95 protein-coding genes and 4 pseudogenes (1 of these 99 cut by a window edge) are annotated in these 98,982 nt (G+C 56.9%); 36 read left to right on the top strand and 63 right to left on the bottom strand.

Features of this window, described 5'->3' with window-relative positions; genetic code table 11:
• Positions 1-311: 311 nt before the first annotated feature.
• The 30 genes and pseudogenes from HK44_RS06615 to mtnA all read right to left on the bottom strand — a co-directional run bounded on the left by HK44_RS06615 (position 312) and on the right by mtnA (position 33,975).
• Positions 312-647, bottom strand: coding sequence for a ComEA family DNA-binding protein (locus tag HK44_RS06615; RefSeq protein WP_019692962.1), 336 nt, complete (start codon positions 645-647; stop codon positions 312-314).
• A 113-nt stretch (positions 648-760) separates the two neighbouring features.
• On the bottom strand, positions 761-2,755 hold the full coding sequence (locus tag HK44_RS06610) for a polysaccharide biosynthesis protein (RefSeq protein ID WP_019692963.1): 1,995 nt from the start codon (positions 2,753-2,755) through the stop codon (positions 761-763).
• A 95-nt stretch (positions 2,756-2,850) separates the two neighbouring features.
• Positions 2,851-3,876 carry an MraY family glycosyltransferase gene (locus HK44_RS06605; protein ID WP_019692964.1) on the bottom strand — a complete coding sequence of 342 codons (1,026 nt, stop codon included), beginning with the start codon at positions 3,874-3,876 and terminating at the stop codon, positions 2,851-2,853.
• Positions 3,873-4,838, bottom strand: coding sequence for a UDP-glucose 4-epimerase family protein (locus HK44_RS06600; RefSeq protein WP_019692965.1), 966 nt, complete (start codon positions 4,836-4,838; stop codon positions 3,873-3,875). Before HK44_RS06600 ends, HK44_RS06605 begins: the two co-directional genes overlap by 4 nt.
• Positions 4,835-5,746 (bottom strand): glycosyltransferase, encoded by a 912-nt coding sequence (locus HK44_RS06595; protein ID WP_347249194.1) that lies wholly within the window; start codon positions 5,744-5,746, stop codon positions 4,835-4,837. The genes HK44_RS06600 and HK44_RS06595 overlap by 4 nt, the downstream gene beginning before the upstream one ends.
• Positions 5,747-5,775: 29 nt before the next feature.
• Complete coding sequence (locus HK44_RS06590) at positions 5,776-6,837, bottom strand: EpsG family protein (protein ID WP_019692967.1); 1,062 nt, start codon at positions 6,835-6,837, stop codon at positions 5,776-5,778.
• Positions 6,837-7,742 carry a glycosyltransferase family 2 protein gene (locus HK44_RS06585; RefSeq protein ID WP_019692968.1) on the bottom strand — a complete coding sequence of 302 codons (906 nt, stop codon included), beginning with the start codon at positions 7,740-7,742 and terminating at the stop codon, positions 6,837-6,839. Before HK44_RS06585 ends, HK44_RS06590 begins: the two co-directional genes overlap by 1 nt.
• Positions 7,743-7,763: 21 nt before the next feature.
• On the bottom strand, positions 7,764-8,822 hold the full coding sequence (locus HK44_RS06580) for a glycosyltransferase family 4 protein (protein WP_019692969.1): 1,059 nt from the start codon (positions 8,820-8,822) through the stop codon (positions 7,764-7,766).
• A gap of 10 nt (positions 8,823-8,832) precedes the next feature.
• On the bottom strand, positions 8,833-10,113 hold the full coding sequence (locus HK44_RS06575) for an O-antigen translocase (RefSeq protein WP_019692970.1): 1,281 nt from the start codon (positions 10,111-10,113) through the stop codon (positions 8,833-8,835).
• On the bottom strand, positions 10,110-11,240 hold the full coding sequence (locus tag HK44_RS06570; protein ID WP_080690590.1) for a DegT/DnrJ/EryC1/StrS family aminotransferase: 1,131 nt from the start codon (positions 11,238-11,240) through the stop codon (positions 10,110-10,112). Before HK44_RS06570 ends, HK44_RS06575 begins: the two co-directional genes overlap by 4 nt.
• Entirely contained in the window at positions 11,237-11,701 is a 465-nt protein-coding gene (locus tag HK44_RS06565; protein WP_019692972.1) for an acyltransferase, read from the bottom strand. Before HK44_RS06565 ends, HK44_RS06570 begins: the two co-directional genes overlap by 4 nt.
• Positions 11,694-12,083: a sugar 3,4-ketoisomerase gene (locus HK44_RS06560; protein WP_019692973.1), complete on the bottom strand. Its 390-nt coding sequence runs from the start codon at positions 12,081-12,083 to the stop codon at positions 11,694-11,696. Before HK44_RS06560 ends, HK44_RS06565 begins: the two co-directional genes overlap by 8 nt.
• 14 nt (positions 12,084-12,097) lie before the next feature.
• A complete protein-coding gene (gene rfbC / locus HK44_RS06555) occupies positions 12,098-12,661 on the bottom strand; it encodes a dTDP-4-dehydrorhamnose 3,5-epimerase (RefSeq protein ID WP_019692974.1) in 564 nt (187 codons plus the stop codon).
• Positions 12,662-12,666: 5 nt separating this feature from the next.
• Positions 12,667-13,551 (bottom strand): glucose-1-phosphate thymidylyltransferase RfbA, encoded by an 885-nt coding sequence (rfbA, locus tag HK44_RS06550; RefSeq protein ID WP_019692975.1) that lies wholly within the window; start codon positions 13,549-13,551, stop codon positions 12,667-12,669.
• Positions 13,548-14,441 carry a dTDP-4-dehydrorhamnose reductase gene (rfbD, locus tag HK44_RS06545; RefSeq protein WP_019692976.1) on the bottom strand — a complete coding sequence of 298 codons (894 nt, stop codon included), beginning with the start codon at positions 14,439-14,441 and terminating at the stop codon, positions 13,548-13,550. Before rfbD ends, rfbA begins: the two co-directional genes overlap by 4 nt.
• A 1-nt stretch (position 14,442) precedes the next feature.
• On the bottom strand, positions 14,443-15,513 hold the full coding sequence (rfbB, locus tag HK44_RS06540; RefSeq protein WP_019692977.1) for a dTDP-glucose 4,6-dehydratase: 1,071 nt from the start codon (positions 15,511-15,513) through the stop codon (positions 14,443-14,445).
• 533 nt (positions 15,514-16,046) lie between these two features.
• Positions 16,047-17,114: an LPS O-antigen chain length determinant protein WzzB gene (locus tag HK44_RS06535; RefSeq protein ID WP_019692978.1), complete on the bottom strand. Its 1,068-nt coding sequence runs from the start codon at positions 17,112-17,114 to the stop codon at positions 16,047-16,049.
• A 204-nt stretch (positions 17,115-17,318) separates the two neighbouring features.
• On the bottom strand, positions 17,319-17,474 hold the full coding sequence (locus HK44_RS06530; RefSeq protein ID WP_347249200.1) for a lipopolysaccharide assembly protein LapA domain-containing protein: 156 nt from the start codon (positions 17,472-17,474) through the stop codon (positions 17,319-17,321).
• Between the two features lie 94 nt (positions 17,475-17,568).
• Positions 17,569-17,865 carry an integration host factor subunit beta gene (gene ihfB, locus HK44_RS06525; protein ID WP_003369729.1) on the bottom strand — a complete coding sequence of 99 codons (297 nt, stop codon included), beginning with the start codon at positions 17,863-17,865 and terminating at the stop codon, positions 17,569-17,571.
• A gap of 176 nt (positions 17,866-18,041) precedes the next feature.
• Positions 18,042-18,323 (bottom strand): hypothetical protein, encoded by a 282-nt coding sequence (locus HK44_RS29645; RefSeq protein WP_019692980.1) that lies wholly within the window; start codon positions 18,321-18,323, stop codon positions 18,042-18,044.
• Between the two features lie 236 nt (positions 18,324-18,559).
• Positions 18,560-19,876, bottom strand: a complete 1,317-nt coding sequence (gene ltrA / locus HK44_RS06520) for a group II intron reverse transcriptase/maturase (RefSeq protein ID WP_024264771.1) — start codon at positions 19,874-19,876, stop codon at positions 18,560-18,562.
• A 475-nt stretch (positions 19,877-20,351) separates the two neighbouring features.
• A complete protein-coding gene (gene rpsA, locus HK44_RS06510) occupies positions 20,352-22,043 on the bottom strand; it encodes a 30S ribosomal protein S1 (protein WP_019692981.1) in 1,692 nt (563 codons plus the stop codon).
• Positions 22,044-22,164: 121 nt separating this feature from the next.
• The gene (cmk, locus tag HK44_RS06505) at positions 22,165-22,854 is read right to left on the bottom strand and encodes a (d)CMP kinase (protein ID WP_019692982.1); all 690 of its coding nucleotides are present in this window, start codon (positions 22,852-22,854) and stop codon (positions 22,165-22,167) included.
• Positions 22,851-25,058 carry a bifunctional prephenate dehydrogenase/3-phosphoshikimate 1-carboxyvinyltransferase gene (locus HK44_RS06500; RefSeq protein ID WP_024264782.1) on the bottom strand — a complete coding sequence of 736 codons (2,208 nt, stop codon included), beginning with the start codon at positions 25,056-25,058 and terminating at the stop codon, positions 22,851-22,853. Before HK44_RS06500 ends, cmk begins: the two co-directional genes overlap by 4 nt.
• Positions 25,059-25,086: 28 nt before the next feature.
• On the bottom strand, positions 25,087-26,199 hold the full coding sequence (hisC, locus tag HK44_RS06495) for a histidinol-phosphate transaminase (RefSeq protein ID WP_019692984.1): 1,113 nt from the start codon (positions 26,197-26,199) through the stop codon (positions 25,087-25,089).
• A gap of 11 nt (positions 26,200-26,210) precedes the next feature.
• Positions 26,211-27,305, bottom strand: a complete 1,095-nt coding sequence (gene pheA / locus HK44_RS06490) for a prephenate dehydratase (RefSeq protein WP_019692985.1) — start codon at positions 27,303-27,305, stop codon at positions 26,211-26,213.
• On the bottom strand, positions 27,305-28,390 hold the full coding sequence (serC, locus tag HK44_RS06485; protein ID WP_024264781.1) for a 3-phosphoserine/phosphohydroxythreonine transaminase: 1,086 nt from the start codon (positions 28,388-28,390) through the stop codon (positions 27,305-27,307). The genes pheA and serC overlap by 1 nt, the downstream gene beginning before the upstream one ends.
• Before the next feature lie 64 nt (positions 28,391-28,454).
• Entirely contained in the window at positions 28,455-31,124 is a 2,670-nt protein-coding gene (gene gyrA / locus HK44_RS06480; RefSeq protein WP_019692987.1) for a DNA gyrase subunit A, read from the bottom strand.
• A gap of 595 nt (positions 31,125-31,719) precedes the next feature.
• Positions 31,720-32,745: pseudogene (locus HK44_RS06475) on the bottom strand (IS110 family transposase).
• A gap of 153 nt (positions 32,746-32,898) precedes the next feature.
• Positions 32,899-33,975: an S-methyl-5-thioribose-1-phosphate isomerase gene (gene mtnA, locus HK44_RS06470; protein WP_019692988.1), complete on the bottom strand. Its 1,077-nt coding sequence runs from the start codon at positions 33,973-33,975 to the stop codon at positions 32,899-32,901.
• Between the two features lie 108 nt (positions 33,976-34,083).
• Here mtnA and HK44_RS06465 point away from each other — a divergent pair, with 108 nt between their 5' ends.
• The 6 genes from HK44_RS06465 (at position 34,084) to HK44_RS06440 (ending at position 40,210) form a co-directional block, all read left to right on the top strand.
• Positions 34,084-35,409 (top strand): TRZ/ATZ family hydrolase, encoded by a 1,326-nt coding sequence (locus HK44_RS06465; protein WP_019692989.1) that lies wholly within the window; start codon positions 34,084-34,086, stop codon positions 35,407-35,409.
• 67 nt (positions 35,410-35,476) lie between these two features.
• A complete protein-coding gene (gene ubiG, locus HK44_RS06460; RefSeq protein WP_019692990.1) occupies positions 35,477-36,175 on the top strand; it encodes a bifunctional 2-polyprenyl-6-hydroxyphenol methylase/3-demethylubiquinol 3-O-methyltransferase UbiG in 699 nt (232 codons plus the stop codon).
• 4 nt (positions 36,176-36,179) lie between these two features.
• Positions 36,180-36,851 (top strand): N-acetylmuramic acid 6-phosphate phosphatase MupP, encoded by a 672-nt coding sequence (mupP, locus tag HK44_RS06455; RefSeq protein ID WP_019692991.1) that lies wholly within the window; start codon positions 36,180-36,182, stop codon positions 36,849-36,851.
• Between the two features lie 190 nt (positions 36,852-37,041).
• Complete coding sequence (locus HK44_RS06450) at positions 37,042-37,782, top strand: YciK family oxidoreductase (protein ID WP_019692992.1); 741 nt, start codon at positions 37,042-37,044, stop codon at positions 37,780-37,782.
• Between the two features lie 373 nt (positions 37,783-38,155).
• Positions 38,156-39,082 (top strand): GGDEF domain-containing protein, encoded by a 927-nt coding sequence (locus HK44_RS06445; RefSeq protein WP_019692993.1) that lies wholly within the window; start codon positions 38,156-38,158, stop codon positions 39,080-39,082.
• A gap of 102 nt (positions 39,083-39,184) precedes the next feature.
• Positions 39,185-40,210, top strand: coding sequence for an IS110 family transposase (locus HK44_RS06440; protein WP_024264761.1), 1,026 nt, complete (start codon positions 39,185-39,187; stop codon positions 40,208-40,210).
• A 365-nt stretch (positions 40,211-40,575) separates the two neighbouring features.
• On the opposite strand, the gene HK44_RS06435 is transcribed toward HK44_RS06440, so the two are convergent.
• The 7 genes from HK44_RS06435 to HK44_RS06405 form a co-directional block, all read right to left on the bottom strand.
• A complete protein-coding gene (locus HK44_RS06435; protein WP_431357305.1) occupies positions 40,576-41,337 on the bottom strand; it encodes a TenA family transcriptional regulator in 762 nt (253 codons plus the stop codon).
• A 78-nt stretch (positions 41,338-41,415) separates the two neighbouring features.
• Positions 41,416-43,875, bottom strand: a complete 2,460-nt coding sequence (locus HK44_RS06430; protein WP_019692995.1) for an EAL domain-containing protein — start codon at positions 43,873-43,875, stop codon at positions 41,416-41,418.
• 219 nt (positions 43,876-44,094) lie between these two features.
• Positions 44,095-45,912: an ABC transporter ATP-binding protein gene (locus tag HK44_RS06425; RefSeq protein WP_019692996.1), complete on the bottom strand. Its 1,818-nt coding sequence runs from the start codon at positions 45,910-45,912 to the stop codon at positions 44,095-44,097.
• On the bottom strand, positions 45,905-46,507 hold the full coding sequence (locus HK44_RS06420) for a DsbA family protein (RefSeq protein WP_187682486.1): 603 nt from the start codon (positions 46,505-46,507) through the stop codon (positions 45,905-45,907). Before HK44_RS06420 ends, HK44_RS06425 begins: the two co-directional genes overlap by 8 nt.
• A gap of 36 nt (positions 46,508-46,543) precedes the next feature.
• On the bottom strand, positions 46,544-47,485 hold the full coding sequence (locus HK44_RS06415) for a rhodanese-related sulfurtransferase (RefSeq protein WP_019692998.1): 942 nt from the start codon (positions 47,483-47,485) through the stop codon (positions 46,544-46,546).
• A gap of 294 nt (positions 47,486-47,779) precedes the next feature.
• Complete coding sequence (locus tag HK44_RS06410; RefSeq protein WP_019692999.1) at positions 47,780-48,079, bottom strand: BolA family protein; 300 nt, start codon at positions 48,077-48,079, stop codon at positions 47,780-47,782.
• A 13-nt stretch (positions 48,080-48,092) separates the two neighbouring features.
• A complete protein-coding gene (locus HK44_RS06405; RefSeq protein ID WP_019693000.1) occupies positions 48,093-48,617 on the bottom strand; it encodes a DUF2059 domain-containing protein in 525 nt (174 codons plus the stop codon).
• 192 nt (positions 48,618-48,809) lie between these two features.
• On the opposite strand from HK44_RS06405, the gene HK44_RS06400 reads away from it, so the two are divergent.
• Both HK44_RS06400 and HK44_RS06395 read left to right on the top strand, forming a co-directional pair.
• The gene (locus HK44_RS06400; RefSeq protein ID WP_019693001.1) at positions 48,810-50,204 is read left to right on the top strand and encodes a class II fumarate hydratase; all 1,395 of its coding nucleotides are present in this window, start codon (positions 48,810-48,812) and stop codon (positions 50,202-50,204) included.
• A 161-nt stretch (positions 50,205-50,365) separates the two neighbouring features.
• On the top strand, positions 50,366-51,391 hold the full coding sequence (locus HK44_RS06395; protein ID WP_024264780.1) for an IS110 family transposase: 1,026 nt from the start codon (positions 50,366-50,368) through the stop codon (positions 51,389-51,391).
• Positions 51,392-51,676: 285 nt separating this feature from the next.
• Here HK44_RS06395 and HK44_RS06390 read toward each other — a convergent pair whose 3' ends face one another.
• Positions 51,677-52,639 (bottom strand): DMT family transporter, encoded by a 963-nt coding sequence (locus tag HK44_RS06390; protein WP_019693002.1) that lies wholly within the window; start codon positions 52,637-52,639, stop codon positions 51,677-51,679.
• 213 nt (positions 52,640-52,852) lie between these two features.
• Here HK44_RS06390 and HK44_RS06385 point away from each other — a divergent pair, with 213 nt between their 5' ends.
• On the top strand, positions 52,853-53,053 hold the full coding sequence (locus HK44_RS06385; protein WP_019693003.1) for a DUF6316 family protein: 201 nt from the start codon (positions 52,853-52,855) through the stop codon (positions 53,051-53,053).
• A 127-nt stretch (positions 53,054-53,180) separates the two neighbouring features.
• Here the strand turns inward: HK44_RS06385 and HK44_RS30405 are convergent, their stop codons facing one another.
• From HK44_RS30405 to pap, 3 genes and pseudogenes are all read right to left on the bottom strand, one after another.
• The gene (locus tag HK44_RS30405) at positions 53,181-53,309 is read right to left on the bottom strand and encodes a hypothetical protein (protein WP_431357303.1); all 129 of its coding nucleotides are present in this window, start codon (positions 53,307-53,309) and stop codon (positions 53,181-53,183) included.
• Positions 53,309-53,802 (bottom strand): annotated as a pseudogene (locus HK44_RS06380) (beta-ketoacyl synthase N-terminal-like domain-containing protein); the annotation flags it as partial. The gene HK44_RS30405 and the pseudogene HK44_RS06380, both read right to left, overlap by 1 nt.
• Before the next feature lie 103 nt (positions 53,803-53,905).
• Positions 53,906-55,429 carry a polyphosphate:AMP phosphotransferase gene (pap, locus tag HK44_RS06375; protein WP_019693004.1) on the bottom strand — a complete coding sequence of 508 codons (1,524 nt, stop codon included), beginning with the start codon at positions 55,427-55,429 and terminating at the stop codon, positions 53,906-53,908.
• 139 nt (positions 55,430-55,568) lie between these two features.
• On the opposite strand from pap, the gene mnmC reads away from it, so the two are divergent.
• Positions 55,569-57,563, top strand: a complete 1,995-nt coding sequence (gene mnmC, locus HK44_RS06370) for a bifunctional tRNA (5-methylaminomethyl-2-thiouridine)(34)-methyltransferase MnmD/FAD-dependent 5-carboxymethylaminomethyl-2-thiouridine(34) oxidoreductase MnmC (RefSeq protein WP_019693005.1) — start codon at positions 55,569-55,571, stop codon at positions 57,561-57,563.
• Between the two features lie 80 nt (positions 57,564-57,643).
• On the top strand, positions 57,644-57,871 hold the full coding sequence (locus HK44_RS06365; RefSeq protein WP_019693006.1) for a YheU family protein: 228 nt from the start codon (positions 57,644-57,646) through the stop codon (positions 57,869-57,871).
• A gap of 5 nt (positions 57,872-57,876) precedes the next feature.
• Here the strand turns inward: HK44_RS06365 and csrA are convergent, their stop codons facing one another.
• The 9 genes and pseudogenes from csrA to HK44_RS06320 form a co-directional block, all read right to left on the bottom strand.
• Positions 57,877-58,062, bottom strand: a complete 186-nt coding sequence (gene csrA / locus HK44_RS06360; RefSeq protein ID WP_019693007.1) for a carbon storage regulator CsrA — start codon at positions 58,060-58,062, stop codon at positions 57,877-57,879.
• 141 nt (positions 58,063-58,203) lie between these two features.
• Positions 58,204-58,536, bottom strand: coding sequence for a YnfA family protein (locus HK44_RS06355; RefSeq protein ID WP_019693008.1), 333 nt, complete (start codon positions 58,534-58,536; stop codon positions 58,204-58,206).
• Positions 58,537-58,600: 64 nt separating this feature from the next.
• A complete protein-coding gene (locus HK44_RS06350; protein ID WP_019693009.1) occupies positions 58,601-59,416 on the bottom strand; it encodes an SDR family oxidoreductase in 816 nt (271 codons plus the stop codon).
• Positions 59,417-59,639: 223 nt separating this feature from the next.
• Positions 59,640-61,733, bottom strand: coding sequence for an LTA synthase family protein (locus HK44_RS06345; RefSeq protein ID WP_019693010.1), 2,094 nt, complete (start codon positions 61,731-61,733; stop codon positions 59,640-59,642).
• Positions 61,734-62,049: 316 nt separating this feature from the next.
• A complete protein-coding gene (gene speE / locus HK44_RS06340; RefSeq protein ID WP_019693011.1) occupies positions 62,050-62,925 on the bottom strand; it encodes a polyamine aminopropyltransferase in 876 nt (291 codons plus the stop codon).
• A 286-nt stretch (positions 62,926-63,211) separates the two neighbouring features.
• The gene (locus tag HK44_RS06335; RefSeq protein WP_019693012.1) at positions 63,212-63,403 is read right to left on the bottom strand and encodes a PLDc N-terminal domain-containing protein; all 192 of its coding nucleotides are present in this window, start codon (positions 63,401-63,403) and stop codon (positions 63,212-63,214) included.
• A gap of 88 nt (positions 63,404-63,491) precedes the next feature.
• Positions 63,492-64,022, bottom strand: coding sequence for a hypothetical protein (locus tag HK44_RS06330; protein WP_019693013.1), 531 nt, complete (start codon positions 64,020-64,022; stop codon positions 63,492-63,494).
• Between the two features lie 243 nt (positions 64,023-64,265).
• Positions 64,266-64,784, bottom strand: coding sequence for an ankyrin repeat domain-containing protein (locus HK44_RS06325; RefSeq protein WP_019693014.1), 519 nt, complete (start codon positions 64,782-64,784; stop codon positions 64,266-64,268).
• 197 nt (positions 64,785-64,981) lie between these two features.
• Positions 64,982-65,371, bottom strand: a pseudogene (locus HK44_RS06320) (AMP-binding protein); the annotation flags it as partial.
• 335 nt (positions 65,372-65,706) lie between these two features.
• Between HK44_RS06320 and HK44_RS30285 the strand changes: the two are divergent.
• Positions 65,707-65,985 carry a DUF3509 domain-containing protein gene (locus HK44_RS30285; RefSeq protein ID WP_024264778.1) on the top strand — a complete coding sequence of 93 codons (279 nt, stop codon included), beginning with the start codon at positions 65,707-65,709 and terminating at the stop codon, positions 65,983-65,985.
• 67 nt (positions 65,986-66,052) lie between these two features.
• Here HK44_RS30285 and HK44_RS06310 read toward each other — a convergent pair whose 3' ends face one another.
• The 6 genes from HK44_RS06310 to aroC form a co-directional block, all read right to left on the bottom strand.
• Positions 66,053-66,280: a response regulator transcription factor gene (locus HK44_RS06310; protein ID WP_052014731.1), complete on the bottom strand. Its 228-nt coding sequence runs from the start codon at positions 66,278-66,280 to the stop codon at positions 66,053-66,055.
• A gap of 284 nt (positions 66,281-66,564) precedes the next feature.
• Positions 66,565-67,248 carry an acireductone synthase gene (mtnC, locus tag HK44_RS06305; RefSeq protein WP_019693018.1) on the bottom strand — a complete coding sequence of 228 codons (684 nt, stop codon included), beginning with the start codon at positions 67,246-67,248 and terminating at the stop codon, positions 66,565-66,567.
• 4 nt (positions 67,249-67,252) lie between these two features.
• Entirely contained in the window at positions 67,253-67,798 is a 546-nt protein-coding gene (locus HK44_RS06300) for a 1,2-dihydroxy-3-keto-5-methylthiopentene dioxygenase (protein ID WP_019693019.1), read from the bottom strand.
• Positions 67,799-67,897: 99 nt separating this feature from the next.
• On the bottom strand, positions 67,898-68,518 hold the full coding sequence (locus HK44_RS06295) for a methylthioribulose 1-phosphate dehydratase (protein WP_019693020.1): 621 nt from the start codon (positions 68,516-68,518) through the stop codon (positions 67,898-67,900).
• A complete protein-coding gene (locus tag HK44_RS06290) occupies positions 68,515-69,660 on the bottom strand; it encodes an MFS transporter (protein WP_019693021.1) in 1,146 nt (381 codons plus the stop codon). Before HK44_RS06290 ends, HK44_RS06295 begins: the two co-directional genes overlap by 4 nt.
• A gap of 34 nt (positions 69,661-69,694) precedes the next feature.
• Positions 69,695-70,786 (bottom strand): chorismate synthase, encoded by a 1,092-nt coding sequence (gene aroC / locus HK44_RS06285; protein WP_019693022.1) that lies wholly within the window; start codon positions 70,784-70,786, stop codon positions 69,695-69,697.
• Positions 70,787-70,881: 95 nt separating this feature from the next.
• Between aroC and HK44_RS06280 the strand changes: the two genes are divergently transcribed.
• The gene (locus HK44_RS06280) at positions 70,882-71,895 is read left to right on the top strand and encodes an alpha/beta hydrolase (protein ID WP_080690589.1); all 1,014 of its coding nucleotides are present in this window, start codon (positions 70,882-70,884) and stop codon (positions 71,893-71,895) included.
• A 99-nt stretch (positions 71,896-71,994) separates the two neighbouring features.
• Entirely contained in the window at positions 71,995-72,786 is a 792-nt protein-coding gene (locus HK44_RS06275; RefSeq protein WP_019693024.1) for a hypothetical protein, read from the top strand.
• 153 nt (positions 72,787-72,939) lie between these two features.
• On the opposite strand, the gene prmB is transcribed toward HK44_RS06275, so the two are convergent.
• A complete protein-coding gene (prmB, locus tag HK44_RS06270) occupies positions 72,940-73,848 on the bottom strand; it encodes a 50S ribosomal protein L3 N(5)-glutamine methyltransferase (protein WP_019693025.1) in 909 nt (302 codons plus the stop codon).
• Between the two features lie 238 nt (positions 73,849-74,086).
• Here prmB and HK44_RS06265 point away from each other — a divergent pair, with 238 nt between their 5' ends.
• The 5 genes from HK44_RS06265 (at position 74,087) to HK44_RS06245 (ending at position 76,863) form a co-directional block, all read left to right on the top strand.
• Positions 74,087-74,677, top strand: a complete 591-nt coding sequence (locus HK44_RS06265; RefSeq protein ID WP_019693026.1) for a cysteine hydrolase family protein — start codon at positions 74,087-74,089, stop codon at positions 74,675-74,677.
• Positions 74,678-74,810: 133 nt separating this feature from the next.
• Positions 74,811-75,131, top strand: a complete 321-nt coding sequence (locus HK44_RS06260) for a hypothetical protein (protein WP_019693027.1) — start codon at positions 74,811-74,813, stop codon at positions 75,129-75,131.
• A 75-nt stretch (positions 75,132-75,206) separates the two neighbouring features.
• Entirely contained in the window at positions 75,207-75,764 is a 558-nt protein-coding gene (locus HK44_RS06255) for a Smr/MutS family protein (protein WP_019693028.1), read from the top strand.
• 77 nt (positions 75,765-75,841) lie between these two features.
• Positions 75,842-76,387: a GTP cyclohydrolase I FolE gene (gene folE / locus HK44_RS06250; protein ID WP_019693029.1), complete on the top strand. Its 546-nt coding sequence runs from the start codon at positions 75,842-75,844 to the stop codon at positions 76,385-76,387.
• Between the two features lie 104 nt (positions 76,388-76,491).
• A complete protein-coding gene (locus HK44_RS06245) occupies positions 76,492-76,863 on the top strand; it encodes a glutathione S-transferase N-terminal domain-containing protein (RefSeq protein WP_024264776.1) in 372 nt (123 codons plus the stop codon).
• A 128-nt stretch (positions 76,864-76,991) separates the two neighbouring features.
• Here HK44_RS06245 and HK44_RS06240 read toward each other — a convergent pair whose 3' ends face one another.
• Complete coding sequence (locus HK44_RS06240) at positions 76,992-77,942, bottom strand: IS110 family transposase (RefSeq protein WP_031319334.1); 951 nt, start codon at positions 77,940-77,942, stop codon at positions 76,992-76,994.
• A gap of 300 nt (positions 77,943-78,242) precedes the next feature.
• A complete protein-coding gene (locus HK44_RS06235) occupies positions 78,243-79,409 on the bottom strand; it encodes a PLP-dependent aminotransferase family protein (RefSeq protein WP_019693032.1) in 1,167 nt (388 codons plus the stop codon).
• 82 nt (positions 79,410-79,491) lie between these two features.
• Between HK44_RS06235 and HK44_RS06230 the strand changes: the two genes are divergently transcribed.
• The 3 genes from HK44_RS06230 (at position 79,492) to HK44_RS06220 (ending at position 82,317) form a co-directional block, all read left to right on the top strand.
• Positions 79,492-79,938 carry a MarR family winged helix-turn-helix transcriptional regulator gene (locus HK44_RS06230; protein WP_019693033.1) on the top strand — a complete coding sequence of 149 codons (447 nt, stop codon included), beginning with the start codon at positions 79,492-79,494 and terminating at the stop codon, positions 79,936-79,938.
• 330 nt (positions 79,939-80,268) lie between these two features.
• Positions 80,269-81,618: an NCS2 family permease gene (locus tag HK44_RS06225; RefSeq protein ID WP_019693034.1), complete on the top strand. Its 1,350-nt coding sequence runs from the start codon at positions 80,269-80,271 to the stop codon at positions 81,616-81,618.
• A gap of 72 nt (positions 81,619-81,690) precedes the next feature.
• Complete coding sequence (locus HK44_RS06220) at positions 81,691-82,317, top strand: LysE family translocator (RefSeq protein ID WP_019693035.1); 627 nt, start codon at positions 81,691-81,693, stop codon at positions 82,315-82,317.
• 295 nt (positions 82,318-82,612) lie between these two features.
• Here the strand turns inward: HK44_RS06220 and HK44_RS06215 are convergent.
• Together HK44_RS06215 and uraH are read right to left on the bottom strand one after the other, a co-directional pair.
• Positions 82,613-83,638 (bottom strand): annotated as a pseudogene (locus HK44_RS06215) (IS110 family transposase).
• A 242-nt stretch (positions 83,639-83,880) separates the two neighbouring features.
• A complete protein-coding gene (uraH, locus tag HK44_RS06210; protein WP_019693036.1) occupies positions 83,881-84,234 on the bottom strand; it encodes a hydroxyisourate hydrolase in 354 nt (117 codons plus the stop codon).
• Positions 84,235-84,669: 435 nt separating this feature from the next.
• Between uraH and puuE the strand changes: the two genes are divergently transcribed.
• The 9 genes from puuE to HK44_RS06165 all read left to right on the top strand — a co-directional run bounded on the left by puuE (position 84,670) and on the right by HK44_RS06165 (position 93,081).
• Positions 84,670-85,596 (top strand): allantoinase PuuE, encoded by a 927-nt coding sequence (puuE, locus tag HK44_RS06205; protein ID WP_019693037.1) that lies wholly within the window; start codon positions 84,670-84,672, stop codon positions 85,594-85,596.
• Positions 85,593-86,108, top strand: a complete 516-nt coding sequence (gene uraD / locus HK44_RS06200; protein WP_019693038.1) for a 2-oxo-4-hydroxy-4-carboxy-5-ureidoimidazoline decarboxylase — start codon at positions 85,593-85,595, stop codon at positions 86,106-86,108. The genes puuE and uraD overlap by 4 nt, the downstream gene beginning before the upstream one ends.
• A 90-nt stretch (positions 86,109-86,198) precedes the next feature.
• Positions 86,199-87,194, top strand: coding sequence for an allantoicase (gene alc / locus HK44_RS06195; protein ID WP_019693039.1), 996 nt, complete (start codon positions 86,199-86,201; stop codon positions 87,192-87,194).
• Between the two features lie 120 nt (positions 87,195-87,314).
• Positions 87,315-87,818, top strand: coding sequence for an ureidoglycolate lyase (locus HK44_RS06190; protein ID WP_007898831.1), 504 nt, complete (start codon positions 87,315-87,317; stop codon positions 87,816-87,818).
• Between the two features lie 51 nt (positions 87,819-87,869).
• Positions 87,870-89,177, top strand: a complete 1,308-nt coding sequence (locus HK44_RS06185) for a urate hydroxylase PuuD (protein ID WP_019693040.1) — start codon at positions 87,870-87,872, stop codon at positions 89,175-89,177.
• Positions 89,178-89,365: 188 nt separating this feature from the next.
• Positions 89,366-90,724: a nucleobase:cation symporter-2 family protein gene (locus tag HK44_RS06180; RefSeq protein ID WP_019693041.1), complete on the top strand. Its 1,359-nt coding sequence runs from the start codon at positions 89,366-89,368 to the stop codon at positions 90,722-90,724.
• Between the two features lie 151 nt (positions 90,725-90,875).
• A complete protein-coding gene (locus tag HK44_RS06175) occupies positions 90,876-91,247 on the top strand; it encodes a hypothetical protein (RefSeq protein ID WP_141651681.1) in 372 nt (123 codons plus the stop codon).
• Positions 91,244-92,029 carry an outer membrane protein OmpK gene (locus tag HK44_RS06170; protein WP_019693042.1) on the top strand — a complete coding sequence of 262 codons (786 nt, stop codon included), beginning with the start codon at positions 91,244-91,246 and terminating at the stop codon, positions 92,027-92,029. Before HK44_RS06175 ends, HK44_RS06170 begins: the two co-directional genes overlap by 4 nt.
• 197 nt (positions 92,030-92,226) lie before the next feature.
• A complete protein-coding gene (locus HK44_RS06165) occupies positions 92,227-93,081 on the top strand; it encodes a pirin family protein (protein ID WP_019693043.1) in 855 nt (284 codons plus the stop codon).
• A gap of 132 nt (positions 93,082-93,213) precedes the next feature.
• Here HK44_RS06165 and HK44_RS06160 read toward each other — a convergent pair whose 3' ends face one another.
• Positions 93,214-94,386 (bottom strand): patatin-like phospholipase family protein, encoded by a 1,173-nt coding sequence (locus HK44_RS06160; protein ID WP_019693044.1) that lies wholly within the window; start codon positions 94,384-94,386, stop codon positions 93,214-93,216.
• A gap of 51 nt (positions 94,387-94,437) precedes the next feature.
• The gene (locus HK44_RS06155; protein WP_019693045.1) at positions 94,438-95,370 is read right to left on the bottom strand and encodes a lipid A biosynthesis lauroyl acyltransferase; all 933 of its coding nucleotides are present in this window, start codon (positions 95,368-95,370) and stop codon (positions 94,438-94,440) included.
• Positions 95,371-95,491: 121 nt separating this feature from the next.
• Between HK44_RS06155 and minC the strand changes: the two genes are divergently transcribed.
• From minC to HK44_RS06130, 5 genes are all read left to right on the top strand, one after another.
• Positions 95,492-96,229, top strand: a complete 738-nt coding sequence (gene minC, locus HK44_RS06150) for a septum site-determining protein MinC (protein WP_024264774.1) — start codon at positions 95,492-95,494, stop codon at positions 96,227-96,229.
• Between the two features lie 200 nt (positions 96,230-96,429).
• A complete protein-coding gene (gene minD / locus HK44_RS06145; protein WP_019693047.1) occupies positions 96,430-97,242 on the top strand; it encodes a septum site-determining protein MinD in 813 nt (270 codons plus the stop codon).
• Complete coding sequence (gene minE, locus HK44_RS06140) at positions 97,242-97,496, top strand: cell division topological specificity factor MinE (protein ID WP_019693048.1); 255 nt, start codon at positions 97,242-97,244, stop codon at positions 97,494-97,496. Before minD ends, minE begins: the two co-directional genes overlap by 1 nt.
• A gap of 192 nt (positions 97,497-97,688) precedes the next feature.
• Positions 97,689-98,324, top strand: coding sequence for an RluA family pseudouridine synthase (locus HK44_RS06135; protein WP_019693049.1), 636 nt, complete (start codon positions 97,689-97,691; stop codon positions 98,322-98,324).
• A gap of 188 nt (positions 98,325-98,512) precedes the next feature.
• Positions 98,513-98,982, top strand: partial view of a M18 family aminopeptidase gene (locus tag HK44_RS06130; RefSeq protein ID WP_019693050.1) — the 5' portion only. The gene runs 820 nt beyond the window's last position; the window shows 470 of its 1,290 coding nt (coding positions 1-470); it begins with the start codon at positions 98,513-98,515; the stop codon falls past the right edge of the window.

Raw genomic sequence — 98,982 nt, 5'->3', positions numbered from 1 at the left:
TTTATGGAGCGCTTACCAAGTACTGGGCTTTGGCACTCTTTGCTGCCTCACCCCGCTACGCCGCCACTATCCGCTTCCTGTTCGTCAGGCCAGCATTTTGCCTCGGGCTTCCTTCAGATTCGCAGTCACCCGCGACACCCTTGCCTCTGGCTAACACTTCCCCTTGCCGGGTGTGTAGAGGACTTTCACCTCCAAGTCACCAGCGTGGCCACCACAGCCAAGCTGGTTGCGCTTACGCGCAACGCGCCATGCCTGGCGCACAAACAAAAAAAGGCCGGTCAATGACCGGCCTCTGGCGCTAGCGATAAGAATCAGTTCACCTCAAGCTTGTCGCGATTCTTGTCCAGAATCGCCTTGCCGATGCCCTTGACCTCCAGCAACTCATCCACCGAGGAAAATGGCCCATTACTCTCTCGATACGCAACAATCGACTTGGCCTTGGCCTCACCCACTCCGGCGAGCTCTCGCTGCAGGGTCGTTGCATCTACTGTATTGAGATTGACTTTCGCAGCCTCCCCGGACGGTGCAACCTGCATCGTCGATGGCGAGGTTACAGCCTCTATTTTGGTCGCCGGTGCAGCGATAGCAGCAACAGAGGCGCTGGTAAGCAGGGCAAAAACCAGGGAGTAGAAATAGCCTGTACGCATAAGTGACGCTCCATGACATCGATAAGAAAGAGCAGCTTTTCCGAAGCTGCCTTCCAAACTTAGGCGATGTCTGGAGCCTGTCAAAAATGTGTCCGTTACAGAGTGTGTAACAATCAGGGTTCGAGACGGCGTTGCTGGTAGATCCAGTCGACGATATCACCGTCAGGGGTGTAGCCACTGACAGTTTCGCGCAACAACTGACGCACTCGCGAGTAGTCATCTTGCTCAACGGCAACAAGCAGTTCAGCAAGCTTCAACTTGAGAATATCCCAAGAAAGGTGGTCCTCGTTTGCAGTCATTATCATCGGATGTTGAGTAGCAGAGACGTTGTCCCCGATCAGCAGTTCTTCGTAAAGCTTTTCACCAGGTCGCAGACCTGTGAACTCAATCGAAATATCGCCGTGCAAATTCTTGTCCGAACGTACACTCAAACCGGACAGGTGAATCATCTTCTCAGCTAATTCAACAATCCTCACTGGCTCACCCATATCCAGCACAAATACATCGCCACCCTGCCCCATCGAGCCAGCCTGGATCACCAACTGCGCCGCCTCAGGAATGGTCATGAAGTATCGGGTAATCTTCGGGTGGGTGACAGTCAATGGCCCACCGGACCTGATCTGCTTATGGAACAGCGGAATGACCGAACCAGAAGAACCCAGCACATTCCCGAAACGGACCATCGTGAAGCGGGTTTTGTTAACTCGGGAGATGTTGGAGTTGTCACCAAACAACACCGGAGCCAACTCTCGGCTGAGTGCTTGCAATGTCAACTCTGCAAGGCGTTTGGTACTGCCCATCACATTGGTAGGACGCACAGCCTTGTCTGTGGAGATCAGTACAAAGTTCTCTACGCCCGCCGTCAAGGCTGCTTGCGCAGTATTCAGCGTGCCGATCACATTGTTGAGCACGCCTTCGGCGATATTGTGTTCGACCATCGGCACATGTTTGTACGCCGCAGCGTGATAAACCGTGTCCACCTTCCAGGTTTTCATCACATCCAACAGCTTGTTCTGGTTGCGTATCGACCCCAGGATAGGCAAAAGACGAACAGACAACGATTCGCGAGCGATTCGTTGCTCAAGTTCCGACATGATTGAGTAAAGGTTGAACTCACTGTGTTCAAAGAGCAGCAACGTCGTAGGGCGTAATGCAAGAATTTGCCGGCATAACTCCGAGCCTATAGACCCACCAGCCCCCGTCACAAGTACCACTTGCTCCTTGATGCAGTGCTCAAGCAGATCGCCCAGCGCCGGGACCGCATCACGACCCAACAAGTCGGCGATGTCTACTTCCTGAATATCATCGACCTTGACCCGACCGCTCGCCAGATCCATAAACCCGGGAACACTTCGTACATGAAGCGGAAAACCTTCGAGAAAACCGAGAATCTCTCGGCGGCGGCCACGGTTCGAAGAGGGAATGGCCAGAAGAATTTCTTGCGCCCCGGTTGCCTCGATCATCTGCTGAATATGCTTGGGTTTGTATACCTGCAACCCGGAGATAACTCGGTCAGCAATTCCATTGTCATCATCAATAAATGCCACTGGACGCATCACTCGTCCCATGCGCAGTGCAGCGACAAGCTGATTACCAGCAGCGCCCGCACCATAGATGGCTACCCTCGGTAATCCGTTATCCCTGCTCGTGAATGGTACGTGTTGAGCAGCGGCAAACCAGTCCCCCAGGAAATACTGGCGCATCGCCATGCGCAGTCCGCCAATCATGATCAGGCTAAGCCACCAATAGTTGAAGATGATCGAGCGCGGAACGACGTTCTCATGATTGCTGTACCAATACACAACCACACCCAGGATAAGGGCTGACAAGCTGACGGCCTTGATGATTGTTATTAATGCATCGTTGCCAAAATAACGCATCACAGCGCGGTACATCCCGAAGCGAATGAACAGCGGGATGGCCACCAATGGGGCAGCGAGGAACAGCCAGAAATGTCTGCTGACAGGATCAATCATTTCGTCGATGCCAAGACGCACGACAAAGGCCAACCACAAAGCGAGCCAAACCAACACCACGTCCATTCCAACCTGGATCAACCGCTTTTGTCGACGCGGAAGCGCCAATAGAAACGCTCTAACTTTGCCCATGAATTGCCCACCGTTCTTTACTACCTGGCCCTAAACGTTCAGGAACGCACATTACGTACTACTTCGGCACGCAATGAAGACCAAAAATTGTCAATTTAGTTTAAGGTGGAATGTTCTACCGCACCCGAGCTAAATTTAATTGCTAGAAAAATCAGTGGGATATAAGCGAAACCCAATCCAAGAAAACCATCCAGCCGAAGCTTTATGACTAAAAAAGCGATTGGCAATAGCCAAAAAATATTTATACAAAACACGGCGACCGTCACGGGCAAATGTTTACCAAACTTACGTGATGCGAACTGGTAACCATGACTTCTGTGGGCTTCATATACCTTCTCCCCTCGAAGCAATCTGCGCACCAATGTAAAAGTGGCATCGCAAATAAATACGCCCAGCATGATCAGCCAAGCCCAGAGAAAACCGGGTTCTGCCCACGCGGCTTGCAGCGATAGAATACCCAGCGTAATCCCGAGGAAACCGCTGCCTGCATCACCCATGAAAATTTTAGCTGGAGGGAAATTCCAAAAAAGAAATCCGGTTACCGCCATCGCGAGAATCGCTGGCGCCCAAATCAAATTCTGGAAGCCGAAAAAAAAGTAGATGGTACACATCCCAAAACAGGCACTGATAGCCTCGACGCTGGCAAGTCCGTCGATACCATCCATAAAATTATAAAGATTGAGCATCCAGACAAGATAAAACGCTGCAAGTGCATGACCTATCCAACCCAAATCGATAGAGCCCCCCAAAACGCTCAAGGCTGGTAAACCATTGAACCAGAACAGCGCCCATAGCGCTGCTAAAAAATGCCCTAACAAACGCCAACGCGCGGCAATGTGCCCGTGATCATCCATAAAACCGATCACCGCGACGAGGCTCCCAGCGCCTACCAACCCAGTTATCCAAGCATAGGGTTGTAGTTGAAGACATCCGAGCAAAACAAGCGAAATCAAGAATGTCACTACAATCGCAACTCCACCGCCACGAGGAGTAGGAATTGAATGGGAGCTCCGTGCGTTGGGGATATCAATGATGCTGCGATGCAACGCGTATCGTCGTAACACCGCCGTCAAAACCAGAGACAACAACGCAACAATCGGAAAAACATACCAATACTTCATTTAGTTCGCTCGTTCAAAAAATGATCTGCCGTCTTGCGTAGCCCCTGATCCACAGTGATCACAGGGCTCCAACCCAACAAGGAGCGAGCCTTGGTAGTATCGACCTGCAGAGAACCGCAAAGCCGTTGGGAAAGTGCCGCCTTACCCAACAAATTAGCGCCAGCTGTCAGCATCCACTCTGGCACAGGTAACAGACGCGCAGGACTACTCAGCACTTTTGCGAGCTTTTGTAGTAGTTGCGTGGTGGAAACATCCTCGCCATCACTCACCAAAAACGTCTGATCACAAGCCGCAGGGTGACTTACACACGTCATTATAAAATCCACCAGGTTATCCAGTGCAACCAGGCTTCGCTGATTATGTATTGCACCGAATGGCAACGGGATACCCCTGTGCAACCACTTCATCATGTTCTCGAAATTGGCAGATACCCCAGGACCATAAACGAGCACTGGACGAATAATGACGACTTCCAAGCCTGTCTCGGCAGCAAGCAGACGCAGACCTGCTTCGGCCTCCATTTTGGACACACCATACGGATCAACGGGCGCTGGCACATCAGTTTCCCGATATGGATGCCCAGGTAGGGTCGTTTCTCCATTGACCTTTACGGAACTTACAAAGATGAACCGCTTGGCGCCAGCCATTGCTGCACTACGTGCCAATTTCAAGGTATGCCCGACATTGACCAGACGAAAAGCAGCCAGAGGGTCAGCCTCTGTATCGTTCATGACGTGGACACGAGACGCGAGATGGATCACGACCTCAGCACCGTTCAGTGCGTTGAGATCGGCATCGATCATGGAAAAATCGGGCACATGATGGTAAACGACATTTTTGACGGGCTGAGCGGGTGCGCGACGAACCATCGCGCCTATGTGATAGTCAGCAACGCTTGTGAGTTTTTCAATCAGACAACTTCCCACAAACCCACTACTGCCAGTAACCAATATTCTGGTCATTTCTTCTGTCTCAAAATTGCCAGTACGATACACAATCCTGTGAATACTATTTTATCGCGAACACGCCTACGACACTTATGACCGGAAAAGGCTAAGCGAATCAGGTCGAGCCGGCGAAGACTTATCCAACTCTGGACGAAAGGAGTATTTTCAACCCCCGTCAACCTGGAAATCAGAGCGGCCTGATTTAGCCACCAGCCGTCAAAAATCTGCGATAATCGAATTCGAAACGCTTTAAAGCCGCTATTAACTCCAACCTGATTGTTACCATGTTGCCGATAGCGCATATATGAGTGGTCATCTATGACCCACTTGTACCCATGAGTACGACTGAAGGCATAGCAGTACCAATCATGAAGCGTAACATTCTGAATATCCGAAAAACGATTGGCAACATGCTTCTGTAAATCGCGAAATAGCTCTTTTGAGAACACGTAGGTACAGCCTGGGCCAGCGGCTTCGAACAGGTGATCGAACTGAACCTGCGGCTGAGACTTGACGATCATGGTTTCTTGACCATCAGGCCAAAACGCCATGACATTGCCCGAATAGCCATGAGCGTGTGTCGATGACATCACTCCAACAGCTTCGATCAATTTGTTGGGCAGCCAGATATCATCTTGATCAGCAAAGGAAAAATAATCAAATTCGGCGAGGGGTGCTTCATTGATCAGCCGGAAGAAATTAGGTGCAGCGCCCCCGAACTTCCCTCCATGCTCAAGGTTCACGACCTGCGGATTGCGCTCGGACAACGCACTGACCCACTCCTCAGTCCCATCACTTGAGCTGTCGACGCTGATGAGCAAGGTCACCGAAACACCTTGCTGATCGAGGATTGAATTGATCTGTTCAGAGATCCATTGCATGCCGTTATAAGCAGCAAGAAGCACAAGGAACTTAGGCTTCACAAATATACCCATATCAAGAAAACAAAAAACTAAGACAATACCGAATGATAATCTTCGACCATCTTCAAAGATGAAACATAGAAAACGGCGGCTATTCCAACAAGCATTAGCGAATAGATAATTCTGCTTCGATAGTTAAATAATCGCATCAACATGGCAAAACAAGCCATATCAAAAAAACCAAAAACCTCGGCAGCTCTCAATGAAAAAGAGTCATTCCAGGAGAGCAACACCTGCAGCGCCAAACCTACAACCGACATACATAAGACAAAGCGTTCAACTTCTGTGAGTCGCTCATAAAATATTATCAACACCGTCACGACCAAGGTAAAGCGAACCAGAAAATAGAATGAGAATAATGACAGCGCAGCTGTATGGTACTCTCCGTTAAGATAAGGGGCAAGGCGACTAAACTCACTCAAGCTGTCAGTAAAACCTGAAATCAAAGTACTTAACGCAAAAGCCGAGCCTAAGAGAACGGCAATACTAGCTCGTCCAAAGTATCTAAACCCAAGCATGACAAACACAAAACATGGAAGAAACACCATGACCGAAAAATGAAAGCTGAGCGCTAGAAAATAGAAAATCAGTCCTTTTGTTTTCTGTCCTGTATAAAAAAACATTATCCCGCAAGAGGCGAGTGCTATCGCAGCCCCTACCCGAACCTGAACCATATCGTGAACGATATAGAATCGAGAAAAAATCAGGAAGAAAAGAAAATATGAAAAACAACCACGAAAAACCACATTCGAAAAAATCGCCTTGGCCTGTAGCGAAATAAACGCAATAAAAGAAAAAAACACAAAATCAGGTAGACCAAGCCAATTTATAAAACTGAACGTAAGTAAAAAGCCCGGATCTTTAAACTCTTCAAAAATAGATTCAGGTGACTTTCCGACGCGGTACAGCCAGTCAATGTAATTGAAATAGTCTGGCGCTACGTCGGGCGCCCGCAGCCCTGCAAACATAACCAGATACAAAAGCAAAATAGCAAATACTGTACGCGAAAAAATTATCATATTTCTCTCATCGCGCACCAATGAAAAAAAACCGCATAACAAAGCAGCTAAAAATATTGATAGGTACAACATCAAAACCTACCCTTGAACATATTCCTTACTACTCCATCATAAAAAGCAAGACACAACAACTTTGCAGAATATAACTTTTTCTGAGAGCACAACGTATAACAAACAACATAATAAGGAATCTTTCGTGCAAACCGAAAGCGAGTCTGAAACCGAATCTTACTCCACAAAGCAAGATAAGTTGCATTCCTTACAATAAAATAATTTCGAAAATCACTATGCAGGGTAATTCGCTTCCCTAGCAGAGTTACAAACTCATCACCAATACTGTGGCGCATTGTAACAAGCGGAGTCAAATAGGATCCATAACCAACCGAGGAGGCTCTCTCCCCCCACTCAATATCGACCCAGTCGATAAATAAGCTTTCCTGCATCAATCCAACCACATTGAAAACACTGATCCGAATTAACGAACCCGAAGCAATAATGTAATTACTCATGACAGGTAACGTAGAACTTAAATCAATTTCAACACTCTTCGTGCCCAAGAATGATGGTTTCAGTGCTGGAGCAGCATCACCTGTTTTCTCATCGATAAAAACAGGTCCAATTGCACCAACTTTAACACCCGCATCGAGCAATTTTTGCTCTTCAACCAATAAGGTCTCAACGGTACCCGGTGATAACTCACTGTCTTGGTCAAGCAACAAAACATGTGAATAGCCAGCCTTTTCAGCCAGTTGAACACCAACATTGTGCGCACGTGCTATACCGTAATTATCCTGAAGGGCGTGGTAAAATAAATTTTCATCATCAAACCTCCCTTGATAGTTTTCAATACCAGCACCTGGGGTGTTATCAACAACGTAAACAAATTGCACTTGTTCAGAAATGCTGAGCAACAGCCTGTCAAGTACGACCAGATCCGGATTAAAAAGCACTACTACTGCGGCAACGGAAGCTTTCATATTAATATACTTAAGATGTAGTTAACGTAGAGAAGAAAATGAAACAAGCATCTTTCGTGCTATCTCTGACCATTCATATGCTTTCACGTCATGCTCCGCACGAGTCCGCATAGCAGCCAAAGCTTCCCGATCCAACTGGAGGTAACGTAATATCTGGGATACTATCTTCTCAATCGTTACCTGTTCAATATACAATGAGTTGCTTTCAGTGGCCGGCCCATAGTTGGAAACCACTATACATCCGGAAGCCAGGGACTCCAAACAAGGGTAGTGAAACGCATTATCTTGGATAAGCCCGGTAGCAATAAACAAGTCAACGCTTTTATAAAACTCTGCCAAATAATCATCTCCGTGAGGCGAGCACATCTGGATAAAGTCGTAACTTTTTAAATCTACAGTCCTAGGAAGTTCGAATGCCACCTTTAAAATCAAATTTTTACCTGTGAAGGCTCTAACAAACTTCACCGCCTCCACAATCTCATAAGTCCCTTTCCATGCAAGCTCTCGACCTATGCATCCTAGAACTATTTCTTCGGAAGGAAATGACCTCGGTGAGAACTTGAATACTTCCAAATCAATACCGGGCTCGACAACAAACTTCGCCCTTAACAGCTTATGGCTCTGATAAATCGCCCCATTTACAATTCGCCGAAGCGGCAAAAAATATGAGACCGACGCCATTAAATAGCCAAGAAAACCTATAAAGCTTTTCTTATCATAAAATTCAGGTTCATAAGCTTGAATATAATAAAAGCCTTTACCTGTACCTAGAGCACCAAACGCGACGGGGAACGCAGTTAAATTGTAGCTAGCCAAAAAAATATCATATTCTTTTCGGTGCTTGAGAATAAACAAAAACATCCCTACAAGGTTAAATATTCCTCGCACCACTGGAACACGATGAAAAATATTTGAAAACGTTCTTACATTAGCGAGAGTCGGATAATAAGGCTTGTTAATGAAGTCTGGACCTAAAAACTCCACTTCGTGCCCACTCTCTATTAACTCACTAGAAAGCCTCGACAACACCCTCATCCCACCTGCGCTTGAAAATGCAAGCATAGGGATTAAAATTTTCATTTAGCTCTCCTCACCTTATCGAGGGGTCAGTCTGACCATTAGAATTCGCACTTAGTGCGTACGCTACGCAAACGGCCATAACAATCCAGTATAGAAAGTAATTGAATGCATAGGCTTCAACCACCCCGTCAAAACCATGCCATCGGGTGAACAGTAAAACTAACAAATACCACGATATGGAAAACAACACCTCAGTAACTATATACAGTTTGTACATGGTTTTACCCAACATCACATACGCAAGTATCCAGCTTCCAATTTTCATTACATCGCCGACGAGTTGAAACGCAAATAGATCTCTCATCGGTAGAAATTGTTTACTAAACAACATATATATGATGAAATCGCGTAAAAAATACACCGCCATACAGCATACTATCGCAACAGGAAGTACAAACTTATAACCTTCAATGACCTCTTTCAGAACAGCGGTATAACCAACCAATTCAGAAAGACGGGGTAGATAATAAACACCTAGGGTGGTGGTCACCAGCAAGAGATATGCACTGCTTAGCCGCCACATTGCCTCCCAGTAACCAGCATACTCGACTCCAAACTCGCTTATTAAGTGATCACGAATCAATATCTGAGCAACGGGAAGACATACCGCTGTGGTCAATGCCATTGCAGCATACTTACTTAAATCAAGAGCTACACCTTTATCAAACCGACCAAAAAAATATTCAACTCGAAACCATTCTGCTTGCCGACATAAAAAAACAGTCGTAACGAATGCCAGCGCTTGATATATCCCAAGGGAAACCAAGGCTCCATAGAGCCCTAAAAACCAGGTAAGTAAACCGGTGACTATCAACGATAAAAAGCTGCCAGCGATGTTGGCAATCACCAGTGTTTTAACGTCTTTTTTTCCATTGATAATGGCGAGCAACAGAGCATTAAATGTAAAGAATATCAGCGACAACGCAATCCATAAAAAGACACTGGAGTACTCAACTTTTTTAAAAAAATACAGTGACAACTTATCACTGAACACTGCAACCGCAACACCTACAGCAAGAGAGCCTACAATAGCAAAAGTTGTTGAGGTCTTCCAAACCGTGTGCTGCCTGCTTGGATAATCAATATACTCAGCTGTATATTTGGTAACACCTGTATTGACGGCGCCGCTGGAAAGCGTTGTTATCATCGTCAAGGCGTTCTGTAGCTGCCCCAACGCTGCATAACCTGACGGCCCGACATACAACGCCAAGATTTTATTTATTCCCAATAAGGTCAACATTTTAATGACAACAGCTATTCCATTAAAAAAACTCGTTTTAACAAGATTCATTTAATTTCTTTAGCCAAAAAACTATTGCATGCCTGTACTACTGTTTCAGCTTCGCTCAGCGACAAAGTTGGCCCCATTGGCAAACTCAAGATCTGACTATGTATTTTCTCTGAAATCGGAAACGAGCAGCCGGCCAACTCAGCATAAGCTTGCTGATGATGTGGAGGAATCGGGTAGTGGATCAACGTTTGAGCGCCACTTTCCAGCAAATGTTTTTGAAGCGCTTCTCTTTGCTCGCACAGTACGGTGTATACATGCCAAACGTGGCTGGCATTCTGCAAAGATTCGAATCGCTCCGACACAGGCAAAACGATCGCAGGGTTGTCGATGGTTCGGGTGTACAGGTCTGCAATCTCGCGGCGGTGGGCCGTTTGCTCATCCAGATATTTGAGTTTTACAGACAAACACGCTGCCTGAATCTCATCCAGACGGCTGTTCACGCCACGATAGAGGTTCTTATACTTCTCGTGGGAGCCATAGTTACGCAGTGCTCGCAGAGTCGTTGCCAAGAGATCGTCATTTGTCGTAACAGCGCCCGCATCGCCCAGCGCCCCAAGATTCTTGCCAGGATAGAAGCTGAAACCGGAAGCATTCCCCCAGCTACCCGCTTTTTTCCCGTCGATACTTGCGCCATGAGACTGCGCAGAATCTTCGAGAACCAGCAGTCCGCGGCGTTGCGCAAGGTCCATAATCCTTGGCATATCAGCCAATCGACCATAGAGATGAACGGGCAAGATTGCCTTGGTTCTGGAAGTAATTGCTGCCTCTGCTTTTACAGGGCAGATATTGAATGTAGCAACGTCGGGCTCTACCAGAACGGGAACAAGGCCATTCTCCGATACAGCCAAAATACTAGCAATGTAGGTGTTGGATGGAACCAGAATTTCATCGCCTTCGCTAAGAAGGCCAAGCTCTTTCCAGGCTCTAATGACCAATTCCAGAGCATCAAGGCCGTTGGCAACGCCTATACAATGCTTAGTACCGCAATACTCCGAGAACTCTTTCTCGAATTGTAAAAGCTCGCCACCACCGATGTACCAACCAGAGTCGATAACACGCGTGCAAGCTTCAATTAGTTCTTCACGGCAAGTCTGGTTGATAGTTTTTAAGTCAAGAAAACTAATCATTTGGTCAAATACCTGATCACTTTAGCTGGGTTGCCCACGACGACTGCTCGGTCCGGAACATCAGAAACGACTACAGCCCCAGCACCAACCATGGCTTCTTCGCCGATGGTTACACCAGGCAATATCGTTGCATTAGCTCCGACACTTGCACCTTGTTTGATAATAATGCCTGAAAATGCTTCTGGGTAAATTTTGGAACGCGGCATTACATCATTGGTGAACGTGGCGTTGGGACCAATAAATACATTATCAGCAACCACGGTCCCTTCCCAAAGATAAACCCCGGACTTGATGGTAACGTTATTTCCAACAACAACACCATTTTCCACCAAGGTATGAGCGCAGATATTACAGTTCTCTCCAACGACGGCGCCGTCAAAAACAACTGCAAACTGCCAAATCCGGGTGTCCTTACCGATAGCTTTACTTTTCACATCGGCGAGAGGATGTATTTTAGGCACTTTTAGTCAACTCACTGAATATACTGTAGTCCCTGATATAATCTTGCTCGTCATAAAAATCACTAGCCAATACAAGCAACACGCAATCAGAACTAAAATCGTGCATTTCGTGCCAGATCATTTTATCAATCACTATGGCTTTATCAGGAGCATCCAGCCATATCTCTTCCGTGCGCAGACCATCATCCATTTTCATCAGACAACGACCCGACACGCACACAGCAACTTGTACGAGTTCTTTATGAGCATGAAAACCGCGCGGCACGCCCGGCTGAGTGTCGGTCAAATAATAAACCCGCTTAATTTCGAACGGGATATTCTTGTCACCCTCAAGAGCGATCAGATGCCCCCGCTCGTCACCCAACGTATTGATGTCAAGCATCCGAACCAGGCTCATTACCGCACCACCGACAAGCTATCGACACTGGGGGCCTGATCATCTTTTTCGCTGACAATATAGCTCTCAGCACCTGGCCACTTAATACCCAGTTGAGGATCGCTCCAGTGAAGCGAACCTTCAGACTGTTTGTCATAGTAGTTCGTTGTTTTGTAAAGGAAGTGAGTATCATCCTCCAACGCAACAAATCCGTGTGCAAAGCCTTCCGGAATCCAGAGCATTCTATTGTTGGAGCTGCTTAACTCCACACTTACCCATTTCAAATAGGTAGGAGAATCAGGTCTGATGTCTACCGCGACATCAAATGCAGCACCTCGAACGACCCGAACAAGCTTCCCCTGCGCAAAAGGTGCACGCTGGAAGTGTAAACCTCGCAGCACACCTTTCGCCGAACAGGAATGGTTGTCCTGGACGAACGCACGCGGCACAGACAAACCAAGACATTCCAGTGCCCTGTGAAACTTTTCCTCGTGAAAACTTTCCATGAACCAGCCGCGCTCATCGCTAAAAACTGCCGGTTCAATAATGACCACATCAGGAATGGAGGTTTGAATCAGGTTCATACGTCTTAAGCCTCTGCCAGAAGCTTCTGCAGGTACTGCCCATACCCGGTCTTTTTGAGTTTTTCAGCTTGCTCACCGAGTATTTCAGGAGTTATCCAGCCATTGTGGAATGCTATCTCCTCCAGACACGCTACTTTCAAGCCCTGACGGTGCTCGATGGTATGCACAAAGTGACTTGCTTCCAGCAGCGACTCGTGAGTGCCAGTGTCCAACCAAGCAAAACCACGTCCGAGCATTTCCACAGTAAGCGACTTGTCATCGAGATACGCACGGTTTACATCGGTGATTTCGAGCTCGCCTCTTGGTGACGGTTTGATATTTTTTGCAATCTCTACAACGCGGTTGTCATAGAAGTACAAACCGGTCACAGCATAGTTGGATTTAGGATCGACGGGTTTTTCTTCAATACTCAATGCGCGACCGGTCTTGTCGAATTCGACCACACCGAAGCGCTCGGGATCAGAGACGTGATAACCGAATACCGTAGCCCCCGTAGTCTGCGACATGGCAGAGCGCAGGTTGTCAGAAAAATGCTGACCATAGAAAATGTTATCCCCCAGGATCAGGCAGCACGGATTATCACCAATGAACTCTTCGCCGATGATGAAGGCTTGAGCGAGACCATCCGGACTCGGCTGCTCGGCATAACTCAATTCGATACCGTACTGGCGGCCGTCGCCCAGGAGCTTTTTAAAGCAAGGCAGATCTTCCGGGGTGGAAATAATCAGAATTTCACGCATCCCGGCAAGCATCAGTACAGACAGCGGATAAAAGATCATCGGCTTATCGAAAATCGGAAGCATTTGCTTCGATACCCCCAGCGTGAGGGGATGCAAACGCGTGCCAGAGCCGCCCGCGAGGATGATGCCTTTGCGTTTCATGACCGTCATTTCTCTAACACTTCCTTTAACATCCGGGTCACACCACTTTGCCATTCAGGCAAGTGGATGGAAAAAGTCTCACGCAGTTTCTCGGTATTAAGCCGCGAATTCAATGGCCGACGCGCCGGCGTCGGGTACTCTGCGCTTGAAATCGGTTTTACGCTTTGTGCAACGACTGCCTGACCGTTGTTTCTACCGTAGTCGATAACCAGGCTTGCGTACTCGTACCAAGAGGTAAAACCCGCTGCCGCCAAGTGGTAAACACCTGCCACAGATGGATTCTGGAGCGCGTGCCGGAGCGCTACGGTGGTTACATCCGCTATCAGGTCCGCGCCTGTCGGGGCACCGATCTGGTCTGCGATAACGTTAAGCTCCGGGCGACTGCTGGCGAGTCGCAACATCGTTTTTGCAAAATTACTTCCGCGCGCACCGTATACCCAGCTTGTGCGGAAAATAAGGCACTTGCACCCGGACGAAATCAACGCTTGCTCACCGAGAAGCTTGGTCAATCCGTAGTGATTGATCGGTGAAACAACATCGTTCTCCCGCCAAGCGGATGCACCGCTACCATCAAACACATAATCAGTGGAGTAGTGCACCACCCAGCTACCGAGCTTGAATGCTTCCTCGGCAATGACCTGTACAGCGGCTGCATTGACCTGCAAAGCCAGATCTTTGTCGGACTCAGCCTTGTCTACGGCGGTATAAGCAGCGGCGTTGACAATTATGTCTGGCGCTACACGCTTGATAGTTTCGCGCAAGGTTTCAGAGTTGGCCAAATCACCACAGACCCCATCTACCGAGAGGCGATCAGGAGCTACAACCTCACCTATCGTGGACAGGGAACGTTGAAGCTCCCAACCGACCTGGCCATTCTTACCCAAAAGGAGAACTTTCATATCAGGCTTGTCGCTCCGAATAGTTCAGGTCAATCCACTGCTGGTAACTGCCGCTCTTGACATGTTCAACCCACTGCTGATTGCTCAGGTACCACTCAACTGTCTTGCGGATGCCAGACTCGAACGTTTCTTCGGGAACCCAGCCAAGCTCACGCTGAATTTTGCTTGCGTCAATGGCGTAGCGCTGATCATGACCAGGGCGATCCTGAACGTAGGTGATGAGTTGAGCATGTGGAAGGTACGGCGATTCAGGACAGAGTTCATCCAGTAAAGCGCAAACAGTGTGGACAACTTCGATATTTTTCTTCTCGTTGTGACCACCTATGTTGTAGGTCTCGCCGACGTCACCTTCGGATACCACTTTGTAAAGCGCACGCGCGTGATCCTCGACGTACAACCAGTCCCGAACCTGATCACCCTTGCCGTAAATAGGAAGAGGCTTACCTTCCAGTGCGTTCAAGATCACAAGCGGAATGAGCTTTTCGGGGAAATGACAAGGTCCGTAATTGTTCGAACAGTTGGTTACGATCGCTGGCAGGCCGTATGTTCGGCTCCAGGCCCGGACCAAATGGTCAGAGCTTGCTTTACTTGCCGAATAAGGCGAACTTGGCTGATACGGGGTCTGCTCGGTGAAGAGATCCTCGGGGCCTTCAAGATCGCCATAAACCTCGTCCGTGGAGATGTGATGAAAACGGAACCTCTCTTGCGCCTCCTGGCTCAGGCTTTTCCAATAATGACGAGTCGCTTCGAGCAGGGTGTAGGTTCCGACGATATTAGTCTGGATAAAGTCCGAAGGTCCGCTGATCGAACGATCAACATGGGACTCCGCTGCCAGGTGCATGATCGCGTCAGGCTTGTGCTCGCTTAGCACTCGCTGCAGTTGGTCAGCATCACAAATGTCGACCCGCTCAAAGGCATATCGGTCACTCTGACCGGCTTCAGCCAGCGATTCCAGGTTACCGGCGTAGGTCAATTTATCCAAATTGATCACCGAATCCTTGGTGTTGGCGATGATATGCCTAACAACCGCCGAGCCGATAAAGCCTGCGCCACCGGTCACTAATATCTTCAACGTCTTCTCCTCAAACTCAAATAACGCCCAATGCGCGCTATCTGTTATTCATACTTTCACACTGTCGTCCCGGGGCTCACCGTAGATTCCGACGGGATGGAAGTGCCAGTTTTTGATGCGCCAACCGAGGTCGGCGCCTGTTAAGCTTTTGAAGCTCGGGCCCCCTCATCTGGTGACGACCCGATCTGCTGCAACTGAGCCTGCCAACCAGCCATCAGAGAGCTAGCACACCCACCAACATCGTTGTGCAGTTTACACCGGCCGATCGAGTGCAGCGGCACCCAATTAGTACCCCCGGGAATTTCCGACGAAGCGCTAGCCATTGATCAATCAAACGTTGGCACACCGATCAAATGAAACCCATTTCTACCCTTTACGACCCGAGAAGTTCGAGCCTCCTGGGTTTCTGAAGCAGTTTTCACTGTCCGAAGGATGGATTCAGCAGCCCAGACCTTTAGGGTGACTAAAGGCCCACGCTAGGACCTTACGTCGAATGACAATCATTGGTTGACGCTTAAGCTTAACGACGATGATTAGAGCGGACTGACACCCGAGATCTCTTCCCGCTTCCGCTTAAGGATAAAATGGCGCGCCAAGGCAAAAATGCAGCCAAGCAGAGCGCCGATCAATGCACCAAGGACCAAGATAATAGGTTTCTTGGGCTTAATAGGTGAAGTGGGTTGATCAAGGATACCGTCATGGCGGAAAACCGCAATTTCATAAGTTCCTCTTTCCAAGCCCTTATAGAAATCCAGTTGATTTTGTAGTTTTCTCAGCCCGAGGATAAACGGATCATTGGAGTCTCGACCTTCCAGGGCTTTCAACTCTGCCTCGAGCGCTTTGCTACCGCGCATGTAAGCAAGCCCTCCATCCATGTTACCGGACAACTTGGAAACACCATTACCAGAGAAAACAACGGGATTTTCCAGACCGCTTGACTTAGCAATGGCCAACGCTTCTCGTAGTTGAGTAATACTGTCTTGCCGCTCCTTACTTCCAGACTCACGAAGCGTATCAATCTGCAGCTCTAAATCTCGCCCACGCACTGAGGCCTCTTTTGTGACACCGGCGATCAGTTCTTGCTCGGAGCTCTTTGCTGCCAGATTGACAAAGATATCCACCCAATTCTTGGTGTTTTCCGAACTCTTATCAGCCAAGGAAATCGACCAGCGCCCCCCGTCATCCTTATCTAACGGTGCAATTGTAATTGTTTTTGAAAAGGTCTCATATGAACGCTCACGCGATGACTGATCGCCACTTCCCAGCGCAGGCAAGTAGACTTTTTCAAAAAAGGCCCGTCGTATCGATTCAGATTGAAGATTATGCAAGAAAACCTTATAAACCTCGTCAATCGTAAAAACCTTCAGACCGGAGCCTGGTGTCCGTCCATAGTTCAAGTTAGCGATATCATTGGCAGTCGGTGGTGATATGTAATACTTTGACTCATACACAGGCGTTACCAGCAATACATAGCTGATAGCCGCAAGTGTTACAATGAGCGTCACCACAACAACCAACCACTTTTGTTGCCATAGTGCTTTGAAAAGCTCCAGCAGATCTATTTCATCTGAGTGCCTGGCGGAGCCATTATTACCTTGCATATGATTGCTTGCCCTTTCACTTAACTTGGTTTAACCGACCTACTAACGATCAAGATCGCCACCGACTGCCTGGCACTATAGAAAAATACCTCCCCACTTAAATCAAAGCTGAGCGACAGATAGAAGGAAGGGGGAGGCCAACCATATCCCATGAATGCAAAGAATAACACGCCGATAGTTTGCATGCGGCAAAAAATACCCCCTTTAAACAGGGCGACGCCTCGCTCGCCGAACAACAACGAGCACAGGCCCGGCAGCCATTCCCAGCAGGAACGCTAAAGCAATATAAACAGCGATCGACAGCTGCGGCCCCGCCCACCCTAAAAATACCAATGAAACAGACTGCTGATTCTCCAGCATGAATACCAGGACCACCAACACAAATATCAGCAAAACGACGACAAGCCCCGCACGCCTTAGGCTAGCCATGAGCCCACCCCCTGATAGAGCATCATCAAAGCCCCTCCTCCTCATCCTCATTCACCCGATCCCGAAGCTCTTTACCCGGTTTGAAATGAGGAACGAATTTTCCGTCAAGACTGACAGACTGACCGGTCTTTGGATTACGACCGACGCGCGGCGCGCGATAGTGCAAAGAGAAGCTGCCAAAGCCACGGATTTCGATTCGATCACCGGTCGCCAGACACTGGGACATTTGCTCAAGCATGGTCTTGATGGCCAGCTCTACATCCTTGGATGAGAGTAGCCCTTGATGGGTGACAATTCGTTCGATCAACTCCGACTTCGTCATATTTTTCCCTTCTTTTTCAAGCAGCTAGATCAGCGCTTCAAAGGTTTTAGCATGCTCGAAAGATTTTGAACAGCCTATATATTGACTTATCTGCATTCCCTGACAGACACCGCGAAGCTCGCCTCCCGGAGAGCTGGCACCCCACCCTTCCACACCCACAGAGACACACCGAATCATCATCTGCAAATGACCAACATGACGCGAGTGAGGTATCCGGTCGGGCTCCACCCAAATGGATAATCCTCCCCCTCTTCTTTAGCATCACTGGACCTGCCAATAACCTTGTACCCCTGCGCGCCACACTCTCTTGCAGCACGCTTGTAACACTTGTCCCACCCCGACCCGAGCCCCGAACAATCGATCTCAATACCACTCACTCCACGCACCACATGAGTTTTGGCGTTTGTCGTACACCCCACCAAGGCCAGCACTGCCAATGTGACAACGAGTTTGTTCATTCCCTTCCTTATGCCAGACATCAGACCCAACCAATACCCGGTTAAAGCTAAAGCCTAGCCTCGAATAGACAATTGACACACCCGAACAACAGACCACTTTCCTCTCGCATCGTTTCCTTCTGCCCCCCAACAACCTCAAATTTCAGGCATCGGCATAGGGGACGGCCTTCATAGGCCGCTCCCCTGCCACACCACCCGGCATGCGGGTCCGCACCGGGCGGTTCGAGAGATTGAGGTTATGAGAAACGCACTAATCCCAGCCTGTCGAACCACGCAATATTAAGCACGCGATTCAGGTCAAGACGACTGTTATGCCACCAGCGGCAGGTGTTTCCTGCCACCTTCTGCGCCACCTGGTTATTCGCGCCAAGTGCTCGCAGCTCACGATACGTCGTCGTTCCGCGCTTCCATTGTTTAAGCTGGATCGCTCGCAACCGGTGTCGTATCCATTCGTCCAGCGCACGCCAGACGGCTGGGGTTTGCGACAACCCAAAGTAAGCTTTCCATCCCAAAATGTAAGGTTGTAGGTCATCGACAATCTGCTGCAAGCTACGGCCACACGAGCGTCGGGTGTACCAGCGTATTCGTTGCTTGAACTGCTTCTGCGCTTTATAGGATGCGGCACGCTTGACTTCGCCGCGGGCTGACCACAACTCATAGCCCAGAAACTTGCGACCAAACGCGCTCGTCACTGCACTCTTGCTCTCGTTGACGCTCAAGTGCAGCTTTTCGTACAGCTGCCTCAGCAGGGCCATTACCCGCTGCCCCGCCTTCTGACTGCGAACATAAACGTTCGCATCATCGGCATAGCGCACAAAACAATGTCCCCTGCGCTCAAGCTCTCGGTCCACTTCGTCCAGCAGCACATTCGCCAGCAACGGCGACAGCGGGCCGCCTTGCGGCGCCCCGCAGCGGCTTTTCTCGACCACTCCATTGATCAGCGTTCCCGCATCCAGATAGGCACGAATCAGCCGGATAACCGCCTGATCCGTGGTCCGTTTGCGCAAACGATCCATCAAGATGTCGTGATCGACCCGGTCGAAGAACTTCTCCAGATCAACATCCACCACCACTTTACGTCCTGAAGAAACATGGCGCTGAGCCGCTAAAACGGCGCCCTGCGCACAGCGTCCCGGACGAAAGCCGTAGCTGTGTTCACTGAAAGTCGGATCGAGTAATGGCTGCAAGACTTGCAGCAGCGCTTGTTGGATCAAACGGTCGGTGACCGTTGGGATACCCAGCTCGCGTTGACCGCCGTCAGGTTTGGGAATGGCTACACGCCGTACCGGACTGGGCCGGTAGACACCTGATAGAAGCTGTTCACGAATCGCCGCCCATTGGGTCAGCAGGTACTCGGCCGTCTGATCAATATCCAGACCGTCGACTCCCGCTGCACCTTTGTTGGCCTTGACCCGTTTCCACGCCCGCTTCAGGTTTTCTCTCGCAAAGGCCCGTTCCAGCAGCCCTTGCCCTGCGTTGTCGGATTCATCTTGCGGGCGATTGACCTCGTCGCTGACGGGACTTCTCACGGCTTCACCGCTCGCAGTCTCCATCCGCCCCGCGTTTGGCAGGCATCTGACTTCCGGTCTTTCGTATCAACATGGCCTATAACGCTTTCTCTCGTTCGGCCCTTCGTCAAAAAAAAAGACTACTACGGCCTCTGCTGACTTCTCGCTCCGGCTGGCACCGTCGCCCTTTCAGGCATAAGGCGAGATCTCCCCAGGTAAGAACGCAATCCTTCACCACACAACCGCCGGATTTACACAGCCTGATCCTTGACCACAAGAGCTTCGCGGTTTTGTGCCCGCTCGCCCTGATCGGCCGCGCCTTTTATCCGGTTCTTGTACATCGGCTCATGGCTTCGATTCACGCTTCCTCCCCACACTCGGTCACCCTCATGCAGTTGCGCTTCACTTCGTTCGCTGTGGTCAGCTTACGGCGGGACTTTCACCCACAAGATTGCGCCCATGCTGGGCGCACACAAAAAAGGGCGACCGAAGTCGCCCTTTTTCTATGGTCTGACAGAACTCAGTTCTGTTTTTCCATTTGTGCACGCAGCAGAGCACCAAGAGTGGTGTCAACTGGAGCATCCGAAGCAGCTGGCTTGTCGCGCAGGCTCTGGATGGCTTCTTTCTCGTCTTCAACGTCTTTGGACTTGATCGAGAGCTGGATTACGCGGCTCTTGCGGTCAACGCTGATGATCTTGGCTTCAACTTCTTCGCCTTCTTTCAGAACGTTGCGCGCATCTTCGATGCGGTCACGGCTGATTTCGGAGGCTTTCAGAGTAGCTTCGATATCGGTAGCCAAAGTGATGATGGCGCCTTTAGCGTCAACTTCTTTCACGATGCCTTTAACGATTGCGCCTTTGTCGTTCTCTTGAACGTACTCGGAGAACGGATCGCTTTCCAGTTGCTTGATACCCAGGGAGATACGCTCGCGCTCTGGGTCAACCGACAGGATAACGGTGTCCAGCTCGTCGCCCTTCTTGAAGCGACGTACGGCTTCTTCGCCCACTTCGTTCCAGGAGATGTCGGACAGGTGAACCAGGCCGTCGATGCCGCCGTCCAGACCAATGAAGATACCGAAATCGGTGATCGACTTGATGGTGCCGGAGATTTTATCGCCCTTGTTGAACTGGCCAGAGAAATCTTCCCATGGGTTAGATTTGCACTGCTTGATGCCCAGGGAGATACGACGACGCTCTTCGTCGATGTCCAGAACCATAACTTCCACTTCGTCGCCGACTTGTACGACTTTCGAAGGGTGGATGTTCTTGTTGGTCCAGTCCATTTCGGAAACGTGCACCAGACCTTCAACGCCTTCTTCCAGCTCAGCAAAGCAGCCGTAGTCGGTCAGGTTGGTTACACGAGCGGTAACGCGAGTGCTTTCTGGGTAACGGGCTTTGATAGCAACCCATGGATCTTCGCCCAGTTGCTTGAGGCCCAAGGAAACACGATTGCGCTCGCGATCGTACTTCAGAACCTTGACATCGATCTCGTCGCCAACGTTGACGATTTCGGAAGGATGCTTGATACGCTTCCAAGCCATGTCGGTAATGTGCAGCAGGCCATCGACGCCACCCAGATCGACGAATGCGCCGTAATCGGTGAGGTTTTTGACGATACCTTTGACTTGTTGACCTTCCTGCAGGGATTCCAGCAGAGCTTCACGCTCAGCGGAGTTCTCGGCTTCGAGGACGCTACGACGGGAAACGACAACGTTGTTGCGTTTCTGGTCGAGTTTGATGACCTTGAATTCCAGCTCTTTGCCTTCCAGGTGCGTGGTGTCGCGCACTGGACGGACGTCAACCAGAGAACCTGGCAGGAACGCACGGATGCCGTTAACGTCGACAGTGAAGCCGCCTTTAACCTTACCGTTGATAACGCCCTTGACCACTTCTTCGGCTGCGAAGGCTGCTTCCAGAACGATCCAGCATTCAGCGCGCTTGGCTTTTTCACGGGACAGCTTGGTTTCACCAAAGCCGTCTTCAACCGAATCCAGCGCAACGTGAACTTCGTCACCGACGTTGATATTCAGTTCGCCAGCGTCGTTGTAGAACTGCTCAAGCGGGATGAGTGCTTCAGACTTCAGGCCAGCGTGAACGGTTACCCAGCGAGCTTGGTAATCGATATCAACGATAACACCGGTGATGATGGAGCCTGCCTGAAGGTTCAGGGTTTTTAGGCTTTCTTCAAAGAGTTCCGCAAAGCTTTCGCTCATTTTAATTCCTGTTGATAAGGGCGAAGAATACGCCCATCTGCCACATCCCAGACAATGTGGGTTACGTTTATATAAAAGAAACGCCGCAGGACTATGACTGGTCCCCTGCGATGCTTCTTGGTCACCCGGCGATATCGCGAATGGCGATCTCGCTCATGATGCGTTCCAGCACCTGCTCGATGGACAACTCCGTGGAATCCAGCTGTATGGCATCGACCGCCGGTTTGAGCGGGGCTACCGCTCGCTGGGTGTCGCGCTCATCGCGCACACGGATCTCATCTAGCAGACTCGACAGACTAACACCCTCGACTTTGCCCTTCAACTGCAAATAACGACGGCGCGCCCGTTCCTCGGCGCTGGCGGTCAGAAAAATCTTCAGCGGCGCGTCGGGAAATACAACGGTGCCCATGTCGCGGCCATCGGCCACCAACCCGGGCGCCTCCTGAAATGCCCGCTGGCGCTGCAGCAAAGCGTCACGCACGGCAGGCAGCGCAGCTACTTGCGAGGCCCAGGCTCCGACCTGCTCATTGCGCAGATCATCAGTGACATCATCACCTTCAAGGATGATGCGCTGCGGATGACCTTCGGTCGCCCCGACGAACTGCACATCGAGGTGAGCGGCCAGCAGCTTCAGCGACTCTTCATTGGTCAGGTCGACACCATGATTGCGCGCAGCAAATGCCAGCAAACGGTACAACGCACCGGAATCCAGCAAGCACCAGCCCAGGCGCTTGGCGAGGATCCCGGCGATAGTGCCCTTGCCCGAGCCGCTCGGCCCATCGATGGTGATTACCGGAGCATGGCTGGTCACGACTGAGCCTCTTGAGCAACACGAATACCGACTTGCGCGCACAACGCGAGGAAGTTCGGGAAGGAGGTCGCAACGTTGGCGCAGTCATGGATGCGGATCGGCGCATTGGCGCGCAACGACGCAACGCTGAACGCCATGGCAATCCGGTGATCGCCGTGGCCATGCACTTCGCCGCCGCCAATCTGGCTGCCGTCGATGATGATGCCGTCCGGGGTTGGCTCGCACTTGACACCCAGCGCCAGCAAACCGTCCGCCATCACCTGGATACGATCCGACTCCTTGACCCGCAACTCTTCCGCGCCACGCAGAATAGTCCGACCTTCGGCACAGGCCGCAGCCACGAACAGTACCGGGAACTCGTCGATGGCCAGCGGAACCAGCGCTTCAGGAATTTCGATACCTTTAAGCTTAGCCGCTCGCACACGCAAGTCAGCCACCGGCTCGCCGCCGACTTCACGCTGGTTTTCCAGGGTGATATCGGCGCCCATCAGACGCAGGATGTCGATTACGCCGGTACGGGTCGGGTTAATACCCACGTGCTCCAGCACCAGCTCCGAACCTTCGGCAATCGACGCTGCCACCAGGAAGAATGCCGACGAGGAGATATCGCCCGGTACCTCAATGTGCGTCGCGGTCAGCTTGTGGCCGGATTCGACCGACGCGGTGGCACCGTTGACGGTAACCGGGTAGCCAAAACCGCGCAACATGCGCTCGGTATGGTCACGCGTCGGAGCCGGTTCGGTCACGGTGGTTTTGCCGTCGGCGTACAGGCCCGCCAACAGCAGGCAGGATTTAACCTGAGCACTGGCCATCGGCATGGTGTAGGTCAGGCCCTTGAGCTTGTTGCCACCACGAATGGTCATCGGCGGACGACCTTCGGCAGCGGTCTCGATCACCGCACCCATTTCGCGCAGCGGGTTGGCTACACGATTCATCGGACGCTTGGACAGGGACGCATCGCCCGTCAAGGTGCTGTCGAAGTCCTGCGCGGCCAGCAAGCCGGACAGCAGACGCATCGACGTACCCGAGTTGCCCAGATAGATCGGGCCAGGAGCCGGTTTCAAGCCATGCAGGCCGACACCGTGAATGGTCACGCGACCATGGTGCGGCCCCTCGATCACGACGCCCATGTCACGGAAGGCCTGCAAGGTCGCCAGGGCATCTTCACCCTCGAGGAAACCTTCGACTTCGGTAACGCCTTCAGCGAGGGAGCCGAGCATGATCGAACGGTGGGAAATCGATTTGTCGCCTGGTACACGAATCCGCCCACTCAGGCGGCCACCAGGATTTGCCAGGAAAATCAGATCGTTGGAGTTCATAGCGTCCACATAGGCCCGGCGGGCCAGGATTTTACTGAAATGCTCGCGGGCAACCCGGGCGCGCGTAAAGACGCCCAACAGTTGGTGCCCGTCCCCTGCATCGACCGCGTCGCGCAAGGCGTCGAGATCGCTGCGAAATGTATCGAGTGTGCGCAGGACAGCTTCGCGATTGGCGAGGAAGATGTCGTGCCACATGACCGGGTCACTGCCGGCGATTCTCGTGAAATCGCGGAAACCGCCCGCAGCGTAACGGAAGATTTCCAGATTTTCACTGCGTTTGGCCAACGAATCGACCAAACCGAACGCCAGCAAGTGCGGCAAATGGCTGGTCGCCGCCAACACTTCGTCGTGACGCTCGACCTGCATGTGCTCGACATCGGCACCCAATTCGCGCCAGAGTCGGTCGACAACTGCCAGAGCTGCCGGATCGGTCTGCTCAAGCGGCGTCAGAATCACTTTGTGCCGACGGAACAGTTGAGCATTGGAAGCCTCGACACCGCTCTGCTCGGAGCCTGCAATCGGATGCCCCGGAACGAATCGCGCCGGCATACCACCGAAGGCTTCGGTCGCTGCGCGCACCACATTGCCTTTGGCACTGCCGACATCGGTCAGAATCGCCGCCCCCAGATCCATGCCGGCCAACAGCGCCAGCAGCTTCTCCATCGCCAGGATCGGCACCGCCAGCTGAATCACGTCCGCACCGCAACAGGCGACAGCGAGGTCGACTTCGCAACGATCCACCACGCCCAGCTCAACCGCCAGTTTTCGCGATTGCGGATCGAGATCAACGCCGACCACTTCGCGGCACAACCCGCTTTCACGCAGGCCCTTGGCGAACGATCCACCGATCAGCCCCAGACCGACCACCACCAGGCGACCGATCATAGGCGCAGCAGGTTGCACGGCAATGACATCAACCACGGGCCAGAACCTTGGCCAGCGCCTCGAGGAAGCGACTGTTTTCAGCCGGCAGACCGATGGTGATGCGCAAGTGGTTCGGCATGCCGTAATTGGCCACCGGACGCACGATCACGCCTTCATGCAGCAAGCCCTGGAAAACCGGCGCGGCAACGCGCCCCAGATCCACACAGATGAAGTTGCCTTTGGAAGGAATCCAGCTCAGCCCCAACTCACGGAAACCCGCTTCGAGCTGCTGCATGCCGGACTCGTTCAGGCGACGGCTTTCAGCCAGATACTCATTGTCCTGCAGCGCCGCGCAGGCGGCAGCCAAAGCCAGACTGTTGACGTTGAATGGCTGACGCACACGGTTCAACACATCAGCGACCACCGCGGTCGACAAGCCATAGCCCACACGCAACGCGGCCAGACCGTAGGCCTTGGAGAAGGTCCGGGAAACCAGCAGGTTCGGGTATGCCGCGAGGAAATCCAGACCATCCGGCAGGTCGCTGCCTTCGGCGTACTCGATGTACGCCTCATCCAGCACCACCAGCACGTGCTCAGGCACGTCCTGCAGAAACTCGTCCAGCGCCTCGGCGTCGAACCAGGTTCCGGTCGGGTTGTTCGGGTTGGCGATAAATACCACGCGGGTGTTGCTGTCGATGGCTTCGAGCATCGCCGACAGGTCATGACCCCAGTCTTTGGCTGGAATCACTCGCGCTTGCGCACCGACAGCCTGAGTGACGATCGGGTAGACCGCGAACGCATGCTCACTGAACACTGCATTCAGACCCGGCGCCAGATAGGCACGCGCGACCAGCTCAAGAATGTCGTTGGAGCCGTTGCCCAACGTCACTTGATCGAGCTCGACCCGGCACTGCTCAGCCAGCAGGGTTTTCAGCGCAAACCCGTTGCCGTCCGGATAGCGAGTCAGCTCGGCCAGCTCTTCGCGAATCGCCGCCAGTGCCTTGGGACTGGCACCCAACGGGTTTTCGTTGCTCGCCAGTTTGACGATTTTTGCCGGATCGATGTCCAGCTCGCGGGCCAGTTCGTCCACGGGCTTGCCCGGAACGTAAGGCGAAAGTTGTTGCACGCCCGGCTGTGCCAGAGCGAGGAAGTCGCCACTCATTATCAACGCCTTTAGAGAACTGCTTTCGGGTAGGAACCCAACACTTTAAGTGCTACCGCTTCCTGACTGATTTTCTCCAGCACAGCTTTTATCAGCGGGTCGCGGTGGTGGCCGACGAAATCGATGAAGAACACGTAGGTCCACTTGCCGCTGCGCGATGGACGGGTTTCGATTCGCGTCAGGTCGATGCCATTGTCATGGAACGGCACCAGCAACTCGTGAAGCGCGCCGGGCTTGTTGCTCATCGAGACGATGATCGAGGTCTTGTCGTCGCCGGTCGGTGGCACTTCCTGGCTGCCGATCATCAGGAATCGAGTGGAGTTGTCCGGGCGATCCTCGATTTTTTCGGCCAGACGGGTCAAACCGTACAAGCCTGCCGCCATGTCGCCGGCAATCGCCGCCGAGTTCCACTCACCCTTGACCCGCTTGGCCGCTTCGGCGTTGCTCGAAACTGCCACGCGCTCGACGTTCGGGTAATGAGCGTCCAGCCACTTGCGGCACTGCGCCAGAGACTGGGCATGGGAATAAATGCGGCTGATGCTGTCGGTCTTGGTGTTTTCACCCACCAGCAAGTGGTGGTGAATGCGCAACTCGACTTCGCCACAGATAACCATGTCGTGTTCGAGGAAGCTGTCAAGGGTGTGGTTGACTGCGCCCTCGGTGGAGTTTTCCACAGGCACCACGCCAAAGTTCACCGCACCGGCAGCCACTTCACGGAACACTTCGTCGATCGCCGCCATAGGCTTGCTGATCACCGCGTGACCGAAGTGCTTCATGGCCGCCGCTTGAGTGAAGGTGCCTTCAGGGCCGAGGTAGGCCACTTTCAGCGGCTGCTCGAGCGCCAGGCATGAGGACATGATTTCACGGAACAACCGCGCCATCTCTTCGTTGCCCAGCGGCCCCTGGTTGCGCTCCATTACGCGCTTGAGCACCTGAGCTTCACGCTCAGGACGATAGAACACCGGCACTTCGCCTTCGGCCAGCGTGGCCATCTTTACTCGCGCGACTTCCTGGGCGCAGCGCGCACGCTCACTGATCAGCTCGAGGATTTTTTCGTCCAGAGCATCGATGCGCAGGCGCAGTGCCTTGAGTTCTTGCTCAGACATTAGCCGTGTTCCTTCTCGAACTCTGCCATGTACGCCACCAGCGCATTGACTGCGTTGATGTCGACGGCGTTATAGATAGAGGCACGCATGCCACCTACCGAACGGTGACCCTTGAGGTTCAGCAGACCGCGCGCCTCGGCACCGACCAGGAACGGCTTGTCGAGGCGATCGTCAGCCAGACGGAACGGCACGTTCATCCACGAGCGGTCAGCCTTGTTGATCGGGTTGCTGTACAAGCCGCTAGCATCGATGAAGTTGTAGAGCGTGCGCTGCTTGACCTCATTGAGCTTGCCAATGGCCTCAACACCACCCTGCTCTTTCAGCCATTCGAACACAAGACCGGACAAGTACCAGGCCAGTGTCGGCGGGGTGTTGTACATCGAGCCGTTGTCGGCCGCGACCTTGTAGTCAAGCATGGTCGGGCAGAACGAACGGGCGCGACCCAGCAGGTCTTCGCGCACGATGTTGACGACGATGCCGCTCGGGCCGATGTTTTTCTGGGCTCCGGCGTAGATCATGCCGAAACGCGAGATATCCACAGGGCGCGAGAGAATGTCCGACGACATGTCGGCGACCAGCGGAACATCACCGGTTTCCGGAATCCACTGGAATTCCAGGCCACCAATGGTTTCGTTCGGTGCGTAGTGCACGTAGGCTGCGTCTTGCGACAGCTTCCATTCGTTCTGACCGGGAATTGCGAAATAGTCGTAAGGCTTGGCGGTAGCGGCAACGTTGACGTGGCCGTAGCGCTGCGCTTCTTCAATGGCTTTCTGCGACCAGATACCGGTATCGATATAGTCGGCCTTGCCGTTTTCCGGCAACAGGTTCAGAGGAATCTGAGCAAATTGCTGGCTGGCGCCGCCTTGCAGAAACAGTACTTTATAGTTCGAGGGGATATTCAGCAGGTCACGCAGATCCTGCTCGGCCTTGGTCGCAATGGACACGAACTCATCGCTGCGATGGCTCATTTCCATGACCGAGAGACCCTTGCCATGCCAGTCGAGCAATTCCGACTGGGCACGCAACAGGACAGCTTCAGGCAGCGCAGCAGGACCTGCGCAGAAGTTATAGGCTCGTTTGCTCACATCCACTCTCGCTATGCATTCACGGTAGCGGACAGAGCAAACACTCTGCCCTGCTACGATTTGGTTAGTCTTGCGGCTCTTCTTCGTCAGCTGCGTCAGCCTGCTGGCTTTCGACAGTATCGTCCGGCTCGGTGACGGCCTCGAGCACGACGCCTTCGAGCCCGGCACCCTCTTCGCCTTCCAGCTCTTCGCCTTCGACTTCCGATGGTTCCTGAACCCGCTCCAGACCGACCAGTGTTTCATCGCTGGCCAGTTTGATCAGGGTCACGCCCTGGGTGTTACGACCCAGACTGGACACTTCGTCAACACGTGTACGTACCAGGGTGCCCTGGTCGGAAATCAGCATGATTTCCTCGCCGTCGAGCACCTGGACTGCACCGACCAGACGGCCGTTACGCTCGTTGCTGACCATGGCGATAACGCCCTGACCGCCACGCTTGTACTCAGGGAACTCAGTGATGGCGGTACGCTTGCCGAAACCACGCGCCGAAGCGGTGAGGATCTGGCTGCCTTCTTCCGGGATCAGCATGGAAATCAGTTTCTGACCTTCCGGCAGACGCATGCCGCGGACACCGCGAGCGGTACGGCCCATGGCGCGAACGTCGGACTCTTTGAAGCGGGTAACCTTGCCGCCGTCGGAGAACAGCATGACTTCACGCTCGCCATCGGTGATGGCAGCGGAGATCAATACGTCGCCTTCGTCCAGCTCCAGCGCGATCAAGCCCACGCTGCGCTGACGGCTGAAGGATTCCAGCGGGGTCTTCTTCACGGTGCCGTTGGCGGTGGCCATGAAGATGTAGTGACCTTCGGTGTATTCCTCGACCGGCAGCATGGTGGTGATGTATTCACCATCGTCCAGCGGCAGCAGGTTGACCAGCGGACGACCACGGGCAGCGCGGGATGCTTCAGGAATTTCGTAGGTTTTCAGCCAGTAAACCTTGCCCTTGCTGGAGAACAGCAGCAGCGTGGTGTGGCTGTTGGCGACCAGCAGGTGAGCGATGTAGTCCTCATCCTTGACGCCGGTAGCCGATTTGCCTTTACCGCCACGACGCTGAGCCTGGTACGCAGCCAATGGCTGGGTCTTGGCGTAGCCACCGTGGGAAATGGTCACGACGCGCTCTTCTTCCGGGATCATGTCACCCAGGGTCAGGTCCAGACGCGCATCGAGAATTTCGGTGCGACGCACATCGCCGTACTCGGCACGAATCACTTCCAGCTCTTCGCGGATCACTTCCATCAGGCGCGTGGCGCTGTTGAGGATGCGGATCAGTTCGCCGATCTGGTTGAGGATCTCTTGATACTCGGCCAGCAGTTTTTCGTGTTCCAGGCCGGTCAGACGGTGCAGTCGCAGTTCCAGAATGGCTTGCGCCTGTTCCGGCGACAGGAAGTACTTGCCTTCGCGCAGACCGTATTGCGGGTCCAGGGTCTCTGGACGGCAAGAGTCAGCACCGGCACGCTCAACCATCGCAACCACCGCGGAGGATTCCCACGGCGTGCTGATCAGCGCTTCCTTGGCTTCCGACGGCGTTGGCGAAGCCTTGATCAGGGCGATGACCGGGTCGATGTTCGACAGTGCAACCGCCTGGCCTTCAAGGATGTGACCACGCTCGCGGGCTTTACGCAGTTCGAACACGGTACGACGGGTCACCACTTCGCGGCGGTGACGCACGAAGGCTTCCAGCAGGTCCTTGAGGTTCAGGATCCGCGGACGGCCATCGATCAGTGCGACGATGTTGATGCCGAACACCGCTTGCAGCTGGGTCTGGGCGTAGAGGTTGTTGAGGATGACCTCAGGCACTTCGCCGCGACGCAGCTCGATCACCACGCGCATACCGTCTTTGTCGGACTCGTCGCGCAGTTCGGTAATGCCTTCCAGCTTCTTCTCTTTGACCAGCTCGGCGATCTTCTCGATCAGACGCGCCTTGTTCAACTGGTAAGGCAGTTCGGTGATGACGATCTGCTGACGACCACCGACCTTGTCGATGTCTTCGATGATCGAACGGGCGCGCATGTAAATACGCCCGCGACCGGTACGGTAGGCCTCGATGATACCGGCGCGACCGTTGATGATCGCGGCGGTCGGGAAGTCCGGACCGGGGATGTATTGCATCAGCTCATCGACGGTCAACTCGGGGTTGTCGATGAGTGCTAGGCAACCGTCGATGACTTCACCGAGGTTGTGCGGCGGAATGTTGGTCGCCATGCCCACGGCGATACCGCTGGAGCCGTTGACCAGCAGGTTGGGAATGCGGGTCGGCATGACCGCCGGGATCATTTCGGTGCCGTCGTAGTTCGGCACCCAGTCCACGGTTTCTTTGTGCAGGTCTGCCAGCAGTTCGTGCGCCAGCTTGGTCATGCGCACTTCGGTGTATCGCATTGCCGCAGCGTTGTCGCCGTCGACCGAACCGAAGTTGCCTTGACCGTCTACCAGCAGGTAACGCAGCGAGAATGGCTGCGCCATACGAACGATGGTGTCGTACACCGCGGTATCACCGTGCGGGTGATACTTACCGATCACGTCACCGACAACACGGGCAGATTTCTTGTACGGCTTGTTGAAGTCGTTACCCAGCTCGCTCATCGCGAACAGCACACGCCGATGCACGGGCTTCAAGCCATCGCGCGCATCAGGCAGTGCCCGCCCGACAATTACGCTCATCGCGTAGTCGAGGTAGGACTGTTTCAGCTCGTCTTCGATATTGACCGGGAGGATTTCTTTGGCCAGTTCGCCCATGAGAAGCCTGATTCCTTTTTCTGGTGAAACTTCGTCACATCCATATGGGACGAACGAAGCTCGCCGCTGCAGGCTGAGTGCCAGCACCGACTTACGACAAATCAACGAGTTATGCCATGGATCTGCGCAGTAAAGGCAACCACATTGGGCTGCCTTGGAAACCGCCGGATGTTATCACAAGAGCCGCCACGCACCTATCCCCCTGATGCGCATGGAGCATAGTTAGTTGACCGGTGACAGGCGTAAAGGCGACGAGAGAGGCTTAGAGCCAGATTTCAGGTCTGACTTCGGCTATTTTGTTGACCTTGAGGACCCCATCGCGAGCAAGCTCGCTCCCCCATCTATGGTTACCCCCTTTTCTGCAATACTGTGTTTTGATGCGTGTTTGGCTTGCTTTCCATCTATCCGGGTCCCTGTGTGGGGTGGCAACCCCGCGCCTCGATGAGAATCGATGCCCGACGATCCTAAATTATTCGAACGGCCTTTCAGCCGTGTGGGGAGCTCAGGGTTGTCGTCAGGCCGGTTGGCCGTTCACGTCATCAGTTATCCAGCATCGCAAAAACCAGGTGGTTGTGTGCTCGGGGTGACAGCAGGGTCAGGCGTTCATCGCGGCTGGCCCTGCATCGAATTCGGTGTGGTGGGCCGCAATCGCCCAGGCGATCCTCGCCAGCTTGTTGGCCAGCGCGCAGACCACATGGTTGGAGTGATGGTGGGCCAATAGCTGCCGGACCCAGTCCGCCAGCCAGCCTTTCTGTCGGTCCAGTTGCATCAGGTAAACACGGGCACATTGGACAAGCAGGCGCCGCTGGTTGCGATCACCTCGCTTGCTGATGCCCAGCAGGACGGTCTTGCCGCCCGTAGAATGCTGGTTTGGGTATCAGCCCGATTGAGGCCGAATAGCCTCGGCCGCATTTGAACTGCTTGCCATCGCCCAATTCGGCAGCCAGGACGCTGGAGGTGATCGGGCCTACGCAGGGCATGGTCATCAAACGAGCCGCCAGATCATCTTCGGCGGCCTGGCATTCCACTTCCTTGTCCAGCGTCTTGATCTGCCCATCCAGATAGGTGAAGTGCTCCTGCAACCTCGTCAGAAGTTTTTTGATGGGCACAGGAATTGAACTCGCTTCAAGCCGAGCGGGCAGTTCTTTGATGGGCTTGAAGCCTGTGGCCAGACTGACGCCGACCTCCAAAAGCGCTGCGTGAATCCGATTGACGGTCGCGGTGCGCTCTTTGATGAACGAATCGCGTGTCGAGTTGAGCATGGCCAGCAGCTGCTGAGCCTGGGTTTTGGGGTGTACAAAGCGCATTGTTGGACGAGTCGCCGCCTCGCAGATCGCCTCGGCATCAGCGAAGTCGTTTTTGTTGCTTTTCACGTAAGGGCGTACGAGATGCGGGGCAATGAGCTTGGGCGTATGTCCCAGCTTCGCGACCTCCTGCGCCATGAAGTGGGCTCCGCCGCAGGCTTCCATCACAACGGTGCAGGGTTCGAGATTCATCAGGTGCTGCATGAGCGCCGCACGAGTAAACTTTTTGCGGTAAACTCATGACCACGATCATCTTGCGCGTGTAGATGGAAAGAGTGTTTTCCCAGATCGATGGCGGCAATAGCTACTTTGTTCATGGCAACGGTCTCCGATGAGCCCCCTGCGAAAGCTTAGTGGGCGATCACAGGGGGCGGCGGGGGTAGCCATTTCATTATTCGAGCGAGTCGGCCGCATAATTTGCACACGACACCTACCTACTGTGGGAGCGAGCCTGCTCGCGATAGCGATCGTCAATGCAACCGTTTGCGGCACATAAGCTGTGCCATCTTCGCGGTATCCGGGCGTTCAACGATGCCTTTTTCGGTGACGATGGCGTCAATCAGGTCAGCCGGTGTGACGTCGAACACCGGGTTAAAGGCATCGACATCAGCCCCCACCCGCTTGCCGCCCACTTCCAGCAACTCGCTGCCATCACGCTCCTCGATCGGGATATCGTCGCCACTGGCCAGATTCATGTCGATGGTCGAACTCGGCGCCACCACCATGAAACGCACGCCGTGGTGCATCGCGTTGACCGCCAATTGGTAAGTGCCGATCTTGTTTGCCACGTCACCGTTGGCGGTAATCCGGTCGGCGCCGACGATCACCCAGGTCACACCCTTGGTTTTCATGATGTGCGCAGCGGCCGAATCGGCGTTCAGGGTGACCGGAATGCCTTCGTTGGCCAGTTCCCAGGCGGTCAAACGCGAGCCTTGCAGCCAAGGCCGGGTTTCGTCGGCGTAAACCCGCTCGATCATGCCTTCCAGGAACGCACCACGAATCACCCCGAGCGCAGTGCCGAAACCGCCAGTCGCCAGCGCACCCGTATTACAGTGAGTCAAAACAGCCTGGGCATTGCCCTGATGCTTGCGGATCAGGTCGACACCCAATTGCGCCATGGTCAGGTTGGCTTCGCGATCACTTTCATGGATTGCCAAGGCCTCTGCCTCAAGCACTTCCAATGGATTGGGGTGATCCTTGAGCCGCTCCAGGCGTTCGCGCATGCGACCCAATGCCCAGAACAGGTTGACGGCGGTCGGCCGTGAATCCGCGAGCAGGGCAAAGTCTTCTTCCAGCGCCGCCTGCCAGTCACCACCCGCAGCAAACCGCGCGCGCGCCGCCAGCACCACGCCGTAGGCTGCGCTGATGCCGATTGCCGGAGCACCACGCACCACCATCGAGCGAATAGCCTCGGCCACACCCGCTGCGCTGGTATAGGCAATCCAGGTTTCTTCGAATGGCAGAATGCGCTGATCCAGCAAGTACAGGGCACCGTCCCGCCAATCGATGGCCTTCACCTTCTCCGCAGCCAACAGTCGATCGCGCATCCCTCACCCCGCACTCATGAACAAAAGCCGCCGATTATAGCGATCCCCCCGCGAAGACGCTCGGGTATACTTCGCCATCCTTTATAAAAGCACTGGACCGAACCCTCGATGCCGAATCCTGCCGTTGCGCTCGACTTACTCCTGCTGCCGACCTGGCTAGTACCTGTCGAACCCGCTGGCGTAGTCCTCAAGGAGCACGGCCTGGGCATCCGCGACGGGCGTATTGCGTTTATCGGCCCGCGCAGCGAAGCCTTGAAGCTCAAGGCCGGCGAGGTCCGCGAACTGCCGGGCATGCTGCTGAGCCCGGGCCTGATCAACGCCCACGGACATGCGGCGATGACACTCTTCCGTGGCCTGGCCGATGATTTGCCACTGATGACCTGGCTTGAACAGCACATCTGGCCAGCCGAGGCCAAATGGGTCGATGAAGCTTTCGTCCGCGATGGCACCGACCTGGCCATTGCCGAGCAGATCAAAGGTGGCATCACCTGCTTCTCAGACATGTATTTTTTCCCGAAAGTTGCCAGCGAACGCGTGCACAACAGCGGTATTCGCGCGCAAATCGCCATCCCGATCCTCGATTTCCCGATTCCCGGCGCCAGCGATGCAGATGAAGCTATCCGTCAGGGCGTCGAGCTGTTCAGCGACCTCAAGCATCACCCACGCATTAAAATCACCTTCGGCCCTCATGCACCCTACACCGTCGGTGACGAAAACCTCGAAAAAATCCGGGTAATCGCCGAGGAACTGGACGCAGCGATTCACATGCACGTCCACGAAACAGCCTTCGAAGTCCAGCAATCGGTCGAACAGCGCGGCGAGCGGCCATTGGCCCGCCTCGGCCGCCTGGGCTTGCTCGGACCACGCTTCCAGGCCGTTCACATGACGCAAATCAGCGATGAAGACCTGGTGTTGCTGGTAGAAAGCAACACCAGCGTGATTCATTGCCCGGAATCGAACCTGAAACTGGCCAGCGGCTTTTGCCCGGTGGAGCGCTTGTGGCAGGCTGGAGTCAATGTCGCGGTCGGCACCGATGGCGCGGCCAGCAATAATGACCTCGACCTGTTGGGTGAAACCCGTACCGCCGCCCTGCTGGCCAAAGCCGTTGCCGGCTCGGCCACGGCACTGGACGCTCATCGCGCCTTGCGCATGGCAACCCTCAACGGTGCCCGTGCGCTGGGGCTGGAAGCCGAAGTGGGCTCGCTGGAAGTCGGCAAGGCCGCGGACCTGGCGGCCTTTGACCTGTCCGGCCTGGCCCAGCAACCGGTTTATGACCCGGTTTCGCAACTGATCTATGCGACTGGCCGGGACTGTGTGAAACACCTTTGGGTTGCCGGCAAGCAACTGCTCGACGACCGGCGCCTGACGCGCTTCGATGAACAACAGCTATGCGCCACGGCCACCGCCTGGGGCCAGCGCATCAGCGGACACTGAATAGAACGCCCCCTTGAGCTGAACCTCAAGGTTGACAGCAGAATTTTTCAGATTTAGAGGATTATCCATGAGCAACGTCGACCACGCTGAAATCGCCAAATTCGAAGCCCTGGCTCATCGCTGGTGGGACCGCGAAAGCGAGTTCAAGCCGCTGCACGACATCAACCCGCTGCGGGTCAACTGGATTGACGAGCGCGTCAAACTGGCCGGCAAGAAGGTCCTGGACGTCGGTTGCGGTGGCGGCATCCTCAGCGAATCCATGGCACAACGCGGCGCCACCGTGATGGGCATCGACATGGGCGAAGCACCGTTGGCGGTCGCGCAACTGCATCAACTGGAATCCGGCGTCAGCGTCGAATACCGGCAGATCACCGCCGAAGCCCTGGCGGAAGAAATGCCCGAGCAATTCGACGTGGTCACCTGCCTGGAAATGCTTGAGCACGTACCCGATCCATCGTCGGTCATTCGTGCCTGCTTCCGCATGGTAAAACCGGGTGGACAGGTGTTCTTCTCGACGATCAACCGCAACCCGAAGGCTTACCTGTTCGCTATCGTCGGTGCCGAATACATCATGAAACTGCTGCCGCGCGGCACGCATGATTTCAAGAAATTCATCCGCCCTTCCGAACTGGGTGCCTGGAGCCGCCAGGCCGGTCTGAGCGTCAAGGACATCATCGGCCTGACGTACAACCCGCTGACCAAGCACTACAAGCTGGCCGCTGACGTTGACGTCAACTACATGATCCAGACGCTGCGCGAGGAGTAAGCCGATGGCAATCAGAGCAGTTCTTTTTGACATGGACGGCACCCTGCTCGACACCGCGCCGGACTTCATTGCCATCTGCCAAAGCATGTTGGCAGACCGCGGGTTGGCGCCGATTCCGGATAAACACATCCGTGACGAGATTTCCGGCGGGGCGAAAGCCATGGTCGCGATAACCTTCTCGATGGACCCGGAATCACCAGGTTTCGAGGCGTTGCGACTGGAATTCCTGGAGCGCTATCTCAAGGGTTGCGCGGTTCACAGCAAACTCTTCGATGGCATGGCCGAACTGTTGGCCGACATTGAGAAATCCAATCTGATCTGGGGCGTGGTGACCAACAAACCGCTGCGCTTTGCTGAGCCGATCATGCAACAACTGGGACTGGCCGAACGCTCGGCGCTGCTGATTTGCCCAGACCACGTGACCAACAGCAAGCCGGACCCGGAGCCGTTGATCCTCGCCTGCAAAATGCTCGACCTTGACCCGTCCAGCGTGCTGTTCGTAGGCGATGACCTGCGCGATATCGAGTCGGGCCGCGATGCCGGCACCCGGACCGCCGCGGTAACCTTTGGCTACATTCACCCTGATGACAATCCACGAAACTGGGGGGCCGACGTGGTGGTGGACCATCCTTCGGAGTTGCTCAAGGTGCTTGATAGCGCGTTGTGTAGCTGCTGATCTAACTGGCTGCCGGAGGCATTTGTGGCGAGGGGGCTTGCCCCCGCTGGGTTGCGAAGCGACCCCAAGCTCGGTTTGTCAGCTTCACCGAACTGGCTGATTTACGACCGCTTCGCAGCCGAACGGGGCGGTGCGGCGTTCCGACAAGCCTCCTCGCCACAGTCTGTCTTCCGTTTTGTAGAGGTTTTTTATGTTTGATTATTCCGCCCGCCCTGAACTGCTCAAAGATCGGGTCATCCTGGTCACTGGCGCCGGTCGTGGTATCGGTGCTGCCGCGGCAAAAACCTATGCCGCTCACGGCGCGACCGTACTGCTGCTGGGCAAGACCGAGGCCAATCTGACTCAGGTTTACGACGAAATCGAAGCCGCCGGTTATCCACAGCCTGTAGTGATTCCGTTCAACCTGGAAACCGCCCTGCCGCATCAGTACGACGAACTGGCGGCCATGATCGAAACCGAATTCGGTCACCTTGATGGCTTGCTGCACAACGCTTCGATCATTGGCCCGCGCACGCCACTGGAGCAACTCTCCGGCGAAAACTTCATGCGCGTGATGCACATCAACGTCAATGCCATGTTCATGCTGACCAGCACTCTGCTGCCACTGCTCAAGCTGTCTCAGGACGCCTCGGTGATCTTCACCTCCAGCAGCGTAGGCCGCAAAGGTCGTGCGTACTGGGGCGCTTATGGCGTGTCGAAGTTCGCCACCGAAGGCCTGATGCAAACCCTGGCCGACGAAGTCGACACCGTCGCACCGGTTCGCTCCAACAGCATCAACCCAGGCGCTACCCGCACCAGCATGCGTGCTCAAGCGTACCCGGGCGAGAACCCGGCCAACAACCCGGCGCCTGAAGCAATCATGCCGGTTTACCTGTACCTGATGGGGCCGGACAGCACTGGCATCAACGGTCAGGCGTTCAACGCTCAGTAAGCCCCTTGCCACCGCCCCCCTGCCGCGACGGCATCCTGTCGCGGCACGCGCCTCACCCCCCCGTCAAGCGCCTGGTGAAGTCAATAAAATGCCGAAAAATCAGCTGCCAGTAGCCACCACACAGGCCAACAAGCTGATTTAAAACGAGTTTTATTCATCTGAACCGAATGGCATGACTTTCGCTCTAATCCCTGTTGGAACACGCAGCGTGTTAGCGATCGGGCAGCGCCGTGTCGAGCTTACTTTTGCTCGACAAAGCGGACTAAAATCTAGCCACATGTCCTACGAGACTGATGGACCAGTATGACGCGCAGCCCAAAGCCGCTCTCACCCAGCCTGCAAGACAGCATTCCTGCTTAGGGGCTCACGCCATATGAAATCTCCAACCCAGACCAACGCAATTGACTTCGATAGCGCCAAAATGCAGCGACTGGGCTTTGGCCAATTGCCGCCCCTGCTGGAGCGTCCTGCCGGCCTCGGTCAATTGCGCCAGCAACTGGGCCTGCAACTGCAAACCAGCCTTGAGCCGCAACGCATTCTGGGACTGTTTTTCCGCGAAATTCAGCGCCTTGTGCCACTGGACGCCTTGAACTATCAGCACAAGACCAGCGATCTGCGCCTGGAGTTCGGTCAGCGCGGGCATCACTCGGTGAGCTATAGCCTGAGCCACGAAGGCACACACCTGGGCGATCTGGTGTTTCGTCGAAATCAGCGCTTCAGCGAAAAGGATCAGGGCAACCTCGAATCCCTGCTATCCACCTTGCTCTTCCCGATGCGTAACGCCCTGCTCTATCGAGCAGCCACTCAAAGTGCACTGCGTGATCCGCTGACAGGCACCGGCAACCGCATTGCCATGGATCAGACGCTGCAACGGGAGATCGACATGGCCCGGCGACACATGCAGCCGCTGTCATTATTGATGCTCGATATCGATCACTTCAAACAGATCAATGACAACTACGGTCACAGTGCCGGCGATGACGTGCTGAAGGCTGTCGCAACCTCGATCAAAGACCAGTTGCGCAACGTAGACATGGTCTTTCGCTTTGGCGGAGAAGAGTTTCTGATTCTGCTGTCCAACACCGGCCGCGAAGCCGCAGCGATGGTAGGCGAACGCCTGCGCTATGCCGCGCAAGCCGGGGAGTATTCGGCGGATGGGACGCTGATCGGTTTAACGGTCAGCCTCGGATGCTCGACGCTACTGCCGGGCGAGTCCGCAGAGAGCTTGTTGCGACGCGCCGACAGTGCACTGTATGTGGCCAAGCGCGAGGGGCGTAACCGGTTGGCGATGGCGGGTTGAGGCTTCAGCTACAACACAAACCAAATAATGAAATGGCTACCCCCGCCGCCCCCTGTGATCGCCCACTAAGCTTTCGCAGGGGGCTCATCGGAGACCGTTGCCATGAACAAAGTAGCTATTGCCGCCATCGATCTGGGAAAACACTCTTTCCATCTACACGCGCAAGATGATCGTGGTCATGAGCTTTACCGCAAAAAGTTTACTCGTGCGGCGCTCATGCAGCACCTGATGAATCTCGAACCCTGCACCGTTGTGATGGAAGCCTGCGGCGGAGCCCACTTCATGGCGCAGGAGGTCGCGAAGCTGGGACATACGCCCAAGCTCATTGCCCCGCATCTCGTACGCCCTTACGTGAAAAGCAACAAAAACGACTTCGCTGATGCCGAGGCGATCTGCGAGGCGGCGACTCGTCCAACAATGCGCTTTGTACACCCCAAAACCCAGGCTCAGCAGCTGCTGGCCATGCTCAACTCGACACGCGATTCGTTCATCAAAGAGCGCACCGCGACCGTCAATCGGATTCACGCAGCGCTTTTGGAGGTCGGCGTCAGTCTGGCCACAGGCTTCAAGCCCATCAAAGAACTGCCCGCTCGGCTTGAAGCGAGTTCAATTCCTGTGCCCATCAAAAAACTTCTGACGAGGTTGCAGGAGCACTTCACCTATCTGGATGGGCAGATCAAGACGCTGGACAAGGAAGTGGAATGCCAGGCCGCCGAAGATGATCTGGCGGCTCGTTTGATGACCATGCCCTGCGTAGGCCCGATCACCTCCAGCGTCCTGGCTGCCGAATTGGGCGATGGCAAGCAGTTCAAATGCGGCCGAGGCTATTCGGCCTCAATCGGGCTGATACCCAAACAGCATTCTACGGGCGGCAAGACCGTCCTGCTGGGCATCAGCAAGCGAGGTGATCGCAACCAGCGGCGCCTGCTTGTCCAATGTGCCCGTGTTTACCTGATGCAACTGGACCGACAGAAAGGCTGGCTGGCGGACTGGGTCCGGCAGCTATTGGCCCACCATCACTCCAACCATGTGGTCTGCGCGCTGGCCAACAAGCTGGCAAGGATCGCCTGGGCGATTGCTGCCCACCACACTGAATTTGATGCAGGGCCAACCGCGATGAACGCCTGACCCTGCTGTCACCCGAGCACCACCCACCTGGTTTTGCGATGCTGGATAACAGATGACGTGAACGGCTAACCGGCCTGACGACAACCCTGAGCTCCCACACGGCTGAAAGGCCGTTCGAATAATTAGGATCGTTAGGCATCGATTCTCATCGAGGCGCGGGGTTGCCACCCCACACAGACGCCGGATAGATGAAAGCAAGCCAAACACGCATCAAAAACAGTATTGCAGAAAAGGGGGTAACCATAGATGTGGGAGCGAGCCTGCTCGCGATGCAGGCAACCCGGTTTAACAGGAAAGCCCGGGGTATCGTTCATCGCGAGCAGGCTCGCTCCCACAATGGTTTTGCGTTGTCTTGAATTAACGGATCAGCTTTCGACCAGCGCCATCCGCTCCCGGGCTACCGGAACCCTTTCCGAGTGCTCCAGTTGCATGCAGCGTTCCAGGAACAGGTACATGTAGTCGTAGCTCTTGCAGATCGCCTGACGCAGTTCGGCTTGCAGGGATTTAGCGGGGTTCAGGCCCGCCAGCGTGCAGATGATTTCCAGGGCTTCCCACGGATGGGCATCATCGTATTGAGCATGCATTTTCAGCCACTTCATGGCGCGTTTGCGGTCGTCCTCAGGGAACGCTGCCGCATAGACACCACTGGAACACACCAGCGCCGACCACTCCCCGGTCGCCCCTTCAATGGCATAGTTGGTCGCCGCAATGGCAACGATCAGCGAATCCGACGAGCTGGTATGCCAGCACCAATGACTCAACGCATGAAGCTCAGGAGCAACCTGCTGTGCCTGCAAATCATCGGGGCTCACGCCATGTGCGCGACTCCAGTGCACCCAATAATCGGCATGATTAAGTTCAACCCGAATGTTGCGCATCAGCCAGCGACGCGCCATGTCCTCGCCGGGATGGCGGGCAAAGCGGGTCTTCGTCAGGTTTTGCGCCATGTACAACGCGAACTGTTCAACGACCGGCCAGCCACCAATGAGGTATTGACGCATGGTCCTTGCACTGAGTTTGTTGTCACGCATCCGCTGATACAATTCATGTTCGACAACCCGACGCTTGCTCTCGCTGCAATCCCGGATCAACTGCTGAGCCCAGGCTGGGTAACTTGCGGCTTCCATAAGCGGGCCGGATCTGTTGAAGGTATCGATCACTGTCGCACTCCTTTTGATTGTGATTGTACGGATCAGCAAGAGACTTCAACGGAATGTGCCAGGCGCCTTGAATAACAGAGGCTGCGGTCTGGTGGGCCGACATTGCAGGCTGTCACAGGTAAACAATTGCGGACGTTCAATGATATATCCTTGAGCATAATCCACCCCGATCTCCAGCAATGCCTGCTCGATCTGGGGTGTTTCAACAAACTCGGCAATGGTGCGCTTACCCATGACATGACCGATGTGATTGATCACTTCGACCATTGCACGGTTAATCGGGTCGTCCAGCATATCCTTTACGAAACTCCCGTCGATCTTCAAGAAGTCTACAGGTAAATGTTTTAGATAAGCGAATGAGGACATTCCGGCACAAAAATCATCCAACGAAAAATGGCATCCTAACCCTTTGAGCTCGTTAATAAATCTGATTGCACTGCCCAAATTGGAAATCGCGCTGGTTTCAGTGATTTCAAAACAAATCATTTCAGGCGGAATGGCGTAGGCAGTGAACTTTTCACGCAGGAAGTGTAGAAAAGCCTCATCCCCGATGGTAGTGCCTGACAGATTGATCGCACACATGGCCAACGGCCCTTTACGCTCTTGCGCGATGCCCTGCGCAATGATCCTGAACACACTCTCGACCACCCAACGATCCAGGGACGTCATGACTCCGTAACGCTCGGCAGCAGGAATGAAGCTGTCCGGCAGAATCATCCGCCCGGCTTCGTCGTGCAGACGCAGCAGGATTTCGATATGCCCACCGCCCCGTTCCGTATGCCCCAGCGCAGCGATTTCCTGTGAGTACAGGCAGAAGCGGTTCTCTTCCAGCGCCATGTGCAGGCGCTGGACCCAGGCCATCTCGCCAAAGCGCAGGGACAACTCGGAGTCGTCAGCATGATAGACCTGCACCCGATTGCGGCCCTTCTCCTTGGCCATGTAGCAGGCCATGTCGGCAGCACGCAATGAAGCCTCAAGGGTGGCCGGAGCCTGAATAATGTGCACCAGACCGATGCTGACGGTGGTCACGAATGGCCGGCCTTTCCAGACAAAATGCAGGTTTTGTACCGTCTGGCGCAGGCACTCGGCGATTTTTTCCGAGGCTTGCGGCGAGCAGTTTTCCAACAGAATGCCGAACTCGTCACCGCCCAATCGGGCCAAGGTGTCACCTTCGCGCAACCCCGACTGCAACAGCGCGCAGATATGCCGCAGCAGCTCATCACCCGCAGCATGTCCGCAGGTATCGTTGACCAGTTTGAATTGATCCAGATCGAGGAACATCAAGGCATGCCGGGCAGGCTGGCGCGTCAGATTGTGCAACGCCTGCTCCAGGCGATATTCGAATTCGCGGCGGTTGGCCAGCCCGGTTAACGCGTCGTGAGTGGCCTGCCAGGAAAGATTGGCGATGTACTGCCGTTCCTGGGTCATGTCATGCAGCACCAGCACCGTGCCACTGACTTTACCGGCATTGCGAATCGGTGAACCCACCAACGTGACTGAAACCGTGCTGCCATCCAGCCTCTGGATCAGTTTGGAGTGCTCACTGCCACCGCTGAGCTGCCCGCTGAGAATATGCTCGATCAGTGTGAAGCCATCCGCCTGGGCATTTTCATCCAGCAGATTGAACAAGGCTGCCAACGGCAGCCCGATTGCCTGCTCGGCCTTCCAGTGGGTCAACTCCTCGGCTGCCGGGTTCATGTAAGCAATGGCGCCTTCAACGTCGGTAGTGATCACGCCATCGCCAATGGACTGCAAGGTTATTTGCGCGCGCTCTTTTTCCAGTTGCAAGGCATTGGCAAACGCGTGGCGCTGAGCCAGTAGCTTATGGGTGCGCAAGAGTGCCAGGGCAATCAACCCCAACGCCGTGGCCAGGTTAGTCAACAGCAACAACTGCAGAATCAGCCGCGAACCCTCGCCCAATGCGTCGCTGAATGCCTTGGCGGCGGGTGTCACCGCTTCGTTGATGGCAAATATCCGGGCTTTCCAGCGCTGAATATCGGTGTCGCCCGCCTGGTTGTTGGCAATGCGCTGATGCATTTCAAGGGCGACGTTATCGAGTTGCACCAGGTAGGCATCGCCTACGGTCCAGCGATCGATAGCGGTTTCCAGATAACTGAAATGCCGGAAGTTCAGGTACAGCCAAATCAGGCTTGAAACGTCATCGGGATGGTTTCCGCCCTTGAGGATACCCCGCCTCGCGGCCTCAAGATCAGGCGGTTGATGATCCAGCGCGACCCGCAGCTCATGCCCGCCCTGGGGCACTGAAATAGCCTTTTGGTACTTGAGGAAAATCGACTCGTCGCGACTGTCAGCGTAGAGATTGAGGTAATAGATAGCGTCTTTCTGCCCCTTGGACCACAGGCTTTCTCCGGCAACGTAGCCGCGAACCGCGGACAAAACGTACAGGCTGACGCCGCCCAACAGGGCCTGAAATAACACGACGGCGATAAATGGCCAGACGATGCCCAACAACCGTGGCGTTCCGAGAGTCCGCTTTTGCTTCATGAGGTCCCTTGCACAAGCGCTGCCTGATGAACACCCGAGAGAATTTCGCTCCTAGCAGCACAGACTAGGCCAATTTTCGATTTTTCGATTTTTCGAAGACATCAGGCTTCGATCAAACTCGATTCAAGGGCAAGGCAACAATCAAAAAGTCCATAAGGCTGATTCCCCATAAGGGTAGATGATCAATAAGCACAGAAATCCGGGCAAAACTCAAGGTTGCTAATGCTGCTGCAAATGCCCATACAACTTGGCATACAGCCCCCCCTCAGCAATCAGCTGCTGGTGGTCGCCATCCTCGGCAATTTGCCCACCATCGAACACCAGCACCCGGTCCGCCTGTTTTACCGCCGACAACCGGTGAGCAATGATCAGTGTTGTGCGACCGCTGAGAAACCGCGCCAGCGCCTGATGCAGGTTGTATTCGGTGGCGGCGTCCAGCGCCGACGTCGCCTCATCGAGGACTACGACCTTGGGTTCGGCCAGCACCATTCGCGCAATCGCCAGGCGCTGGCGTTGGCCGCCGGACAAGCGCACACCGGAACGGCCAACGACGCTGTCCAGGCCTTGCGGCAACGCCTTGACCGTCGCGTCGAGCTGGGCGATTGCCAGTGCCTGCCAACAGGCTTCGTCGCTGCGCTCGCGCCCCATGGCGAGGTTGGCCCGTATGGTGTCGTTGAACAGTGCCGGATGCTGCAACACCACGGCGACATTCTCGCGCACGGTTTCCAGGCCGATGTCCTGTTGAGTGACGCCGCCAAAACGGATACAGCCCGATTGCGGCGTATAGAGCCCCAACAGCAATTGCACCAGCGTGCTTTTACCGCCACCGCTGGCGCCCACGATCGCGACTTTTTCGCCGGGCGCGATGGACAGGTTCATCTGATCCAGCACCAACTCACCGCCGTAGCCGAAACTCAAGCCTTGCACCTCGATGCCCACCGTCTCGCGCCCTTTGAACGGATCGACGCCACCTGGGTACTGCGGCTCATCGGCACGCGATAACAGTTCGTTGATTCGCGTCAGCGCACCACCCGCCGCGTAATAGGCGTATTGCAAATTCAGCAGCTGCTCGACCGGCCCGATCATGAACCAGAGATAGCTGAACACCGCCAGCATCTGACCGATGGACAGGTCAGAAAACAATACGGTGAGCATGGCGGCGGCGCGGAAAATATCAATGCCGAACTGGAACAGCAATCCGCTGGCACGGCTCGACGCGTCGCTTTTCCACTGTGAGTTGACGGCATAGTTGCGCACTTCCTGCGCCCGCAATCCGAGCCGTCCCAGAAAAAAACCCTGACGATTGCCAGCGCGGATTTCCTGTATCGCATCCAGGGTTTCAGTCAGCGCCTGGGTGAACCGGGAAGTGCTGTCATTCTCGAGTTTCTTCAGGTGTTTGACCCGTTTACCCAACTGCACGGTGGCGTAGATCACCAGCGGGTTGAACAACAGGATCAGCAGCGCCAGCTTCCAGTGCATCCACACCAGAATTCCGGCCGTACCGACCAGCGTGAGCATAGCCACCAAAAAGCGGCTAAGGGTTTCGCCGACAAATTTGTCGACAGTGTCCAGGTCCGTGACCAGGTGCGTGGTCACCGTGCCGCTGCCCAGGCTTTCGTATTCCCCAAGGGAAATACGCTTGAGTCGCTCGATCAGCCGTACGCGGATACGATAGACGATGTCCTTGGCCAGGCCTGCAAACAGACGTGCCTGCAAGACGTTGAACATCAATGCGCCGCAACGCAGGGTCAAGGTCACCAGCAACATCAAACCGATGTAACCGGCAGCACGCTGCCAGCCGGTGGGCAGCGCGTGGTTCATGACTTTCAGTGCAGCGTCGCCATGGCCCAGCAGCACTTCGTCCACCAGCAATGGCAGCAGTAAAGGGATCGGCACACTGCACAGGGTCGCCAATACGGCGACGCCGTTGGCGATCCACAAGGATTTTTTATGTTGAAGCGCCAGACGACGGATTTCCGCCCAACTCAGCCGGTCGACCCGCTTGGGTTGTGGTGCATCATCGGGTTGCTCATACACAGGCAGCACGCTCCAGCCAACGGCCGAGCAACGGTGCCAGTTCGCTGAGCGGTTGGTAGCCATTGGTCAACAGCGCCAATTGACCATTGCGCTCGGCCAGCAAGGTCGGAAAGCCGGCAATGCCCAGATCCTGAACCCAGGTGAAGTCTGCCGCCGTCGCCGCGTGCTGATCGGCACGGTCGAATGCTGCTGCGAACTCGATGCGTGGCAAACCGGCTTGTTCGGCCAACTCCACCAACACGCTGGCGCGGGTGACGTCACGCCCCTCGGCATAAAAAGCCTGCTGAATGAGTTTAAGCAGCTTCCAGGCGCAATCCGGCGCCAGACTGCGCGCTGTCACCAGTGCGCGGCAGGCAGGTTCGGTGTCGTAGACAAAACCGTCAGGCAGCGCGCCTTCGAACTTGAACGGCTGGCCGGTGGCTTCGGCGACCGCCTGCCAGTGTTCGAGAATGTAGCGCCGCGTGGTGGGTTCAAGTGCCGCACCGCTGCCGGTGCGCAAACCGCCAACCACCAGATGCACTTCAACGCCCGCAGCCTGCGCCTGCTTGACCAAGGCCTCGGCTACCGGAGCGAAGCCCCAGCACCAGGAGCACATCGGATCCATTACATAGAGCAGGCGCGCGGACATGGTTCAGGCCTCGGTGTTGGATTGCTTGTAGTTGTAACCAATCGGGTGCGGCTGATTACGGGCCTTGGCCAGTTCGATCTGTTTCTGCCGGTCGATCGCACTGCGACGGGTCTTCTCACTCAGCTTATCCCAGCAATGCGGGCAGCTGATGCCGGCGACGTAGTGCTCGGATGCGCGGTCTTCCACGCTCACCGGCGTACGACAGGCATGACATTGATCGTAGTCGCCTTCGCTCAAGTCGTGGCGAACAGTGACGCGGTTATCGAACACAAAGCAGTCGCCCTGCCATTTGGTTTCTTCCTGCGGCACCTCTTCGAGGTACTTGAGGATTCCGCCCTTGAGGTGGAAGACTTCATCGAAGCCCTGGCTGAGCATGTAGCTCGAAGCCTTTTCACAGCGAATGCCGCCGGTGCAGAACATCGCGACTTTCTTGTGCCTGGCCGGGTCGAAGTTGGCTTTGATGTAGTCGGGAAATTCACGAAAACTGGTGGTTTTCGGATCGATCGCGCCTTCGAAGGTGCCGATCGATACTTCGTAGTCGTTGCGGGTATCGATCAGCAGCACTTCAGGGTCGCTGATCAACGCGTTCCAGTTCTGCGGATCAACGTAGGTGCCGACTTTCTTGTTCGGGTCAACGCCTTCAACACCCAGGGTGACGATCTCTTTCTTGAGCTTGACCTTGGTGCGATAGAACGGCTGCTCGTCGCAGTACGACTCTTTGTGGTCGATGTCGTCCATGCGCGGGTCGTTCTTGAGCCAGGCCATCAGCCCGTCGATGCCTTCGCGGCTTCCGGAAACCGTGCCGTTGATGCCTTCTTCGGCAATCAGCAAGGTGCCTTTGATGCCGTTGTCGACCATCGCCTGCAACAGTGGCTCGCGCAAGGCGACGTAATCTTCAAGGGTGACGAACTTATACAGTGCCGCCACGACAATCTGTTGTGTCATGGGTGATTCTCCAGGTGGCTACCCGCGTAAGGGGTGAACCGGATGCGAAAAAAAACGCGCCGGCTAAGCGGCGCGTTACGGATTCTAGCAAAAACAAAGTGATTAATGGGCTGCCAGATATCTTTGTGGCGAGGGGGCTTGCCCCCGCTGGGCTGCGAAGCGGCCCTTAAAAAACCAGACGCGTTAATTCTGACAATACGCGCTAGATGGATTTACGAGTGCTTCGCACTCGAACGGGGCGGTGCGGCGTTCCGACAAGCCCCCTCGCCACAACAGCCCTCACAACCAGCAGAATCAGTTCTTGCTGCCGCCAGCACAGGTCGGCGAGGCAGGTGCCGCGCCGGTCTTTGCCCATTCCTCAGGCGTATAGGTATGCAGCGCCAACGCATGGAATTCGCCCATCAGGTCACCCAGCGTGGCGTAGACCTTCTGGTGACGCTTGACGCTGTTGAGCCCGGCAAATTGCTCGCTGACCACCACGGCCTTGAAGTGGGTTTGCAACCCACGGCTGTGCATGTGACTTTCGTCCAGCACTTCCAGATGCGCAGGTTGCAACGCGTTCAGTGCAGATTCAATACGTTGTTGCATGGTCATTGCGGGGCTCCGCTCAAGGCTTTTTCTTGGCTGGAGCGGCAGCGTCTTTCGGCGTCAGCTCGGCAGTCATGTCAGACAGCAGCTTGTTGACCACAGGCACCGCGCTTTCCAGTTTGGCCTGAGTCATCTGGGCCGATTGCTGAGTCAGCTGAGGCATTTTCTCCAGGACTTTCTTGCCCAGTGGCGACTGGTAGAACGCGACCAGGTCCTTGAGCTCGGATTCGCTGAAGTTGGTGGTGTAGAGCTTGACCATATCCGGCTTCAGCTTGTCCCAGCCAATGGCCGCATTCAGAGCCGCGTTGGCTTTGGCCTGGTAGGTTTCCAGCAGGGCTTTTTTCGATTCCGACGCTTTGGTTTGTTCAAAGCGCTGAGCGAACATTTGCTGCACTTGCATGTACACCGGTGTGCCCAGTTTGTCAGCATGCGCCAGGGTCAGGAAAGCTTCTGCACTGGCGTTGTGGCTGGCGGTATCGGCGAAAACCTGGCCGCTGGCACAGACCAGAGCAACCGCGGTACAGATGGCACGAAGACGAGTCATCGAGTTTCCTTTTCTAGCAGGCGAGGTAAAACCCCAAGGGGGGCCATTCTGCGCCTAAAAAACTCACGCGCTCAACCCCTCCCCCGTGCCAGGCCTGATTTTCAGGACCGAACGGTAGAAAAAACGACTGATGGAACCCCAAGCGTCAATCACGACCTAAACTTCGCTATCAGACCTACAGGAATGTGACCGATGAGCCGTATCGAAACCGACAGTCTTGGCCAAGTGGAAGTCCCGGATGAAGCCTACTGGGGCGCTCAGACGCAGCGCTCGCTGATTAACTTTGCCATCGGCAACGAACGAATGCCGCTGGCCGTACTGCATGCCCTGGCCCTGATCAAGAAAGCCGCCGCACGGGTCAATAGCCGCAACGGCGATCTGCCGGCCGACATTGCCCGGCTGATCGAGCAGGCCGCCGACGAAGTGCTCGACGGCCAGCATGATGACCAGTTTCCGCTGGTGGTCTGGCAGACCGGCAGTGGCACCCAAAGCAACATGAACGTCAACGAAGTGATCGCCGGTCGCGCCAACGAACTGGCCGGCAACCCCCGTGGCGGCAAGGTTCCAGTGCACCCCAACGATCATGTCAATCGCTCGCAAAGCTCCAATGACAGCTTCCCCACCGCCATGCATATCGCCACGGTGCAGGCCGTGCAACAGCATCTGTTGCCGGCCATCGCTGAACTCTCCGCCGGTCTTGCCGAGCAGGCCGCCCGGCACATGAAACTGGTGAAGACCGGTCGCACGCACTTGATGGATGCCACGCCGATCACCTTCGGCCAGGAGCTTTCGGCGTTTATCGCACAGCTCGATTACGCCGAACATGCTATCCGCAGCGCCTTGCCAGCCGTCTGCGAGCTGGCTCAGGGCGGTACCGCGGTCGGGACCGGCCTCAATTCGCCCCATGGCTTTGGCGAAGCGATTGCCGCCGAGCTGGCCGCCCTCTCCGGCTTGCCGTTTATCACCGCGCCGAACAAGTTTGCCGCGCTGGCCGGGCATGAACCGTTGACCACGCTGTCAGGCGCGCTGAAAACCCTCGCCGTGACCCTGATGAAAATCGCCAACGACTTGCGCTTGCTGGGCTCCGGGCCAAGGGCCGGTTTCGCCGAGGTCAAGCTGCCCGCCAACGAGCCCGGCAGTTCGATCATGCCCGGCAAGGTCAACCCGACTCAGTGCGAAGCGCTGTCGATGCTCGCTTGTCAGGTGTTGGGCAACGACGTGGCGATTGGATTCGCCGCCAGCCAGGGCCATCTGCAACTGAACGTGTTCAAGCCGGTGATCATTCACAACCTGCTGCAATCGATCCGCTTGCTCGGTGACGGCTGCAGTAACTTCCAGCAGCATTGCATTGCAGGCCTTGAGCCGGATGCCGAGCAGATGGCCGCTCACCTGGAACGCGGTTTGATGCTGGTGACGGCGCTGAACCCGCACATCGGCTACGACAAATCCGCCGAGATTGCCAAAAAAGCCTATGCCGAAGGACTGACTCTGCGCGAGGCGGCGTTACAGCTCGGTTATCTGACGGATGAGCAATTCGATGCCTGGGTGCGGCCGGAGAATATGCTGGAGGCCGGGAAGCAGGGGTGAATCTGAACGTTATTTAGCGCCTGGCAGTCAGTCATCGCGAGCAGGCTCGCTCCCACAGTGGTTTTGCATACACCACAAATCCAATAATGAAATGGCTACCCCCGCCGCCCCCTGTGATCGCCCACTAAGCTTTCGCAGGGGGCTCATCGGAGACCGTTGCCATGAACAAAGTAGCTATTGCCGCCATCGATCTGGGAAAACACTCTTTCCATCTACACGCGCAAGATGATCGTGGTCATGAGCTTTACCGCAAAAAGTTTACTCGTGCGGCGCTCATGCAGCACCTGATGAATCTCGAACCCTGCACCGTTGTGATGGAAGCCTGCGGCGGAGCCCACTTCATGGCGCAGGAGGTCGCGAAGCTGGGACATACGCCCAAGCTCATTGCCCCGCATCTCGTACGCCCTTACGTGAAAAGCAACAAAAACGACTTCGCTGATGCCGAGGCGATCTGCGAGGCGGCGACTCGTCCAACAATGCGCTTTGTACACCCCAAAACCCAGGCTCAGCAGCTGCTGGCCATGCTCAACTCGACACGCGATTCGTTCATCAAAGAGCGCACCGCGACCGTCAATCGGATTCACGCAGCGCTTTTGGAGGTCGGCGTCAGTCTGGCCACAGGCTTCAAGCCCATCAAAGAACTGCCCGCTCGGCTTGAAGCGAGTTCAATTCCTGTGCCCATCAAAAAACTTCTGACGAGGTTGCAGGAGCACTTCACCTATCTGGATGGGCAGATCAAGACGCTGGACAAGGAAGTGGAATGCCAGGCCGCCGAAGATGATCTGGCGGCTCGTTTGATGACCATGCCCTGCGTAGGCCCGATCACCTCCAGCGTCCTGGCTGCCGAATTGGGCGATGGCAAGCAGTTCAAATGCGGCCGAGGCTATTCGGCCTCAATCGGGCTGATACCCAAACAGCATTCTACGGGCGGCAAGACCGTCCTGCTGGGCATCAGCAAGCGAGGTGATCGCAACCAGCGGCGCCTGCTTGTCCAATGTGCCCGTGTTTACCTGATGCAACTGGACCGACAGAAAGGCTGGCTGGCGGACTGGGTCCGGCAGCTATTGGCCCACCATCACTCCAACCATGTGGTCTGCGCGCTGGCCAACAAGCTGGCGAGGATCGCCTGGGCGATTGCGGCCCACCACACCGAATTCGATGCAGGGCCAGCCGCGATGAACGCCTGACCCTGCTGTCACCCGAGCACCACCCACCTGGTTTTGCGATGCTGGATAACTGATGACGTGAACGGCCAACCGGCCTGACGACAACCCTGAGCTCCCACACGGCTGAAAGGCCGTTCGAATAATTAGGATCGTCGGGCATCGATTCTCATCGAGGCGCGGGGCCACAACCCCACTCAGACGCCGGATAGATGAAAGCAAGCCAAACACGCATCAAAAACAGTATTGCAGAAAAGGGGGTAACCATAGATGTGGGAGCGAGCCTGCTCGCGATGAACGATAACGCGGTTACCGGCTGACCGCAGCCCGCATCCGCCGGGCCTTGAGCCCGGCGATCAGCGACGGCCCCAACGCGACCAGTGCCGACCCCAGCACCACCAGCACTGCACCGCCATACGCGAGACTGTTGATTTGTTCGGCCTGTACATAATCGGGCCATAACCAGGCGGCCAGCGCCACAGCCGCGAAGGTCACCAACGGTGTAATGGCGAGCGTCGCACTGACCCTCGACGCCTCCCAATGGGCCAGCGCCTCGGCAAAAGCACCGTAAGCGATCAGCGTGTTCAGGCAGCAGCCAAGCAGCAACCAGCCTTGCAGCGGGCTCAGTTGCAAGGCTTCCAGCGGATGCACCCACGGCGTCAGCAACAGGGCGCAAAACAGGTAGATCACCATCATCACCTGCAACGAATTCCACGCCGTCAGCAATTGTTTCTGGCCCAGCGCATAGAAGGTCCAGACGGTCGACGCCGCCAGCACCAGCAACACGCCTGCGGTGTAATCACTCAAAGATGTCAGCAACTCGCTCAGCCGCTGATTGAAAAACAAACCGAACCCCAACAACAGCACCAGCAGGCCAATCCCCTGCCCCACGCTGAAACGCTCCTTGAACACGAACAGGCTGGCGATCAGCAACAGGATCGGCCCCATCTGCACGACCAGTTGCGCAGTACCCGGGCTGAGCAGGTTCAGGCCCATCAGGTACAACACGTAATTGCCCACCAGCCCGAGCACCGCCATCAGCACCAGCCAGCCACCTTTAGGCCCGAGCGCCTGTCGGCTCGGCAGACGCTTGGTCGCCGCCAGATAAAGGAACAGAAAGCTGCCGGACACTATCAGCCGAAACCAGGTCACCGTGACCGGGTCCATCACCAGCAACACCTGCTTGAGTTTGATCGGCAGGATTCCCCACAAGACCGCGGTCAACAAGGCGAGGAACAGACCATAAACCCAGCGACCGGACGAAATGTGCATGGAAACCCCAAAGGCCAACAGTGAGAGAGCCCATTCTAGGCTGCCGTCGAGGCATCACACAGGGACAGTTGGCGAAAGGCCGTAAATGAGACTGTATCGGTCGCACCGAGAAATTGACGGTTTACCGCTGATCAGTTAACCAGGCGTGCCATGTCGTTCAGACATAAGCTGATTTTGTCCCGCCCTCCCCCGGATCCGCTCAAGGAGACCGTCATGTACGGCATGCGTGCCCAAGACATAGCCCCCGCCACGCACTTTCGCAGTGAGCGGTTGTGTCGGGTGAATGGCGATTTGTATTTCAATACCCGGGAGAACACCCAGGAAGGACCGTTCAGCAGCCATGAAGCGGCCGAGCGGGAGATTCGTGCGTACGTCGAGCGGATGCAGTTTTTGAGCCGCGAACGTATTCGCTGAACTTTTGCGGCGCCTTCATCGCGAGCAGGCTCGCCCACAGGACCGCGTTCTGTTGGACGAACTCGGTCAATGTGGGAGCGAGCCTGCTCGCGATGGCGGTTTAACAATCGCCACACACCTTCCGGACTTAACGCACCGCTTCAAACAACCCCGTAGCGCCCATCCCGCCGCCCACGCACATGGTCACGATGCCGTAACGCAAGTCACGCCGTTGCAGCTCTCGCACCAGATGGCCGACCTGACGCGAACCGGTCATGCCGAACGGCTGACGTTGTAGCGACGGGCGACGATTTCTGCGGTCTGGCCCATCGGGAAGTAGATGCCCGGCACTTGCTCCTTGAGCAACGGGTTGATCAGGTTGTCGGTGTTGACGCTTTTCATGGTCAGGCTGATCGACTCGACGCCACCCGCAACAATGATCTCGCTGCAACCCGAAGCAATCTGGTTGGCCGCGATGGCAATCGCCTGCAAACCCGAGGAGCAGAAGCGGTTGAGGGTCATGCCTGCGGTGCCGATGCCCAGATGCGAAAGCACCGCCACGTTGCGACCGATATTGAAACCCTGAGCGCCTTCGTTGGGCCGGCGCCAACGATGTAATCCTCGACACTGGCCGGGGCGATGTCATTGCGCTCCAGCAACGCGTTGACGCCATGGGCTGCCATGTCGTCCGGACGCGTCTGGTTGAACTTGCCACGAAAGGATTTGGCCAGACCTGTTCGCACGCTATCGACGATCACTACTTCACGCATGGCATACCTCATTGTTGTTGTCGCTCAGGAAGTGGATCGAGCATAAATCCGCCTCCCGGCCGACCGCGACAATCATTCACCCCGCGTATGCGAACCCATCGGGCTACTTCTTGTCCTTCTTCAGCTTCTTCTCTCGCTTGTCGGATTTCTCGAAGGCGTCTTCCAGCGCACGGTTGAGGGTGCGCAGTACTTTGACCCGGGCCCAGCGTTTGTCGTTGGCTTCAACCAGGGTCCAGGGCGAAACCTCAGTGCTGGTGCGGTCGACCATATCGCCGACAGCCGTGCGGTAGTCGTCCCACTTCTCGCGGTTGCGCCAGTCGTCTTCGGTGATCTTGAAGCGCTTGAAGGGGATTGCTTCACGCTCCTGGAAACGCTCCAGCTGGGTCTGTTTGTCGATGGCCAGCCAGAACTTCACGACGATCACCCCGGAGGCGCTGATCTGCTCTTCGAAGTCGTTGATTTCGCCATAGGCGCGCAGCCAGTCGGCCTGGCTGCAAAAGCCCTCGACACGCTCCACCAGCACCCGGCCATACCAGGAACGGTCGAAGACAGTGAATTTCCCCCGCGCCGGGATCTGTCGCCAGAAGCGCCACAAATACGGCTGGGCGCGTTCGTCTTCAGTCGGCGCGGCAATCGGCACGATGCTGTACTGGCGCGGGTCGAGTGCGGCGGCCACACGACGAATCGCCCCACCTTTGCCTGCCGCGTCGTTACCCTCGAATACCGCGATCAGTGCGTGTCGGCGCATGCGTTTGTCACGCATCAGGCCGGATAATCGTGCCTGCTCGGTAATCAGTTGCTCCTCGTAATCGTTCTTCTCCAGCCGCTGGCTCATGTCCAGACTACCGAGCAAACTCAAGTGATCGACACTGGCCGACAACGGCGCAGCGCTGACTTTGTCCGGGTTGATCCTGGGTCGCTTGAGGGCGTTTTGCAGACCGTCGAGCAGGATTTTGCCCACGGTCAGACTGCGGTAATGGGCATCCACACCTTCAATCACATGCCAGGGCGCATAGTCACGGCTGGTGCGGCGAATCACGCGCTCGCCGTATTTCACGAACTTGTCGTAGGTCTGCGATTGCTGCCAGTCCAGCGGGCTGATGCGCCAGCTGTGCAACGGGTCGTCCTGCAAGGACTTGAGGCGCGTCTTCATTTGTTGCTTGGACAGGTGAAACCAGAATTTGAAGATCACCGCGCCTTCATCGCAGAGCATTTTCTCCAGGCGCTCGGTCTGGTTGATCGCCTGGTCCAGCACCGCGTCCTTGAACAGGCCATGAACCCGTCCTTGCAGCATCTGGCTGTACCAATTGCCGAAAAACACCCCCATCCGCCCCTTGGCCGGGAGCATCCGCCAATAGCGCCAGGCCGGTGGTCGCGCCAGCTCTTCATCGGTTTGCTGATCGAAGGTGCGCACTTCGATCAATCGCGGGTCCATCCACTCATTGAGCAACTTGACCGTCTCGCCCTTGCCTGCGCCTTCAATCCCGTTGATCAGCACAATCACCGGAAAACGCCTCTGCTGCTGAAGCTCGAACTGGGCTTCAAGCAAAGCCTCACGCAGCGCCGGCACTTCAGCTTCATAGGTTTCTTTATCAATCACATGACCGATTTCGGCAGATTCGAACATGAGCGGCTCCCTTCCCGGATTGAGCAAGACTAGCGGATTGGCCGAGCACTTGTCTGTGCAATACCAATCGGGTTGCCATGGATCAATCGGCTTTGTCGCGATCAGCTAGAATGGTCGCCTTGCCAAGCCTGAGCCAACCATGAACCCTGAAATACTGCCGAACCCCGTACCGCATGCCCAGCTCGACTGGGACGACCAAGGTCGCCCGCGCTCGCGGGTGTTTGACGACGTGTATTTCTCCGACCAGTCGGGCCTTGATGAAACCCGTTATGTGTTCATCGAGCAAAACCGCCTGAGCGAACGTTTTGTCGAACTGCGGGCCGGCGAAAGGTTGGTGATTGGCGAGACCGGTTTCGGCACCGGGCTGAATTTTCTCTGCGCCTGGCAGTTATTCGAGCAACAGGCTGTGACTGGCGCACGGCTGCATTTCATCAGCGTCGAGAAATACCCGCTGAACCCTGCAGATATGCAACGGGCCCTGGCACTCTGGCCCGACCTCAAACCGTTTGCCGATCAATTGTTGGCGCAGTACGTCGCCATCCACCAGGGCTTTCAGCGGCTGGTGCTGGACAATGGCCGCGTGACCCTGACGCTGTTGATCGGTGACGTGCTGGAACAACTGCCACAGCTGGACGCGCAGATCGACGCATGGTTTCTCGACGGTTTCGCTCCGGCGAAAAACCCCGACATGTGGACCTCCGAACTGTTTGCCGAACTGGCGCGTCTGGCGGCGCCCGGATCGACCATCAGCACCTTCACCAGCACCGGCTGGGTACGCCGCCTGCTCAATGCGGCGGGTTTCAAGATGCGCCGCACACCGGGCATCGGCCACAAATGGGAAATCCTGCGGGGTGAGTTCGTTGGCTGGCCGCAGGAAACACCGGCCCCGGCAACCGTCAAACCCTGGTTTGCTCGCCCCAATCAGCTGAGCGGCGAACGTCGTGCGCTGGTAATCGGCGCCGGGCTGGCGGGTTGCGCCAGCGCCGCCAGCCTCGCCGCACGCGGTTGGCAGGTCAGTCTGCTGGAACAGCATGCCGACCTGGCGCAGGAAGCCTCGGGCAACCCGCAAGGCGTGCTGTACCTGAAACTCTCGGCTCATGGCACCGCACTTTCGCAATTGATCGTCAGCGGTTTCGGGCACACCCGGCGCCTGCTTGAACACTTGCAGCGTGGCGTCGACTGGGACGATTGCGGAGTGCTGCAACTGGCATTCAATGCCAAGGAAGCCGAGCGTCAGGCGCAACTGGCGGCGGCCTTCCCCGCCGATCTGTTGCACCTGCTGGACCCGCCGCACGCTCAGGCCCAAGCCGGAATCGAACTGGCCCATGGCGGGCTGTTCTATCCGGAAGGTGGTTGGGTTCATCCGCCGGCCCTGTGCCAGTGGCAAGCATCGCACCCCAATGTCCAACTGCTGACGCACCGCGATGTGCTGGAACTGCGCAAGGTCGATGATCAGTGGCAAGCCTGGGACGGCGAAACCCTGCTCGCCAGTGCGCCTGTGGTGGTGCTGGCCGGCGCGGCGGAAATCAAACGCTTCGCGCAGAGTGCCGAGCTGCCGCTCAAACGCATTCGCGGGCAAATCACCCGCTTGGCGCAAACCGCCGAGAGCCAGTGCCTGGCGACGGTGGTCTGCGCTGAAGGTTACGTCGCACCCGCACGCTTGGGTGAACACACCCTGGGCGCCAGCTTCAACTTCAAGAGCGACGACCTGACTCCGACTACCGCCGAACACCTTGGCAACCTGGAACTGCTGGAGGAGATATCCAGCGATCTGGTCACCCGCCTGCACGCCAGACAGCTGGACCCGGAACAGCTTCAAGGTCGCGCCGCGTTCCGCTGCACCAGCCCTGACTACCTGCCGATCGTCGGCCCATTGGCTGACGGCCAGGCGTTCGCCCAGGCCTACGCCGCGCTGAGCAAAGATGCCCGACAAGTGCCAGACATCGCTTGCCCATGGCTCGACGGGCTGTACGTCAACAGCGGGCACGGTTCACGCGGATTGATCACCGCACCGCTGTCCGGCGAGTTGCTGGCGGCATGGCTGGACAACGAACCGCTGCCGCTGCCCAGAAGCATCGCCGAGGCCTGCCATCCGAACCGGTTTGCCTTGCGCAGGCTGATTCGCGGCAGTTGAATCGACAGCGGGTTGCAGCTCCTGCTGGCCGTTAAGGTTCATCCGCCGTAGGATCGCCGGATTGATGACCCGAGGTGCCTATGCTGATTCCCCACGACCAACTTGAAGTCGACACCCTGACCCGCCTGATCGAAGACTTCGTCACCCGTGACGGTACCGACAATGGCGACGAAACCCCGCTGGAAACCCGCGTGTTGCGGGTTCGCCATGCGTTGAGCAAAGGTCAGGCGCTGATTGTGTTCGATCCTGAAAGCCAGCAATGCCAACTGATGCTCAAGCACGACGTGCCCAAACACCTGTTTGACTGAACACTTCAGCCACGTTTGCCAAGTGCCCGCTTGGCCTGTATGCGCTCGTAGACTTCGGCGCGATGCACATTGATGCTTTGCGGGGCTTCGACACCGAACCGAACGTTGCTTCCGTTCACGGCGAGGACACGCACAGAGATGTTGTCACCAATGGAGATCAATTCGCCTACAACGCGGCTGAGTACGAGCATGGCTCTAGTCCTTGAGATTACCGGGCCTTGAAGATGACCGGCGGACGCTGGGTCTACAATGCAACAGCGGCAAAACAGTTCCCTCCTACCTGGCAAAACGACTCATCTGACAGACTTCCCTTTCACCGCAATACCAATGACTCAAGGTGTAGTGAAGCGTGGGCCAAACAGAATGATACTCGCGCCTAGTACGCACAGCGCAACGCCCAGCCAGTCCGAGCCCAGAGGGCGAATCCGCTCGACCACGCCGAGCCAGCCGATGGATGCAATGATGTAAATGCCGCCGTAGGCTGCATAGGCGCGGCCCGCGTAGGTCGATTCGACTTTGGTCAGCACAATGGCGAACAGCGTCAGGCTGAGCAACCCCGGCACCACCCACCAGGCGCTTTTGCCCTGCCGCAAGCACATCCAGAAAGCGAAACAGCCGGCGATTTCGAACAGCGCCGCGAGGAAAAACCACAGGTAATTGAGCATGCACACATCTCGTCAGGGCGGCCAGAAGCGGCAACCCTAACGACGCAACCCGCTACTCGCAAGCTCAGCTGGCGCTTTGCCTGGTCTTGGCGCGCATCTTGTCGGCCATCACGGTCATCTCGTTGTAGAGCAGTTGCGGGTTCTTCCGTTTGAGCGCCCAGGCCAGACGGCCCTGATCATGGGGCAGAATCATGAACTCGCCTGCGGCAACATGCTGATAGATGTAGTCAGCGATATCGCTGGCGGTTATCGGCGAGCTTTCCAGCAATTTGCCGACCTGGGCTTTCATGGCCGGGGTCGGGCCACGGAAGGAGTCCAGCAGGTTGGTCTGGAAGAACGACGGGCACACCACATGCACAGCGATTTCCTGCTGCGCCAGTTCAATCAGCAGGCTCTCGGACAGCGCCACCACACCGGCCTTGGCCACGTTGTAGTTGCTCATGGCCGGCCCCTGCATCAACGCAGCCATCGAGGCGATATTGATGATCTTGCCTTTGCTTTTTTCCAGCAGCGGCAGGAACGCCTTGCAGCCTTTGACCACGCCCATCAGGTTGATCGCAATCTGCCAATCCCAGTCTTCCAGCGACAACTCACTGAAGAAACCGCCAGAGGCCACGCCGGCGTTGTTGACGATTACATCGATGCCACCCAGCTTCTGTTCGCAGGCTTGTGCGAAGGCCGTCAGCTGGCTGTAGTCGCGTACATCGCAACGCTGAATGAAACCGTCACCACCGGCCTCGCGGACCTGTTTCAGGGTTTCTTGCAAGCCCGGTTCACTGACATCGGACAAGGCCAACTGCCAGCCTTCACGAGCCCAGCGCAGAGCGATTTCGCGACCCAGGCCGGACCCGGCACCAGTGATCATCATGCGATTTTGCATAGGGAGTTGCCTTGATGTTCCGGGGAAGATGCTCGCAGTGTAGCGAAGGATTTTCCTGCACCCATGACCATCAAATTGCTGAATACCCCAGGCAAACCGTAGCGGTTGCATGGCACGCAATCATGTCGAGCCGACCGGGTTTTCGGCAGGGTTGAACCGCCCGCCGACAGATTCGGCAGACAAAAAAAAGAGGCCCTTGCGGGCCTCTTTTCTTATTGACGTACTACTTGGTCTGCATACTTTCGGTTACACCCGCGGTGTTATCCAGCAAGCTCTTGGTCGCGGTTTGCAGGAACGCTTCCAGTTTGAGCTGCAGCTCGGCGGTACGCGGTGCATTCGGGATGACTTCGGCATGCGGGTTGGCACCCAGCTGGTACCGGTACATCTTCGGGTCCATTTCCTTTTCCTTGGGCAGAATCAGGATCTGGTCAGCCGTGACGATGGCCGTGGTCTGTTCAGTACCCGACGGTTTGATCACGCCAAAACCGGTGTCGCCTTGCGGCAGGTTGAGCAGGTCTCGTCCCCAGCACTGTTGACGCACTTCGCCACCGAGGCGGCCCATGATGGTCGGCACGATGTCGATCTGAGTCCCCACGGTGTGGTCACGCTGACCGAACTTTTCCTGGATGCCCGGTGCAATCATCAGCATTGGCACGTTGAAGCGGCCCAGGTCCATTTCGGTGATTTGACGCTCGTTGCCGAAACCATGGTCGCCCACGATGACAAACAGGGTTTCCTTGAAGTACGGCTCTTTGCGGGCCTTTTCAAAGAACTGCCCCAACGCCCAGTCGGCGTAACGCATGGCGGTCAAATGCTCGTTCAGGCTGCCACGATCAGTCACTTTCTCGACCGGCAATGGCGTCGGCAAGGCATAGGGGGTGTGGTTGGACAGGGTTTGCAGCAGCGCGTAGAACGGCTTGCCTTCGCGCGCCTTGAGTTCCTGCAGGCCACGGTCGAACATGTCCTGGTCGGACACGCCCCACGTCGGGTCGGAGAACACCGGGTTGACGTAGTCGTTACGCCCGATGAAGTTGGTCATGCCCTGGTTGCTGAAGAAGCCCGCCTGGTTGTCCCAGGCAAAATCGCCGTTGTAGACATACACATCGTCGTAGTTACGGGCGCTGAGCAACTGTGGCAGGCCGGACAGCTTGTGGCTGCCTTCCGGGGTCTGCATCAGGTATTCGAAACCTGGCAGGTTCGGGAAGCAGGCCATGGTGGCGAACATGCCCTGGTGGGTATGAGTACCGTTGGAGAAGAAGCGGTCGAACAACAGGCCTTCTTTCGACAATTTGTCGAGGTTGGGCGTGATGTTGCCAGGCGCACCCAAGGCACCTACCGAGTGACCGGCCATGCTTTCCATCAGGATCACAACGACGTTCTTGATCGGCAGCGTCTTGTCGGCCGGGGGAGTGTAATCGCGGCGTACCGCAGCGATATCGGCATCAACCAGCTTGTCGTCCGGCATCACCAGCATATCGCGGACAATTTTCTGGGCCTCAGACTGCTCCATGGTCGGCTTCCAGATGTTGTCACGCTCTTCGGACATGCGGCTCTTCGCGGCAGCAACCAACTGCAGCGTGCCGTTCAGGCCCAACTGATTGGCGAAGTTCGAGTCGGTGGTGTAAACGTCACCCCAACGCAGCGGTGGCCCCTGACGCAACGTGCCACGGGCAGCCACGACGCAGATCAGCAGGCAAACCACGAACACTGCAATGCGCGCGTACCACGGGGCGACTTGACGGGTGCCGATGGCGCCACCGCTGAACGGGCCGCGTGGGCGGGTTGCACGGTCAGCGCCCTTGAACGCCAGGCTCAGCAACCAGGTACCAACGGCCCAGGCCAACAGATAACGGACGACCGGGAAGCCGTACCAGAGCATGCTCATGACGGTTTTCGGGTCTTCCTTCACATACTGGAAAACCAGGCCGTTGAGGCGCTGGTGGAACTCACGGTAGAAGTCCATTTCCATCAAGCCGAGGAACAGCGCGATGCTCGAGGCGATGGTCAGCCAGAACCGGAACAGACCACGGGCAGCCATCGCCCGGACACTGAACAGGGCCAGCAATAGCGGAATGCAGAGGTAGACCACCAGACGCAGGTCGAAACGCAAGCCGTTGGCGAACGCTTCGAGAAAGGTCGAGGCGGGTGTATTGAGGATCATCTCCCGGTTGTACACCAGCAGCGCAACGCGCAGCAGGGAGAGCATCGCCATCATGACGACGGCACAGAGCAGTGTATACGCCAGATGCGATTTGACGGTCGGTTGCAGCAAGCGATTCGAAGCTCGCTGCTGACTCAGGGCGTCCGGGTTAGCCATGTCGTTTATAGGACTCATTGGAAGTTGAAGTTTCAAAGATGTAGCGGCACTCCGCCTTCTCATTGCGGTTACTTGCAGGAAGTGGCCGGGAGCTTGCGCGATGCACAAATGGTGCATGATCACTCGCGGCATTGCCATTCATTACTGGCAAGCGCCCCCCAATGCCCGACTTCCAGGGCTCTGGAACAAGAGTCAACAGGGGGTTGAGTGTTAAGCCGGTGCAGGTGAATTGTCTTGGAGCGTTTGTGAAAATTTCGTACAACGCATATCTGGAAACACAAAAAAGGGCCTTGCGGCCCTTTCGTATCAGTGCCGCTCAATCGTTACCGGGCTTGTTCACCGCTTGCAGCACGTACTGCGGAAGCGCGAATGCGCCAATATGGATTTCCGGATTGTAGTAGCGCGTGATGATACCACTGCCGGCAAAACGCTGACTCAGGGTTTCGCGCGACAGTTTGCGGTTAGCTGTGTTGGTCGCGCCCCAGGCGAACGTCATGGCACCGCCGATATAGGTCGGCACCGCAGCCTGATAGAAATGCCAGTCCGGGAACAGACTGCGCAAGCGACCGGCGGTGGTTTTCACTTCTTCGATCTGCATGAACGGCGTGCCGTTCTGAGTCACCAGAATGCCGCCTTCATTCAGGCAACGGCGACAGGCCTGATAGAAGTTTTCCGAGAACAGTACTTCCCCCGGACCGATCGGGTCGGTGGAGTCGGAGATGATCACGTCAAATTTTTCCTGGGTGGTGGCGACGAAACGCATTCCGTCGTCGATCACCAGGTTCAGGCGTGGATCATCGAACGCACCTTTGGAGTGGTTCGGCAGGAATTCCTTGCACATGTCGACCACGGTGCCGTCGATTTCGACCATGGTGATGTGTTCGACGCTGCGGTGCTTGGCCACTTCACGCAACATGCCGCCGTCGCCACCACCGATGATCAATACGCGCTTGGCGGCGCCGTGAGCCAGGATCGGTACGTGGGTGAGCATCTCGTGGTAGATGAATTCGTCGGCTTCGGTGGTCTGGATCACGCCGTCCAGCGCCATGACCCGGCCCATGCGCGGGTTCTCGAAAATCACCAGGTGCTGGTGCTCGGTGCGCACTTCGTGCAGCAGTTTTTCCATGCGAAAACGCTGGCCGTAGCCTTCGTAGAGGGTTTCCAGGTACTCGCAGGTGTTGGTGGTGCTCATGGGAAGTCCCCCGGTGAATGCTGGTGGCAACGGACGGTTACCCGCCCATGATGGACAATCACAGGCGCTGGGCAGGCGATTGTCCAAGGAAAGGCGCGCATTCTACGTCGCCGAACATGACAGGTCGAACCTTCGTCAGACCAAAAATGATTCAAGTACACAGAGAACCCTGTGGGATCGAGCCTGCTCGCGATGAACGATGACGCGGTTTAACTGACAAACCGCGTTGCCTGCATCGCGAGCAGGCTCGCTCCCACAGGGTGATGTGTTGGTATTGAGGGCAGTGTCAGAACCGCATATTGCCCCGGGGCCCCGCAATCGCCCAAATAACCAGGCCCAGCACCGGGAGCAGGAGAATCAGCAGCACCCAAATGATTTTCATCCCGGTTTCTGCACTGCTTTTAAACACGTTGATGATCGCCCAGATATCCAGCGCGAGGATGATCAGGCCAACCAGGCCATTGAAGGTGGCACCCATGGTGTCGCTCCCAGGAGAAGAAATTCCCCCTTAGGATAGTCGGGCCTGACGAGGGCTCCGTTTTATTAAGTTTGCCGTCGTAATGGCCTTAAACGTGGATCGCCACTTTCAGCGCTTCCAGCGACGGCGCCGCGGCAATCCCGATGTGCGCACACAACTCCAGCACCCGTGGGACGTCGTTGCCATAGACCAGCACGACCTGAATCTCGTCATCAAGCAGTTGGCTGAAGTTCATCAGCGTGTAGCCGCCGTTTTCCGGGTTCATGCTGCCCATCTGGATCTGGATGCGGTTGAGTGCAGTCAACGCTTCGGTCTTGGCCAGCTGCTTGGGCTTGATGTTGAACGCCACGCCCGGGCCGAAAGACGCAACGATCTGCTCGAACAGGTCCATGTAGGTATCGGCCTGGAACAGCACGGTTTCCGGCAGGCTGCCGACCACCACCCATTCACCCAGCGGGATCGGGAAAGTGTCGTCGTAGTTGATGTCCGGGTTGGCCGCCAGAAACGCCTCGGGATCGGCATAGGCCTGGGCGGCTTCATCGGCGATCTGCACAATTTCCGCCTCGCTCATGCAGCCGGAGCTGATTTTGCTGATGAGTTCGATGAGTGCGGCTTTCATGGGCGGATCCTGTAGCGAGGGAATTTTGAGGGCGCGAAGGATAGCGCATTCGCGAATGGATACCGAGCCCAGGAGTCGGAACACAGACTTGTGGCAAGGGAGCTTGCCCGAATGCCAGCCAGTCAAGACGCGGCCCCCGTGGGAGCGTAGCTGGCCCGCGAAGAACGATGACGCGCAATGCCTGAAAAAACGCGGTGTTCGCTTCGCGAGCAAGCCCGCACAGGGTTCGTGCCAGTCTCGGGATCAGCCGAGCAGCTTCTGCAACTGTGCCGTGGTGTCTGCCGCGCCCATGGTCCTGGCCGCGTCCAGAGCGTTGATGCCGTTGGCGTCCTTTGCCTTGGGATCAGCACCTTTGCTGATCAGGTAATCGACGATTGCGGTGCGGTTGAACATCGCGGCCATCATCAATGCGGTGCGTCCATCAAAGGACGAACCTTCAATCTCGGCGCCACCTTCAACCAGGGCGGTGACCATTGCCAGATCGCCTTTGAAGGCCGCACCAGCAATCGGGCTTTGGCCATTTTCGTTGCGAATCTCTGGATCAGCCTTGTGCTCAAGCAGCACTTTCACTGCATCGACGTGGCCATGATAGGCTGCCAGCATCAGCAAGGTGTCGCCCTTGTGGTTACGCAAGTTCGGCGGCAGGCCTTTGCTCAGCAGTGCGGCGAGCATCGCCGCGTCGCCATCGCGGGCCTTGTTGAACACCTGCTCGGCAAACTCCGCGGCTTCTTCCGGGGTCATCTGGCGGGATTTGTCTGACATTGGGGACTCCACATTCGGTCAATCGCAAAGCCGCTAGTTTCCTTAAGCGGCCTGACAGCTGTCACTCCTTTTTTCTCTCGTCCGGCCATAGCCAGAATCAATAACGGAACTTGCCAGCGTGGATATCCGCCAGTTCCTGTTCGGTGATCTGTACGTAAGTGTCCGAGCCCGGCAGCCAGGCATAGACCGGATCGTCGCCGGGTTTGCGAGGTATAGAGCATGGCGCTGATCGCGCCAACCTTGGCCACCACCAGCACCGTGACCAGCAGTTCCGGGCGGTTTTCGATGAAGACCCCGACCACATCACCTTTGCCAATACCCTGGGCAATCAGATAATGAGCAATGCGGTTGGCCCACTGGTTGACCTGTGCATAACTGAGTCTGACTTCACCTTGCAGCAGCGTCGGGCCATTGGGATTGCGGTGCGTCGCTTGCTCGAAGCTCCAACCGAGGCCGCAGGGTTGATCCGGCTGTATGACATTGGCGACTTAAAGCCCCCTGACCACCCGTGGCAGGGCTTTGGCAATGGACGGCAACTCACGGAGCATCATGCCCCCGGTGATCATGTCGTTTGACGCGAGACTCATGGTTGATCCCGTTCGGACCTGAATGAGAGACGGCAGATAACCTCTGGTTAGAGATTCCAATAAACGTGGAAGAGTTGATTCAAGCCAAAAAGTACGCTCGCACTTGTGTTGCTGTGCACGCGCTTTTTGAAATGTTTTGTATCCGGGTCGATACCGCCGCGAGCACGCAAAATGCAGGATGCACGATGGCCATTCATGCAGAATGCACGATGCCGAAAAAACACACGCCTTCCACACTGTTGATTTATAACGATTTTTTAAAAAACTCATACTGGCACAATCAGTGCACCTATCACTCCATGCTTGCCATTCAAGTGCAAACGGAGCTGATCGACATGAGCCTGATCCAGGAAAAATTTTCGTCCCTGTTCTCCAACTTCGACGTCACCACGCAAGCACGCCCTGACGGCGGTATTCTGCTGACGCTCAATAGCAGCGATGGCCGAGTGTTCAAACGCTCGATTTCATACGCTCAATTGCATGCCGGCGATCAACTGTCCTGGGTCATCAGTGCCATTCGCCGTGACTTGGCCGAACAGGCCAGCGAACTGCCGCAGATTTCAATGCTGCAAAGCCAACAGCGTTTCGCCTTGCCGACCTATCACTCGAGATAAGCACCAACCGCTCAAACTCTTCAGGTCGTGCAAGCCTTGCGCTGCACGGCCTGATTGCGCTTTGAGCTCAGCTCAACAAGCCACGATTAACCGCCTCGCCGACCGCTTGAGCACGGTTGTTGACTTCAAGCTTGGAGTAGATATTGCCCAGGTGAAACTTCACCGTCGCCTCGGAAATGTCCCGAATCACGCTGATTTCCCACACCGTTTTGCCGGCCTTGGCCCAATACAGAATCTCCAGTTCCTTTTTGCTCAGCGGTTTGCCTGCCGGATCCGGGCGCTGTCGCTTTGGCATTTTCAACACGGGAGCGCCAGCCCGGTTTGGTGTTTTCATCCTTAGCCCTCTCACCAGGAGTCCGCACCATCGCCAAGCGCAAAAAGTGCCTGGATAAGCGAACAAACTTAAGGGCCGAAGAGTTACACAAGGAAAAGATTAAACAAGTAAGGAAAACCACAAACAGGCATGGCCGACATATCAACAGGCAACTTCCTACACGTCCTACAGACGTGCGTTGGCCGTGATGTTAGTCCGTGATGGAAAGTCGGCTGACCGCGTGAGTTGCAGTCAGCCGTAGCCTCTCAGAACGTGGCGGGATCGATCTGTGAAAAGCTGCTGACGTTCAGATGCCCGGCGAGCTCACCGCCTTCGCGTACCAGTCCGCAGGTGGCCATGCCGGCTTCACGGGCGGCATCCAGTTCCTGAACGATGTCGGAGAGAAACAGGATCTGCGCAGACTCGCAGCCAATGGCTTGAGTAATGCGCTGATAGGACTGCGCCTCACGCTTGGGTCCCGAGGTGGTGTCGAAGTAGCCGCTGAACAGTGGCGTCAGGTCACCGGCCTCGGAACAACCGAAGATCAGCTTCTGGGCCTGGATCGAACCGGACGAGTAAACGAACAGTTGATAACCGGCCTGATGCCAGCGTTTCAGCGCCTCGACCGCGTCCGGGTAAACATGGCCCTTCAACTGCCCGGCCTGATAACCCTGCTCCCAGACCATCCCTTGCAACGCCTTGAGTGGCGTGGCCTTACGGTCTTCGGCAATCCAGCCCAGCAGGATTTCAATCACCCGTTCAACGTCAGCGCCAGGCTCGGCACTGTCCTGGCGAACGGCGTCGATCTGCCGGGCAACATCGGCCCGTTGCGCCTGTTGACGGACAAAGTCCGGCAAATGTTTGGCGGCGTAGGGAAACAGCACCTCGAACACAAAACTCACCGCGCTGGTGGTGCCTTCGATGTCGGTGAGAATGGCTTTGATCGTCATGCCCTCAGTCCTCAAGGCGCGGGAAACGACTGGCGATGTCGTCGCCGGTGAAGTTGGCCACCCAGCCTTCGGGGTTGTTGAACAAGCGAATCGCCACGAAGTGCGGGTGCTCGCCCATGTCGAACCAGTGTGCAGTGCCGGCGGGAACCGAAATCAGGTCGTTTTTCTCGCAGAGTACGGCGTACACGTAGTCGTCGATGTGCAAAGTAAACAGGCCACGGCCCGCGACGAAAAATCGTACTTCGTCTTCGCCATGGCGATGCTCTTCCAGAAACTTGGCGCGCAATTCGGCTTTTTGCGGGTGATCGCTATTAAGGCTGACCACGTCGACAGTGATGTAACCGCGCTCGGTCATCAACCGGTCGATCTGCACCTGATAAGCGGCAATCACTTCTTCCTGGCTGGCCCCCGGCTGGATCTTCGCCGCGGCTTGCCAACGGTCGAAGCGCACACCTTTTTCGGCCAGGGTCGAGGCGATATCGTCGAAGTGGGTCAGGACCTTGTTCGGCAGGTCCGGGCTTGAAACGTGGTAAACGGACAGGCTGCTCATGTTGGCAATTCCTCGTTAGCGGCGCTGCCGTCCAGCTGTTACAGGCCGGTCAGGCAACGCGTTTCATCAGGCGGTTGGCGACTTCAGGTGAAGTGGGCCTTAACGGTTAATCAACGCGCGCATTTTCAGCTCGCATTCAAACAGGAACTCAAACGCTTCGATCTGCCGCAATGCATCGCTCATCTTCGGGCCCCAGGTGTAGAGGCCATGACCGCGAATCAGGTAACCGACACACTCGGGATGGTCGTCGAGCCATGGCTGGACTTTGGACGCCAGGCGCTCGATGTCCTGATCGTTGTCGAAGATCGGCACCCGCACCTTGGATTCATGGGTCGAGACCCCGCTGAAGGCTTTTTGCAGTTCGTAGTCTTCAAACGTAATGACCGGACTCTGCAGCAGCCGCGACAACACCGTGGCATTGACCGAATGGGTGTGCAGCACCGCACCGATGTCGGCCCGCCAATTATATAACTGGGTGTGCAACAGGGTTTCGGCAGACGGCTTCTTGCCCGGCTCCAGGCTGTTGCCCGACATATCCGTGGCCAGCACGTCATCCATCCCCAACTGCCCTTTGTGTTTACCGGAAACGGTCAACAGGGCTTCAGTGGCCGACAGTCGCGTCGAATAGTTGCTGCTGGTGGCGGGCGACCAGCCTCGGCCATACAAAAAACGCCCGGCGTCGATGATTTGCTGGGCGAGCTGTTCACGGGTAAGGCTCATGGCCTGTCCTCTTGCATACGTGTGGCAATGATAACGGCTGCAGCGAACGCTGCGAGGCTGGCAATACTAAAGGTCAATGTAGCGCCCAGGGCATTCCAGCTGTAACCGGAATACAACGCACCCAACGCGCCGCCGGTGCCGGCCAGTGCCGCGTACAACGCCTGGCCCTGCCCTTGCTGGCGTGCGCCGAAGCTACGTTGCACGAAATGGATGGCAGCGGCGTGAAAGCTGCCGAAGGTCGCTGCGTGCAGAATCTGCGCAAACAGCAGCACCCACAAGAATTCGGCGAACGAGCCGAGCAGCAACCAGCGTAATGCTGCCAGCAGGAAACTCGCCATCAACACCCGGCGCACCGAGAAGCGTCCAAGGATCTTGCTCATGAACAAAAACATCAGGACTTCAGCCACCACCCCCAACGCCCAGAGCATGCCGATCACGCCGCGGCTATAACCGAGGTGTTCAAGGTGCAGGGTCAGAAAGGTGTAATACGGCCCGTGGCTCATCTGCATCAACGCCACGCAGCAGTAAAACGCCAATACCCCCGGACTGCGCAGTTGCTTGAGAAACCCCTCGCCCTCCAGCCGACTGCCTTGCGCCGGCTGGGCGTTCGGCACCCAGAGGCTGCTGATGATTATCCCGCCCATGATCACCACCAGCGTCACCGGGTAGATGTCCAGGCTCAACCATTCGAACAGCCGCCCCAAGGCAACCACGGTGATGATGAAGCCGATCGATCCCCACAAGCGGATCTGGCTGTAGCGCGAAGTCTGGCCCTGCAAATGCGCGAGGGTGATGACCTCGAACTGCGGCAATACCGCGTGCCAGAAGAACGCATGCAGCGCCATGACCATCGCCAGCCAGGCGTAGCTTTTGCTGACGAAAATCAGCGAAAAGGTCAGCAGCGTACAGATCGCGCCAAAGCGCACGATGGCCAGGCGCCGACCGGTGTAGTCACCGAGCCAGCCCCAGATATTCGGTGCGACGCAGCGCATCAGCATCGGGATCGCCACCAGTTCGCCAATGCGCGCGCTGGAAAACCCCAGGTGATCAAAGTACAGCGCCAGGAACGGCGCGGTCGAACCGAGCAAGGCGAAATAGAACAGATAAAAGCTGGACAACCGCCAGTATGGAAGCGCCGCCACGGCCGTCAGACCGCGGCAACGTCAGGGCATGGCTTCACAGCTGGCCCAGCACCGGAGTGCTGACGCGCACGTCGGCGTTTTGCCCGCGATTGCGCAGCAGGTGGTCCATCAACACGATGGCCATCATCGCTTCGGCAATCGGCGTGGCGCGGATACCGACGCAAGGGTCATGACGGCCCTTGGTAACGACGTCCACCGGGTTGCCGTGGATATCGATCGAACGGCCCGGCGTGGTGATGCTCGACGTTGGCTTGAGTGCCAGGTGCGCGACGATTGGCTGCCCCGAAGAGATCCCGCCCAGAATCCCGCCCGCATTGTTGCTGAGGAAACCTTCCGGAGTCATTTCGTCACGGTGTTCGGTGCCGCGCTGGGCGACACTGGCGAAACCGGCACCGATTTCCACGCCTTTCACCGCGTTGATGCTCATCAGCGCATGGGCCAGTTCGGCGTCGAGACGGTCGAAGATCGGTTCGCCTAGACCCGGCTTCACCCCTTCGGCGACCACGGTGATCTTCGCGCCGACCGAATCCTGGTCGCGGCGCAGTTGATCCATGTAGGCCTCAAGCTCTGGCACTTTGTCCGGGTCGGGGCTGAAGAAGGCGTTTTGCTCGACCGAGTCCCAGGTCTTGAACGGGATTTCGATAGGGCCAAGCTGGCTCATGTAGCCGCGAATGACGATGCCCTGGGTGGCCAGGTATTTTTTCGCAATCGCACCCGCGGCCACACGCATGGCGGTTTCCCGCGCCGAGCTGCGACCACCGCCACGGTAATCGCGCTCGCCGTATTTGTGGTGATAGGTGTAGTCGGCGTGGGCCGGGCGGAACAGGTCCTTGATCGCCGAGTAGTCCTTGGACTTCTGGTCGGTATTGCGGATCAGCAAACCAATCGCGCAACCGGTGGTGCGGCCCTCGAACACGCCGGAGAGGATTTCGACTTCGTCGGCTTCCTGACGCTGGGTGGTGTGGCGGCTGGTGCCGGGCTTGCGGCGGTCCAGATCACGCTGCAAGTCTTCCAGGGACAGCTCAAGGCCCGGCGGACAGCCGTCGACAATGGCGACCAACGCCGGACCATGGCTTTCGCCCGCGGTGGTGACAGTGAACAGCTTGCCGTAGGTATTGCCGGACATGCAGGGCGCTCCGTGAAATCGCTGAGTGACTCAACCTGAAAATGTAATGCCGGCGAGTATACGCAGGCTATCCAACTAGTTCATCCTCGAACCTTATCGGTGCCTGCGAGTCCAACCGACACCTTCTGAATGATGGCGTGATGATGCTGCGAGTTATTGCCTTGAGCCTTACCCTGTTTACCGGCCTGCTTTCCAATGCAGTCCAGGCCTCTGTTGTTCTGCAACGGCCAATCAGTCTGGATACCGGCAGCGGCGAGCTATTCGGCTCAATGTTGCTGCCAAAGTCCGACAGCCCGGTGCCGGTCGTGCTGATCATTTCCGGCTCGGGCCCGACCGATCGCAACGGCAATAACCCGGACGGCGGCAACAACGACAGCCTCAAGCGCCTGGCCTGGGTATTGGCCAAACACAACATCGCCAGTGTGCGTTACGACAAGCGCGGCGTGGCGGCCAGCCTCGCGGCGACCCCGGATGAACGCAATCTGACCCTTGAAGCCTACGTTGCCGACGCGGTGGCCTGGGGTCAGAAGCTCAAGTCCGACCCGCGTATGGGGCCGCTGATTCTGCTCGGGCACAGTGAAGGTGCGCTGGTGGCCACACTCGCCGCCCCGCAAGTCGATGCAGCTGCGGTGATTTCCGTGTCCGGCAGCGCCCGACCGGTCGATCAGGTCTTGCGTCAACAATTGAGCAATCGAATGCCACCCGATCTGCTGCTGCGCAGCAATGAGCTGCTGGACAGCCTCAAGGCCGGGCATGTCGATGAACATGTTCCGACGCCGTTGCAGGTGATCTTCCGTCCCAGCGTGCAACCGTACCTGATCAGCCTGTTTCGCCAGGACCCGGCAGCGGCTTTCGCCAGGTTGAAAATGCCGGCGCTGATCATCCAGGGCAGCAACGACATGCAGGTCGGTGTCGGTGACGCACAGATGCTCAAAGCGGCGAAACCGGATGCCCAACTGGCACTGATCGAAGGCATGAACCACGTGATGCGCATCGTGCCCAATGACATCAAGCGTCAATTGGCCTCCTACAAAGACCCGCAACTGCCCCTCGCTGCCGAACTTGGCTCCAGTATCCTGAGCTTTATTGACGGACTTCGCGCCAGTTAAGCCGGTGTTACCCTCCAGTCCTGGAAAAAACGGCCGATAAGCCTGTGTCGGCAGCCCATTGGCTGCCGCCAAGCAGGGCTTGGACAGGATCTCGCCGTTATGACTGATACCCAGAATTCACCCGACACCGCGCCAGAAACCACTGCTACTGAAGTGGTCGAACTGCCGTGGTCGGACGTCCAGGTCGAGCACCACAAGATGCTTCGCCTGGCGCCGTTGAAAACCGATCGAGCAACCGGTGGGCGGCCATTGCGCTTTGTCGAGTTCGGTTTTGCCGAGCGCAACAGCAAAGAACTCAGCCTGCTGCGCATGAGCATTTCGCTGCCTGGCCAACGGGTGCGCAAGGAACAGAATCACCTGGATGTCTGGGTCGATCACGAGACCCGTCGCGTGCACTTCGGCCCCGACAGCGGTCTGCAGGTTGAACCGCTGAACCGTGGCATTGGCCGTTTTCTGGCGGCTCAAGGCATTACGTGGGCGAAGAAAAAGTGGTCGAGCTACACCGTCGACGGTGCGGACCTGAACAACAAGGACGCCCTCAACGAAGACACCCGCCTGCGCCGCGACCACTTCCTGCGGGTGCATGGCTTTGACGTGGTCTACGCCGACGCCCAGCATTTGAAGGGCAGCGTCAACGAGGTAAAGGTCGGCGATCTGCTGGGGGACTGGAATTCCGAAAAACTGCAGTTCGTGGAAATCCTCGAAGCTGCGCAGATGCTGCAGCAAGCCGAGCAGAATCTGGCGGAACAGGAAGTCAAACTGCAAAAGCAGGAAGAGAAAGTCAGCAAATACAAACGCGAGGACACCGGGCTACGCTTCACCATCACCTGCCTGGTGGCGTTTTCGGTGTTCCAGGCGGGACTGCTGATCTGGATCGCTACGCACCGCTGAAAACCTGAGTTTGCTGAGGCTCTTGTGGCGAGGGGGCTTGCCCCCGTTGGGCTGCGCAGCAGCCCCCAACCTTTTATCTCAACAATGAGGTAACAGGATTGCGACCGCTTCGCGCTCGAGCGGGGGCAAGCCCCCTCGCCACATTGACCGCGTTTAGACGCGTGAAGCGAACAACGCCTGATGCTCGCGGCATTGTTCGGCGCTGAGCATGAACACTCCGTGACCACCGCGCTCGAACTCCAGCCAGGCGAAATCGACTTCCGGGTACAACGCCTCGACGTGCACCTGGCTGTTGCCGACTTCAACGATCAGCAAGCCCTTCTCGGTCAGGTGATCCGCCGCTTCGGCGAGCATGCGCCGTACCAGGTTCAAACCATCGTCGCCGCAGGCCAGGCCCAGTTCGGGTTCGTGCTGGTATTCGTCCGGCATGTCGGAAAAATCTTCGGCGTCCACATAGGGCGGATTCGACACGATCAAGTCGAAACGCTGACCTGGCAAACCGTCGAAGCCATCACCCTGAACGGTGTACACGCGCTCATCGACGCCATGGCGCTCGATGTTCTGATTGGCCACTTCCAGCGCTTCGAAAGACAGGTCCGCCAACACCACTTCAGCGTTCTGGAACTCGTAGGCGCAGGCTATGCCGATGCAACCGGAACCGGTGCACAGGTCGAGAATCCGTGCAGGCTCGGCGCCCAGCCACGGCTCGAAACGTTTTTCGATCAGTTCGCCTATCGGCGAACGCGGAATCAACACACGCTCGTCAACGATGAACGACATCCCGCAGAACCAGGCTTCTCCCAACAGGTAAGCCGTCGGGATTCGCTCCTCGATTCGACGTTTGAGCAAGCGCTGCAGGTTCACCAGTTCGTCTTCTTCAAGACGGCAGTCCAGGTAGCTGTCGGCGATTTCCCACGGCAGGTGCAACGCCCCCAACACCAGTTGACGGGCTTCGTCCCAGGCGTTGTCGGTCCCATGGCCGAAAAACAGATCCTCCCCATGAAAACGGCTGACAGCCCAACGAATGTGGTCGCGCAAGGTGCGCAGGCGGGAAGTGATCACGGGGCAAACTCCTGAAAAAACGACTGGCGATTCTAACAGCCTAAACCCGCCCCGACGACGCAAGAAAGATCACCGGACGAATGTAGGATTGATCCTGATTTTCAGCTTTTGATTGAACATCTGCCCAGCTCTTGACAGGCTGCAGGCCAGCAACGACGGTGCCTACGATGGTAGCGATTCACAGAAGCGCTCAGCCAGAGGACAATGTCGCAAAAGCCCCACTCGAAGGAGCCCCAGAATGTCCGTTCCAAAAACGATGTTTCAACTCAGCGGTCGTGGTTATGCGCCGGCCAATCTGGCCCACGCAACGCTGGTGATCATCGATGCCCAGAAAGAATACTTGAGCGGCCCCCTGGCCCTTTCCGGCATGGACGCTGCCGTCGACAATATCAAGCAGTTGCTCGCGGCTGCCCGCAAGGCGGGTCGACCGATTGTCCATGTTCGCCACCTCGGCACCGTCGGTGGCCTGTTCGACCCACAAGGCGAACGCGGTGAGTTTATCCCCGGTCTTGAGCCGCTGGCTGACGAAACCATTATCGGCAAATTGCTGCCCAGCGCGTTCCACGGCACCCCGCTGGAAAAACGCCTGCAAGACCTCGGCTCGCTGGACCTGATCGTCTGTGGTTTCATGAGTCACTCCAGCGTCAGCACCACCGTGCGCGCCGCGAAGAACCTGGGCTTTCGCTGCACCCTGGTCGAAGACGCCTGTGCCACCCGGGACCTGCCTTACAAAGGTGGAGTCCTCAGCGCCGAACATGTCCAGCAGACTGAAATGGCGATCATGGCCGACAACTTCGCCACGCTTGCCCAGACTCAGGAACTGATCTGATCGAGCGCTTGATGAGCGGCCAACGCAGCCGCTCATCCGCAAAAACCGCTCATTCCCTGCAATTGCCTTAGCCTCAGGAACCACCCGGTCAACTCCCGGTCGAAGGGCCGATACCCATTGAGGAATGGTCGGAATGAAGAAATCCGATGGTTTTGACGCTCGCCGCTTGCGGCCCAAAGGCCCACGCAACTGGCGTTATCGCTTTGGCGCGGCATTTTCCGCGCTGCTGGCAACCCTCGGCGTGTTGCTGGCGCTGGCGGGTGTTGCCAGCCTGTTGGGCCACCCGCCGGCTCTCGGCGAGTTGAACGCCAGCCCGGCCGGCGCGGCGGTGGTCCTGGCGATTGGCCTGTTGCTGCTGTATGTCGGTGTTGCGTTGTGGCGTCGCTGCCGCCGCCGGATGCGCCAACCGCGCGAGCTGAACCTGGCGCCGCATTTGATGAAAAAACATGACTGAGTGGTGCGCGTTGCGTTTTGACGCGCCCGATTCACCTCGACTTGGGTAAACTGGCCGCCCTTCGCGGAGGCTGACATGCAAGACGACGATTTTTCCCTGTTCAAAAGCGCGATCCAAGGCGTCAAGCCGATCAAGCACGATCGCGCTGAAACCGGCAAACCCAAAGCTGACCGCGCGCACATCGCCAAGTTGCGTCAGGCCGCCACCGTGCGCACCGATGCCACCACCGTTGACGGTCTGTCCGATCAGTTCGTGATTGATGTCGGTCCGGAAGACGAGTTGATGTGGGCGCGTGACGGCGTGCAGGAAAGCCAGATGCGCAAGCTGAAGGTCGGGCAGATCCCGTTCGAAGGCAGCCTCGACCTGCACGGCATGACCGTCGAAAAAGCCCGCGAGACGCTGTGGGCTTTTCTCGCCGAAGCAACAAAATTCGAAATCCGCTGCGTGCGCGTGACTCACGGCAAAGCTGTACGCCTGGACGGCAAGCGGCCCATGATCAAAAGTCACGTCAACACGTGGCTGCGTCAGCATCCGCAGGTGCTTGGCTTCACCTCGTGCCAGGCCAGACACGGCGGTGCCGGAGCAGTTTATGTGATGCTCAAACGGACCATGATGGAAGGTCGCGACGAGTAAAGCTGATGCGCTACGCTTGCAGCGCCGTGTCCGCCACCGTACCCTTGCCCTTTGCGTAAAATCCCACAGGTAGTTTCATGTCCCTGGAACAGAATTACACCGCGATCCTCGGCCAGCTTGGCGAAGACGCCACCCGCGAAGGTCTGCTCGACACGCCAAAGCGTGCCGCCAAAGCCATGCAGTACCTTTGCCGCGGTTATGAACAGACGCTCGAAGAAGTCACCAACGGTGCCTTGTTCAGCTCCGACAACAGCGAAATGGTGCTGGTCAAGAACATCGAGCTCTACTCGTTGTGCGAACACCACTTGCTGCCATTCATCGGCAAGGCCCACGTTGCCTATATCCCGAGTGGCAAGGTGCTGGGCCTGTCGAAAGTCGCGCGGATCGTCGATATGTACGCCCGCCGCCTGCAGATCCAGGAAAACCTCAGCCGGCAGATCGCCGAAGCGGTCCAGCAAGTGACTGGTGCCCTGGGCGTGGCGGTGGTGATCGAAGCCCAGCACATGTGCATGATGATGCGCGGTGTAGAGAAACAGAACTCGTCGATGATCACCTCGGTGATGCTCGGTGAGTTCCGCGAAAACGCGGCGACCCGCAGCGAGTTTCTCAGCCTGATCAAGTAATCTGCTGCATGAAGAAAACCGGCATTCATCGCCGGTTTTTTTTCGCCTGTGAAAAATCAGGTAAGCTGCGCGCCTTTCTTCATTCGCCCCGTGAGGCTTATACCGTGTTAGTAAAAGCGCTTCGTGTCGGCCTCGGCCAGCTGATCATTTTCATCGACTTCCTCACCCGCCCGAGCAAAAAGAAGCGCCCCGCCGCTGCTCAGGCCCAGGTTGAAAACGCAGCGAAAGGTCTGACGCTGTATCAGTTTCACGCCTGCCCGTTCTGCGTGAAAACCCGCCGCACCCTGCGCCGCCTGAATGTGCCGGTGGCTCTGCGTGATGCGAAGAACAACGAACAGGATCGCCAAACATTGCTTACGCAAGGCGGCAAAATCAAGGTGCCGTGCCTGCGTATCGAAGAGAATGGCCAGACTACCTGGATGTATGAATCCAAGGTGATCATTGATTATCTGGACAAGCGCTTCGCTGCAGCCTGATGGTTTTGGGGTGTTCTGACTGACGCCATCGCGAGCAGGCTCGCTCCCACAGGGGATTTGTGGTGTGGATGGGATTTGTGTCTAAAACAAATCCCAGTGTGGGAGATTCTATGGTTGAGGGGAAGCCCTCAACCTGCTTTCGGCTGGTATTCGCTCTGCCCCTTCAGTAGTGCGAATACGACCCGAGCAAGTTTACGGGCCAGAATCACCAGTGCCTGAGTGGTGCTGAACCCTTTAGCTCGTTGCTCTTCATAAAAGCCTTTCCAGGTCGCCGTTCGGCTGGCCGACATGGCTGCATTGTGCAAAAGTCGGCGCGCCTCCGGATCACCTCGTTTTGTCAGACTGCGGCGACCGTCCTTCTGTCCCGACTGTGAAACCCGTAAATCCATCCCCAAAAAAGCGATGAATGCGTCAGCGTTTTTAAACTCGCCCCGCTGAAACGCCGCGATCAGGCGAGCTCCAGTCAAAAAGCCTATGCCTTCAACTTTCATGCAGCGCCTTAGATGGGCAAGTAGACCGGCCTCTTTAAGGTGGTCGTTGATCATCTTCTCGACCAGCACTTCAAGCCTCTGCATTGAGGCTATTTGCTCGGCAAAAGCGGCTTTGAGCAGCGGTTCATTTGCCCAGCTCTGTACCAGGCCAACTCGTGCCTGAACCAGCGCGGCGCGCCGGCGGAAAAGGCTCAAGAGTTGACGATACAGCGGCGATGGGGGAGTCCATGGGTGAAGCTCTTCATATTCGTTTTTCAGATAACGGGCGAGCAGCTTTGCATCCAGCGCGTCGGTTTTGGCGCGAACCTTCACACCTTTGCGGTAGTGGCTTAGTTCATAGCCACCGACCATGTAAATCGTGCAGCCGGCATCATGGGCCAGATCGGCGAACTCCAAGTGATAGATATTGGTCGACTCAATCGCTACGTCGACCGGTGCCGGCAAGGCTTTCAGCCATTTCTTGATGGCTGGCTTGTTGTTGTTGGAAAGCGTCTCAAGCAGATCCAGTTCGGGCTGGTAGATCATCAGTTCATTTTTGGCGACATCCACGCCCACGATTGGCTTGGAAACAGAAACCGACATTGCCATTGAACACCCCCCGAGATATGGTTTTGAGCACTTGAAGGGCTCACCCAGAGGCGCAGGCTTGTTCCTATCGTCGGTCTAGCCAGATGCATTCTTTATCGGCGCTTGGGTGAAAGGAGGAGGGGCGAAATCTCCCACGGATCTGTACTGCGCTAACAGTCAGAATCGAGCCTTGTCCCTCCTCCTCCCTTCAAGTACCAGCATACAAGCGAGCCTGCTCGCGATGAGGCCCGCACAGCCACCACAAATCCCAGACAAAAATAAACCGGCTCATTCGCCGGTTTATTTGTTTTTGGCTTTCCCTCACGCAGCCTGAGCAGCCTGTGCCTGACGCACCACCCCAGCCAATCGTTTAAGCCCTTCGTCCAGCCGCGCCGGATCGATGTGACTGAAGTTCAGCCGCAGATGCCCCGGATTGTTGTCTGGTTCAGAGAAGAACGGCTCCCCCGGCATGAAGGCCACGTCCTGCGCCAACGCCTCGTTCAGCAGGGTCCGGGTGTCCAATGGCTGCTTCAGGGTCAACCAGAAAAACAGCCCGCCTTGCGGCACATTCCACTCGGCCAGATCGGAAAAATGGGTTTCCAGCGCCAACTGGAAAGCGTCACGCCGAACCCGGTAGAAGTCCCGCAGTTCACTCAAATGATCGCGAAACTTCTCGGTGCCAATCCATTGCAACGCCTGCCATTGGCCGACACGATTGGTGTGCAAGTCAGCCGACTGCTTGAGTCGCAGCAGGTGCGGGAACAGGTCCGGGCTGGCGATCAGATAGCCGACGCGCAAGCCCGGCAGCAAGGTCTTGGACACGGTGCCGGTGTAGATCCAGCTGGCTTTCTTCAAGCGACTGACGATGGGCGTCGCGCTACCGCCATCAAAGGTCAGTTCACGGTAGGGTTCGTCTTCGATCAGGGTCACGCCAAATTCATCGAGCAACGCTGCCACTGCATCGCGCTTGGCTTCGCTGTAGCGCACTGCCGAGGGATTCTGGAAGGTCGGGATCAGGTAGATGAACGCCGGGTGATGTTTTTCCAGGCGCGCACGCAGCTCATTCAGGTTCGGGCCGTCGGCCGCAAGCGGCACGGTCAGGCAGTCAGCGCCGAACAGCTGGAAGATTTGCAGCGCCGCCAGATAGGTTGGCGCTTCGAGCATGATCTCGGTGCCTTTGTCGATGTACAGCTTGGCCGCCAGATCGAGGGTTTGCTGGGAGCCACTGACTACCAACACCTGACTCGCCTCACACGGTACGCCCAAGGCCCGGGCTTCAGCCGCCAGCGCTTCGCGTAATGCCGGTTCGCCTTCGCTCATGCCGTATTGGCCCATGGACAACGGCATGTCGGCCCACTCGACCTTCGGCAGCATGGCTTCGGCGGGCAGGCCACCGGCGAACGACATCACCTCCGGGCGCTGAGCCGCAGCAAGGATTTCACGGATCAAAGAACTTTTAAGGCGCGAGACACGTTCGGAAAAAGCCATGGGGGTCACCGGTAGCGAAGGCCAAGAGAATTAAGTCAAACTACTTGACCGAAACTACGACAGCGCGAGCAGATACGTCAATATGTTTGACCTTAAAAACCAAACCACCCAGCAAGCCGCCATGGAAGCGTTCTTCTTCGGCTACCAGGCCTTCACCGCCAAAGCCGATGAAATGCTCGAGCGGCGCGGTTTGAGCCGCGTGCATCAGCGCATTGTGTTTTTCATCGCCCGCTACCCGGCCCTGAGCGTCAAGGAGTTGCTTGCGCTACTCGGTGTGAGCAAGCAGGCGCTGAACATTCCGCTGCGCCAGTTGGTGGAAATGCACCTGGTGGACAGCGTCGCGTCAGCGACCGACAAGCGTAAACGCCTGCTGGAACTGACTGTCGACGGTGCGCGGTTCGAGGAGTCGTTGCGGCGTGAGCAGGTGAAATTGCTTGAGCGAGTGTTTGCCGAGGCTGGTGAAGCGGCGGTAGATGGGTGGTTGGCGGTGAATAAGGCGTTGGGGCAAACCCAGGTGAGCGCTGACTAAGCAATCTGTCTGCTGGATTTGTATGAGCCGATCTGGCGCTTTCGCGAGCAGGCTCGCTCCCACAGGGGAATGCGCTCAACTGTGGGAGCGAGCCTGCTCCGGGCGGCGATCCGACGATGGCGTCCTTCCTGGCGATATATCCCTATTGCCAATCTTTTCGTCTACAAAATCAAAAACATTATTTGCTTTATTTGTATACAAAAGCATAATCCGCTTCGTGCGAGTTCCTGACCAGTAGGTCAACAAATTCGCAAGTACCTCAAAGAGCCGCTGCCCACCTCATGTGTCCGGCTCTGGAAATAACAATAAAACTCTTGAGGAGTACTCGCTGTGGAAAGCCGCAAATCCGAAGCCTCGACGCTGGAACTCTCGCCGCCGTTACGCAATGGCTGGCTGGAGCGCATTTTTAAACTCAGCTTGCATGGCACCACGGTGAAGACCGAGTTGATCGCAGGTATTACCACCTTCATCACCATGGCCTACATCATCTTCGTCAACCCCAACATCATGGCGGACGCCGGGATCGACCACGGCGCAGCCTTCGTCGCGACCTGCATCGCCGCTGCGCTTGGTTGCCTGTTGATGGGGCTGTACGCCAACTGGCCCGTCGGTCTCGCGCCAGGCATGGGCTTGAACGCCTTCTTTACCTACACCGTAGTCGGCACCATGGGCTACCACTGGGAAGCTGCGCTGGGCGCGGTGTTCATTTCCGGCGTGTTGTTCATGTTCCTGACGCTGTCGCGCGTACGGGAATGGCTGCTCAACAGTATTCCGGTGAGCTTGCGCTTTGCCATGGGCGCGGGGGTCGGATTGTTCCTGGGGATCATCGGCCTGAAAACCGCCGGCATCATCGTCGCCAGCCCGGCCACGCTGATCAAGCTGGGCAATCTGCGTGACCCCGGCCCGCTGTTGGCCGCCGTCTGCTTCCTGATGATTGCGGTGCTGAGTTACCACCGCGTGTTCGGCGCAATCCTGATCAGCATCATCGCCGTGACTCTCGCCGGTTGGGGTCTGGGCCTGGTGCACTACAGCGGCATCATGTCGACACCGCCCAGCCTGGCACCGACCTGGATGGCCATGGACATCGCCGGCGTGTTCAACATCAGCATGATCAGCGTGGTGCTGGCGTTCCTCTTCGTGCACATGTTCGACACCGCCGGGACCCTGATGGGCGTGGCGCAACGGGCGGGCCTGGTCGGTGAAGACGGGAAGATCGAAAACCTCTCCCGCGCGTTGAAAGCCGACAGTGCGTCGAGCGTGTTCGGGGCGATGGTCGGCGTACCGCCGGTCACCAGTTATGTGGAAAGTGCCGCCGGTGTGGCTGCCGGTGGTCGTACCGGTCTTACCGCAGTGACCGTAGGTGTGTTATTTATTGCCGCGATGTTCTTCGCGCCGCTGGCTGGCATGATCCCCGCTTACGCCACCGCCGGTGCGCTGATTTACGTGGCCATGCTGATGATGAGCGGCCTGGAGCACATCAAGTGGAGTGAAGCCACCGACAGCATTCCGGCGATCGTCACGGCCATCATGATGCCGCTGACCTTCTCGGTTGCCGACGGTATCGCGCTGGGTTTTATCACCTACGTGGTGCTCAAGGCCGGCACCGGTAAACACAAGGAAATTTCCATCAGTCTTTGGGTGCTCTGCGCGATCTTTATTGCCAAGTTCATTTTCTTGTAAGCGTTACGCAGTACGCGTTTCAAACCAGCCTCACCCCGTCGGGTGGGGCTTTTGCACATAGGGAGGAAAGTGATGAGTCTGGAAACCTGGCTGCTGTTCAGCGGCGCTGCACTGGTGGTGATCCTGATCCCGGGGCCACTGTCGTTGCTGATGATCAGCAACAGTCTGAATTACGGTCTGCGCCGTTCTTACCCGGCGTTTCTCGGCGGGGTGATTGCCTCGATCTGCTTGCTCAGTGCTTCGGCATTGGGTCTGGGCGCCCTGCTGCTGGCTTCGGAGCAACTCTTCAGCGCGCTGAAGATTGTCGGCGCGCTGTACCTGTTCTACCTCGCCTGGCAAAGCTGGCAGCAATCGCGTCAGCCATCGGCAGGCGCTGAAGTGCCCCAGGCCGCGCCGGCACCTCGCTTTCGTGCGCTGTTCGGGCGCGCGTTTGTATTGGGCGCCAGCAACCCGAAAGACATTCTGTTCTTCGCCGCCTTCCTGCCGCAGTTCTTGAGCGCACAGCAGCCCTTTCTGCCGCAATTGCTGATCATGATCGCCACCTGGACCGTGCTGGATCTGTGCTGCAAGGTGGCTTACGGCCTCGGTGCTCATGGTGCAGCGCGGTACCTGCGCAGCGGCAAGGGCCAGAGCTGGTTCAACCGGATCAGTGCCGGGTTGTTCAGTGGCGCCGGGGCTGCATCGTTGTTGAGCCGTTAAAAGCATCGTCGGAACGCCGCCCGGAGCCAGCTCGCTCCCACATCTATGGTTACACCCCTTTTCTGCAATACTGTTTTTGGATGCGTGTTTGGCTTGCTTTTCATCTATCCGGCGTCTGTGTGGGGTGGCACCCCAGCGCCTCGATAGAATCGATGCCCGACGATCCTAATTATTCGAACGCCTTTCAGCCGTGTGGGAGCTTCAGGGTTGTCGTCAGGCGCGGTTGGCCGTTCAACGTCATCAGTTATCCAGCAATCCGCAAACAGGTGGGTGGGTGCTCGGGTGACAGCAAGGGTCAGGCGTTCATCGCGGCTGGCCCTGCATCGAATTCGGGTGTGGTGTGGGCCGCATCGCCAGGCGATCCTCGCCAGCTTGTTGGCCAGCGCGCAGACCACATGGTTGGAGTGATGGTGGGCCAATAGCTGCCGGACCCAGTCCGCCAGCCAGCCTTTCTGTCGGTCCAGTTGCATCAGGTAAACACGGGCACATTGGACAAGCAGGCGCCGCTGGTTGCGATCACCTCGCTTGCTGATGCCCAGCAGGACGGTCTTGCCGCCCGTAGAATGCTGGTTTGGGTATCAGCCCGATTGAGGCCGAATAGCCTCGGCCGCATTTGAACTGCTTGCCATCGCCCAATTCGGCAGCCAGGACGCTGGAGGTGATCGGGCCTACGCAGGGCATGGTCATCAAACGAGCCGCCAGATCATCTTCGGCGGCCTGGCATTCCACTTCCTTGTCCAGCGTCTTGATCTGCCCATCCAGATAGGTGAAGTGCTCCTGCAACCTCGTCAGAAGTTTTTTGATGGGCACAGGAATTGAACTCGCTTCAAGCCGAGCGGGCAGTTCTTTGATGGGCTTGAAGCCTGTGGCCAGACTGACGCCGACCTCCAAAAGCGCTGCGTGAATCCGATTGACGGTCGCGGTGCGCTCTTTGATGAACGAATCGCGTGTCGAGTTGAGCATGGCCAGCAGCTGCTGAGCCTGGGTTTTGGGGTGTACAAAGCGCATTGTTGGACGAGTCGCCGCCTCGCAGATCGCTCGGCATCAGCGAAGTCGTTTTTGTTGCTTTTCACGTAAGGGCGTACGAGATGCGGGGCAATGAGCTTGGGCGTATGTCCCAGCTTCGCGACCTCCTGCGCCATGAAGTGGGCTCCGCCGCAGGCTTCCATCACAACGGTGCAGGGTTCGAGATTCATCAGGTGCTGCATGAGCGCCGCACGAGTAAACTTTTTGCGGTAAACTCATGACCACGATCATCTTGCGCGTGTAGATGGAAAGAGTGTTTTCCCAGATCGATGGCGGCAATAGCTACTTTGTTCATGGCAACGGTCTCCGATGAGCCCCCTGCGAAAGCTTAGTGGGCGATCACAGGGGGCGGCGGGGGTAGCCATTTCATTATTGGATTGTGGCGTTCACAAAACCTGTGGGAGCGAGCCTGCTCGCGATGGCGTCATCCCAGACATCACATTTCTCAAGACAAAAAAAAGCCCGCAGTGTGAGCGGGCGAAAGACCAAAGAAGCTATATGCGCAGTCGCTTCTGAGAAAGATAGCTGGGGAAAGTCCTAGCTTCCTCTGTAGGTCGAATAGCTGTAGGGCGAAATCAACAATGGCACATGGTAGTGATCCTGCTCTGCCGAGATGCCGAAGCGCAGCACCACCACATCCAGAAAGGCCGGCTCCGGCAGCTGTACACCGCGCGCGCGGTAGTAATCGCCGGCATGAAACTGCAGCTGATAAACCCCGGAACGGTAGTCATCGCCTTGCAACAAGGGTACGTCGCAACGACCGTCGCTGTTGGTCAGTGCACTGGCGACCAATTCCAGCTGCGAACCCTCAACGCGGTACAACTCGACCTTGATCGAGCTGCCCGGGCAACCGTGTGCTGCGTCCAAAACGTGTGTAGTCAAACGTCCCATTGATTCTGCGCGCCTGCCTGCGTTTGCAGCAGTCAGGCCTCGCGCCTCCCGGAGTCAGTTAAAAAGGAGACCGCACCTTTTCGGAGCACGAAAAGCGGCGGCGAGCGACTGATTAAGACACTTTTCAAAAAAATTGTACACAATAAAAACGACATTTTTACCGTCACCCCCGCCATCCATGGTTTCTCGGCAAATCTGACGCTGAACCATAAGATCAGAGGACCTTCCATCTATTAGCTGACCACTTAGGCAGGTTTCTTGCTACACCCTGAAAAGATGACAGTTGATGAAAAATGCAAAAAATCAGGCTTACAAAGTGAATATAAAGTTGTATACAATCAGCCCATCGCTGTGACGCCAGCCTGTCACCTCACCTTCAGGCCGCCACACACCCCTTATCGCGAATAAGCAACCCGAATAAGAAGGAAGACTGCAGTGAGCGCTGACTACCCACGCGACCTGATCGGTTACGGCAGTAACCCTCCCCACCCACACTGGCCGGGCAATGCCCGCATCGCCTTGTCCTTCGTGCTCAATTACGAGGAAGGCGGCGAGCGCAACATCCTGCACGGCGATAAAGAGTCGGAAGCCTTCCTCTCGGAAATGGTCTCGGCGCAGCCGCTGCAAGGCGAGCGCAACATGAGCATGGAGTCGCTGTACGAGTATGGCAGCCGTGCCGGCGTCTGGCGGATCCTCAAGCTGTTCAAGGAATTCGACATCCCGCTGACCATCTTCGCCGTGGCCATGGCCGCCCAGCGCCACCCGGACGTGATCCGCGCCATGGTTCAAGCCGGTCACGAGATTTGCAGCCATGGCTATCGCTGGATCGATTACCAGTACATGGACGAAGCGCAAGAGCGCGAGCACATGCTCGAAGCGATCCGCATCCTCACTGAAATCAGCGGCGAGCGCCCACTGGGCTGGTACACCGGCCGTACCGGGCCGAACACCCGCCGGCTGGTGATGGAAGAAGGCGGCTTCCTGTACGACTGCGACACCTACGACGATGATCTGCCGTACTGGGAACCGAATAACCCGACCGGCAAACCGCACCTGGTGATCCCGTACACCCTGGACACCAACGACATGCGCTTCACCCAGGTTCAGGGTTTCAACAAGGGCGACGATTTCTACCAGTACCTCAAGGACGCGTTCGACGTGCTTTACGCCGAAGGTGCCGAATCGCCCAAAATGCTCTCCATCGGTTTGCACTGCCGCCTGATCGGTCGCCCTGCCCGCCTGGCCGCGCTCAAGCGGTTTATCGAATACGCAAAAAGCCATGAGCAGGTCTGGTTCAGCCGCCGGGTCGACATCGCCCGCCACTGGCACGAAACCCACCCATATCAAGGGGCTTCGAAATGACTGCCTTCCAGACCTTGAAGCCATCGACCTTGAGCCGCGATGCCTTCGTCAACGCCTTCGCCGACATCTACGAACATTCGCCATGGGTCGCCGAAAAAGCCTTCGACCTGGGCCAGGACGCGGCGGTCGACGAGATCGAAACCCTGCACCAGCGCATGAGCGATATCCTGCTCTGTGCCGATCACGCCAGCCAGCTGGCCTTGATCAACGCTCACCCGGACCTGGCCGGTAAAGCCGCCGTCCAGGGCCAACTGACCGAAGCCAGTACCAACGAGCAAGCTGGCGCCGGCATTCACCAATGCACGAGCGATGAGTTCCAGCGCTTCACCGAGTTGAACGACGCCTACAAAGCCAAGTTCAAGTTTCCCTTCATCATGGCGGTAAAAGGCAGCAACCGGCATCAGATCCTCGCCGCGTTCGAAACGCGCATTCACAACTCGGCAGACACCGAATTCAAATGCGCGCTGGCGCAGATCAACAAGATCGCCCTGTTCCGATTACTGACTCTTTAGCGAACCTGGCCCGAGTGTGAATGAGCGTGAAAAACGCCCCGGGGCCCTGCAAGCATCCCAAGCCACTTTAATTAAAGGCAGACAAGAAGAATGAAAGCTTACGCCGTACCTTTCGAGAAGTTCGTCAACCTGGCCGACGCCCGCCTGGGCACCAAAATCATCTCGGTCACCGATGACTGGTTCGCTGATGCCAACCGCCTGTTCCAGCCGACCCCGGCGGTGTGGAAAGAAGGCGTGTTCGATGACAACGGCAAGTGGATGGATGGCTGGGAGTCGCGCCGCAAGCGCTTCGAAGGCTACGACAGCGCTGTGATCCGCCTCGGCGTGCCGGGCTCGATCAAGGGCGTGGACATCGACACCTCATTCTTCACCGGCAACTTCCCGCCGTCTGCCTCCCTGGAAGCCTGCTTCGTGGCCTCCGGCGAGCCGACTGAAACCACCCAGTGGGTTGAAGTGCTGTCGGCCGTCGAACTGCAAGGCAACAGCCACCACTACCACGAAATCAACAACGACCAGGCCTTCAGCCACCTGCGTTTCAACATCTACCCGGACGGCGGTGTCGCCCGTCTGCGCGTGTACGGCATTCCGTACCGCGACTGGTCGGCGGTTGGCGACAACGAACAAATTGACCTGGCCGCAGCCCTGAACGGCGGTCGCGCCCTGGCCTGCTCCGACGAACACTTCGGCCGCATGAGCAACATCCTCAACCCTGGCCGTGGCATCAACATGGGCGACGGCTGGGAAACCGCGCGCCGTCGCACGCCGGGTAACGACTGGGTCATCGTCGCGCTGGGCCATGCTGGTGAAGTCGAGAAAGTCATCGTCGACACCCTGCACTTCAAGGGTAACTACCCGGACACCTGCTCGATCCAGGGCGCGTTCGTCAAGGGCGGCACCGACAGCCAGATCGAAACCCAATCGCTGTTCTGGCGCGAACTGCTGCCGGCGCAGAAACTGGAAATGCACGCCGAACATACCTTCGCCGAGCAGATCAAGGCCCTGGGCCCGATCACCCACATCCGCCTGAATGTGTTCCCGGACGGTGGCGTGAGCCGCCTGCGTGTACTGGGCAAGGTCGCGAAGTAAGCGGTGAAGCCAATCGCGAGCAGGCTCGCTCCCACAGGGGAACGCGATCGAATGTGGGAGCGAGCCTGCTCGCGATAGCAATAGAACAGACAACAACGAATTCAAGGTAAGAAGACCAGCATGCGCACATTGACGATTGAACCGCTGACCAAAGAAGCCTTCGCCCCTTTCGGTGACGTGATCGAAACCGATGGCAGCGATCACTTCATGATCAACAACGGTTCGACCATGCGCTTTCACAAACTGGCGACGGTGGAAACCGCCACGCCAGAAGACAAGGCGATCATCAGCATCTTCCGCGCCGACGCGCAGGACATGCCGCTGACCGTCTGCATGCTGGAGCGCCATCCGCTGGGCAGCCAGGCTTTCATTCCGCTGCTCGGCAACCCCTTTCTGATCGTGGTCGCGCCACTTGGCGATGAACCTGTATCAGGCTTGGTCCGCGCCTTCGTCACCAACGGCAGGCAGGGCATTAATTACCATCGCGGCGTTTGGCACCATCCGGTGCTGACGATCGAAAAGCGGGATGACTTCCTGGTGGTTGATCGCAGTGGCACAGGCAATAACTGCGATGAGCATTTTTTCAAAGAGGATGAGCGTTTGATCCTCGCCCCCCACCAATAAGAGAAGGTCTGATCACTCGACAACAAGAGTGACAGGCGAGAGGTAAAGACTGTGGAAGCACATCTGTTGGAATGGCTGAACCTGAGCGTGCGCTGGGTTCACATGATTACTGGCGTGGCCTGGATCGGCGCGTCGTTCTACTTTGTCTGGCTGGAAAACAACCTCAATCGGGTCAACCCGAAAAACGGCCTGGCCGGCGATCTCTGGGCGATTCACGGTGGCGGGATCTACCACCTGGAGAAATACAAACTGGCCCCACCGACCATGCCGGACAACCTGCACTGGTTCAAATGGGAAGCCTACTTCACCTGGATGTCGGGGATCGCGCTGCTGTGCGTGGTGTTCTACTCCAACCCGACGCTGTACCTGCTGGCACCAGGCAGCAGCCTGAGCGGACCTGAAGGCGTGGCCATCGGTCTTGGCTCGTTGTTCATCGGCTGGTTCATCTACTCCTTCCTGTGTGACTCGGCCCTGGGCAAACGCCCCGCCCTGCTGGGTGGAATCCTGTTCGTGCTGATCATTGGCGCCGCTTACGGCTTCAGCAAAGTGTTCAGCGGCCGCGGCGCGTACCTGCACGTCGGCGCCATGATCGGCACCATCATGGTCGGTAACGTGTTCCGTATCATCATGCCGGCCCAACGGGCACTGGTCGCGGCCATCGCCGAGAACCGCACGCCGGATCCGGCACTGCCAGCCAAGGGCTTGCTGCGTTCACGGCACAACAACTACTTCACCTTGCCGGTGCTGTTCATCATGATCAGCAACCACTTCCCGAGCACTTACGGCAGCCAGTACAACTGGTTGATCCTGGCCGGGATCGCGGTACTCGCGGTGTTGGTGCGTCATTACTTCAACACCCGCCACGAAAGCCACAAGTTCGCCTGGACCCTGCCCGTCGCGGCAGTGGGCATGATCTGCCTGGCCTACGTCACCGGCCCAGCGCCGATGAACACCCCGGAAGTGGCCAAGGCACCGGCGAAGATCGAGTACCAGCCGCTGCCGGAAACCGCCCTCGGCGGCGGAGCCAAACCCGCTGAAGCAGCACCAGTTGCCCCGGTCGCTGCTGCTGCACCCGCGCAAGCTTCGACAGCAAGCGGTCCGGACTTCAGCAAGGTACACAGCGTGATTCAGGAACGTTGTGCGGTCTGCCATTCGGCCAAACCGACCAGCCCGCTGTTCAGCACGGCACCGGCCGGCGTGATGTTCGATACCCCGCAACAGATCCAGCAATTGGCCCCGCGGATTCAGGCCCAGGCCGTCGCCAGCCAGATCATGCCGTTGGGCAACATCACACAGATGACCCAGCAGGAACGCGACCTGATCGGCGCCTGGATCAACCAGGGAGCCCGGACCAATTAAGCAATACAAAAGCCTGTGACAAACGGGCTTTTGTGGCGAGGGAGCTTGCTCCCGCTGGACTGCGCAGCAGTCCCCTTTCTTCCTGGAGAAAAGCGGGGCCGCTACGCGACCCAGCGGGAGCAAGCTCCCTCGCCACAGGTCCACCTGATGCACAAAATCACAAGAATAAAAAAGATCCGAGGTGTTGCATGTCCGTGTCATCCGAAGCACGCATCCCCGACGCACCCGCGATTCAACGACTGCCGCTGTTGCAACTGATTCTGGTCGGTCTGCAACACGTTCTGCTGATGTACGGCGGAGCCATCGCGGTGCCGCTGATCATCGGACAGGCCGCTGGCCTGAGTCGTGAAGAAATCGCCTTTCTGATCAACGCCGACCTGCTGGTCGCCGGCATTGCAACCGTCGTGCAATCACTGGGCATCGGCCCCATGGGCATTCGTATGCCGGTGATGATGGGCGCCAGTTTCGCGGCGGTCGGCAGCATGGTGGCCATGGCCGGCATGCCTGGCATTGGCCTGCAAGGGATCTTCGGCGCAACTATCGCCGCCGGGTTCTTTGGCATGCTCATCGCGCCGTTCATGTCCAAGGTGGTGCGTTTCTTCCCGCCGCTGGTGACCGGCACGGTCATCACCTCAATCGGTTTGTCGCTGTTCCCCGTGGCCGTGAACTGGGCGGGTGGCGGCAACGCTGCCGCGCAGTTCGGCTCCCCCGTCTACCTGACCATCGCCGCGCTGGTGCTGGGCACCATCTTGCTGATCCACCGCTTCATGCGCGGTTTCTGGGTGAACATTTCGGTGCTGATCGGCATGGGCCTGGGTTACATCCTCTGCGGCCTGATCGGCATGGTCGATCTCAGCGGCATGGCGCAGGCGCCGTGGGTGCAAATCGTCACCCCGCTGCATTTCGGCATGCCGCAATTTCATCTCGCGCCGATCCTTTCAATGTGCCTGGTGGTGGTAATCATTTTCGTCGAGTCCACCGGAATGTTCCTCGCCCTGGGTAAGATTACCGGCCAGGAAGTCTGCCCACGGATGCTCCGCCGCGGTTTGCTGTGTGATGCCGGCGCGTCGTTCTTCGCCGGGTTCTTCAACACGTTCACCCATTCCTCGTTTGCCCAGAACATCGGTCTGGTGCAAATGACCGGCGTGCGCTGCCGTTCGGTGACCATCGTTGCCGGTGGTTTGCTGGTGGTGCTGAGCCTGCTGCCCAAAGCGGCCTTTCTGGTGGCATCGATTCCACCGGCAGTACTCGGCGGCGCGGCGATTGCCATGTTCGGTATGGTCGCGGCCACCGGGATCAAGATTCTCCAGGAAGCCGACATCGCCGACCGTCGCAACCAACTGTTGGTGGCGGTGAGTATCGGCATGGGCCTGATCCCGGTGGTTCGTCCGGAATTCTTCGCCCACCTGCCGTTGTGGATGAGCCCGATCACCCACAGCGGCATTGCCATGGCGACCCTCAGCGCCCTCTCGTTGAACTTGCTGTTCAACATCCTCGGCGGCGCAGAACGAGCCGCCAACAACGAGTGCCACGCTCATCAGCACTGACGGATAACCGGACGGTCCGCCCGTCCTTCCATCGTTATCCGGTTTCACCCGTGACACGAAATACCCGCATGACAGACCGGCCGGCGATACGTCCGGTCGCCGTCGGCGGCTGTCTGCGCCTTAACAATAAAAACAATCGAGGAGCAACACGATGACAAACTTGATAGCGGCGCTCCGTTGCGGGGCGCTTGAGCCATGGCGCGGGAGTCAGTATTCTCCGCGGCCGCCTGAATCGGCTCTAAAAAAAAGCCCGGAATTATTTCCTGACCAGATAGCCAGCTTATCCCGGCTCTGGACGGTCACACGGCACACTCCAATAAAAACCGAATGGACGCTTGATCGACTGTTTTCGAACAGCCGGGCGGGCGTTCTTTGGCTTTTGAAAAGCCTTGGCTCTGCGCTTGCCGGAGCACTGAAACCGACCGGCGGGATAACTTTTTACGGCAACGAAAAACAGGCGCCACAGCAGAGCGCCGACTCAAAAAAAAACGTGGAACCACTTACTTTGGGAGCAACCGAATGAACCGTACGTGCACTAGCCTGATGCTCGCTGGATCCTTGCTGGCGGGGGGCCAGGCCATGGCCGGCGACCTGCTGCAGTGGCAGAACAACAGCCTGACCTATCTTTATGGCAAAGACTTCAAAGTCAACCCGAGCATCCAGCAAACCGTGACCTTCGAGCACGCCGATGCCTGGAAATACGGGGACAACTTCCTGTTCATCGACAAGATTTTCTACAACGGCAAACCTGACGCCTACCTCGGCAATAACACGTACTACGGCGAGTTCAGCCCGCGTCTTTCGTTCGGCAAGATCTTCGACCGGAAACTCGAGTTCGGCCCGATCAAGGACGTCCTGCTGGCCATGACCTACGAGACCGGTGAAGGCGACGTCAACTCCTACCTGATCGGTCCAGGCTTCGACCTGGCCATTCCCGGTTTCGATTACTTCCAGCTGAACTTCTACAATCGCCACACCGACGACAAACGCCCGGGTAACAACATCTGGCAGATCACTCCGGTATGGTCCTACACCATCCCGGTGGGCAGCTCCAGCGTGCTGATCGACGGTTACATGGACTGGGTGGTCGACAACGACAAGAACAGCCAAGGCACCTACCACGCCAACCTGCACTTCAACCCGCAGATCAAGTATGACCTGGGCAAAGCCTTGCACTGGGGCGAGAAGCAGCTGTACGTCGGTGTCGAGTACGATTACTGGAAGAACAAGTACGCCATCGAAGACACGAAGGACTTCACCACCAATCAGAGCGCCACGAGCTTGCTGGTGAAGTACCACTTCTGATCCAGGGTTGAAAGATCGCAGGCTTCGCCAGCTACTACACAAGCGCATCGAGTGTAGTGACCGGCGCCGGCTGCGGTCTTTTGCTTTGCCGCCGACACATCGAACAACCCGATTAAACCCCCGCAAAATTCGCAACCATTGATCAATCCGTCTGGCATAGCATGGCGCCATTCCACTCTGATCAAGGAGTTGCACCGATGACTCAATTTCGCAAAGTGCTTAGCCTGCATACAGGCCAACCCGCGTCCGATGGCGCCGGGGTCAAACTGACCCGGGTATTTGGTGGTGCTGGCGTCGAACGCTTCGACCCGTTCCTGATGCTTGACGAGTTCGGCTCGGAAAATCCCGACGACTACATTGCCGGCTTCCCACCCCATCCGCACCGCGGCTTCGAAACCGTGACCTACATGCTCGAAGGGCGCATGCGCCATGAGGACCATCTGGGTAACGTCGGTTTGCTGCAAGGCGGTGGCGTGCAATGGATGACTGCCGCCAAGGGCATCATCCACAGCGAGATGCCGGAGCAGGAAGAAGGCGTGATGCGCGGCTTCCAGCTGTGGCTGAACCTGCCAGGCAAGCACAAGCTCGATCCGGCCAGTTATCGGGACATTCAGCCGACGGACATTCCACGGCTGAAAACCGCGCAAGGCGTCGAGGTGGTGGTGATCGCCGGTCTGTTCGACGACGGCACCGTCAAGCAAACCGGTGCGGTACAACGACCAGACACCGAGCCGTATTACTTTGATTTCCATCTGCCGGCTGGCACTAGCATCACGCCGAAACTACCGAATGGGCATCGGGCACTGCTTTATGTGTATGACGGCAGTGTGGAGTTGCCGGGGCAAACCCAGAGCGTCGGCGTCAGCAAACTGGTCCGTTTGTCGGATGAAGGCGAGCTGCAACTGAGCAGCGAGTCCGGAGCCCGCGTGCTGTTGATCGCCGGTAAACCGCTGGGAGAGCCGATCGTGCAGTACGGGCCGTTCGTGATGAATACCCGGGAGGAAATCGAACAGGCGTTGCGTGATTTTCGCGATGATCGGTTGACGGCGTAGTTATTTGTCGCCTGGAAGTACGCCATCGCGAGCAGGCTCGCTCCCACATTATTTGATCTTCAGTGCACACAGTTCTTGTGCTCGACAACGATCCTCTGTGGGAGCCTGCTCGCGATGGCCTCGCCGCAGTTATCAAGCCGGGATTGCCGGCTCTTCCAACCCCAAAAACCGGCACAACTCTTCGCGCTTGGCCAAGGCATCGCGGCGGCCAAGCTCGATCAACTCGCTGCAATACCCCGCCTCGAACAGCAAATAACTCAGCACCCCCGCACCACTGGTCCTGGTCGCACCCGGCCCACGCAAGAACAGTCGCAACGCAGCCGGCAGCTCTTGCCGATGCCGCGCGGCGATTTCATCGATCGGTTGACTTGGAGCAATCACCAACACGTCCACCGGTGCCACGCCGAGGCTGCGGACGGCGGTACTCGCCGGTAACAAGTGACTGAACTGGTTCAAGCGTTGCAACAGCTCGATGTCGCCCTCCAGGCTGTCAATGAACGTACTGTTGAGCATGTGCCCGCCAATCTGCGCCAACGAGGGTTGCTGACCGGTGTACGTGCGCTGCAACGGATTATCGGGATCAACGCCGCGCGGGTTACCACTGACGCCCACCACCAGCACCCTGCTCGCCCCCAGGTGCAGGGCCGGGCTGATCGGCGCCGACTGACGCACCGCACCGTCGCCGAAGTACTCGTTGCCGATCTTCACGGGCGCAAACAACAACGGGATCGCCGAACTCGCGAGCAGATGGTCGACTGTCAATTGAGTCGGCACGCCGATACGTCGATGGCGCAGCCAGGCATCGATACTCCGGCCACCCTGATAAAAGGTCACGGCTTGCCCGGACTCATAACCGAATGCGGTCACGGCCACCGCATGCAGTTGTTTTTGTGCAATGGCTTCATTGATGCCGGACAGGTGCAGGTTATGGTTCAACAGATCGCGCAGCGGGGAACTGTTGACCAGCGCCACCGGTACTTTTGCACCAATCCCCAGCAGGCTGTGACTGACAAACCGAGCGGCCTGGCTGATGACTCCCGGCCAATCGCTGCGTAACACCAGGTCGCTGCGAAAGCCCTGCCAGAACGCGGTCAATCGCTCGATGGCGGCGGTAAAGTCCGTCGCCCCGCTGGCCAGGCTTACCGCATTGATCGCTCCGGCCGAAGTGCCGACAATCACCGGAAACGGATTGGCGGAACCTGCCGGCAGCAGCTCGGCAATCGCTGCCAGCACTCCGACCTGATACGCCGCCCGAGCCCCGCCGCCGGAAAGAATCAAGCCTGTAACCGGCTCAGCTGAACTCATCGCAACACTCCATGGTGCTTCGGGCTTTCAATCCAGTCTGCCGAAATGGATTCAACCACGCTTGGCATACAATTTCGGCTCGCCGGGCGGACGACTCTTGAAACGTCGATGGGTCCAGAGGTATTGCTCGGGACAATTGCGCACGCAGCCTTCGACCCACTGGTTGATCCGGATGCAGTCGACCTCGTCGCTTTCACCCGGAAAATCGCTCAGCGGCGCATGGATCACCAGACGGTAACCACTGCCATCGGCCAGGCGTTCCTGGGTGAACGGCACCACCAGCGCCTTGCCCAGCTTGGCGAATTTGCTGGTAGCGGGCACGGTAGCGGCCAGAATGCCGAACAACGGCACAAAGATACTTTGCTTGGCGCCGTAGTCCTGATCCGGTGCGTACCAGATGGCCCGACCAGCGCGCAGTAACTTGAGCATACCGCGTACGTCATCGCGCTCTACCGCCAGCGAGTCGAGGTTATGCCGCTCACGACCGCGCCGCTGAATGAAATCGAACAGCGGGTTTTTATGTTCGCGGTACATGCCGTCGATGGTGTGCTGCTGGCCGAGCAACGCCGCGCCGATCTCCAGAGTCGTGAAGTGCAACGCCATCAGGATCACACCCTTGCCGTCGCGTTGAGCCTGTTTGAGGTGCTCAAGGCCCTCGACATGGGCCAGGCGTGCCAGGCGCGCGCGGGACCACCACCAGCTCATGGCCATCTCGAAGAAGGCAATGCCGGTCGAGGCGAAGTTCTCTTTGAGCAGACGCTTGCGCTCGGCTGGTGTTTTTTCCGGGAAACACAGTTCCAGGTTGCGTTTGGCTATGCGCCGACGATCGGTGGCAACCCGATACATCCCGCTACCCAGCAGGCGACCAATGCGCAGCAACAGCGGATACGGCAGTTGAACGATCAGCCACAGCAGCCCTAGACCGCACCATAGCGGCCAAAAACGCGGATGAAAAAATGCAGCTCGAAATTGCGGGCGATCCATTAACGATTCCGGACAGACAACAAGGCCGCGCATTCTACATCGGTTCGACCCGGCTTGCGGCTTACGGGCGTTCTCGTTATAAGTCTCGGCACTTTTAGTGACAAGCCGTTTTATGCCGACCATGAGCCAAACCGAACCGCTAGACCAAGATCCCGTGTTCCAGTTGAAGGGCAGCATGCTCGCCATTACGGTGCTGGAACTGGCCCGCAATGACCTCGAAAGCCTCGACCGACAACTGGCCGCGAAGGTCGCCCTGGCGCCTAACTTTTTCAGCAATGCGCCGCTGGTGCTGGCCCTGGACAAACTCCCGGCCACTGAAGGCGCGATCGACCTGCCTGCGCTGATGCGTGTTTGCCGCCACCATGGCTTGCGCACGCTGGCCATCCGCGCCAGTCGCATCGAAGACATCGCCGCCGCCATTGCCGTCGACCTGCCGGTGCTGCCGCCGTCTGGCGCGCGCGAACGTGCACTCGACCCGCACGAAGGCGAAGTCAGGAAAAAGCCGGAAAAACCGCCTGAGCCGACCATTAAACCGACCCGAATAATCACTTCGCCAGTACGTGGTGGCCAGCAGATTTATGCCCAGGGTGGCGATTTGGTAGTGGTTTCCTCGGTCAGCCCGGGGGCGGAACTTCTCGCCGATGGCAACATCCATGTATACGGACCGATGCGTGGTCGTGCACTGGCCGGTGTAAAGGGTGACTCCAAGGCACGGATTTTCTGTCAGCAATTGAGCGCTGAACTACTCTCCATCGCTGGTCACTACAAGGTTTCCGAAGATCTGCGCCGCGATCCGCTGTGGGGGGCCGGTGTGCAAGTCAGCCTGTCGGGTGACGTGTTGAACATCATTCGGCTTTAACGGATACTGCCGCATTTTCCAAGCATCTCTAAAACGTAGCGAAAACGGCTCAAACGAAGTAGGAAAATGGCACAAGGTAGTGTTTACCCGAGGTAAACCCCACCCAACACCGGATTCCAGCCAAGGCTGTCCGACTGCAGTAGTTTTCAGGAGATGTTTTTCAGGGGCTAAAAGTCCTTTTTCCTTAGGGGTGAAACACCTTGGCCAAGATTCTCGTGGTTACATCCGGCAAGGGTGGTGTGGGTAAGACCACCACCAGCGCCGCTATCGGTACCGGCCTCGCTTTGCGCGGTCACAAAACAGTTATTGTCGACTTCGACGTCGGCCTGCGTAACCTCGACCTGATCATGGGTTGCGAGCGTCGCGTGGTGTATGACTTCGTCAACGTGGTCAACGGCGAAGCCAACCTGCAGCAAGCCCTGATCAAAGACAAGCGCCTGGAAAACCTCTACGTGCTGGCCGCCAGTCAGACCCGCGACAAAGACGCGCTGACCCAGGAAGGCGTGGAAAAGGTCCTGATGCAGCTCAAGGAAGACTTCGAATTCGTGGTCTGCGACTCTCCGGCGGGCATCGAGAAAGGCGCTCACCTGGCCATGTACTTCGCGGATGAAGCGATTGTCGTGACCAACCCGGAAGTCTCCTCGGTTCGTGACTCGGACCGCATGCTCGGCCTGCTGGCGAGCAAATCGCGTCGCGCCGAAAACGGCGAAGACCCGATCAAGGAACACCTGCTGCTGACCCGCTACAATCCTGCACGCGTCAGCAATGGCGAAATGCTCGGCGTCGAAGACGTCAAGGAAATTCTGGCGGTCACCCTGCTGGGCGTGATTCCAGAGTCGCAAGCCGTACTCAAAGCTTCCAACCAAGGCGTACCAGTGATTCTCGACGACCAGAGCGACGCCGGTCAGGCGTACAGCGATGCCGTCGATCGTCTGCTGGGCAAAACCGTGGAACACCGGTTCCTTGACGTTGAGAAGAAGGGATTCTTCGAGCGCCTGTTTGGAGGTAGATAATGAATCTTTTTGACTTCTTTCGTGCCAACAAAAAAGTAAGCACCGCGTCGGTAGCGAAAGAGCGTCTACAGATCATCGTGGCGCATGAACGCGGCCAACGCAGTACCCCTGATTACTTGCCGGCCTTGCAGAAGGAACTGGTGGAGGTGATCCGCAAGTACGTCAATATCGGGTCCGATGACGTGCACGTCGCACTGGAAAACCAGGGCAGCTGCTCGATTCTGGAACTCAATATCACCCTGCCTGATCGCTGAGTCGATCCGGCTGGAGCCACGGCGGCTCAGATTCTTCAAGTCCCGCCCCGTAGGAGCAAAGCTTGCTCGCGATAGCATCAACCCGGTGTGCCAGGCACACCGAGTTGCCTGGATCGCGAGCAAGCTTTGCTCCTACGGGGGGAAACCTGAAGGACCTGAGCCGCCGTTGGCGTTTGTTACGAGGCTGTTTTAATGCCGCTGTCGAATATCCGCATCATCCATCAGGACGCCGCCGTACTGGTGGTGGACAAGCCTACCCTGCTGCTCTCCGTGCCCGGTCGCGCCGATGACAACAAGGACTGCCTGATCACCCGCCTGCAAGAAAACGGCTACCCGGAAGCCCGCATCGTCCATCGACTGGACTGGGAAACTTCCGGGATCATCCTGCTGGCCCGCGACCCCGATACCCATCGCGAGTTGTCTCGGCAGTTTCACGACCGCGAAACCGAAAAAGCCTACACCGCACTGTGCTGGGGCCAGCCGGAACTGGACAGCGGCAGCATTGATTTGCCGTTGCGCTACGACCCACCGACCAAACCTCGCCACGTGGTGGATCATGAATTCGGCAAACATGCGCTGACCTTCTGGCGCGTGCTGGAACGTTGCGGCGACTGGTGCCGGGTGGAACTGACGCCGATTACCGGCCGCTCGCATCAGTTGCGCGTGCACATGCTGTCCATCGGCCATCCGTTGTTGGGTGACGGGCTTTACGCTCACCCGCAAGCCCTGGCGGCCTGGCCGCGCCTGTGCCTGCACGCCAGCATGCTCAGCTTTACCCACCCGCAAAGTGGCAAGCGCCTGCGCTTCGAGTGCCCGGCACCGTTCTAGAGCAACAACCGTAAAAAATGTGGGAGCGAGCCTGCTCGCGATTGCCAAGGGACAGACAGCATGGATGTCGCCTGACACGCCGCCTTCGCGAGCAGGCTCGCTCCCAAAGGGATCTTCCACACCAGCAGTCCTCCGCCAATTCTCTGATCAATACGGTAAACTCGCGGCACTGCTGTCTGGAGCTACTTATGCGCGAAGAGTTGAACCAAGGCCTGATCGACTTCCTCAAGGCCTCCCCCACCCCATTCCATGCCACCGCCAGCCTTGTACAGCGCCTGGAAGCGGCGGGTTATCAGCGCCTTGACGAGCGCGAGCCCTGGACCACCGAAGCCAATGGTCGCTACTACGTCACGCGCAACGACTCCTCGATTGTCGCGATCAAGATGGGCCGCAATTCCCCACTGCACGATGGCATCCGTCTGGTCGGCGCTCATACCGACAGCCCATGCCTGCGGGTCAAGCCACAACCTGAGCTGCAACGTCAGGGTTTCTGGCAGTTGGGCGTCGAAGTCTATGGCGGCGCATTGCTCGCCCCCTGGTTTGACCGTGACCTGTCGCTGGCCGGTCGCGTGACCTTTCGCCGCGACGGCAAGGTCGAAAGCCAGCTGATCGACTTCAAGGCACCGATTGCCACCATCCCCAACCTGGCCATTCACCT

The sequence above is a fragment of the Pseudomonas fluorescens HK44 genome (genome assembly GCF_000217955.3).
GTDB lineage: Bacteria > Pseudomonadota > Gammaproteobacteria > Pseudomonadales > Pseudomonadaceae > Aquipseudomonas > Aquipseudomonas fluorescens_AQ.
The sequence above is the reverse complement of the archived record's forward strand: the minus strand, read 5'-3'. Positions and strand labels throughout refer to the sequence as shown.

Excerpts from the sequence above, each read along its gene's own strand:
- HK44_RS06615 (WP_019692962.1), bottom strand. The coding sequence starts at position 647 with ATGCGTACAGGCTATTTCTACTCCCTGGTTTTTGCCCTGCTTACCAGC.
- HK44_RS06610 (WP_019692963.1), bottom strand. The coding sequence starts at position 2,755 with ATGGGCAAAGTTAGAGCGTTTCTATTGGCGCTTCCGCGTCGACAAAAG.
- HK44_RS06605 (WP_019692964.1), bottom strand. The coding sequence starts at position 3,876 with ATGAAGTATTGGTATGTTTTTCCGATTGTTGCGTTGTTGTCTCTGGTT.
- HK44_RS06600 (WP_019692965.1), bottom strand. The coding sequence starts at position 4,838 with ATGACCAGAATATTGGTTACTGGCAGTAGTGGGTTTGTGGGAAGTTGT.
- HK44_RS06590 (WP_019692967.1), bottom strand. The coding sequence starts at position 6,837 with ATGTTGTACCTATCAATATTTTTAGCTGCTTTGTTATGCGGTTTTTTT.
- HK44_RS06585 (WP_019692968.1), bottom strand. The coding sequence starts at position 7,742 with ATGAAAGCTTCCGTTGCCGCAGTAGTAGTGCTTTTTAATCCGGATCTG.
- HK44_RS06580 (WP_019692969.1), bottom strand. The coding sequence starts at position 8,822 with ATGAAAATTTTAATCCCTATGCTTGCATTTTCAAGCGCAGGTGGGATG.
- HK44_RS06575 (WP_019692970.1), bottom strand. The coding sequence starts at position 10,113 with ATGAATCTTGTTAAAACGAGTTTTTTTAATGGAATAGCTGTTGTCATT.
- HK44_RS06570 (WP_080690590.1), bottom strand. The coding sequence starts at position 11,240 with ATGATTAGTTTTCTTGACTTAAAAACTATCAACCAGACTTGCCGTGAA.
- HK44_RS06560 (WP_019692973.1), bottom strand. The coding sequence starts at position 12,083 with ATGCTTGACATCAATACGTTGGGTGACGAGCGGGGGCATCTGATCGCT.
- rfbC (WP_019692974.1), bottom strand. The coding sequence starts at position 12,661 with ATGAACCTGATTCAAACCTCCATTCCTGATGTGGTCATTATTGAACCG.
- rfbA (WP_019692975.1), bottom strand. The coding sequence starts at position 13,551 with ATGACGGTCATGAAACGCAAAGGCATCATCCTCGCGGGCGGCTCTGGC.
- rfbD (WP_019692976.1), bottom strand. The coding sequence starts at position 14,441 with ATGAAAGTTCTCCTTTTGGGTAAGAATGGCCAGGTCGGTTGGGAGCTT.
- HK44_RS06535 (WP_019692978.1), bottom strand. The coding sequence starts at position 17,114 with ATGCAAGGTAATAATGGCTCCGCCAGGCACTCAGATGAAATAGATCTG.
- HK44_RS06530 (WP_347249200.1), bottom strand. The coding sequence starts at position 17,474 with ATGCTGGAGAATCAGCAGTCTGTTTCATTGGTATTTTTAGGGTGGGCG.
- ihfB (WP_003369729.1), bottom strand. The coding sequence starts at position 17,865 with ATGACGAAGTCGGAGTTGATCGAACGAATTGTCACCCATCAAGGGCTA.
- HK44_RS29645 (WP_019692980.1), bottom strand. The coding sequence starts at position 18,323 with ATGAACAAACTCGTTGTCACATTGGCAGTGCTGGCCTTGGTGGGGTGT.
- ltrA (WP_024264771.1), bottom strand. The coding sequence starts at position 19,876 with ATGGAGACTGCGAGCGGTGAAGCCGTGAGAAGTCCCGTCAGCGACGAG.
- rpsA (WP_019692981.1), bottom strand. The coding sequence starts at position 22,043 with ATGAGCGAAAGCTTTGCGGAACTCTTTGAAGAAAGCCTAAAAACCCTG.
- HK44_RS06500 (WP_024264782.1), bottom strand. The coding sequence starts at position 25,058 with ATGATCGGTCGCCTGGTGGTGGTCGGTCTGGGGCTGATCGGTGGATCG.
- hisC (WP_019692984.1), bottom strand. The coding sequence starts at position 26,199 with ATGAGTGGCGACTTCCTCGCTCTGGCACAGCCGGGCGTGCAACAACTT.
- pheA (WP_019692985.1), bottom strand. The coding sequence starts at position 27,305 with ATGTCTGAGCAAGAACTCAAGGCACTGCGCCTGCGCATCGATGCTCTG.
- gyrA (WP_019692987.1), bottom strand. The coding sequence starts at position 31,124 with ATGGGCGAACTGGCCAAAGAAATCCTCCCGGTCAATATCGAAGACGAG.
- mtnA (WP_019692988.1), bottom strand. The coding sequence starts at position 33,975 with ATGCGCGATCGACTGTTGGCTGCGGAGAAGGTGAAGGCCATCGATTGG.
- HK44_RS06465 (WP_019692989.1), top strand. The coding sequence starts at position 34,084 with ATGCCGAATCCTGCCGTTGCGCTCGACTTACTCCTGCTGCCGACCTGG.
- ubiG (WP_019692990.1), top strand. The coding sequence starts at position 35,477 with ATGAGCAACGTCGACCACGCTGAAATCGCCAAATTCGAAGCCCTGGCT.
- mupP (WP_019692991.1), top strand. The coding sequence starts at position 36,180 with ATGGCAATCAGAGCAGTTCTTTTTGACATGGACGGCACCCTGCTCGAC.
- HK44_RS06450 (WP_019692992.1), top strand. The coding sequence starts at position 37,042 with ATGTTTGATTATTCCGCCCGCCCTGAACTGCTCAAAGATCGGGTCATC.
- HK44_RS06445 (WP_019692993.1), top strand. The coding sequence starts at position 38,156 with ATGAAATCTCCAACCCAGACCAACGCAATTGACTTCGATAGCGCCAAA.
- HK44_RS06440 (WP_024264761.1), top strand. The coding sequence starts at position 39,185 with ATGAACAAAGTAGCTATTGCCGCCATCGATCTGGGAAAACACTCTTTC.
- HK44_RS06435 (WP_431357305.1), bottom strand. The coding sequence starts at position 41,337 with ATGGAAGCCGCAAGTTACCCAGCCTGGGCTCAGCAGTTGATCCGGGAT.
- HK44_RS06430 (WP_019692995.1), bottom strand. The coding sequence starts at position 43,875 with ATGAAGCAAAAGCGGACTCTCGGAACGCCACGGTTGTTGGGCATCGTC.
- HK44_RS06420 (WP_187682486.1), bottom strand. The coding sequence starts at position 46,507 with ATGTGCTCCTGGTGCTGGGGCTTCGCTCCGGTAGCCGAGGCCTTGGTC.
- HK44_RS06415 (WP_019692998.1), bottom strand. The coding sequence starts at position 47,485 with ATGACACAACAGATTGTCGTGGCGGCACTGTATAAGTTCGTCACCCTT.
- HK44_RS06410 (WP_019692999.1), bottom strand. The coding sequence starts at position 48,079 with ATGACCATGCAACAACGTATTGAATCTGCACTGAACGCGTTGCAACCT.
- HK44_RS06405 (WP_019693000.1), bottom strand. The coding sequence starts at position 48,617 with ATGACTCGTCTTCGTGCCATCTGTACCGCGGTTGCTCTGGTCTGTGCC.
- HK44_RS06400 (WP_019693001.1), top strand. The coding sequence starts at position 48,810 with ATGAGCCGTATCGAAACCGACAGTCTTGGCCAAGTGGAAGTCCCGGAT.
- HK44_RS06395 (WP_024264780.1), top strand. The coding sequence starts at position 50,366 with ATGAACAAAGTAGCTATTGCCGCCATCGATCTGGGAAAACACTCTTTC.
- HK44_RS06390 (WP_019693002.1), bottom strand. The coding sequence starts at position 52,639 with ATGCACATTTCGTCCGGTCGCTGGGTTTATGGTCTGTTCCTCGCCTTG.
- HK44_RS06385 (WP_019693003.1), top strand. The coding sequence starts at position 52,853 with ATGTACGGCATGCGTGCCCAAGACATAGCCCCCGCCACGCACTTTCGC.
- HK44_RS30405 (WP_431357303.1), bottom strand. The coding sequence starts at position 53,309 with ATGACCGGTTCGCGTCAGGTCGGCCATCTGGTGCGAGAGCTGCAACGG.
- pap (WP_019693004.1), bottom strand. The coding sequence starts at position 55,429 with ATGTTCGAATCTGCCGAAATCGGTCATGTGATTGATAAAGAAACCTAT.
- mnmC (WP_019693005.1), top strand. The coding sequence starts at position 55,569 with ATGAACCCTGAAATACTGCCGAACCCCGTACCGCATGCCCAGCTCGAC.
- HK44_RS06365 (WP_019693006.1), top strand. The coding sequence starts at position 57,644 with ATGCTGATTCCCCACGACCAACTTGAAGTCGACACCCTGACCCGCCTG.
- csrA (WP_019693007.1), bottom strand. The coding sequence starts at position 58,062 with ATGCTCGTACTCAGCCGCGTTGTAGGCGAATTGATCTCCATTGGTGAC.
- HK44_RS06355 (WP_019693008.1), bottom strand. The coding sequence starts at position 58,536 with ATGCTCAATTACCTGTGGTTTTTCCTCGCGGCGCTGTTCGAAATCGCC.
- HK44_RS06350 (WP_019693009.1), bottom strand. The coding sequence starts at position 59,416 with ATGCAAAATCGCATGATGATCACTGGTGCCGGGTCCGGCCTGGGTCGC.
- HK44_RS06345 (WP_019693010.1), bottom strand. The coding sequence starts at position 61,733 with ATGGCTAACCCGGACGCCCTGAGTCAGCAGCGAGCTTCGAATCGCTTG.
- speE (WP_019693011.1), bottom strand. The coding sequence starts at position 62,925 with ATGAGCACCACCAACACCTGCGAGTACCTGGAAACCCTCTACGAAGGC.
- HK44_RS06335 (WP_019693012.1), bottom strand. The coding sequence starts at position 63,403 with ATGGGTGCCACCTTCAATGGCCTGGTTGGCCTGATCATCCTCGCGCTG.
- HK44_RS06330 (WP_019693013.1), bottom strand. The coding sequence starts at position 64,022 with ATGAAAGCCGCACTCATCGAACTCATCAGCAAAATCAGCTCCGGCTGC.
- HK44_RS06325 (WP_019693014.1), bottom strand. The coding sequence starts at position 64,784 with ATGTCAGACAAATCCCGCCAGATGACCCCGGAAGAAGCCGCGGAGTTT.
- HK44_RS30285 (WP_024264778.1), top strand. The coding sequence starts at position 65,707 with ATGAGCCTGATCCAGGAAAAATTTTCGTCCCTGTTCTCCAACTTCGAC.
- HK44_RS06310 (WP_052014731.1), bottom strand. The coding sequence starts at position 66,280 with ATGCCAAAGCGACAGCGCCCGGATCCGGCAGGCAAACCGCTGAGCAAA.
- mtnC (WP_019693018.1), bottom strand. The coding sequence starts at position 67,248 with ATGACGATCAAAGCCATTCTCACCGACATCGAAGGCACCACCAGCGCG.
- HK44_RS06300 (WP_019693019.1), bottom strand. The coding sequence starts at position 67,798 with ATGAGCAGCCTGTCCGTTTACCACGTTTCAAGCCCGGACCTGCCGAAC.
- HK44_RS06295 (WP_019693020.1), bottom strand. The coding sequence starts at position 68,518 with ATGAGCCTTACCCGTGAACAGCTCGCCCAGCAAATCATCGACGCCGGG.
- aroC (WP_019693022.1), bottom strand. The coding sequence starts at position 70,786 with ATGTCCGGCAATACCTACGGCAAGCTGTTCACTGTCACCACCGCGGGC.
- HK44_RS06275 (WP_019693024.1), top strand. The coding sequence starts at position 71,995 with ATGACTGATACCCAGAATTCACCCGACACCGCGCCAGAAACCACTGCT.
- HK44_RS06265 (WP_019693026.1), top strand. The coding sequence starts at position 74,087 with ATGTCCGTTCCAAAAACGATGTTTCAACTCAGCGGTCGTGGTTATGCG.
- HK44_RS06260 (WP_019693027.1), top strand. The coding sequence starts at position 74,811 with ATGAAGAAATCCGATGGTTTTGACGCTCGCCGCTTGCGGCCCAAAGGC.
- HK44_RS06255 (WP_019693028.1), top strand. The coding sequence starts at position 75,207 with ATGCAAGACGACGATTTTTCCCTGTTCAAAAGCGCGATCCAAGGCGTC.
- folE (WP_019693029.1), top strand. The coding sequence starts at position 75,842 with ATGTCCCTGGAACAGAATTACACCGCGATCCTCGGCCAGCTTGGCGAA.
- HK44_RS06240 (WP_031319334.1), bottom strand. The coding sequence starts at position 77,942 with ATGGCAATGTCGGTTTCTGTTTCCAAGCCAATCGTGGGCGTGGATGTC.
- HK44_RS06235 (WP_019693032.1), bottom strand. The coding sequence starts at position 79,409 with ATGGCTTTTTCCGAACGTGTCTCGCGCCTTAAAAGTTCTTTGATCCGT.
- HK44_RS06230 (WP_019693033.1), top strand. The coding sequence starts at position 79,492 with ATGTTTGACCTTAAAAACCAAACCACCCAGCAAGCCGCCATGGAAGCG.
- HK44_RS06220 (WP_019693035.1), top strand. The coding sequence starts at position 81,691 with ATGAGTCTGGAAACCTGGCTGCTGTTCAGCGGCGCTGCACTGGTGGTG.
- uraH (WP_019693036.1), bottom strand. The coding sequence starts at position 84,234 with ATGGGACGTTTGACTACACACGTTTTGGACGCAGCACACGGTTGCCCG.
- uraD (WP_019693038.1), top strand. The coding sequence starts at position 85,593 with ATGACTGCCTTCCAGACCTTGAAGCCATCGACCTTGAGCCGCGATGCC.
- alc (WP_019693039.1), top strand. The coding sequence starts at position 86,199 with ATGAAAGCTTACGCCGTACCTTTCGAGAAGTTCGTCAACCTGGCCGAC.
- HK44_RS06190 (WP_007898831.1), top strand. The coding sequence starts at position 87,315 with ATGCGCACATTGACGATTGAACCGCTGACCAAAGAAGCCTTCGCCCCT.
- HK44_RS06180 (WP_019693041.1), top strand. The coding sequence starts at position 89,366 with ATGTCCGTGTCATCCGAAGCACGCATCCCCGACGCACCCGCGATTCAA.
- HK44_RS06175 (WP_141651681.1), top strand. The coding sequence starts at position 90,876 with ATGACAAACTTGATAGCGGCGCTCCGTTGCGGGGCGCTTGAGCCATGG.
- HK44_RS06170 (WP_019693042.1), top strand. The coding sequence starts at position 91,244 with ATGAACCGTACGTGCACTAGCCTGATGCTCGCTGGATCCTTGCTGGCG.
- HK44_RS06165 (WP_019693043.1), top strand. The coding sequence starts at position 92,227 with ATGACTCAATTTCGCAAAGTGCTTAGCCTGCATACAGGCCAACCCGCG.
- HK44_RS06160 (WP_019693044.1), bottom strand. The coding sequence starts at position 94,386 with ATGAGTTCAGCTGAGCCGGTTACAGGCTTGATTCTTTCCGGCGGCGGG.
- HK44_RS06155 (WP_019693045.1), bottom strand. The coding sequence starts at position 95,370 with ATGGATCGCCCGCAATTTCGAGCTGCATTTTTTCATCCGCGTTTTTGG.
- minC (WP_024264774.1), top strand. The coding sequence starts at position 95,492 with ATGAGCCAAACCGAACCGCTAGACCAAGATCCCGTGTTCCAGTTGAAG.
- minE (WP_019693048.1), top strand. The coding sequence starts at position 97,242 with ATGAATCTTTTTGACTTCTTTCGTGCCAACAAAAAAGTAAGCACCGCG.
- HK44_RS06135 (WP_019693049.1), top strand. The coding sequence starts at position 97,689 with ATGCCGCTGTCGAATATCCGCATCATCCATCAGGACGCCGCCGTACTG.